At 73.5% G+C, this 114,880-nt stretch carries 102 protein-coding genes, 3 tRNA genes, 1 pseudogene and 1 riboswitch (1 of these 107 only partly in view); of the genes and pseudogenes, 45 read left to right on the top strand and 61 right to left on the bottom strand.

The features are described 5' to 3' along the window. Positions 1-82: 82 nt before the first annotated feature. Positions 83-622, bottom strand: a complete 540-nt coding sequence (locus tag ABZ793_RS01180; protein ID WP_357450010.1) for a pyridoxamine 5'-phosphate oxidase family protein — start codon at positions 620-622, stop codon at positions 83-85. A 78-nt stretch (positions 623-700) separates the two neighbouring features. Here ABZ793_RS01180 and dcd point away from each other — a divergent pair, with 78 nt between their 5' ends. Then, entirely contained in the window at positions 701-1,279 is a 579-nt protein-coding gene (gene dcd, locus ABZ793_RS01185; protein WP_350683119.1) for a dCTP deaminase, read from the top strand. Between the two features lie 71 nt (positions 1,280-1,350). On the opposite strand, the gene ABZ793_RS01190 is transcribed toward dcd, so the two are convergent. Further along, the gene (locus ABZ793_RS01190) at positions 1,351-2,391 is read right to left on the bottom strand and encodes an NlpC/P60 family protein (protein ID WP_357450014.1); all 1,041 of its coding nucleotides are present in this window, start codon (positions 2,389-2,391) and stop codon (positions 1,351-1,353) included. A 12-nt stretch (positions 2,392-2,403) separates the two neighbouring features. Next, a riboswitch (cyclic di-AMP (ydaO/yuaA leader) is annotated at positions 2,404-2,539 on the bottom strand. A gap of 240 nt (positions 2,540-2,779) precedes the next feature. Here ABZ793_RS01190 and ABZ793_RS01195 point away from each other — a divergent pair. Then, positions 2,780-4,801 carry a peptidoglycan recognition family protein gene (locus tag ABZ793_RS01195; protein ID WP_357450017.1) on the top strand — a complete coding sequence of 674 codons (2,022 nt, stop codon included), beginning with the start codon at positions 2,780-2,782 and terminating at the stop codon, positions 4,799-4,801. A gap of 94 nt (positions 4,802-4,895) precedes the next feature. Here ABZ793_RS01195 and ABZ793_RS01200 read toward each other — a convergent pair whose 3' ends face one another. From ABZ793_RS01200 to ABZ793_RS01220, 5 genes are all read right to left on the bottom strand, one after another. After that, positions 4,896-5,909: an NlpC/P60 family protein gene (locus tag ABZ793_RS01200; RefSeq protein ID WP_357450020.1), complete on the bottom strand. Its 1,014-nt coding sequence runs from the start codon at positions 5,907-5,909 to the stop codon at positions 4,896-4,898. A 129-nt stretch (positions 5,910-6,038) separates the two neighbouring features. Next, on the bottom strand, positions 6,039-7,082 hold the full coding sequence (locus tag ABZ793_RS01205; RefSeq protein WP_357450023.1) for a hemolysin family protein: 1,044 nt from the start codon (positions 7,080-7,082) through the stop codon (positions 6,039-6,041). After that, complete coding sequence (locus ABZ793_RS01210; protein ID WP_357450612.1) at positions 7,075-8,388, bottom strand: hemolysin family protein; 1,314 nt, start codon at positions 8,386-8,388, stop codon at positions 7,075-7,077. The genes ABZ793_RS01205 and ABZ793_RS01210 overlap by 8 nt, the downstream gene beginning before the upstream one ends. A 156-nt stretch (positions 8,389-8,544) precedes the next feature. Further along, positions 8,545-10,740 carry a (Fe-S)-binding protein gene (locus ABZ793_RS01215; protein ID WP_357450026.1) on the bottom strand — a complete coding sequence of 732 codons (2,196 nt, stop codon included), beginning with the start codon at positions 10,738-10,740 and terminating at the stop codon, positions 8,545-8,547. Positions 10,741-11,209: 469 nt separating this feature from the next. After that, a complete protein-coding gene (locus ABZ793_RS01220; RefSeq protein WP_350702307.1) occupies positions 11,210-11,473 on the bottom strand; it encodes a cell division protein CrgA in 264 nt (87 codons plus the stop codon). A 228-nt stretch (positions 11,474-11,701) separates the two neighbouring features. Between ABZ793_RS01220 and ABZ793_RS01225 the strand changes: the two genes are divergently transcribed. The 4 genes from ABZ793_RS01225 (at position 11,702) to ABZ793_RS01240 (ending at position 15,359) form a co-directional block, all read left to right on the top strand. Continuing rightward, complete coding sequence (locus ABZ793_RS01225) at positions 11,702-12,508, top strand: DUF881 domain-containing protein (RefSeq protein WP_357450030.1); 807 nt, start codon at positions 11,702-11,704, stop codon at positions 12,506-12,508. Between the two features lie 854 nt (positions 12,509-13,362). After that, the gene (locus tag ABZ793_RS01230) at positions 13,363-14,415 is read left to right on the top strand and encodes a class E sortase (protein WP_357450033.1); all 1,053 of its coding nucleotides are present in this window, start codon (positions 13,363-13,365) and stop codon (positions 14,413-14,415) included. Positions 14,416-14,418: 3 nt separating this feature from the next. Continuing rightward, positions 14,419-14,700: a hypothetical protein gene (locus tag ABZ793_RS01235; protein ID WP_357450036.1), complete on the top strand. Its 282-nt coding sequence runs from the start codon at positions 14,419-14,421 to the stop codon at positions 14,698-14,700. Between the two features lie 8 nt (positions 14,701-14,708). After that, positions 14,709-15,359, top strand: a complete 651-nt coding sequence (locus tag ABZ793_RS01240; RefSeq protein ID WP_357450039.1) for an aminodeoxychorismate/anthranilate synthase component II — start codon at positions 14,709-14,711, stop codon at positions 15,357-15,359. Between the two features lie 57 nt (positions 15,360-15,416). Here the strand turns inward: ABZ793_RS01240 and ABZ793_RS01245 are convergent, their stop codons facing one another. The 8 genes from ABZ793_RS01245 to ABZ793_RS01280 form a co-directional block, all read right to left on the bottom strand. Beyond that, a complete protein-coding gene (locus tag ABZ793_RS01245; RefSeq protein ID WP_357450042.1) occupies positions 15,417-16,112 on the bottom strand; it encodes an ElyC/SanA/YdcF family protein in 696 nt (231 codons plus the stop codon). A 146-nt stretch (positions 16,113-16,258) separates the two neighbouring features. Further along, on the bottom strand, positions 16,259-18,052 hold the full coding sequence (pknB, locus tag ABZ793_RS01250) for a Stk1 family PASTA domain-containing Ser/Thr kinase (protein ID WP_357450045.1): 1,794 nt from the start codon (positions 18,050-18,052) through the stop codon (positions 16,259-16,261). After that, positions 18,049-19,461 (bottom strand): protein kinase, encoded by a 1,413-nt coding sequence (locus tag ABZ793_RS01255; RefSeq protein ID WP_357450048.1) that lies wholly within the window; start codon positions 19,459-19,461, stop codon positions 18,049-18,051. Before ABZ793_RS01255 ends, pknB begins: the two co-directional genes overlap by 4 nt. Before the next feature lies 1 nt (position 19,462). Then, positions 19,463-20,968, bottom strand: a complete 1,506-nt coding sequence (locus tag ABZ793_RS01260; protein WP_357450051.1) for a penicillin-binding transpeptidase domain-containing protein — start codon at positions 20,966-20,968, stop codon at positions 19,463-19,465. Continuing rightward, on the bottom strand, positions 20,965-22,344 hold the full coding sequence (locus ABZ793_RS01265; RefSeq protein WP_357450615.1) for an FtsW/RodA/SpoVE family cell cycle protein: 1,380 nt from the start codon (positions 22,342-22,344) through the stop codon (positions 20,965-20,967). The genes ABZ793_RS01260 and ABZ793_RS01265 overlap by 4 nt, the downstream gene beginning before the upstream one ends. Before the next feature lie 139 nt (positions 22,345-22,483). Then, positions 22,484-23,914 (bottom strand): PP2C family serine/threonine-protein phosphatase, encoded by a 1,431-nt coding sequence (locus ABZ793_RS01270; RefSeq protein WP_357450054.1) that lies wholly within the window; start codon positions 23,912-23,914, stop codon positions 22,484-22,486. Further along, on the bottom strand, positions 23,911-24,396 hold the full coding sequence (locus ABZ793_RS01275; RefSeq protein WP_111134465.1) for an FHA domain-containing protein: 486 nt from the start codon (positions 24,394-24,396) through the stop codon (positions 23,911-23,913). The genes ABZ793_RS01270 and ABZ793_RS01275 overlap by 4 nt, the downstream gene beginning before the upstream one ends. 6 nt (positions 24,397-24,402) lie before the next feature. Beyond that, complete coding sequence (locus ABZ793_RS01280; protein ID WP_091100240.1) at positions 24,403-25,191, bottom strand: DUF3662 and FHA domain-containing protein; 789 nt, start codon at positions 25,189-25,191, stop codon at positions 24,403-24,405. A gap of 226 nt (positions 25,192-25,417) precedes the next feature. Between ABZ793_RS01280 and ABZ793_RS01285 the strand changes: the two genes are divergently transcribed. The 3 genes from ABZ793_RS01285 (at position 25,418) to ABZ793_RS01295 (ending at position 27,488) form a co-directional block, all read left to right on the top strand. Further along, a tRNA-Leu gene (locus ABZ793_RS01285) sits at positions 25,418-25,503 on the top strand. Positions 25,504-25,611: 108 nt separating this feature from the next. Continuing rightward, positions 25,612-26,685: an NAD-dependent epimerase/dehydratase family protein gene (locus tag ABZ793_RS01290; RefSeq protein WP_357450060.1), complete on the top strand. Its 1,074-nt coding sequence runs from the start codon at positions 25,612-25,614 to the stop codon at positions 26,683-26,685. Then, a complete protein-coding gene (locus tag ABZ793_RS01295) occupies positions 26,682-27,488 on the top strand; it encodes a WecB/TagA/CpsF family glycosyltransferase (RefSeq protein ID WP_357450063.1) in 807 nt (268 codons plus the stop codon). Before ABZ793_RS01290 ends, ABZ793_RS01295 begins: the two co-directional genes overlap by 4 nt. A 77-nt stretch (positions 27,489-27,565) precedes the next feature. On the opposite strand, the gene ABZ793_RS01300 is transcribed toward ABZ793_RS01295, so the two are convergent. Continuing rightward, positions 27,566-29,428: a S8 family serine peptidase gene (locus ABZ793_RS01300; protein ID WP_357450066.1), complete on the bottom strand. Its 1,863-nt coding sequence runs from the start codon at positions 29,426-29,428 to the stop codon at positions 27,566-27,568. Positions 29,429-29,642: 214 nt separating this feature from the next. Here ABZ793_RS01300 and ABZ793_RS01305 point away from each other — a divergent pair, with 214 nt between their 5' ends. After that, the gene (locus tag ABZ793_RS01305) at positions 29,643-30,242 is read left to right on the top strand and encodes a hypothetical protein (protein ID WP_357450069.1); all 600 of its coding nucleotides are present in this window, start codon (positions 29,643-29,645) and stop codon (positions 30,240-30,242) included. Here ABZ793_RS01305 and ABZ793_RS01310 read toward each other — a convergent pair. The 3 genes from ABZ793_RS01310 to ABZ793_RS01320 form a co-directional block, all read right to left on the bottom strand. Next, positions 30,210-30,614, bottom strand: coding sequence for a hypothetical protein (locus ABZ793_RS01310; RefSeq protein ID WP_350702333.1), 405 nt, complete (start codon positions 30,612-30,614; stop codon positions 30,210-30,212). The two genes, ABZ793_RS01305 and ABZ793_RS01310, sit on opposite strands and share 33 nt — an antisense overlap. Before the next feature lie 198 nt (positions 30,615-30,812). Continuing rightward, entirely contained in the window at positions 30,813-31,034 is a 222-nt protein-coding gene (locus ABZ793_RS01315; protein ID WP_350702335.1) for a DUF397 domain-containing protein, read from the bottom strand. After that, complete coding sequence (locus ABZ793_RS01320) at positions 31,004-31,885, bottom strand: helix-turn-helix transcriptional regulator (protein ID WP_350702337.1); 882 nt, start codon at positions 31,883-31,885, stop codon at positions 31,004-31,006. Before ABZ793_RS01320 ends, ABZ793_RS01315 begins: the two co-directional genes overlap by 31 nt. A gap of 619 nt (positions 31,886-32,504) precedes the next feature. Between ABZ793_RS01320 and ABZ793_RS01325 the strand changes: the two genes are divergently transcribed. Together ABZ793_RS01325 and ABZ793_RS01330 are read left to right on the top strand one after the other, a co-directional pair. After that, positions 32,505-32,792 (top strand): hypothetical protein, encoded by a 288-nt coding sequence (locus ABZ793_RS01325; RefSeq protein ID WP_357450074.1) that lies wholly within the window; start codon positions 32,505-32,507, stop codon positions 32,790-32,792. Between the two features lie 98 nt (positions 32,793-32,890). Beyond that, a complete protein-coding gene (locus ABZ793_RS01330) occupies positions 32,891-33,334 on the top strand; it encodes a hypothetical protein (RefSeq protein ID WP_357450077.1) in 444 nt (147 codons plus the stop codon). A gap of 72 nt (positions 33,335-33,406) precedes the next feature. Here the strand turns inward: ABZ793_RS01330 and ABZ793_RS01335 are convergent, their stop codons facing one another. Beyond that, complete coding sequence (locus tag ABZ793_RS01335) at positions 33,407-34,204, bottom strand: PASTA domain-containing protein (RefSeq protein ID WP_357450081.1); 798 nt, start codon at positions 34,202-34,204, stop codon at positions 33,407-33,409. A 258-nt stretch (positions 34,205-34,462) separates the two neighbouring features. Continuing rightward, entirely contained in the window at positions 34,463-35,143 is a 681-nt protein-coding gene (locus ABZ793_RS01340; protein ID WP_357450084.1) for a PASTA domain-containing protein, read from the bottom strand. Positions 35,144-35,267: 124 nt separating this feature from the next. Here ABZ793_RS01340 and ABZ793_RS01345 point away from each other — a divergent pair, with 124 nt between their 5' ends. Continuing rightward, the gene (locus tag ABZ793_RS01345) at positions 35,268-36,497 is read left to right on the top strand and encodes a hypothetical protein (RefSeq protein WP_357450087.1); all 1,230 of its coding nucleotides are present in this window, start codon (positions 35,268-35,270) and stop codon (positions 36,495-36,497) included. A gap of 80 nt (positions 36,498-36,577) precedes the next feature. Here the strand turns inward: ABZ793_RS01345 and ABZ793_RS01350 are convergent, their stop codons facing one another. Both ABZ793_RS01350 and ABZ793_RS01355 read right to left on the bottom strand, forming a co-directional pair. After that, on the bottom strand, positions 36,578-38,056 hold the full coding sequence (locus ABZ793_RS01350) for a glutamate--cysteine ligase (protein WP_357450089.1): 1,479 nt from the start codon (positions 38,054-38,056) through the stop codon (positions 36,578-36,580). A 305-nt stretch (positions 38,057-38,361) separates the two neighbouring features. After that, on the bottom strand, positions 38,362-38,943 hold the full coding sequence (locus tag ABZ793_RS01355) for a YceI family protein (protein WP_357450092.1): 582 nt from the start codon (positions 38,941-38,943) through the stop codon (positions 38,362-38,364). Positions 38,944-39,046: 103 nt separating this feature from the next. Between ABZ793_RS01355 and ABZ793_RS01360 the strand changes: the two genes are divergently transcribed. Beyond that, a complete protein-coding gene (locus ABZ793_RS01360) occupies positions 39,047-39,556 on the top strand; it encodes a MarR family transcriptional regulator (RefSeq protein ID WP_350702351.1) in 510 nt (169 codons plus the stop codon). 255 nt (positions 39,557-39,811) lie between these two features. On the opposite strand, the gene ABZ793_RS01365 is transcribed toward ABZ793_RS01360, so the two are convergent. The 4 genes from ABZ793_RS01365 to ABZ793_RS01380 form a co-directional block, all read right to left on the bottom strand. Next, the gene (locus ABZ793_RS01365; RefSeq protein ID WP_357450096.1) at positions 39,812-42,469 is read right to left on the bottom strand and encodes a helix-turn-helix domain-containing protein; all 2,658 of its coding nucleotides are present in this window, start codon (positions 42,467-42,469) and stop codon (positions 39,812-39,814) included. A 207-nt stretch (positions 42,470-42,676) separates the two neighbouring features. Beyond that, positions 42,677-43,831, bottom strand: coding sequence for an acyl-CoA dehydrogenase family protein (locus ABZ793_RS01370; protein ID WP_357450099.1), 1,155 nt, complete (start codon positions 43,829-43,831; stop codon positions 42,677-42,679). Between the two features lie 100 nt (positions 43,832-43,931). Continuing rightward, positions 43,932-45,464 carry an acyl-CoA carboxylase subunit beta gene (locus tag ABZ793_RS01375; protein WP_357450102.1) on the bottom strand — a complete coding sequence of 511 codons (1,533 nt, stop codon included), beginning with the start codon at positions 45,462-45,464 and terminating at the stop codon, positions 43,932-43,934. 213 nt (positions 45,465-45,677) lie between these two features. Beyond that, positions 45,678-46,598 carry a hydroxymethylglutaryl-CoA lyase gene (locus ABZ793_RS01380; RefSeq protein WP_357450105.1) on the bottom strand — a complete coding sequence of 307 codons (921 nt, stop codon included), beginning with the start codon at positions 46,596-46,598 and terminating at the stop codon, positions 45,678-45,680. A 206-nt stretch (positions 46,599-46,804) separates the two neighbouring features. Here ABZ793_RS01380 and ABZ793_RS01385 point away from each other — a divergent pair, with 206 nt between their 5' ends. The 6 genes from ABZ793_RS01385 to ABZ793_RS01410 all read left to right on the top strand — a co-directional run bounded on the left by ABZ793_RS01385 (position 46,805) and on the right by ABZ793_RS01410 (position 52,327). After that, positions 46,805-47,338 (top strand): SigE family RNA polymerase sigma factor, encoded by a 534-nt coding sequence (locus tag ABZ793_RS01385; RefSeq protein ID WP_357450109.1) that lies wholly within the window; start codon positions 46,805-46,807, stop codon positions 47,336-47,338. Next, on the top strand, positions 47,335-48,582 hold the full coding sequence (locus tag ABZ793_RS01390) for a hypothetical protein (protein ID WP_357450112.1): 1,248 nt from the start codon (positions 47,335-47,337) through the stop codon (positions 48,580-48,582). The genes ABZ793_RS01385 and ABZ793_RS01390 overlap by 4 nt, the downstream gene beginning before the upstream one ends. Positions 48,583-48,646: 64 nt before the next feature. Then, the gene (locus ABZ793_RS01395) at positions 48,647-49,270 is read left to right on the top strand and encodes a hypothetical protein (RefSeq protein WP_357450115.1); all 624 of its coding nucleotides are present in this window, start codon (positions 48,647-48,649) and stop codon (positions 49,268-49,270) included. Next, complete coding sequence (locus ABZ793_RS01400; RefSeq protein ID WP_357450118.1) at positions 49,267-50,385, top strand: peptidoglycan-binding domain-containing protein; 1,119 nt, start codon at positions 49,267-49,269, stop codon at positions 50,383-50,385. The genes ABZ793_RS01395 and ABZ793_RS01400 overlap by 4 nt, the downstream gene beginning before the upstream one ends. Next, positions 50,382-51,077 (top strand): ABC transporter ATP-binding protein, encoded by a 696-nt coding sequence (locus ABZ793_RS01405; protein ID WP_357450121.1) that lies wholly within the window; start codon positions 50,382-50,384, stop codon positions 51,075-51,077. The genes ABZ793_RS01400 and ABZ793_RS01405 overlap by 4 nt, the downstream gene beginning before the upstream one ends. Positions 51,078-51,145: 68 nt before the next feature. After that, complete coding sequence (locus tag ABZ793_RS01410; protein WP_357450618.1) at positions 51,146-52,327, top strand: ABC transporter permease; 1,182 nt, start codon at positions 51,146-51,148, stop codon at positions 52,325-52,327. A gap of 98 nt (positions 52,328-52,425) precedes the next feature. Here the strand turns inward: ABZ793_RS01410 and ABZ793_RS01415 are convergent, their stop codons facing one another. The 4 genes from ABZ793_RS01415 to ABZ793_RS01430 all read right to left on the bottom strand — a co-directional run bounded on the left by ABZ793_RS01415 (position 52,426) and on the right by ABZ793_RS01430 (position 59,266). Continuing rightward, entirely contained in the window at positions 52,426-53,793 is a 1,368-nt protein-coding gene (locus ABZ793_RS01415; protein ID WP_357450124.1) for a biotin carboxylase N-terminal domain-containing protein, read from the bottom strand. 87 nt (positions 53,794-53,880) lie between these two features. Continuing rightward, positions 53,881-54,501 carry a TetR/AcrR family transcriptional regulator gene (locus tag ABZ793_RS01420; RefSeq protein WP_350702372.1) on the bottom strand — a complete coding sequence of 207 codons (621 nt, stop codon included), beginning with the start codon at positions 54,499-54,501 and terminating at the stop codon, positions 53,881-53,883. 107 nt (positions 54,502-54,608) lie between these two features. After that, on the bottom strand, positions 54,609-57,476 hold the full coding sequence (locus ABZ793_RS01425; protein WP_357450128.1) for a hypothetical protein: 2,868 nt from the start codon (positions 57,474-57,476) through the stop codon (positions 54,609-54,611). A gap of 2 nt (positions 57,477-57,478) precedes the next feature. Further along, positions 57,479-59,266 carry an HSP90 family protein gene (locus ABZ793_RS01430; protein ID WP_357450621.1) on the bottom strand — a complete coding sequence of 596 codons (1,788 nt, stop codon included), beginning with the start codon at positions 59,264-59,266 and terminating at the stop codon, positions 57,479-57,481. A gap of 119 nt (positions 59,267-59,385) precedes the next feature. Here ABZ793_RS01430 and ABZ793_RS01435 point away from each other — a divergent pair, with 119 nt between their 5' ends. Then, on the top strand, positions 59,386-60,732 hold the full coding sequence (locus tag ABZ793_RS01435; protein WP_357450131.1) for an MFS transporter: 1,347 nt from the start codon (positions 59,386-59,388) through the stop codon (positions 60,730-60,732). Here the strand turns inward: ABZ793_RS01435 and ABZ793_RS01440 are convergent. Further along, complete coding sequence (locus ABZ793_RS01440; RefSeq protein ID WP_357450134.1) at positions 60,623-61,192, bottom strand: VanZ family protein; 570 nt, start codon at positions 61,190-61,192, stop codon at positions 60,623-60,625. The genes ABZ793_RS01435 and ABZ793_RS01440 overlap by 110 nt on opposite strands. Positions 61,193-61,337: 145 nt before the next feature. Here ABZ793_RS01440 and ABZ793_RS01445 point away from each other — a divergent pair, with 145 nt between their 5' ends. Both ABZ793_RS01445 and ABZ793_RS01450 read left to right on the top strand, forming a co-directional pair. Next, positions 61,338-61,868 carry a SigE family RNA polymerase sigma factor gene (locus ABZ793_RS01445; protein ID WP_350702382.1) on the top strand — a complete coding sequence of 177 codons (531 nt, stop codon included), beginning with the start codon at positions 61,338-61,340 and terminating at the stop codon, positions 61,866-61,868. Next, positions 61,865-63,094, top strand: a complete 1,230-nt coding sequence (locus ABZ793_RS01450; protein WP_357450137.1) for a hypothetical protein — start codon at positions 61,865-61,867, stop codon at positions 63,092-63,094. Before ABZ793_RS01445 ends, ABZ793_RS01450 begins: the two co-directional genes overlap by 4 nt. Positions 63,095-63,116: 22 nt before the next feature. On the opposite strand, the gene ABZ793_RS01455 is transcribed toward ABZ793_RS01450, so the two are convergent. From ABZ793_RS01455 to ABZ793_RS01465, 3 genes are all read right to left on the bottom strand, one after another. Then, complete coding sequence (locus tag ABZ793_RS01455; protein WP_357450140.1) at positions 63,117-64,019, bottom strand: sulfurtransferase; 903 nt, start codon at positions 64,017-64,019, stop codon at positions 63,117-63,119. Positions 64,020-64,141: 122 nt separating this feature from the next. Then, entirely contained in the window at positions 64,142-64,588 is a 447-nt protein-coding gene (locus tag ABZ793_RS01460; protein WP_357450143.1) for a hypothetical protein, read from the bottom strand. 3 nt (positions 64,589-64,591) lie between these two features. Next, positions 64,592-65,359, bottom strand: coding sequence for an SGNH/GDSL hydrolase family protein (locus ABZ793_RS01465; RefSeq protein WP_357450146.1), 768 nt, complete (start codon positions 65,357-65,359; stop codon positions 64,592-64,594). 346 nt (positions 65,360-65,705) lie between these two features. Between ABZ793_RS01465 and ABZ793_RS01470 the strand changes: the two genes are divergently transcribed. The 4 genes from ABZ793_RS01470 to ABZ793_RS01485 all read left to right on the top strand — a co-directional run bounded on the left by ABZ793_RS01470 (position 65,706) and on the right by ABZ793_RS01485 (position 69,114). Then, a complete protein-coding gene (locus ABZ793_RS01470; RefSeq protein ID WP_357450149.1) occupies positions 65,706-67,472 on the top strand; it encodes a proline--tRNA ligase in 1,767 nt (588 codons plus the stop codon). 58 nt (positions 67,473-67,530) lie between these two features. Further along, positions 67,531-67,956 (top strand): CBS domain-containing protein, encoded by a 426-nt coding sequence (locus ABZ793_RS01475; RefSeq protein ID WP_350702398.1) that lies wholly within the window; start codon positions 67,531-67,533, stop codon positions 67,954-67,956. A gap of 76 nt (positions 67,957-68,032) precedes the next feature. Beyond that, entirely contained in the window at positions 68,033-68,461 is a 429-nt protein-coding gene (locus tag ABZ793_RS01480) for a SufE family protein (protein WP_357450153.1), read from the top strand. 20 nt (positions 68,462-68,481) lie between these two features. After that, positions 68,482-69,114: a DsbA family oxidoreductase gene (locus ABZ793_RS01485; RefSeq protein WP_357450156.1), complete on the top strand. Its 633-nt coding sequence runs from the start codon at positions 68,482-68,484 to the stop codon at positions 69,112-69,114. A 61-nt stretch (positions 69,115-69,175) separates the two neighbouring features. Here the strand turns inward: ABZ793_RS01485 and ABZ793_RS01490 are convergent, their stop codons facing one another. From ABZ793_RS01490 to ABZ793_RS01515, 6 genes are all read right to left on the bottom strand, one after another. Continuing rightward, positions 69,176-69,724 carry a YbaK/EbsC family protein gene (locus tag ABZ793_RS01490; protein WP_357450159.1) on the bottom strand — a complete coding sequence of 183 codons (549 nt, stop codon included), beginning with the start codon at positions 69,722-69,724 and terminating at the stop codon, positions 69,176-69,178. Positions 69,725-69,849: 125 nt separating this feature from the next. Further along, on the bottom strand, positions 69,850-70,044 hold the full coding sequence (locus tag ABZ793_RS01495; protein WP_357450163.1) for a hypothetical protein: 195 nt from the start codon (positions 70,042-70,044) through the stop codon (positions 69,850-69,852). Positions 70,045-70,081: 37 nt separating this feature from the next. Beyond that, positions 70,082-70,867, bottom strand: a complete 786-nt coding sequence (locus ABZ793_RS01500; protein WP_357450166.1) for an NAD(P)H-binding protein — start codon at positions 70,865-70,867, stop codon at positions 70,082-70,084. A gap of 139 nt (positions 70,868-71,006) precedes the next feature. Next, positions 71,007-71,648 (bottom strand): GAP family protein, encoded by a 642-nt coding sequence (locus ABZ793_RS01505; RefSeq protein WP_357450169.1) that lies wholly within the window; start codon positions 71,646-71,648, stop codon positions 71,007-71,009. A gap of 213 nt (positions 71,649-71,861) precedes the next feature. Next, positions 71,862-73,262, bottom strand: coding sequence for an MFS transporter (locus tag ABZ793_RS01510; RefSeq protein ID WP_357450172.1), 1,401 nt, complete (start codon positions 73,260-73,262; stop codon positions 71,862-71,864). A 149-nt stretch (positions 73,263-73,411) separates the two neighbouring features. Continuing rightward, complete coding sequence (locus ABZ793_RS01515) at positions 73,412-73,672, bottom strand: hypothetical protein (protein ID WP_357450175.1); 261 nt, start codon at positions 73,670-73,672, stop codon at positions 73,412-73,414. 219 nt (positions 73,673-73,891) lie between these two features. Here ABZ793_RS01515 and ABZ793_RS01520 point away from each other — a divergent pair, with 219 nt between their 5' ends. After that, positions 73,892-78,451 (top strand): cation-translocating P-type ATPase, encoded by a 4,560-nt coding sequence (locus tag ABZ793_RS01520; RefSeq protein ID WP_357450178.1) that lies wholly within the window; start codon positions 73,892-73,894, stop codon positions 78,449-78,451. A gap of 70 nt (positions 78,452-78,521) precedes the next feature. After that, the gene (locus tag ABZ793_RS01525) at positions 78,522-79,322 is read left to right on the top strand and encodes an MBL fold metallo-hydrolase (protein ID WP_357450181.1); all 801 of its coding nucleotides are present in this window, start codon (positions 78,522-78,524) and stop codon (positions 79,320-79,322) included. Between the two features lie 122 nt (positions 79,323-79,444). On the opposite strand, the gene ABZ793_RS01530 is transcribed toward ABZ793_RS01525, so the two are convergent. After that, a complete protein-coding gene (locus ABZ793_RS01530) occupies positions 79,445-79,864 on the bottom strand; it encodes a CBS domain-containing protein (protein WP_357450184.1) in 420 nt (139 codons plus the stop codon). A 132-nt stretch (positions 79,865-79,996) separates the two neighbouring features. After that, positions 79,997-80,980 (bottom strand): L-threonylcarbamoyladenylate synthase, encoded by a 984-nt coding sequence (locus ABZ793_RS01535; protein ID WP_357450187.1) that lies wholly within the window; start codon positions 80,978-80,980, stop codon positions 79,997-79,999. Between the two features lie 269 nt (positions 80,981-81,249). Between ABZ793_RS01535 and ABZ793_RS01540 the strand changes: the two genes are divergently transcribed. From ABZ793_RS01540 to ABZ793_RS01555, 4 genes are all read left to right on the top strand, one after another. Next, the gene (locus ABZ793_RS01540; RefSeq protein ID WP_357450190.1) at positions 81,250-81,867 is read left to right on the top strand and encodes a hypothetical protein; all 618 of its coding nucleotides are present in this window, start codon (positions 81,250-81,252) and stop codon (positions 81,865-81,867) included. A 298-nt stretch (positions 81,868-82,165) separates the two neighbouring features. Then, positions 82,166-83,029 (top strand): alpha/beta hydrolase, encoded by an 864-nt coding sequence (locus ABZ793_RS01545; RefSeq protein ID WP_357450193.1) that lies wholly within the window; start codon positions 82,166-82,168, stop codon positions 83,027-83,029. A gap of 565 nt (positions 83,030-83,594) precedes the next feature. Continuing rightward, positions 83,595-84,119, top strand: a complete 525-nt coding sequence (locus ABZ793_RS01550) for a hypothetical protein (RefSeq protein ID WP_357450196.1) — start codon at positions 83,595-83,597, stop codon at positions 84,117-84,119. Positions 84,120-84,174: 55 nt separating this feature from the next. Next, entirely contained in the window at positions 84,175-84,333 is a 159-nt protein-coding gene (locus ABZ793_RS01555) for a hypothetical protein (protein WP_357450624.1), read from the top strand. A 55-nt stretch (positions 84,334-84,388) separates the two neighbouring features. Here ABZ793_RS01555 and ABZ793_RS01560 read toward each other — a convergent pair. From ABZ793_RS01560 to gyrB, 6 genes are all read right to left on the bottom strand, one after another. Then, positions 84,389-84,464 (bottom strand) — tRNA-Ala (locus ABZ793_RS01560). A gap of 40 nt (positions 84,465-84,504) precedes the next feature. Beyond that, entirely contained in the window at positions 84,505-84,633 is a 129-nt protein-coding gene (locus ABZ793_RS01565) for a DLW-39 family protein (protein WP_357450199.1), read from the bottom strand. Between the two features lie 45 nt (positions 84,634-84,678). Continuing rightward, positions 84,679-84,752 (bottom strand) — tRNA-Ile (locus ABZ793_RS01570). A 221-nt stretch (positions 84,753-84,973) separates the two neighbouring features. Beyond that, on the bottom strand, positions 84,974-85,888 hold the full coding sequence (locus ABZ793_RS01575) for a DUF3566 domain-containing protein (protein ID WP_357450202.1): 915 nt from the start codon (positions 85,886-85,888) through the stop codon (positions 84,974-84,976). A 4-nt stretch (positions 85,889-85,892) separates the two neighbouring features. Beyond that, positions 85,893-88,412, bottom strand: coding sequence for a DNA gyrase subunit A (gyrA, locus tag ABZ793_RS01580; RefSeq protein ID WP_357450205.1), 2,520 nt, complete (start codon positions 88,410-88,412; stop codon positions 85,893-85,895). A 130-nt stretch (positions 88,413-88,542) separates the two neighbouring features. Further along, positions 88,543-90,489: a DNA topoisomerase (ATP-hydrolyzing) subunit B gene (gyrB, locus tag ABZ793_RS01585; protein ID WP_357450208.1), complete on the bottom strand. Its 1,947-nt coding sequence runs from the start codon at positions 90,487-90,489 to the stop codon at positions 88,543-88,545. Positions 90,490-90,997: 508 nt separating this feature from the next. Here gyrB and ABZ793_RS01590 point away from each other — a divergent pair. Beyond that, complete coding sequence (locus tag ABZ793_RS01590) at positions 90,998-91,552, top strand: hypothetical protein (protein WP_350677718.1); 555 nt, start codon at positions 90,998-91,000, stop codon at positions 91,550-91,552. Here the strand turns inward: ABZ793_RS01590 and ABZ793_RS01595 are convergent. Beyond that, positions 91,537-92,043, bottom strand: coding sequence for a MarR family transcriptional regulator (locus ABZ793_RS01595; protein ID WP_357450212.1), 507 nt, complete (start codon positions 92,041-92,043; stop codon positions 91,537-91,539). The two genes, ABZ793_RS01590 and ABZ793_RS01595, sit on opposite strands and share 16 nt — an antisense overlap. A 130-nt stretch (positions 92,044-92,173) precedes the next feature. Between ABZ793_RS01595 and ABZ793_RS01600 the strand changes: the two genes are divergently transcribed. Continuing rightward, positions 92,174-92,350, top strand: a complete 177-nt coding sequence (locus ABZ793_RS01600) for a hypothetical protein (RefSeq protein WP_357450215.1) — start codon at positions 92,174-92,176, stop codon at positions 92,348-92,350. 22 nt (positions 92,351-92,372) lie between these two features. Here the strand turns inward: ABZ793_RS01600 and ABZ793_RS01605 are convergent, their stop codons facing one another. From ABZ793_RS01605 to dnaA, 5 genes are all read right to left on the bottom strand, one after another. Beyond that, positions 92,373-93,014 carry a DciA family protein gene (locus tag ABZ793_RS01605; RefSeq protein ID WP_357450218.1) on the bottom strand — a complete coding sequence of 214 codons (642 nt, stop codon included), beginning with the start codon at positions 93,012-93,014 and terminating at the stop codon, positions 92,373-92,375. Continuing rightward, positions 93,004-94,137, bottom strand: coding sequence for a DNA replication/repair protein RecF (gene recF, locus ABZ793_RS01610; RefSeq protein WP_357450221.1), 1,134 nt, complete (start codon positions 94,135-94,137; stop codon positions 93,004-93,006). The genes ABZ793_RS01605 and recF overlap by 11 nt, the downstream gene beginning before the upstream one ends. A gap of 16 nt (positions 94,138-94,153) precedes the next feature. Next, positions 94,154-95,026: a phosphogluconate dehydrogenase (NAD(+)-dependent, decarboxylating) gene (gnd, locus tag ABZ793_RS01615; RefSeq protein ID WP_357450224.1), complete on the bottom strand. Its 873-nt coding sequence runs from the start codon at positions 95,024-95,026 to the stop codon at positions 94,154-94,156. Positions 95,027-95,066: 40 nt separating this feature from the next. Further along, positions 95,067-96,200, bottom strand: a complete 1,134-nt coding sequence (dnaN, locus tag ABZ793_RS01620) for a DNA polymerase III subunit beta (RefSeq protein ID WP_357450227.1) — start codon at positions 96,198-96,200, stop codon at positions 95,067-95,069. A 789-nt stretch (positions 96,201-96,989) separates the two neighbouring features. Continuing rightward, positions 96,990-98,855, bottom strand: coding sequence for a chromosomal replication initiator protein DnaA (dnaA, locus tag ABZ793_RS01625; protein WP_357450230.1), 1,866 nt, complete (start codon positions 98,853-98,855; stop codon positions 96,990-96,992). A 633-nt stretch (positions 98,856-99,488) separates the two neighbouring features. Here dnaA and rpmH point away from each other — a divergent pair. From rpmH to ABZ793_RS01670, 9 genes and pseudogenes are all read left to right on the top strand, one after another. Further along, a complete protein-coding gene (rpmH, locus tag ABZ793_RS01630; protein ID WP_091100492.1) occupies positions 99,489-99,626 on the top strand; it encodes a 50S ribosomal protein L34 in 138 nt (45 codons plus the stop codon). A gap of 36 nt (positions 99,627-99,662) precedes the next feature. Then, complete coding sequence (gene rnpA, locus ABZ793_RS01635; protein ID WP_357450234.1) at positions 99,663-100,079, top strand: ribonuclease P protein component; 417 nt, start codon at positions 99,663-99,665, stop codon at positions 100,077-100,079. Between the two features lie 44 nt (positions 100,080-100,123). Further along, positions 100,124-100,363: a membrane protein insertion efficiency factor YidD gene (yidD, locus tag ABZ793_RS01640; protein WP_350677800.1), complete on the top strand. Its 240-nt coding sequence runs from the start codon at positions 100,124-100,126 to the stop codon at positions 100,361-100,363. A 3-nt stretch (positions 100,364-100,366) separates the two neighbouring features. Then, entirely contained in the window at positions 100,367-101,356 is a 990-nt protein-coding gene (gene yidC, locus ABZ793_RS01645) for a membrane protein insertase YidC (protein ID WP_357450237.1), read from the top strand. Positions 101,357-101,571: 215 nt separating this feature from the next. Next, on the top strand, positions 101,572-102,162 hold the full coding sequence (locus ABZ793_RS01650; protein WP_357450240.1) for a R3H domain-containing nucleic acid-binding protein: 591 nt from the start codon (positions 101,572-101,574) through the stop codon (positions 102,160-102,162). 91 nt (positions 102,163-102,253) lie between these two features. Beyond that, positions 102,254-103,027, top strand: a complete 774-nt coding sequence (gene rsmG / locus ABZ793_RS01655) for a 16S rRNA (guanine(527)-N(7))-methyltransferase RsmG (RefSeq protein WP_357450243.1) — start codon at positions 102,254-102,256, stop codon at positions 103,025-103,027. Between the two features lie 283 nt (positions 103,028-103,310). Next, entirely contained in the window at positions 103,311-104,630 is a 1,320-nt protein-coding gene (locus tag ABZ793_RS01660) for an AAA family ATPase (RefSeq protein WP_357450246.1), read from the top strand. Positions 104,631-104,657: 27 nt separating this feature from the next. Continuing rightward, the gene (locus ABZ793_RS01665; RefSeq protein ID WP_357450249.1) at positions 104,658-105,680 is read left to right on the top strand and encodes a ParB/RepB/Spo0J family partition protein; all 1,023 of its coding nucleotides are present in this window, start codon (positions 104,658-104,660) and stop codon (positions 105,678-105,680) included. Between the two features lie 1,653 nt (positions 105,681-107,333). Continuing rightward, positions 107,334-107,942: pseudogene (locus ABZ793_RS01670) on the top strand (hypothetical protein); the annotation flags it as partial. A 193-nt stretch (positions 107,943-108,135) separates the two neighbouring features. Here ABZ793_RS01670 and ABZ793_RS01675 read toward each other — a convergent pair. Together ABZ793_RS01675 and ABZ793_RS01680 are read right to left on the bottom strand one after the other, a co-directional pair. Next, positions 108,136-109,134 carry a D-alanine--D-alanine ligase gene (locus tag ABZ793_RS01675; protein ID WP_357450252.1) on the bottom strand — a complete coding sequence of 333 codons (999 nt, stop codon included), beginning with the start codon at positions 109,132-109,134 and terminating at the stop codon, positions 108,136-108,138. 7 nt (positions 109,135-109,141) lie between these two features. Beyond that, entirely contained in the window at positions 109,142-110,455 is a 1,314-nt protein-coding gene (locus ABZ793_RS01680) for a PLP-dependent aminotransferase family protein (RefSeq protein ID WP_357450255.1), read from the bottom strand. Positions 110,456-110,747: 292 nt separating this feature from the next. On the opposite strand from ABZ793_RS01680, the gene ABZ793_RS01685 reads away from it, so the two are divergent. Further along, complete coding sequence (locus tag ABZ793_RS01685; RefSeq protein WP_357450258.1) at positions 110,748-111,413, top strand: GNAT family N-acetyltransferase; 666 nt, start codon at positions 110,748-110,750, stop codon at positions 111,411-111,413. Positions 111,414-111,499: 86 nt separating this feature from the next. Here the strand turns inward: ABZ793_RS01685 and ABZ793_RS01690 are convergent, their stop codons facing one another. From ABZ793_RS01690 to ABZ793_RS01705, 4 genes are all read right to left on the bottom strand, one after another. After that, positions 111,500-112,663, bottom strand: a complete 1,164-nt coding sequence (locus tag ABZ793_RS01690) for an N-acetylmuramoyl-L-alanine amidase (RefSeq protein WP_357450261.1) — start codon at positions 112,661-112,663, stop codon at positions 111,500-111,502. Between the two features lie 151 nt (positions 112,664-112,814). Continuing rightward, positions 112,815-113,138 (bottom strand): thioredoxin, encoded by a 324-nt coding sequence (trxA, locus tag ABZ793_RS01695; RefSeq protein WP_132235478.1) that lies wholly within the window; start codon positions 113,136-113,138, stop codon positions 112,815-112,817. A gap of 29 nt (positions 113,139-113,167) precedes the next feature. Continuing rightward, positions 113,168-114,121: a thioredoxin-disulfide reductase gene (trxB, locus tag ABZ793_RS01700; protein ID WP_357450264.1), complete on the bottom strand. Its 954-nt coding sequence runs from the start codon at positions 114,119-114,121 to the stop codon at positions 113,168-113,170. 181 nt (positions 114,122-114,302) lie between these two features. Further along, a protein-coding gene (locus tag ABZ793_RS01705) for a hypothetical protein (RefSeq protein WP_357450267.1) crosses the window boundary here: on the bottom strand, positions 114,303-114,880 show its 3' portion. 502 nt of this gene lie beyond the right edge of the window; 578 of the gene's 1,080 nt are visible here — the last part of the coding sequence; its start codon lies beyond the right edge, outside the window; its stop codon occupies positions 114,303-114,305.

Here is a 114,880-nt window from a genome sequence, read left to right on the forward strand (position 1 = left end):
GGGCCGGCCCCGTCGTCTCGGGGGGGGGGGGGGGGGGGGGCGGCCCCCGGGACGGGCCGGGCCCGGGGCGCCGCACCGCGTCTCAGGCGGCGAGGCTGCCGCCGCTCCCGGACCGCGTCTCGGACACCGCGGCGGTGCCGGCGGCGGTCGCGCCGGGGTCGAGCCAGACCTGAACGGCGGGCCGGCCGTGCCCCTCGCCGGCGCCGCCTGCGACGCCCGGCTCGCGGCGGGCGAGCATGGCCACGTCGACGGTGAACTCGAACAGCCGCCAGTCGACCTGCGGCGCGGCCCGGTGGCTGCGGGCCAGCCGGGCGACCCGGGCCGGGTCGGTGACCGGCCGGGCGTGGCCGGCGACGTAGGCCTCGTCGTCACTCTCCTCCGGCGGGAAGGAGTGCAGGGCGTAGCGGCCGTCGCGTTCCAGGTCGCGCCGCTTCGGCGAGTCGACCACGAAGCAGAAGAGCCCCTCGTCGGTGATCACCGGAGAGACGGGATGGACCCGGGGCCCGCCGTCGGCGCGGACGGTGGCCAGGTAGCCGAAGCCCGGCCCGTACTGCTGCATGAGGGAGCGGATCCCGTCGGCGAGGCGGGGCTCGTCGGCGGCGAATTCGGACCAGGAAGCCATGCCGACATTCTATCGAACACGTGTACGAACATGTAGTCCGACACGCAGGTCACGCACATCGCTCGCTAAGGTGGTGCGATGCTGCTCTCCGACCGCGACCTGGTCTCCGAGATCAAGGCGGGCACGCTCGCGCTGGAGCCGTTCGAGCCCACGCTGGTGCAACCGTCCAGCATCGACGTCCGCCTGGACAAGCTCTTTCGGGTCTTCAACAACCATCTCTACACCCACATCGACCCGGCGATGCAGCAGGACGACCTGACGTCGATGGTCGAGGTGCCCGAGGGCGAGCCGTTCGTGCTGCACCCGGGCGAGTTCGTGCTCGCCTCGACGCTGGAGGTGATCTCCCTCGGCGACCAACTCGCCGGGCGGCTGGAGGGCAAGTCGAGCCTGGGACGGCTCGGCCTGCTCACCCACTCCACCGCGGGCTTCATCGACCCGGGCTTCTCCGGCCACGTGACGCTGGAGCTGTCCAACGTGGCCAACCTGCCCATCACCCTCTGGCCGGGCATGAAAATCGGTCAGCTCTGCATCTTCCGGCTCTCGTCGCCGGCCGAGCACCCGTACGGCTCGGCCGTCTACGGCTCGCGCTACCAGGGGCAGCGCGGCCCGACTCCGAGCCGCTCCTGGCAGCACTGGCGCACCTGGCCGACCCGCTGACCCGACGGTCGCCGTGAGGCGCGGGCCCTTCCGCCAGCGGGTGCGTCAGGAAGGGCCCGTTCCTCACCCGATCAGCCGGGGCGGCCGTAACTGTGGATCGGGCCGTCGTCGACCTTCTTCATCTTCACGGGCACCCCGGCTCGGGAGGCGTGCACCACCCAGCCCCCGCCGACGTACATGCCGACGTGGTGCAGGTCGCTGTAGTAGAAGACCAGGTCTCCCGGGCGCAGCTCGCCCCGGGTGACGGTCGCGGTGGCCCGGCGCTGCTGCGCGGCGTTGTGCGGCAGCGAGACCCCGGCCTTCGCCCAGGCGGCGAGCATCAGGCCCGAGCAGTCGTACGCGTTCGGGCCCTCGGCGCCCGAGACGTAGGGCTTGCCGATCTGGGCGCAGGCGAACTTGACCGCGGTGCCGGCCCCGCCACCCGGGTAGCTGGCCGGGCAGGGGGCGGGGCGCAGCGAACCGCCGCCGCCGCTGCCGTAGATCCGCAGCCGGAGCTTCTGCAGCCGGTCGATCTCGGCGTTGATCTGCTTCTTCTTCGCGGCGAGCTGGGCCTCCGTCCGGCCGAGTTGGACGACCATCTCGTCGAGCGGGGCCTTCTTCTCGGCCAGTCGGTCGCGCAACTCGGCGACCTGCCGCACGTCCTGCTGCTGGTGCTGGGCGAACCGGTCGAGCAGTTCGAGCTGGCCGACCATCTGGTCGGGCGAGCGGCTGCCCAGCAGGGCGTTGACGGCGGAGACGTTCTCGCCCTTGTAGGCGCGGACGGCCAGCGCGCTGACCTCCTCCATCGCCTGCTCGACCTGCCGTTCCAGGGGCTTGATCTGCTTGGCGAGGGCGTCGGCCTGCCTGCGTTTGGCGGCCAGGTCCTGGCGGGTGGCGTTGTGCCGTTCGATGATCGGTTCGAGCTTGTTCCAGTCCTCGTCGATCTGGCGCTCGATCTCGGCGACCGTCGGTTCGGCGTGGGCCGCCGTGGCGCCGCCGGTCAGGACGACGGCGAACGCGGCCAGGGCGGCGAGGGCGGTGGTGCAGCGGTACCAGCGTGGGCGCGGCGCAGCCGTCGTCGGGCCGGCGGGCGCCGACCGTGCCGACGGTGGCCGCGGGGCATGGTGTGCCACCGGGCTCCGTACTCCTTCTTCCCGTACCGCCTACCGGGTTAGCTGACGGGTTCGGGCGGGAAGGGGACGCCCTACCGCAGGTGCTGCGGATTCACCCCGGGTACCTGGGTCCCCGGCTCGCTCGGGAGCGACTCGGCGGTGTCGGACCGTTACCGCCCCGGATGGGCGGACTGTCGCCGGCCGACGAATGACCAGAGTAGAGACGGTCGTTATCGATCCGCAACCCATCGCGCCGTGACACACCGTATTCGTGTGGGCCGGTGGGAGCGCGTGACTCCGGGCGACGAAATTTTCCTTCTTCGGTAAGTGACGCATGGAAAGGTATTGACCGGAGGTGGCGCCCGGGGCGAAGGTGGCCCCACATTCGCCCGTCCGACCTGGGGGTCTGATGCACCTGTCAGCGACATCGAGGAGCAGACGCGTCCTGCTGGCCGCCGCCGTGGCGGCCGCCCTGGCGGCAACGCCGCTCACCGCCGCCGGAACCGCCGCCGCCGCGCCGACGACCGACCGGCAGCAGCAGTACGCCGCCGCGGCCGCGGAGTACGGCGTGCCGGAGAGCGTCCTGCTCGGAGTCTCCTACCTGCAGTCCCGCTGGAACACCAACGCCGGAACGCCGAGCACCAGCGGCGGCTTCGGACCGATGCACCTCACCGACGCGGAGTACGTCGCCGCACTGCCCGGGGGCACCCACCACGACGAGGGCACCGAGGACCCGCGGGGCGACGACTCCCGCCCGTCCCTGGCCGAGGCGCACGAGCCGCCGGCCGCCCAGCCTCCCGCCGAAGCCTCGCTGCGGACGCTCGACGCCGCCGCCGGGCTGACCGGCGCCAGCGAGGAGGCGCTGCGCACGGACGTCACGGCCAACATCCGGGGCGGCGCGGCGCTGCTGGCCGCGTACCAGAAGGAGATCGGCGCCCCGGTCGGCGCCGACACGGACCCGGCGGCCTGGTACGGCGCGGTGGCCCGGTACTCCGGCGCGGACAGCGCCGACGCCGCGGCGGCCTTCGCCAACGAGGTGTACGCCACCATCGGTGCCGGCGACAGCCGGCTGACCGACGACGGGCACCGCGTCACCCTCGCCGCCCGCGCGGTGCAGCCGGAACGCTCCTGGCTCGACCGGCTGGGCCTGCGCAAGGTCGCCCGGCCCGACGGGCTGGAGTGCCCCGACACGATCTCCTGCGAGTGGATCCCGGCGCCCTACGCGCAGTACGGCCCGACCGTGGGTGACTACGGCAACCACGACCTCGCCGACCGGCCGGCCCAGCAGAAGATCGAGTACATCGTCATCCACGACACCGAGGGCTACTTCGGGCCCAGCGTCAACCTGGTCAAGGACCCGAGGCGGGTGGGCTGGCACTACACCCTGCGCTCGGTGGACGGCCACATCGCCCAGCACATCAAGACCAAGAACGTCGGCTGGCACGCCGGCAACTGGTACGTGAACGCCAAGTCCATCGGCCTGGAGCACGAGGGCTTCGCGGGACACGGCACCTGGTACACCGAGGCGATGTACCGCACCTCCGCCAAGCTGGTCCGCCACCTGGCGCTGCGGTACAACATCCCGCTGGACCGGCAGCACATCATCGGTCACGACAACGTCCCCGGCACCGTCGCCTCGACCGTGCGCGGCATGCACTGGGACCCGGGCCCGTACTGGGACTGGTCGCACTACTTCGACCTGCTCAAGGCGCCGTTCACGTCGACCGGCACGCCGCACACGGGGCTGGTCACCATCGACCCGGACTTCGCCACCAACCAGCCGCAGTTCACCGGCTGCAACCGGCAGCCGCCCGGCGTGCCGAACCCGCCCCCGCCGGTGGCTCCCTGCCCGCTGCGCGGCTCGTCCGCGGTGATCCTGCACAGCGCGCCGAGCCACGACGCGCCGCTGGTCAACGACATCGCGCTGCGGCCCGACGGCACCCCGAACACCATGTACATCTCCGACCACGGCGCCCGGGCCTCCGCCGGGCAGACGTACGCCCTGGCCGAGGTGCGGGGGGACTGGACCGCGATCTGGTACCTCGGCCAGAAGGCGTGGTTCCACAACCCCGCCTCGAAGCCGACCGCGAAGTGGTCCGTCGGCTTCGTGGTGACCCCGAAGGACGGCAAGGCCACCATCCCGGTCTACGGCCGGGCGTACCCGGAGCAGGCCGCCTACCCGGCCGGCGTGCCCTACCAGCCGATCTCCCCGCTCCAGTACACCCTCTCGGCCGGCCAGCGGTACGCCGTCGGCACGGTGCTCCCCGGCGAGTACTACCGGGCCGTCACGTTCGACGGGTCGTCGCCGGGTGACTGGACGGTGATCCGCGGCGAGAACAGGTACGTGCAGGTCCAGTTCGGCCACCGCGTCATGTACGTCAACCTGGACGACGTGAACGTGCTGCCCTCCGCGTTGGGGGCGCCCCGCTGACCCACCGCTCGCCCGGACTGGCGCAGGCCGTCCCCGAGCACGACGAGGGCCCCCGGTCTACCCGACCGGGGGCCCTTCCGTGTGTGGTGCGGGATCAGCCGGGCCTGCGGAACCCGGCCACCGGCATCGTGTTGATGCTGGAGACGTTGACCGGCTTGCCGGCCCGGGGCGCGTGCACCATCTTGTCGTTGCCGAGATAGAGGCCGACGTGGTGCAGGTCGCTGAAGAAGAACACCAGGTCACCCGGGCGCGCCTCGGAGCGCGGGATGGCCTTGCCCTCGTTCCACTGCGCGCCGGTGAAGTGCGTCAGGTGGATGCCCGCCGCCTTGTAGGCGTACTGGGTCAGGCCCGAGCAGTCGAACGAGTTGGGGCCGGTGGCGCCCCAGACGTACGGGTCGCCGACCTGGGCGCAGGCGGTCTTGATGGCGGTCCGGGCCGCCTCGCTGACCACGCCGTTGATGGTCGGGCACTTCTCCGTCTTGACGGTGGTCACCGGCAGCGACGCCTCGAGCTTCTTGATGTCGGCGTCGATCTGCTTCTTCTTCGCCGCCAGGTCGTCCTGCTGCTTGGTCTGCGCCACGATCAGCGCGTCGAGCTTCTGTTTCTCCGCGTCGAACTTGTCGCGGACCTTGGTGACGCCCTCGAGCTGCTTGCGCTCCTGGGCGGCCAGCCGGTCCAGGAGGGTCAGCTGCTCGGTGAGCGTGTCCGGCTTGGCGCTGACCAGCAGCGCGCCGATCTCCTGCGACGGGCCGGAGATGTAGTAACGGGCGGCGAGGTCACCGACCCGGTCCATCGCCAGCTCGGTCTCCAGCGCCAACGGCTGGATCTTCTTCTGCAGGTCCGCCGACTTCTTGCGGTTGACCTTCAGCTGCGCCCGCACCTTGTTGTACTGCTCGATGGTGGGCTCGAGCTGCTCCCACTTCTTGTCGATCGCGGCCTCGATCTCGTCGACCGAGGGCTCGGCGTACGCGGGCGCGGCGAGCACACCGACGCCGACGACCGCGGCGGCGAGGAGGGTGAGCAGACGGTGGGCGGCCCGGCGCAGGCCACCCGGACGAGCAGACCGTCCCGGTGCGTGACGATGAGGGGGCATGGTTGCCACCGGCACCGACTCCTTTTGCAACCCGACCGCCGGGCGCCTCGCGCGAGGAAAGAGGGGCGAGACAGACGACCCGCAGCGGCCGGTGCCCAACATTAGGGAAGGCGCCGAGCGGAATCAAGGCGACCATCGTTCACATCACGCCTGCGCGATCGTCTGCGTACCAAGGGTGTCGGCCCGGTGACCGACGATGGCGGTCAATACGTCGTCCAACGTCACCACGCCGAGCGGCCGGCGGCCGTCGCTGACCAGCACCATGTGCCGCCGCTCGCGGCGCATCGACAGCAGCAGGTCGGCGAGCGTACGGTCCGGCGGCACCACCGCCAGCGGCCGGTAGACCTCCGCCGGCACCGGGGCGCGTCGGCTCACCCCGGCGTACCCGAGGACGTCCTTGACGTGCACGAAGCCGAGCACCCGGCGGGTGGACCGCTGCACCACCGGAAAGCGGGACCGACCCGTCCGGGTGGCCAGCACCTCCAGCGAGGCGGGCGAGACGTCCTCGGCGACGGTGGTCACCGTCGACCAGGGTTGGAGGGCGTCGGCGGCGGTCCGGCTGTGCAGGGCCAGCGCGCCGGTGATCCGGGCGTGCTCCCGGGCGTCGAGCAGCCCCTCCGTACGCGCCTGCGCCACCAGCCCGGCCAACTCCTCCGCCGTGAAGACCGTCTTCACCGCCTCGGTGGCCTCGATCCGCCACAGTCCCAGCACCCGGCGGGCCGCCCACTTCATCGCCAGCAGCAGCGGCTTGGTGGCCAGGCAGAACGCCAGCATCGCCGGCCCCAGCCAGAGCGCCGACAGCTCCGGCCCGGCCAGCGTGATGTTCTTCGGCACCATCTCGCCGACCACCGTGTGCAGGAAGACCACCACGCCGAGGGCGAGCACGAAGGCCACCGGGTGGACCGCCCGGTCGGGCAGCCCGGCGGCGTGGAACGCCGGCTCCAACAGGTGCGCCAGGGCCGGCTCGGCGATCGCGCCCAGCCCCAGCGAGCAGACGGTGATGCCGAGCTGCGCCCCGGCGATCATCAGCGGGATCTGGTTCATCGCCGACAGCGCCCAGCGGGCCCGCTTCGAGGTGGCCGCCATCGGCTCGACCACCGTGCGCCGGGACGCGATCAGCGCGAACTCACTGCCCACGAAGAACGCGTTGCCGAGCAGCAGCGCCATCGTGACCAGCAGCTCAGGCATCGTCGCCCGGCTCCTCGGGGCGAACCACCCGGACCTGCTCGATCCGGTGCCGTTCGACCTCGACGACGGTGAACTCGTAGCCGGACTCCTCGACCGTCTCGCCGGCCACCGGGATGTGCCCGAGCCGGGCCATCAGGAACCCGGCGAGCGTCTCGTACGGCCCCTCGGAGAGCCGGAAACCGGTCTGCTCGGCCAGCTCGTCGGAGCGCAGCACCCCGTCGACGAGGACGGTCCGCTCCCCGCCCGGCACGGTCAGCTCAACCGGACCGGCGTCGTCCACCGCGTCCGGGTCGAACTCGTCGGCGATCTCGCCGACCAGTTCCTCCACCAGGTCCTCGGTGGTGACCACCCCGTCGGTGCCGCCGTACTCGTCGACGACGATGGCGAGGTCGGCGCCGGCCACCCGGAGCGCGGCGAGCACCCCGTCGAGGTCCAGGCTCTCCGGGACGTACACCGGCTCGCGGGCCACCGACCCGACCGTGGTCGAGCCCCGCCTGGCCGGCGGCACACCCAGCGCGTCGGGCACCCCGGCGACGCCGGTCACGAGGTCGAGGGTCTCCTCGTACACCGGGAAGCGGGTGCGCCCGGTCTGCCGGGACAGCGCCAGCAGCTCGGCCACCGTGGCGGTGGCGCGCAGCGCGACGACGTCCACCCGCGGGGTCATCGCCTCGGCGGCCCGCTTGTCGCCGAAGCGGATGGTCCGGCGCAGCAGCATCGCGGTGTCCGGCGGCAGCGCGCCGGCCCGTGCCGAGATGGCAGCCAGCAGGCCCAGTTCCTCCGGCGAGCGGGCGCTGGCCAGTTCCTCCTGCGGCTCCACCCCCAGCACGCGGACCAGGCGGTTCGCCGAGTCGTTGAGCGCCCTGATCAGCCAGCCGAAGGTGCGGGAGAACGCGCGCATCGGGCCGGCGGTGGCCAGCGCGGTGGGCATCGGCCGGGCCAGCGCGAGGTTCTTCGGGACCAGCTCGCCGAAGAGCATGGAGAGCAGGGTGGCCAGGGCCAGGGCGAGGAGCGGGGTGAACCGGTCGGCGGCGTCCCCGGCGACCGGCCGCAGCAGCGGGGTGAACAGCCGGGCCAGCGCCGGCTCGGCCAGGTAGCCGGTGAGCAGGGCGGTGAGGGTGATGCCGAGCTGCGCCCCGGAGAGCTGGAAGGAGAGCTCCCGCAGCGCCCGGCGTACGGTCGCGGCCCGGCCCTCGCCCGAGGTCGCGCGGCGCTCGATCTCGGGCCGGTCCACGGTGACCAGGGCGAATTCGGCCGCGACGAAGAACGCGTTGCCGCCGGTCAGCAGCACGAACCCGACCAGGGGCAGCAGCGTGGTCAGCAGCAGGCCATCGATGCTCGTCTCACCTCGGCGCGATTCTCGCACGCCGGGCGCCGACTGGCCGAGATCGCCGCCGCCACCGGAACGACGTCGGCGGCGGCACCTCGCGGTGCCGCCGCCGACAAGCGTTCCAGGAGGTACGCGTCAGCCGGCGACCGGCGCGGTCTCCCTGTCGCCCGGCGCCTGCTCGGGCTTCACCGAGCGGAGCAGCACGCTGGCCACGTCGACGACCTCGACCTGCTCGCCGGCGCCCTTGCCGTTCACCCCGTCGTTGAGCATCGTCGAGCAGAACGGGCAGCCGACGGCGACCGTCCGCGCCCCGGTGGACATGGCCTCCTCGACCCGGTCCACGTTGATCCGCTTGCCGATCTTCTCCTCCATCCACATCCGGGCGCCGCCGGCGCCGCAGCAGAAGGAGCGCTCGCTGTTGCGCGGCATCTCGGTGAGCTCGCCGGCGATGGCGGTTCCCAGCACCTCGCGCGGCGGGGCGAACACCCGGTTGTGCCGGCCCAGGTAGCAGGGGTCGTGGTAGGTCACGCCGCCGTCGACCGGCTGCACCGGGGTGAGCTTGCCGGTGGCGACCAGGTGCGCCAGGAGCTGGGTGTGGTGGACCACCTCGAACTCGCCGCCGAGCTGGCCGTACTCGTTGCCCAGGGTGTTGAAGCAGTGCGGGCAGGTGGCGACGATCTTGCGCTTGCTCTTCTCCCGGCCCTCGAACGCCTCGTTGAGGGTCTCGACGTTCTGCTGGGCGAGCATCTGGAAGACGAACTCGTTGCCGATCCGGCGGGCCGGGTCGCCGGAGCAGGTCTCGCCCTCGCCGAGGATCGCGAACTTGACGCCCGCCTCGTTGAGCAGCGTGGCGACCGCCCGGGTGGTCTTCTTGGCCCGGTCCTCGAACGCGCCGGCGCAGCCGACCCAGAAGAGGTACTCGAAGTCGTCGACCTCGCCGACCCGCGGCACCTCGAAGTCCAGGCCCTTGGTCCAGTCCTCGCGGGTGTTCGGCGGGGCGCCCCACGGGTTGCCCTTGTTCTCCAGGTTGCGCAGCATCACGCCGGCCTCCGACGGGAAGCTCGACTCGATGAGCACCTGGTAGCGGCGCATGTCGACGATGTGGTCGACGTGCTCGATGTCGACCGGGCACTGCTCGACGCAGGCGCCGCAGGTGGTGCAGGACCAGAGCACGTCCGGGTCGATGACGCCGCCTTCCTCGGCCGTGCCGATCAGCGGCTTGTCGCCCTCTGCCAGGGCGAGCACGTCGACGTGGGCGAGCTGCGCGGCGGTGGCCTTCTCCTCGCCGGTCAGGTCCTTGCCGCCGCCGGCCAGCAGGTACGGCGCCTTGGCGTACGCGTGGTCGCGCAGGCTCAGCACCAGCAGCTTCGGCGACAGCGGCTTGCCCGTGTTCCAGGCGGGGCACTGCGACTGGCAGCGGCCGCACTCGGTGCAGGTGCTGAAGTCCAGCAGGCCCTTCCAGCTGAACTGCTCGACCTGGGCGACGCCGAACTGGTCCTTCTCCGGGTCGGCCTCCTCGAAGTCGAGCGGCTTGCCCTGGCTCGTCATCGGGCGCAGCGCGCCGAGGCCGGAGCCGGCGCGGCCCGGGTCGCGCTTGAAGAAGATGTTGAAGAAGGCGAGGAAACGGTGCCAGGCGACGCCCATGGTGACGTTGAGCGCGATCACGATGAGCCAGGTCATCGAGATGGCGATCTTGACCAGGGCGGCGATGCTGACGCCCGCGTCCCAGTTCGGCAGCACCCCGCCCACCGCGTGGCTGAGCGGGGTGGCCCAGATTGGGTACTCGAAGTGGTCGGTGGCGACCTTGAAGCCCCGGATGACGAAGCCCATGATCAGCACCGCGAGGACCACGGCCTCGACGAAGTACCCCTGCCACATGGTGGAGCCGGTGAACCGGGAGCGACCACCCGGCCGGGTCGGCCGGTTGCGGACCCGGATCCCGATCAGCACCAGGATGCCGACGATGCCCAGGATGCCGATCAGTTCGGTCACCGCGCCGTAGAGCGCCCAGCCGCCCACCAGGGGCAGCCCGCCGGTCGGGGAGACGACCTCGAAGTACGCCTCCAGCACCAGCAGCGACAGCACGATGAAGCCGACCATCACGAACCAGTGCGCCGCGCCCACCACGCTCCAGCGGAGCATGCGGGTGTGGCCGGCGGTCTCCGCCAGCATGGTCTTCGTGCGGGTGCCCTTGTCGCCGAACCGGGTCGGGTCCGGCTGACCCAGCCGGACGACGGCCACCATCTTCATGACCGCGCGTACCGCAAGCCACACCGCCACGGCGGTGATGGCGAACGCGAGGATCGTGGTGACGATCTGGACGCTGCCCATCGAGTTGGCCTCCCGGTCTGCTGCCTGTCGAGCGGCTCGGCGACCGGGGCCGGATCAGGGGGCGGTCGGCGAGCCGCCGCCACCGCACCCTCGACCGGACCGGTCGATGACCTCGCTCCGCTCGGTCATGCAATGCAGCCTACGCGCAAGGTTACCCAGCGGTAACGTGAGTCATCTCGCACTCCGGCCGCGCCGCCCTGCGCACACCATAGGTGGCCCGACCCGAAACCGCCGGGCAGGGTCTCCGCCGAGTGACACGCTCACCTGCGGCACCGCCCCGGGCGGCCCCCGGCGGGGCCGGATCGGGCGCCCGGGAGAGTGGTCGACGGCTCGGGTGCCGACCGGCGCACGGCTGCACCGAGAGGCTGGCGACCGCGACGGCTGCACCGAGAGGCGCGCACCGCACGGTTGCACCGAGCCGAGAGCGGCTCGGGTGGCCCGGCGCCAGGCGGTCGCCGGGCGGGGCCGCTCAGCGCCAGCGGGAGAGCAGGATCAGGGAGGCGACCATCGCGCCGAAGCCCACCGCGAGGTTCCAGTAACCCCACGACATGACCGGGTACTCCTGCTCGGAGAGGTAGTAGACCACCAGCCAGCCGATGCCGAAGACGATGAGGCTGACCGCCGAGATCGGCAGCCACACCGGGCTAGGCTTGCGCGTCGCCGCCGTCGCCGTCGGGCGGACGTCCGTCGGCGGGGTGTACACCTTCTTCTTGCGGACCTGAGACTTGGGCACGACGCTCTCCAGAGGGGGTGACGACCTCGTCCGGCCTGACAACCGGGCGCGGGGGCGACGGTCCATGGCCAATAATGTTCGACAGCTAGCGTAGTCCCGAAGACCCGTCCAAGCCACGAATGGGGTCAGGCCGGTGCTCGGAGTGACCGAAAAAGGCGGGACTGTTCGGGTCGCCGCACCGGCCCGCCACCTCGCGGGCTGAACCAGACGACGGGGAAGGAACGCTCGGTGGAGTACACATCCGGCGCGGCATCCTGGCGGAAGGTGCTCCGGCGGGTGGTCGCCGGCCTCCTGCCACGGCGACCGCGGCAGCGCCGACCGGGCTGGTCAATCGGGGTGCCGCTGATCGCCGCCGCGGCCGGGCTGCTCTTCACCACCACGGCGACCACCGCCGGCGGCACCGCCCTACGCGAGGACCGGCGCCCCCAGCTCAACCAGCTCATCGAGGACCGCCGCGCGGAGGTGGCGGTCGGCGAACAGCGCGCCGCCGCGCTGCGCGGGGAGGTCGAGGACCGCACCACGGCGTTGGCCAGCTCGGACGGCCCCATCAAGGAGCAGCAGGACCGGGCGGCCGCCAGCCGGGAGGCCGCCGGATTCACCGCGCTCAGCGGCCCCGGGGTGACGGTGGAACTCAACGACGCGCCCCGCCGCAACGACGGGACCCTGCCCGCCGGGGCAACCAACGACGACCTGGTCGTCCACCAGGGGGACGTGCAGGCCGTGGTGAACGCCCTCTGGGCGGGTGGCGCCGAGGCCATGTCCATCATGAACGTCCGCGTGCTGTCGACCAGCGCGGTACGCTGCGTCGGTAACACCCTGCTGCTGCACGGCCGGGTGTACTCCCCTCCATTCAAGATCGTAGCAATCGGCGATCCCGCTGCCCTTCAGCGGGCCCTCGCCGACTCCGAGGGAGTCCGGTTGTTCAGGGACCTGGTCGACGACTACAAGCTCGGCTACAAGGAGACCGTCTCCACCGTCGCCGTGCCGGCGTTCGAGGATTCGACGACGCTCCGGTCGGCGGCGGTGCCACGGTGACCCGCGACGACTGGCCGGAGGAGCCCGACGGCCGGCACCGCGACCACGGTGACGGCCCGACGGAGTTCCTGCCCAAGGTCAATCGTCCCGCCCCGGCCGGAGCCTGGCCGGAGCCGACGCTGCCGCCCCGCTCCCCGGCGCCGCGCCCGCATGGTCCCGGCCCGTCGGTCGGCGACGGCCGCCCGGCCGGCGGCCCACCCGCCGAATGGGCGCGCGCCGCGTCCGACCCCGCCCGTTTCGCCGGGCCCGCCCGCCCCGCCGATTCCGCCCGGCCCGGCGACCCGGCGCGCCCGGGCGGCCCCGCGCGGGAGCCCGGCCGTCCCGCGAACCCCGGCCGGTTCGTCCCTGGCGCCGACCAGGCCCGCACCACCGTCAACCCGGCCCGGCCCGCCGACCCGGACCGCCTCGGGCCCGGTCGCCCCGGCCCCGCCGACCACAGCCCTGCCGGCTTCGGCCGCCCAGACCCCGTGGACTTCGGCCCCACCGACTTCGGCCGCCCCGGCCCCGCAAACCACGGCCGCCCCGGCCCCGCAGACCATGGCCGCCCCGGCCCCGCAGACCATGGCCCTGCCGGCTTCGGCCGCCCCGGCCCCGCAGACCACGGCCGCCCCGGTCTCGGCGACTTCGGCCCATCCGCCGGCCGCTCAGACGGCGAATCGCCGGCCCGTCCCGTGGACTTCGGCCCGCCCACCGGGGCCGCCGGCCGTGGTGCCCCCGCCCCACCACCGTGGTCGGGCGCCGGCCAGCTCCGGCCGGCCGCTCCGCCGCACCCGGCGCCGCCGGCCGGTCCCGTCGGGCAGCCGGACGCCACCCGGGCGTCCGGGCAGGGCGGCGAACGGTCGCTCCGTCCGCCCGTGGACCGCGCCGTCGCCCAGGGCGACCGGCCGACCACCGACGGGCCGACCGCCTTCATCCCGAAGAGCGGCGCGGCTGTCGGGGGGCCGTCCGCCCCGGCGTCGCCGACCGTCCCCGACCGCTCGGCCGACCCCGGGGCCACCGCCGTGATCCCGGCCGTCCCCGGGCGTACGCCGGCCGGCTCGGCGGCCTTGTTCGAGTCGACCGCCCTGATGGGGGCCGTGCCGCGCCCCCCGAAGACGGACGAACCCGACGTCCCCGACGTCGGCGCCGAGCAGCCCCGGCCACGCCGGGGCGAACGGGTCGTCCAGCTCCGGCCGGAGCAGACCGGCGAGGGCTACAAGAGCGTCTACTCGGAGCTGACCCGGCCGTCGCTGGGCTCCCGGCTGCGCGCCGGCATCCGGGTCACCGGCGAGGTGCTGATCACCTTCGGCATGGTGGTGCTGCTCTTCGCCGGCTACGAGGTGTGGGGCAAGTCGGCGATCGTCGACGCCCACCAGAACGACCTCAGCCAGCAGTTGGCGCAGGCGTGGGGGCCGGACGGCGACCCGACCGTGGCGCCGTCGGCCAGCACGTCCACCAAGCCGAACCCGCCGGTGCAGGGCAAGCCGATGGCGGGGCTCTACATCCCCAAGCTGGACAAGAACTGGGTCGTGGTCGAGGGCGTGACCCAGAAGGACATCCGGTACGCGCCCGGCCACTACCCGTCCAGCGCCCTGCCGGGCCAGGTGGGCAACTTCTCCGTCGCCGGGCACCGCAACCGCGCCACCTTCTGGCGACTTGACGAGCTGAACGACGGCGACGCCATCGTGGTGGAGAGCAAGACCGACTGGTACGTCTACAAGGTGAGCCAGAGCCGGATCGTCCGGCCCACCCAGGTCGAGGTGGTGGCGCCCGTGCCGGGCAAGCCGGGGGTGAAGCCGACCAAGTCGATGCTCACCCTGACCACGTGCAACCCGAAGTTCGACAACTACCAGCGCCTGATCATCCACGCCGAGTTGGCGCGTACCCAGCCGAAGTCGGCGGGTCGCCCGGCGGAACTGGGAGGCTAGGCGGTGTACGGCTGGATCTGGCGCAAGCTCCCCTTCGGGCTGCCCGGCAAGCTCGTCGGCAGCCTGCTGATCGCCAGCGCGATGGTGGCCCTGCTCTGGTACGTGGTCTTCCCCTGGGCCGAGCCCCTGCTGCCCTTCGACGACGTGCAGGTCACCCAGGAATCCGGCGAACCCGGCGACGTCGGCGTGGTGCCCGGCGACGGGGAGGGAACGCCCGGCGACGGGCACGACCTGCCGTACGACACCGAACGGAACAACACCCCGCCCCCCTCCCCGGACGAGTGAGCCCCCTGATGCGTGTCCTGGTGATCGACAACTACGACTCGTTCGTGTTCAACCTCGTGCAGTATCTTGGCCAGCTCGGCGTGGACTGCGAGGTCCGGCGCAACGACGAGATCGACGTCGCCGAGGTGGGCAGGGCCGGCGCGGCCGGCGTCCTGTTGTCGCCCGGTCCGGGCAGCCCCGACCGGGCCGGCATCTGCCTCGACGTCATCCGCCGGTACGCGGGCGAGCTGCCGATCTTCGGCGTGTGCCTGGGGCACCAGGCGATCGGCGAGGCGTTCGGCGCCACGGTGACCCGCGCCCCCGAGCTGCTGCACGGCAAGACCTCCGAGGTCCGCCACCAGGGCGTCGGAGTGCTCGCCGGCCTGCCGGACCCGTTCACCGCCACCCGCTACCACTCGCTCGCGGTGCTGCCCGAGACGCTGCCCGAGGAGCTGGAGGTCACCGGCTGGACCGGCTCCGGGGTGGTGATGGCGATGCGCCACCGGACGCTGCCGATCGAGGGCGTCCAGTTCCACCCCGAGTCCGTGCTCACCGAGGGCGGCCACCTGATGCTGGCGAACTGGCTCGCCGCCTGCGGTCACCCGGAGGCGCTGGAGCGGGCCCCGGAGCTGGCCGCCGAGGTGGACGCGCGCCGCCGCGCCGCCTTCGCCGCCGGCTGAGCCGGCAGGACTGTCCGCGCCGAAACCGACCCCGACGGGAACCCGCGAAGGGCGTGATCAGCCCTTCAGCGCGTCCTGCACCGCCGGGTCCGCCGGCGAGCGGACCGCGGGCGGCCTGCGTCGCACCGCGTCCCATGCCGCCTTGCCGCTGGCGAAGTAGTCCCGGACCGTTTTCCCGACGAGCAGGGCGGGCCCGCAGCCGGGACAGCGAGCTGTCACACCCTCGGCGTCGAGGCCGAGGTGTCGGCACAGCGTGACCGCCCGGGACAGGTGGTAGGACTGGGTCACGATCAGGGCCCGCTCGATCCCGTACACGTCGCGCGCCCGGGCACAGCTGTCGTACGTGTCCAGCCCGAACGGGTCGGCCACGACGCGGCGCGGATCGACGCCCAGCCGCCCGGTCAGGTAGGAGGTCATCACCGCCGGCTCGTCACCGGAGGTGCCACCCCCGTCGCCCGACACGAGGATCACCCGCGCCCGCCCGCTGTGCACCAGTTCGGCGGCGGTTTCGAGGCGGCCGGTGAGCCGCTCGCCCGGTTGGCGTCGGTCCGCCGCCACCGCGGTGCCCAGGACGATCACGACGTCGGCGGCCGGCGCCCCGGCCTCGTCGTACGCGTGGCCGCGGGCGGCGACCGTCGTCCACAGCCAGGGAAGGCTGGCGAGCAGCAGCGCGGCCAGGGCGAGAACCGCCGCGCGGGTCAGACGTCGCCGCCACCGGTTCGCCCGACCCTCCGGGTCCGTCGCCCCCCTCACGGGTAACGCCCGGCGGGAACCCTCGCATCCACCCCGTTCGTCCTCTCTGTGCGCAACACGGCCCGAACCGGGCGGGCACCCCGGCCGACGGACCTGGCCGGCAACGCCCGGCCGACGGATCCCGGCGGGGCGTCACCCGCCGGGGGTCACTGCTCGGAGAGCCGGGCCGGTGGGGTGGTCGGGAACAGCGGGAAGCCGCCGCCACCGCCGGAGGGTGTGGTGGTGGGCGTGGGGCTCGGCGTGTCGGACGGCGTCGGCTCGACCTCCGGCACGCTGACCACGATCGTCACCGTCTTACCCTTCGCGAGGCGGCTGCCCGGTCGCGGGTTCTGCGAGAGGACCCGCCCGGCCTCGGCCGCCGGCACCTCCCGGCCCTGCTCGACGTCGACGTCGTAGCCGGCGGCCTTCAGCTCGTCCTTGGCGTCCTTCTCGGTGGAGTTGACCACGTTCGGCACCTGGCCGACGTTGCCCAGGGAGACGGTGAGGGTCACGACCGTCTTCTCGGCGACCTGCTTCCCCTCCTCGGGCGACACCGCCAGGACGATGCCCTCCTGGTCGGCGCTGTCCTTCTCGACCTTCTTGACCTCGAAGCCCGCCTCTTCCAGCCGCGCCTTCGCGGTCTCGTACCTGGAGCCCGTGAGGCCCGTCGGGATGGCCTTCGTGGCCGGGCCGCCGCAGACCTGGACGACGACCTCCTGGTTGGGCTCCAGGGCCGAGTTGGCCGCCGGCGACTGGTTGACCACCTGGCCCTTCTTGCACGTGGCGTCGAAGTGCTGCTCGCCCTCCCGGGGCACCAGGTTGGCCTGCTGGATCCGGGTGAACGCCTCCTGCTGCGTCAGGCCGGTCACGGTGGGCACGGTGACCTTGTCGTCGCCCTGGTTCAGCAGGGCGGCGGCGAGCGCGATCACCGCGAGCACGCCCACCGCGGCGAAGGTCGCGATCAGCCAGGACGACGCCCTGCGCCGGCGGGGATCGCCGACCCGGGCCGGGATCTGCCGGGTCTGCGGGGCGCCGGGGGCGGCCGGGTAGCCGGCACCGGCCGGGACGACCCGCGTCGTCTCGTCGTGCGGCAGCACGGGGGTGGCCAGCACCGGGCGGCCGGCGGCGGCGCGAAGCAGGTCGGCCCGCATCTCGCCGGCGCTCTGGTAGCGGTTGAGCGGGTTCTTCGACAGCGCCTTGAGCACGATCGCGTCGACGGCCGGGTTGACGTCCGGGTTGATGTCGCTCGGCGTCGGCGGGGCCTCCCGCACGTGCTGGTAGGCCACGCTGACCGGGCTGTCGCCGACGAACGGCGGGTGGCCGCAGAGCAGCTCGAAGAGCACGCAGCCGGCGGCGTAGACGTCGGACCGGGCGTCGACCGCCTCGCCGCGCGCCTGCTCGGGCGACAGGTACTGCGCGGTGCCGATCACCGCGCTGGTCTGGGTCATCGTGGTGGCGCCGCTGGCCAGCGCCCGCGCGATGCCGAAGTCCATCACCTTGACCTGGCCGGTCTGGGTGAGCATCACGTTGCCGGGCTTGATGTCCCGGTGGATGATGCCGTGCCGGTGGCTGAACTCCAGCGCCGCGCACATGTCGGCGCAGATCTCCAGCGCCCGGCGCGGCTGGAGCCGCCCCTCGACGCCGAGGACCTCCTTGAGGGTCCGCCCGTTGACGAACTCCATCACGATGAACGGCAGCGTCTCGCCGGTCGGCGCGGTCTCCTCGCCGGTGTCGTAGACGGCCACGATCGCCGGGTGGTTGAGGGACGCCGCGTTCTGTGCCTCGCGGCGGAACCGCATCTGGAAGGTAGCGTCCCGGGCGAGGTCGGTCCGGAGCATCTTGATCGCGACGTCCCGACCGAGCCGGAGATCGCGACCGCGGTGCACCTCGGCCATGCCGCCGTAGCCGAGCAGCTCGCCGACCTGGTACCTGCCACCGAGCAGGCGGGCCTGCGCTGTCATCGCGTCTGTCGTCCTTCGCTCGTCGTCTCGTCGCCGCCCGGCCGGGGCAGTTCCTGTCGACGGTACGACGTCCGGGCCGGATCGTCGCGTCCGTCGGGCCGCAGCGCGCCGGACGTCACCGTCTGCGGGGTGACCGCGCCGGCTGCGCCGGACTGCTGCGACTCCTCCCGCAGCTTGTAGGAAATCACGCCGGAGCAGACGAGGACCAGTACGGCCAGGAGGATGGCGAGTAACACCATCCCCGGCCGGGACCCTCGGCCGCCGGGCAGGGGCGCCGGAGGGGCGGCCTGCCCCGCGTACGCCATCGGACGGGCCGGCGGCACGGTCGCCGCGCCGCGCGGGTAGCCGGGCGGGGCCACGGGTGGGCGGGGCACCGACACGGCGGGCGCGACGGTCGTGGGGCGGTGCGGCGCGACGGCCGGGCGGGGTGCCGCCACGGGCGGGCGCTGCGGCTGCGGGGTGGCGGTCGGCGGCCGGTGCGGGGCGACCCGCGGGTGCGCCGCCGGTGCTGGCACCTGGGCGCGGCCGGGCGGGGCGGCGGGCGACGCCGGGGCCGCGGAGATCGGCCGACCGCCGGCGCGGGCCTGCTGGGAGAGCTGGGCCTTCAGCTGCCGGGCCACCCCGGCCAGCGCGGCGGCGCTGGGCCAGCGGGCCGCCGGGTCCTTCGCCAGGGCCCGCTCCACCACGGCCCGGACCTGCGGCGGGATGTCGGCGGGCAGTGGGCGGGGGGTCTCCCGGACGTGCCGCATGGCGATCTCGAGAGGATTGTCGCCCTCGAACGGCCGCCGGCCGGCCAGGCACTGGTACGCGACCACGCCGAGCGCGTAGACGTCGGACGCGGACGTGGCGACGCCGCCGGTGGCCTGCTCGGGGGAGATGTACGAGGCGGTGCCGAGCACCGAACCGGCTGCGGTGAGCTGGGCGACCAGGTCAGACCGGGCGATGCCGAAGTCGGTCAGCACCAGGGTGCCGTTGGGCCGGACCAGCAGGTTGCCCGGCTTCACGTCCCGGTGCACGATGCCCTTCACGTGCGCCGCGTGCAGCGCGTCGGCCGCCTGGGCGACCAGCGCCATCGTGCGGGCCGGGGTGAGCCGGCCCACCCGGGCCAGGGTGGCCGACAGCGCGTCGCCCTCGACGTACTCCATCACCAGGAAGGCGATCTGCTGGTCGTTGCCGAAGTCGTAGACGTCGACCACGCCGGGGTGGTTGATCGTCGCCATGGTGCGGGCCTCGCCGCGGAACCGCTCGGCGAAGTCGGGGTCGTCGAGCAGCGCGGGGAGCAGGCTCTTGACGGCGACCGTCCGGCCGAGCACCTGGTCGGTGCCGCGCCAGACGTCGCCCATGCCACCGCTGGCGATCCGCTCGTCGAGGCGGTAGCGGTTGCCGAGCTGCACCCCGGGGCTGAGCATGTCAGCGGCCCCCGGGATCGGCGATGGCGGCCCGCATGATCTGCCCGGCGATCCGGGCCGCCTCGGCGCTGCCGCCCGGGCCGGCCTGCTCCAGCATGACGCAGACCGCCGAGACCGGGTTCCCGTTCTTGTCGAGCGCGAAGCCGATGAACCAGCCGTGGTCCGGCCGGTCGGGCGCGGACTGCGCGGTGCCGGTCTTGCCGCCGACCGTGTAGCCGTTGATCCGCGCGTTCTCGCCGGTGCCGTTCTCGACGACGCTGACCATCATCTCCCGCAGGTCGCCGGCGACCTGGCCGCTGACCGGCTGGCGCAGCTCCCGGGGATTGGCGGTGTAGTAGCTGGTGGTGCGGTCCGGGCCGAGGAGCTGGCGGACCAGGTACGGCCGCATCTGGCTGCCGCCGTTGGCGACCGAGGCGGCGATCAGGGCCCCCTGCAGCGGGGTCATCCGGACGTCCCGCTGGCCGATGGAGGACTGGGCGAGCGCGGCGGGGTCGTCGCCGCCGTCGGCGTTCTCCATGCTGCCGGTGCGGCTGGCCGCCACCGGGTGGCCGCCCTCCCCGAGGTGGCCGACCGTGAGGTCCTCCTGCTCGAAGCCGAACTGCCGGGCCTTCTCCTTGATCTTGTCCGCGCCGAGCCGGACGCCGAGCTGCGCGAAGCCCGTGTTGCACGACTCGGTGACCGCGTTCATCAGGGTGACCTCGTCCTCGGGGCAGATCGACGCCGCCGCGTTGCGGATCGGCGTGCCCGAGGTCGGCGGGGTGTAGCTGGAACCGGCCGGGATCCTGGTGTCCTGCCCGATGCCGTTCTCCAGCGCCGCGGCGGCCACCACGATCTTGAAGGTGGAGCCCGGGGGCAGCACCTCGCCGATGGCCCGGTTCTTCAGCGGGCCGTTCGGGTTCTGCTCCAGCGCGTTGTGCGCGGCCGTCGCCTCGTTGGTGTTGTGGCCGGTCAGCGGGTTCGGGTCGAAGCTGGGCATGGAGACCAGCGCCTGCACCGCCCCGGTACGCGGGTCGATGGCGATCGCCGCGCCCTTCGAGGCGTCGACGCGGTTGTTGCGCAACTGCTCGTACGCGACGTCCTGGGCCCGCTTGGAGAGGGTGAGCAGCACGTTGCCGCCACCGGTCTTGTCGCCGGTGAACATGTCCTTGAACCGGTCGATGAAGAGCTGGTCGCTGGTGCCGGCCAGGAAGTCGTTCTCGAACTTCTCGATGCCGGTGTCGGCCAGGTTGACCGGCTTGTAGCCGAGCACGTGCGCGTACTTGGCGCCGCCCGGGTAGGTGCGCTGGTACTTCAGCTCGCCGCTGGTCTCCTTGCTGGTGGCGAGGGCCGTGCCGCCGGCCTCGATGTTGCCGCGCTTGCGCTCGTACTCGGCGACCTGGACCCGGCCGTTGTAGTCGCTGGTGCGGTATTCGTCGGCCTTGTAGGCCTGGATCCAGTTCAGGTTGGCGAAGAGCAACCCGAAGAGGACCATCACGACGACGCCCACGCGGCGCAGGGGTGCGTTCACGGCCTGATCACCTCCGTGGGGGCACCGTGCAGCTGCTCCGGCGGGCCGCCGGACGGTCGGGCCGCCTTGCCGCCCCCGCCGGCGACGGGGCGGCGGGCCCCGTCGGAGACGCGGAGCAGGACCGCGATGAGCAGCCAGTTGGCCATCAGCGAGGAGCCACCGGCGGAGAGGAACGGGGTGGTCTGGCCGGTCAGCGGGATGAGCTTGCTGATCCCGCCGACGATCACGAAGACCTGGAGCCCGAGGGTGAACGCCAGGCCGCCGGCCAGCAGCTTGCCGAACGAGTCGCGGACCGCCAGCGCCGCCCGCAGCCCCCGCTCGACGATGAGCAGGTAGACGACGAGCAGCGCGGAGAGGCCGAACAGCCCGATCTCCTCGCCGAGGCCGGCGAAGATGAAGTCGTTCTGCACCTCGGGCAGCAGGCCGGGTTGGCCGCCGCCCGGGCCGGCGCCGAACAACCCGCCCGTGCCGAGCGCGAGCAGACCCTGCACCAGTTGGTAGCCGTCCTCGTAGGGGTCGGCGAACGGGTCCAGCCAGATCTGCGCCCGCAGGTAGAAGTTGGCGAACGGCCCGCCGACGATGTCGCCGAGGACGTACGCCAGGTAGGCGCCGCCGAAGAAGAGCACCAGGCCGATGAGCAGCCAACTGACCCGTTCGGTGGCGATGTAGAGCGTCACCACGAACATGCCGAAGTAGAGCAGCGACGTGCCGAGGTCCTTCTCGAAGACGAGGACCAGGAGGCTGATCAGCCAGACCACGACCACCGGGCCGAGGTCCCGCCCGCGGGGGAAGTCGATGCCGAGGAACCGGCGGCTGGCCAGCGAGAGCACCTCGCGCTTGCGCACCAGGTAGTAGGCGAAGAAGACCAGCAGTGCCAGCTTGGCGAACTCGCCGGGCTGGATGGAGAAGCCGCCGACCCGGACCCACAGCTTGGCGCCGTTGATCTCGGAGAAGCGGCTGGGCAGCACCGCCGGGATCATCACCAGCACGATGCCGGCCAACCCCAGGGTGTACGCGTAGCGGGAGACCGACCGGTGGTCGCGCATGAGGGCGAGCAGCCCGGCGGCCAGGATGACCGAGGCGAGCGTCCAGGCGAGCTGCCGGCCACCCGTGCCGGCGAAGATGGCCAGGTCTGCCCGCTCGGCCGGGGCGGCGTTGCCCAGGTCGAGCCGGCGCAGGAAGCCCACCCCGATGCCGTTGAGCAGCGCGACCGCCGGCAGCAGGGCGGGGTCGGCGAAGGGCGCCAGGAACCGGATCACCAGGTGCAGGCCGAGGAAGACCGCGGTGAGCGCGGCCGCCGGCATCCAGAAGTCGGCGGTGACGGTGTCGAGCACCTTCGCCTCGACCATCGCCCCGTACGCGGCCACCAGCACCATGGCCAGCAGCAGCAGCGACAGCTCGGCGTTACGCCGGGACCGGGCCAGGCGCACGCCGGGCTGCTCGCCCGTGGTGGCGGGCGAGGGTGCCGGGGTGGCCGCTGCGGTCACGGATCGTCCTCGGATTCGAAGCCGACACTCACTCCGGCGACCGGCAGGTGGCCGGGTCGAGCGTCGGCGAGACGGTGTCGGAGGGCAGGGCGTCGGGTGTGGTGGTCGGCGAGGCCGACGTGGTCGGACGGCCGCTGGCGGCCGGGCTCGCGCTGGCCGACGGCGGCGGGGTCGCCGGGCCGGCGGTCGGCGTCGGTGTCGTGGTGACGGCCACCGCGCTCGGGCTGGGCGGGCAGATCGGCTTCAGGTTCGGGTTCGTCGGGCTGTCGCTGGTCAGCTCGGCCAGCCGACGCTCGGCGTCCGGCTCGCTCTTGGCCGGGATGCCCTGCTTCACCTGCTCCTGGGCGGCCAGGGTCAGGTCGTCCAGGTCGGCCGGGCTGGTGGAGTGCACGGTGGAGAGGTCCATCCCGGCGATCTCGCCCTGGATGCCCCGGAACACCGCGACCTGGCCCTCCTCCGTCGCCCCGACGTAGTACTGCCGCTGGGTGTAGCTCCAGCCGCCGAAGACGGCCCCGCCGAGCAGCACCAGCAGCGCCAGCGTCGTCGCGGCGGCGCGCACGGGCCGGCGCTTCGGGCGTTCCGGCTCGTCGTCGTCGCCGGCCGCGGGCTCCTCGGGGGCGGGGGGGCGGGGGGCGGAGAGGGCCGACGCGCGGGCGGCCGGGGTGGAGACGTCGGCGGAGGTCGCCATGCCCCGGTCCCGGGCCGCGGCGCCGCCGACGATCGGGCTCGCCTCGACGATGTCCTGGTCGGTGGCGTCCGCGATGATCACCGTGATGTTGTCCGGCCCGCCGCCGCGCAGGGCGAGCTGCACCAACCGCTCCACGCACTGCTGGGGGTCGGTGTACTCGCGCATGGTCTCGGCGATCGTGTCGGCGCTGACCACGCCCGAGAGCCCGTCGCTGCAGATCAGGTAGCGGTCGCCCGGCAGCACCTGGCGGACGCTGTATTCCGGGTCGATGTCGCGGCCGTCGAGCGCGCGGGTGAGCAGCGACCGCTGCGGGTGGCTGCTCGCCTCCTCGGCGCTGATCCGGCCCTCGTCGACGAGCATCTGGACGTACGTGTCGTCCTTGGTGATCTGCGCGAACTCGCCGTTGCGCAGGAGGTAGGCCCGCGAGTCGCCGATGTGGACCATGCCCAGCTTGCTGCCGGAGAAGAGGGTGGCGGTGAGCGTGGTGCCCATCCCCTCCAGCTGGGGGTTGGCGTCCACGGTGTCGCGGAGCTGCTGGTTGGCGGTGCCCACGGCCGAACGCAGCGCGTCGACGAGGGCGTCACCCGGGACGTCCTCGTCGAGCGGCGCCATGGCACCGATGACGATGTTGCTGGCGACGTCACCGGCGGCCATGCCGCCCATGCCGTCGGCGACGGCGAGTAGCCGCGGTCCGGCGTAGACGGAATCCTGGTTACCGTCTCGGATCAGACCGCGGTCGCTGTGGGCCGCATAGCGCAGGGTCAGAGTCATGGCCGTAATTCGAGAGAAGTGCGGCCGATCCGGATCGGCACGCCGAGGGGGACGGGGGTTGGTCCGGTGACCTTAGCGCGATCCAGGTAGGTGCCGTTAGTCGAGCCGAGATCCTCGACGAACCACTGCCCGTCGCGTGGCACCAGCCGGGCGTGCCGCGCCGAGGCGTAGTCGTCGGTGATGACGAGGGTGGAATCCTCGGCCCGGCCGATGGTGATCTGCGCTTCACCAAGGGTGATCCGCGTGCCCGCCAGTTGACCGGCGGTGACCACGAGCTGGTGCGCCGCCCTGCCCCGCTTCGCCTTCGCCGGTTTCGCCGCCTGCCCGAGCGAGGCCCCGACCGCCCGCGGGGCGGCCACCAGGCGGCCCGACCGGGCCCCCGCGAACAGGTCCCGGCGGATCACGCCGACCACCGTGAACACGAAGATCCACAGCAGGATGAGGAACCCGAACCGGGCGACGGTGATGACGAGTTCCGGCAAGGCGGGTCAGCCGTCCACGCGGAAGGTCAGCGTCGTGGTGCCGAGCTGGATCATGTCGCCGGGGTTGAGCGCGACGGCGGAGACCCGCTGGCCGTTGACCATCGTGCCGTTGGTCGACCCCAGGTCGGTCAGCACGACCTGGCCGCCGTCGAAGTCCAGCCGGGCGTGTCGCCGCGAGATGCCGACGTCGGGCAGGCGCAGGTTGGCCTGGTCGCCGCGGCCGATCACGGTCGAGCCCATCTGGAGGGGATAGGTGCGCCCGTCGCCGGAGACCAGCCGCACGTTGCGGCTGCCGCCGTGGCCGGGCGGGGGGCCGTAGCCGCCGCCCTGGTCGTACGCCGGGTAGGCGGGCGGGCCGGCGTCGTAGCCGGGCGCGGAGACCGGGGCGACCTCGCCGCCGGTGTAGACCTCGGCGGTGACCCGGAACATGCCCGTGTCCAACCCCTCGCCGCGTTCGATCTCGACGATCACGTCGCCGTAGACCGTCCAGGCCTGCTCGCCGATGAACTCCGCCTGCGACTGGGCCAGCTCCTGGGCCAGCGCGGCAGCGTACGGCGCCAGCCGACTGTGGTCGTAGGGCGAGAGATCGATCACGTAGCGGTTGGGCACCAACGTGCGCCCACCGGCCAGGATCGCCTTGTGCGCCTCGGCCTCCCGCTGCATGGCGTTGAGGATCTCCACGGGGTGGACCACCCCTTTGAAGACCTTGGCGAAGGCTCCCTCGACCAGGCCTTCCAGACGCTTCTCGAAGCGTTGCAGCACGCTCACCGGCTCCTCCTCGGGTCCCGAGGACATGATGGTATCCGGCCGGAGCGTCCGCAGCTCACACGCCGCTCGGCCGGCTGGCGGCGGCCCGTTCGGTGGGGCCGTTGTCGTCGTGCTAGTCTTTCGTCCGCCGAGAACGGTACCGCCTCGACGGACGGTAACCGATCGACGCAACGATCACGGACTCCGTAGAATGTCCGGGGCCCGCTGGAGACAGCAGGACCGGCACAGACTACAGTGTTCGAGGTCAGGCCACGGGGAAGTGGCGGAATGGCAGACGCGCACGGTTCAGGTCCGTGTGCCCGAAAGGGCGTGGGGGTTCAACTCCCCCCTTCCCCACCAACACGCGAGGGCTCCGCAGCGATGCGGGGCCCTCGCGGCGTATCGGGGCCGTGCCGTACGTCACGCTATGCTCCGATGGATTCTGCCTCCGAGGACCAGGAGTGGCGTGTGAGTGTCGCATTCGTGACCGGGTCGGGCGGGCTGATCGGCTCCGAGGCGGTCCGGCACTTCGCCGGCCTCGGTCTCGACGTCGTCGGCATCGACAACGACATGCGGCAGGAGTTCTTCGGCGAGGAGGCTTCGACCGCCTGGAACGTACGGCGCCTGACCGACGAGCTGGGGAGCGCGTACTCGCACCACAGCATCGACATCCGGGACCGGGCCGCGCTGGGCAAGCTCTTCAAGCGGTACGCGGGCGCCGTCGCCGTGGTGATCCACACCGCCGCCCAGCCGTCGCACGACTGGGCCGTGCGCGACCCGTTCACCGACTTCGACGTCAACGCCGCCGGCACGCTCAACGTCCTGCAGAACGTGCGCGAGCACTGCATCGAGGCGCCGGTGATCCACTGCTCCACCAACAAGGTCTACGGCGACCGGCCGAACAGCCTGCCCCTGGTCGAGCTGGAGACCCGGTGGGAGATCGAGCCGGGCCACCCGTACGAGCAGGGCATCCGCGAGGACATGTCCATCGACGGCTGCCTCCACTCGATCTTCGGCGCCTCGAAGGTCGCGGCCGACGTCATGGTGCAGGAGTACGGCCGCTACTTCGACATGCGGACGGCCTGCTTCCGGGGCGGGACGCTGACCGGGCCGGCGCACTCGGCCACCGAGCTGCACGGCTTCCTCGGGTACGTGATGCGCGCCAACATGGAGCGCCGGACGTACAAGATCTTCGGCTACCAGGGCAAGCAGGTGCGGGACGCGATCCACAGCTCGGACGTGGTCTCCGCGTTCGAGGCGTTCTTCCGCAACCCGCGTTCCGCGGCGGTCTACAACCTCGGCGGCGGCCGGCACTCCAACACCTCCAACCGGGAGGCGTTCATGCTGGCCGAGCAGATCACCGGCCAGGAGATGGTCACCGAGTACGTCGAGGCCAACCGGATCGGCGACCACAAGTGGTGGATCGGCTCGAACGAGGCGTTCCAGGCCGACTACCCGGAATGGAAGCAGGTCTACGACGTTCCCATGATCATGCGCGAGATCTACGAGGCCAACGTGGACAAGTGGGTGCCGGCAGCATGACCGTCAGGGGCAAGCGGAACGTCCTCGGCGTCCTGGTCGACGCCACCGACTACGCCGCAGCGACCGAGCAGGTGGTGGCGGCCGCGCAGGAGCGCCGTCCGCTGGCGCTGACGGCGCTGGCCGTGCACGGGGTGATGACCGGGGTGCTGGACCCGGCGCACAACGCCCGGCTGAACTCCTTCGACGTGGTCACCCCCGACGGCCAGCCGGTGCGCTGGGCGCTCAACGTGCTGCACGGCGCGGGGCTCACCGACCGGGTCTACGGGCCCACGCTGACCCTGCACGTGCTCTCCCGGTTCGCCGACGAGGGCCTCCCGGTCTACCTCTACGGCTCGACGGAGGAGACCCTGGCGAAGCTGATCCCTGCGCTCGAGCGGATGTTCCCGGCACTCAAGATCGCCGGCGTGGAGCCGTCCAAGTTCCGGGCGGTGCAGCCGGGCGAGGACGTCGAGATCGCCGACCGGATCAAGGCCAGCGGGGCCCGACTCGTCCTGGTCGGGCTGGGCTGCCCGCGCCAGGAGGTCTTCGCGTACGCCATGCGGCCGCTGCTGGACATGCCGCTGATGGCGGTCGGGGCGGCCTTCGACTACCACGCCGGGCTGCTGCGCCAGCCGCCGCCGTGGATGCAGCGCGCCGGCCTGGAGTGGTTCTGGCGCCTCGGCCTGGAGCCGAAGCGGCTGTGGCGCCGGTACGTGATCCTCAACCCGGCCTACCTTGCCCGGCTCGCCGGGCAGAAGACCGGCCTGTGGAAGGCGGTCCCGCCGCCCCCGGCCGCCGAGCGGCCGTCCACCTTCGCCGTCTGACCGGAACCGGCAGACGTCAGAAGGGCCCCTTCCTGTCGCACAAGGCGATGAGAAGGGGCCCTTCCTTGCACCTATAGCTAGAGGGTCAGGGTCCAGGTGTTGATGTAGCCGCTGTCGCCGTAGTAGACGTCCCGCACCCGCAGCTGCCAGGTGCCGTTCGCCGCCTCGCTCGACAGGTTCGCCGTGTAGGTGGTGTTGATGTTGTCCGCGCCGTCCCAGATGTTGCTGTTCTTCAGCCGGTAGGACGAGCCGTCCGGAGCGACCAGGTCGACGACGAGGTCACCGCGGTAGGTGTGCGCGATGTTCACCGCGACGGTCGAGGCCGACGAGGCGTTGCGGGCGCACCCGGAGATCGGGATCGAGCTGCTCACCGTGACACCGGTGTCCGGGATCGCGACGTCGGTGCCGTTAGTGCCGGAGCAGCCGCCGCCGGTGCCGGTCACGGTCAGCGAGTAGGTGGCGCTCTTGCTGCCGGAGGCCGCCGTGCCCGTCACCGTCACGGTGTAGGTGCCGGGCGCCGTGCTCGCCGAGGTGCTGATGGTGAGCGTCGAGGAACCGCCCGAGGTGACGGTGGCCGGGCTGAACGAGGCGGTCGCCCCGGACGGCAGCCCGCTCGCGGAGAGGCTCACCGACTGGGCCGAGCCGTTGGTGGTGGCGGTGGCCACCGTCGCGGTCACCGAGCCGCCCGGCGCGGTCGAGCCGGAGGTCGGCGAGACCGAGACGGAGAAGTCGTTGGTCGGCGGCGGGGTGTCGTCGTTGACGACGTAGAGCAGCTTGTTCGGCGAGCCGGTGCCCGGGTTGCCCACCACGTTGTTGGTGGCGTTGTTCACCAGGTAGTCGCGGACCTGCTGCGGCGTCCAGGACGGGTTGGCGCTGGCCACCAGGGCCGCCGCGCCGACCACGTGCGGCGTCGCCATCGAGGTGCCGCTGATCGTGTTGGTGGCGGAGTCGCCGGTGTGCCACGCCGAGGTGATCGACGAGCCGGGCGCGAAGATGTCCAGGCAGGTGCCGATGTTGGAGAACGAGGAGCGGGCGTCCGTGTTGGTCGTCGAGCCGACGGTGATGCCCTCGGCGGTCCGGGCGGGCGAGGTGTTGCAGGCGTTCCCGCCCGAGTCGTTGCCGGCCGCCAGGCCGTAGCTCACGCCCGAGTTGATGGAGTTCCGCACGGCGGTGTCGAGCGTGCTGTTCGCGCCGCCGCCGAGGCTCATGTTGGCCACGGCCGGCTTGACCGCGTTCTGGGTCACCCAGTCGACACCGGCGATGACGCCGGCGTTCGTGCCGCTGCCCTGGCAGTTGAGCACGCGGACGCCGACCAGCTGGACGCCCTTCGCCACCCCGTACGCCGAGCCGCCGACGGTGCCGGCGACGTGCGTGCCGTGCCCGTTGCAGTCGTCGGCCGAGCCCCCGTCGACGGCGTCGTAGCCGGAGGTGGCCCGGCCGCCGAAGTCGCTGTGGCTGAACCGGATGCCGGTGTCGATGATGTAGGCGTGCACGTTGCTCGCCGTGTTCGGGTACGTGTAGGAGCTGTCCAGCGGCAGTGCCCGCTGGTCGATCCGGTCCAGGCCCCAGGACGGTGGGTTGGTCTGGGTGCCGGCGATCGACACGGTGTGGTTCTGCTCGACGTACGCCACGGCGGGGTCCGCGGCGATCCGGGCGGCGGCCCCGGCGCCGACCCGGACCTCGAAGCCGCGCAGCGCGGCGCCGTAGGTGCGGGCCACCGTGCCGCCGTGCCGGCCGACCAGCCGTTGCGCGGTGTCACCGACGGTGGTACGGGCGACCGCGGTGTCCTTGAAGACGACGATGTAGCTGTCGGCCACGGCGGTGGCGCCGCCCGCGGCCCGGATCGTGCCGACGGGCTCGGCGGCCATGGCGGGCGTGGCGGTGGCCACCATGGCCATGGTGGCCACCCCGACGAGTAGGGACCTACGTGGAAGACCCATCTTCTACCTCCCTCCGACCGGCACCCGATCATCGACGTCCGTGGCGATAATCGATGAGTGCCGATCGAGCTGAGGGTAGAGCGGCGTCATCGGGATACAAACATGTCGAGTTCCCTATAACACCGGGAGGATGCCCCCTACGGGACGCCGTTACGGGAGGAACGGGGGCCGGCCCCGGATTCGCGCGCGTCGGGAACGGGCAATGCTCTCCGTCATGGAGAGTCACCTCACCGTGCTGGCGCCGCTGGCCGCCGTCTGGCTCGCCGCCGGCTGGCTGGCGGACGGGATGCCCCGGCTGGACCGCGCCCGCGCCCTGCGCCGACGTACCGGATGGGTGCTCGCCCTGACCCTGACCGGCCTGGGCCTGACGGCCGCCGTGCTGGTTGCCGGGCTCTCCAGCGCCGGCGCGGCCCCGGCGGACCGGGCCGCCGCCGGCCTCACCCTCGCCGCCGCGCCCGTGCTCGTCGTCGCGGCCTGCACCGTGCGCCGGGTGCGCCGGCTGCGAGCGGGCGCGGGGGCGTTCGCCGCGGCGCCCGGGACCCCGGCCCCGCACGGCTTGCGGGCCGCTGCGGCGCACCCGCTGGTCGGGCTTCCGTTGCAGGTCACGGGCCTGGCGATCCTGCCCGCGGTGGCGGCGGCGAGCGCCCCGGAACCGCTGTTCGGGCCAGGGGTGACCGGGCCGGCGATCACCGTCGGGGTGCTGGCGGTTGCCGCCATCGGCGTACGCCACGCGCTGCGGCACAGCCGCCTCGCCGAGCGGGCCGCGCCGCCCCGGCCGGCGTCACCGCGAGCGGCCGGAGCCCTGCACGTATAGCAGTTCCAGGATCGCCCGGGTCGCCTCGAACCAGCGGTCGAGCCACCCGGGCGGCGGGACGCTGCCCTTCGGCGGCAGCTCCATCAGCAGCCCGCGGAGCAGCGGGTGGTCGGCCAGCGACTCGGTCGGCTCCATCGACCAGCCGCCCGGCGGAAACGACGGCTCGGTCAACGGGTTCGGATCCAGCGACGGCAGCGAGAGCGGCCCCGCCTGCTCCGGCGCGGCCGTCGTGGCCTCCCGGCCACCGACCTCCGTGTCGGTCGACACCACCTCGGTCAGGACGGTGTCCCGGCGCGCCCCGCGGTACTTGCCCCCGAAGCGCTCCGGCTTGCCCGGCCCGTTGGTGAGGTTGTCTGACCCGATCGTCGTCATCCGTCTCGCCTACCTCGTTGGGTTGCCGATTCGTGCGGCGGGTTGTCGACCAGCGCCGTATCGAGGGGTACAACGACACGGGCCCGATGTGGCGACGGGATGCCCGGGCTTCTTCGCGGCCAGACCGGACGCGGGCACGGCGATGCCCCCGCCCGGCTGCCCGCCGGACGGGGAACACCGCGTCACCTCCCGGTCGCGTCAGTCCCGGCCGAAGCCGCCGCCCCTGGCACCGGCGACGAAGGCGTGCCAGTCGCCCGGGGCGAAGACCAGGGCCGGACCCGTCTTGTCCTTCGAGTCCCGCACGCCGACCGCCCCCGTCACGTACGCCACCTCCACGCAGTTGTCACAGTTCGGCCCGCTCTTCGAGCTCTTGAACCACGTTGCCTGCGTCAGGTCCACGGGGAACCCCTTGGTCGCCATTTCCACAACGGCTCCTCTGCCAGTTTCGCGATGTGTGCGATGGACTCCTCCGGACGAATGGCCGCCGCTCGGACGTGATCGAAGATGAAGCTGTACTTCTGCAGTTCGTCGCTCTTCTCCAGGAAGAGCCCACCCGTGGCGTTCTCCGCGTACACGACATCCGGATCACCGGGCTCGGGGAAGCTGAGGATCGTGAAGGTCCCGTCCATGCCGGCGTGCGCCCCCACCTCGAACGGCAGGATCTGCAGCGTCACGTTCGGCAGTTCCGCCACCTCGACCAGCCGGTTGAGCTGGTCACGCATGACCGCGTCCCCACCCACCGGACGGCTCACCACCGCCTCATCGAGCACCACCCACAGATCGACCGGATCATCCTGTGTCAGCAACGACTGACGGCCGAGCCGGACACGGACACGTTGTGCGACCTGGTCAGGGGTGAAGTCCGGCCGCGCGGCGCGGATCATCGCGCTCGCGTACGCCTCGGTCTCCAGCAGGCCGGGCACCACCTGCTGCTCGTACGCGCGGATCGAGCTGGCCGCGGCCTCCAGGCCGACGTACGCGCCGACCAGCACCGTGCTGTACGGGTGCCACCAGCCCTTCTGCCGCGCCTCCCGGGCGATCTGCACCAACTCGTCGCTCTCGGCGCCCACCACCCCGTAGATCCGGAGCATGTCCCGCACGTCGCGCGGCGTCGCCGTGGTGTGGCCGGTCTCGATCCGCGAGATCTTCGACGCCGAGCACTCAAGCTGCTCGGCGACGACCTCGATGGTGATCCCGGCCGCCTCCCGCTGCCGCCGCAGTTCCGCGCCGAGGCGGCGGCGCCGGATGGTCGGGCTGCGCCGCTCGCTCACGGCCTCACCACCCCGTCCGCTGGTCGGAACCACCGGCTGTCGGCCCTCACCGCCCCACCTCCGCGTCGCGCGCGCCGCTGCCGTCGCCCGCCGGGGGCGCGACCGTCGAACGGCGGGCGTCGTTCGCGGCGAGGGGGTGGTGCCGGTCATCGGCCGGCCGCGACGGGCGAAACCGGATCCCAGTGTGCCGCCGATACGTGAACGGCTTCAAGCGTCGCTTGCGCGAGCCGCTCGCGTATCGGCAAAAGTCGACGTGCAACTTGCATGAAGCACGTCGCTGATGCACTCTGTGCGTATGGCACGGGTTACTCACCGTCTCCGTCCGCTCCCCCGCCGTGGTGATCCCACGGGCTCCGGGACGCGCGCCGGTGGGGCCGCCCGGCCTTCGACAACCAGACCTGCCCCGGGTTGATGACCCCGCCGCTGCACGCCAGTTGGCTGTGGCGGCGGGAGCGGTACCCGGAGCAGCCGGGTGATGGTCGGGTGGCGGTTCGCCACCAGCGGGTACGGCCCGACCACCACCGGCCCACGACGGCACGACCCCGTGGCCGGCCACCGAGACGTCCCCCGACCCGCTCCCGCCGGCCCGTCCGCCGGCCGACCCTTCCCAGGAGCCCATGTGCTTCCCCGCTCCGGTGACGTACTGCACGTGACTCGCGCGGCGAGTGTCCAGTTCCTCAGGCCCATCACGTTCCGGGTCATCCGGGTGCTCGACTGGCCGACCTACGACGGCTGGATCTGGCTCGACGGCTACGAGTTGAACGCTTCGGGGGACGCGGTCAACCGGCGGTCGATCTTCGTCCAGCGGGAGGGTCTGCGCCAGCTGCAGGCAGCTCCCGAGCCCCGTACGCACGCCGTGCGGGCACCGCGCCGGCCCGTCGCCCGCACCCCGCTCCGGGTGGGCTGAGCTCCGCGATCGGCAGCCGGGGGGCGTGCCCCGCCATAGAATGAGGTACGCCCACCCCGGCAGGTTCCACCCCGCGCGTCCAGGACCCCGAACCTGGGATGGCCATGGTCAATCAGTCCGCCGCGCGGCGGCACCACCGCTCCCGCATCGCCTACGCCTTCGGAATCCTGGCGCTGATCGGCGCCGCCACGACACTGGTGGTCGTGGTCCGCGACCCCGCCCTGTCGTCCACCACCCGGCTGACCACCCCGGTCCCCGCACCGGAGATCACCGTGGCCGACGACGACCCGTCGGACGACGACGGGCAGGACGCCTTCGACGCCCCGTACTCCCCGGACGGAGCGGGCACACTCGGCGCCGCCGACCAGCCCGGGACCGCGGTCGGGACCGACGAACCGGTCGGATCGTCGGGCGACACCGCCGAGGCCGCCCGGCAGTCGCCGAACGACGTCCACCGTTCCCTCTTCTGGTCCGGGGTCTTCGGTCTCGCCATCTCGCTGGCCGGGCTCGGCCTGGTCGGAACCAGACGCCGGATGTGGTGACCCGGCCCGCCACCGCTCGTTCGTGCACCAGCCGGAGCGGTGACGGTCCCGGGCAGCCCGGTCAGCGGCGGATCACCTGGTGGCGGTCGGCACGGCCGTCGTCGGCGTGGGTTCGCCGCCGCCGGTCGGCGAGGGCGCGCCACGGGACACCACCAGGGTGACCTCCTCCCCGTCGGGGACGAGTTCCCCGGCCTCCGGGTCGGTGCGGATCACGGTGCCCTCGGGGCGGTCGGACTCCCGGTACTCCACCCGGTAACCCAGCCCGAGGTCGTCCAGGATCGCCTGCGCCGTCGCCAGCGGCAGGTTCACCACCGGCGGCATCGGCACCTGCGCCGCCGCCGAGGTGGTCGGCGGCGCGGAGGGCGAGGGGGTGGTCGGGACGGCCGAGGTCGGCGCGGGGGTCGTCGGCGACGCGCGGGTGACCGACGGGGAGGGCGACAGGCCCGGAACGGCCGGACCGTCGTCGTCCGCGGACTGGAGGGCCAGCCACAGCCCGACCCCGAGCAGGCCGAGCAGCAGCAGCACGACCACCCCCCACAGGATCGGCAGCCACCAGCGCCGGCCGCCGGGCTCCTCGGCGTACCACTCGGCGGCCTCGCGGGGATCCGCCGGCCGGGGCGGCGGCACCTCCGCGCGCCCGGACCAGGCCGCCGGGCCGGACCGCTCGGGCGGCATGGCGGCCGTACGGTCCAGCGGGGCGGCGCGGTCGACGGGCATCGACCGGGTGGCATCGCCCCCGGCGGGCGGAGACCCCTCCGGGCCGGGCAGCCGCTGGGTGCGGTCGGCCGGCTCCGGCCCGCCGGACGGGGGCAGCGGGCGGGTCCGGTCGTCGTGTTCCCCGGCGGGCGGTTCCTGGCGGTCGTCGCTCATGCCGGCACTCCGCTCCGCTGCGTGCCGACACGAGACACCACCGCACTGTGCCGATGACTCGCTCGCTGACGCTCGCTCATGCCGGCACTCCGCTCCGCTGCGTGCCGACACGAGACACCACCGCACTGTGCCGATGACTCGCTCGCTGACGCTCGCTCATCGCGCGTCCTTCCCGGCCCGGGCGGGCGTCGTGGCCCCTGACCGCCAACCTAGCGGTCCGGACGGCCATCGGCCGGGATCAGCGTGCCGGACGCTCCGTCACGGCGTCGGCGTGGCGGAGCCCGAGCCCGCCGGCGCCGCACCGCACCAGATCCACACCTGGTCGTTCCACCTGCCCGTGCTGTCGCCGGGCGGGTCCTGGCGGGTGACGGTGCCGGTCCGGCCCGAACCGTACTGCGGGTAGAAGCCCTCGTCGACGAGGTCGTCCCCCGCCTCGTCGCAGTCGTCGCCCACCACGTCCGGCACCGTCGCGGCCGGGGCCGGACCGCTCACGTAGAGCGTCACGGTGCGCCCCGGCCGCACCTGCGTCCCGACGGCCGGGGAGGTGCGCTCCACCGTCCGCCCCGCGCCGCCCAGGAAGACCAGTCGCCAGCCCAACCGCCGCTCACGCAACTCGTCGCGGGCGTCGGCGAAGTCCTCCCCGACCACCTCGGGGACCGTCAGGCCGGCGGGGCGGGTCGGCGCGCTCGTCCGCGCCGGCGACGACGTCGACCGCCCCGGCGTCGGGTGGGCGGCGCTCCGGGTGCCGGTGGGCGCAGCGGCCGCCGCCGTGTCCGGCGGGGTGGGTCCGTCGTTCTCGCCGGCCAGGAGCCAGCCACCCGTCGCGCCGAGGGCGGCGAGCAGCACGACGGCCAGCCCGCCGCCGAGCAGCGTGGTCGTCCGGCCCGCCCCGGCGTCGTCCCGCGCGCCGGCGCCCTCGCCCGTGTACCCGTCCGTCATGCCGTCCACCGCCTCGATCACCGGCGACCGTACCCGCCCCCGCCAAGCCCGACGCGGTCGCGGTCACCCCCGGCGGAACCGTGACGAGTCGCCGCGCCGAGCACGGGACGTTACGCTCCCCGGCATGGCCAGACGGGGCTGGGGAGGATCGATCGCGATCGCGGTCGGCGTCGCTGCCGGCACGAGCGCGGCCCAACTGGGCTTCGGCTACGGGCTGGGCATCATCAACTGGGCACCGGCGGACGCCACCGCCGGCGCGACCGCCTGGGTGGCCGGCCTCGTCTGGGCCACCTGGATCGCGGCCACCTCGACGGTCTTCGGCGCGGTGTGCGCCCAGCGGCTGCGCGACCGCGCCCCGGTGCCCGGCGGCGCCCCCGACGACGCGACGGCGGTCGAGCCCGTCGCCGGGCCCGGCGACGGCGTCCTCCGGCGCGTCGCGCTCGCCGCGGCCGCCGGGGTGGGCGCGCTGGTCACCGTGCTGCTGGTGGCCGTGCCGGCGCGGATGGCCGTGGCAGCGGACACCGGCTCTCCCCGGAACGTCGCCGCCACGTACGCGGCGGTCGGCGTCCTGGTCGGGGTGTCGACGGCCGTCTGGGCCCTGCGCTCGCGGGCCACCGCCAACAACGTGATCGCCACCGTGGGCTGGCTCTGGCTGCTCGCCGTGGTCGCCGTGCTCGACGGGGTGCTGGCCGGGCGCGGGCTGACCAGCGCCCAGCTCGGCATCTGGCAGCTCAGCTCCGACGACGGACGGTTCTGGATCCGGGACTACTTCTACTGGCCCGGGGCGCTGCTGTCGCTCGGCTCCGCGCTGGTGATCGGGGCCCTGGCCGCTCGGGGCAGCGCCCGGCACGCCGACCGGCGGGTCGGGGCGGTCGCCTCGGGCGCCGCCGGTCCCCTGTTGGTCGCGATCGCGTACTTCCTGGCGGTGCCGAGGGTGACCGCGATCAGCCCGGAGCAGGTGTCCGCACACCTGATCGCCCCGTACGCGGTGATCGTCGGGGTCGGCGGTTCCGTCCTGGTCGCCCAGCGGGCCGCCCGGCGGGACGCTGGGCGCGACCCGGTGCCGGTGCCGCGACAGCGCATTGGCGAGCCGTCCGTCGTGCCCGGTGACCCGGTACCGGAGGAGCACGGCCCCCCGGCCCGTGCCGACACCGGTGCCCTTCACCCGACGTCCGACGCCCCGGAGCGGGCCGGGGAACCGGCCGCGCCGACCGGGGAACCCGCCGCACCGGCTTCCGGGGCGGACCCCGCGGTGCCGACGTCCGACGGGCAGCCCGTCGCGTCCCTGGACCCCGACCCCGAGGATCGCGGGCCCGACGGCCGCCGTCCCCGGGCCGGCCGCCGCACCCGCTGAGGGAGCGCGGGCGGACCTCACGGGTGCCGGGCGGCGGCGCCCCCACCGGGCCCACCCGGGTCCCGCCCCGGCGGGGTCGGTCAGTCGACCGGCCAGGTGTGCACGGGCTCGTTGCCGCGTTGCAGCTCGGCGTAGCGCTGCACCATGTGGTGCAGGGCGGCGTCCCGGTCCATGCCCCGGTGCCGTTCGGCCGCCCAGACCGCCTCGGTCTGCCAGACGGCGCCGTTGCGGCCCGACCGGCAGCGCTGCTCGATGATGCCGAGCAGCCGGTCGCGTTCGGCCGACGCCACCCCGAACCGGTCCAGCCCGGCGGCGGCCTTGGGCAGCAGGACGTCCAGGACCAGCTTGGTCACCGGCACCTCGCCGAGACGGGGCCAGTGCAGGACGGCGTCCATGCCGCGCCGGGCGGCGGCGTGGAAGTTCTCCTCCGCCGAGCTGAAGGTGAGCTGGCTCCAGATCGGCCGTTCCGCCTCGGCCAGCCCCCTGGCCAGGCCGAAGTAGAAGGCGGCGTTGGCCAGCATGTCGACCACGGTCGGGCCGGCCGGCAGCACCCGGTTCTCCACCCGCAGGTGCGGGCGGCCGTTCATGATGTCGTAGACCGGCCGGTTCCACCGGTAGACGGTGCCGTTGTGCAGGCGCAGCTCGCCCAGCTCCGGCACGCCGCCGCCGTGCAGCACCTCGACCGGGTCCTCGTCCTCGCAGATCGGCAGCAGCGGCGGGAAGTAGCGGACGTTCTCCTCGAACAGGTCGAAGATCGAGGTGATCCAGCGTTCCCCGAACCAGACCCGAGGGCGTACGCCCTGGGCCTTCAGCTCGTCCGGCCGGGTGTCGGTGGCCTGCTCGAACAGGGCGATCCGGGTCTCCGCCCAGAGTTGCCGGCCGTAGAGGAACGGCGAGTTCGCCCCGACGGCCACCTGCACCCCGGCGATGGCCTGGGAGGCGTTCCAGTAGTCGGCGAAGCTGTCCGGAGCGACCTGGAGGTGGAACTGGAGGCTGGTGCAGGCGGCCTCGGGGGCGATCGAGTCGGTGTGGGTCTGCAACCGCTCGACACCCCGGATGTCGAGTTCGATGTCCTCGCCGCGAGCGCCGACGATCTGGTCGTTGAGCACCCGGTAGCGCTCGTCGGTGGAGAGGTTGTCCACCACCAGGTGCCGCTCGGTGAGGGTGGGCAGGATGCCGACCAGGACGATCTTCGCGTCCGACCGGGTCGCCCGCTCGTCGGCCCGGGTGAGGCTGCTGCGCAGGTCCCGCTCGTAGTCGGCGAAGCCCGACCCCTCGATCAGCCGGGGTGGCGCGTTCAGCTCCAGGTTGAACTGTCCCAGCTCGGTCTGGAAGAGCGGGTCGGCGATGTCGGCGAGGATCTGGTCGTTGCGCATCGCCGGCTCGGCGGACGAGTCGACCAGGTTCAGCTCGATCTCCAGCCCGGTCATGGGGCGGTCGGCGTCGAAGCCGAAGTCGTCCAGCATCAGGGCGAAGACGTCCAGGCACCGCCGGACCTTCTGCCGGTAACGGACCCGGTCCTCCCGGGAGAAGGCGCCCTGCTCGACGTCCCTGCCCATGTTTCCTCCCGGCGCGAGGCGCAGTCGGGACCACGCCGGGCCCGGAATGCGCGTGGTGAACCATCACGGTAAGAGCGCCGACCTCGCCGGGACCAGAGGCGGAACCCGGCTGTCCAGCGGCCGGGACGGCCGCAGCCGGCCGGCCAGCACGCTCCCGGCGGCATCTCTACCCAGCCCGTACGGCCCGCTACGCGGACCGGGCCACGAATGAGTCGTGACAAATCGCACCGGCCGGGCTCTTGCCCCGTGGACACACATCGGGCCCGCGCCGTGGTGCGGCGCGGGCCCGGCTGCGGTACGGCGGATCAGGCCTGGCGGACGGCCTCGCCCTCGATCTCGATCTTGATCTTCTTGCCGACCAGCACGCCGCCGGTCTCCAGGGCGACGTTCCAGGTCAGGCCGAACTCCTCGCGGTCGATCTCGGTCGAGGCGGAGAAGCCGAAGATGTCCTGACCGAACGGGCTGCGGCCGACGCCCTCGAACTCGACCTCCAGGTCGACCGGGCGGGTGACGCCCTTGACCGTCAGCTCGCCCGAGAGGACGAACTCGTTGCCGTCGCGGGACTTGACGCCGGTGCTGCGGTACTCCAGGGTCGGGAACGCCTCGGCGTCCAGGAACTCCGGGCTGCGCAGGTGTGCGTCCCGGTCGGCCTGGTTGGTGTTGATGCTGGCGGCCTGGATGGTCGCGGACACCGAGGACTGCAGCGGGTCGTCGGCGACGGTGATGGTGGCGGAGGCGTCCGCGAACTCACCGCGTACCTTGCTGACCATCATGTGCCGGGCGACGAAGCCCACGCGCTTGTGCGCCGCGTCCAACGCGTAGGTGCCGGCGCTCGGGATGGTGAGGCCGTCCCAGTCGCGGGTAACCGGTGCGGTGCTGCTGGTCATGGAAACTGCCCTCCGTGGAAGCTTGGTTGAGTTGCTCAACGACTGCTGCAGCAACTATAGAGGCAGCAATATTCCTTGTGTCAAGTACTGCTAGGATGAACAGGTGAACCAGAACGCGTTCGACGATCCCCGGATCACCGCCGTCGGCCTGCTCTACGAGGCGCACGCCGGGCTGTCGGCCCGGTTCGCCGCCCAGTTCGAGGAGCACGGCCTCTCGCCCGTCGAGTTCGAGGTGCTGACCCGGCTCGCCCGCTCGCCGGGCAACCAGCTGCGGATGACCGACCTGGCCGCGCAGACCTCCCTCTCCACGAGCGGGGTCACCCGGGTGGTCGACCGGATGGAGCGCGACGGCCTGCTCACCCGGCGCGCCTGCCCCTCCGACCGGCGCAGCTCGTACGCGGTGGTCACGGCCGCCGGCATGCAGCGGCTCGACGAGACCATGCCCGGGCACCTGCGCATCATCGAGCAGTGGTTCACCGGCCAGCTCGAACCGGCGGCGCTGGACGCCCTGCTCGACGGCCTGCGCCGGGTGCGGGACGCCGTCCACCCGGGCGCCACCGCCGGGAGCAGCGAGTCGGCCCCGACCGGGGACGGCGCGACCGCCCCGGCCTGACCGGTCGATCAGGACGCGACCGGGCACCGGCAGAAAGAGCGGCAGAAGTGCCGCGCCCACGGGAGATAGTCGATCAAACCGGACGGGGTCGCGAGCGCGCGGTGGCTAGTCTTCGGGCAGTGGGGACGCACCGGGGGGTGACGGCGCGGGCGACGAGCGAGGGGTAGCAAGAGGGGCTTCGTCGCCCGCGCCACCCCCGGCCCGCTCCGCGGGGCGCACCCACTCCCGGTCACGGCGCGGCCAGCCGTGGCCGGTCTACGTGGTCGCGGGGCCGCCGCCGCGCCGGCCCGCCGTCAGCGCGTAGAGCAGTTCCTCCTCCTGCGGCAGCAGTCGGATGCCGCTGCGACGGCAGGCCCCGTCGAGGCGGTCCAGCACGGTGGGGTCCGCCGTGCTCGCGGCCAGTCCCACCAACGCCTCCACCACGTCGCGCCGGTGCTGGCCCTCGGCGCCGGCCTCCGCGGCGGCGGCGAACCACTCCGCCGCCAGCTCGCGATCGCCCCGGCGCAGGGCCAGGTTCCCCTCGATCAACGCGCAGATCCCGTCCTCGGGGCGTGTCCCGCGCACCGGCGCCCGGCGCGCACCCCCGGGCCACCCGGCCTCCCCGAGACGCGGCGACGGCGGCACCGGGGTCGCGGTCGGGCGCAGCTCGGCCAGCACCTCGGCCGCCTCGGTGGGGCGCCCGTCCCGGGCCAGCGCCAGGCCCACGGTGCCGAGCACCCGGCGACGGTGGCCGGGGTCGCCGAGGTCGGCCAGCGCCGCCAGCACCCGCCGGCCCTGGTCGACGGCGTCGGCGTACCGGCCCTCCAGGCGGGACACCTCGGCGAGTTCGGCCCGCGCGAGCACCCGCAGCCACTGCTCCCCGCACTGCGCGGCGAGCCGGTCGACCGCGGCCAGCCGGCGGCGGGCTGCCGCGAGGTCGCCGACCCGGATGTCGTGCCAGGCGAGGTTGTTCTGCGCCACCGCCATGTCCCGGACCCGGCCGCCCCGGGCGGCCAGCGCGAGCACCGCCTCGGCCTGCTCCCGCGCCTCGTCGTGCCGGCCGACGGCGACCAACAACGCGCAGAGCACGGCCCGCGCCTCCACCTCCCCGGTGACGTCGCCGGCGTCCCGGAACGCGGCCAGCGCCGCCAGCGCCGCCGGCACCTCCTCGGCCCCGGCGCCGTGCTCGGCGGCGAGCCGGGCCACCCCCAGGGACGCCCAGGCCCGCAGCACCGGGTCGGCGTCGGCGGTACGCGGGTCCGCCAGCAGCCGGCGCAGCCACTGCCGGCCGGGGACGTCCCGCCCCCGGAAGCGCCACCACCGGGACAGCGCCGCCGCCAACCGGAGCGCCGTCAACGGGTCGTCGACGGCGGCGTGCGCCAGGGCGGAGCTGATGTCGCCGCTCACCTCGTCCAGCCGGTGCACCGCGGCCGGCAGATCGGCGCCCGCCAGCTCCGGCGCGGTCCGGGCCACCAGGCGCGCGACGACCCGGGCGTGCCGACGCCGGATCGCGGTCAGCTCGCCGGCGCCGGTGGCCTGCTCGGCGGCGAAGTCCCGTACGGCGTCGAGCAGGCGGAACCGGAACGGCCCGGTGCCCCGGACGCTCAGCAGGCCGAGCTCCAGGAACCGGTCCAGCAGCGGGACCGGGTCCACCGCGACCGTGCCGTCCCGGTCGGCGTCGTCGGCGAGCACCTCCTCGGCCAGCTCGACCGACCAGCGGTTGCCGAAGGCGGCGAGCCGGCGCAACGCGGCCCGCTCGGCGGGGGCGAGGAGACGGTAGCTGGTGGCCACCGCGTCCCGCAGTGTCTCGGCCACCGCCGCCCGGGGGCCCTCCGGGCGGCTTGGCTCCGCCGTGTCCCAGCCCGGACGCTCGGCCGTCCCCGACGAGGTGGCCAGGTCGAGGACGTGGTCCCCGTACCGGTCGAGCAGCTCGTTGAGGTCGAGGATCCGGCCCCGGGCCGCCATCAGCTCGATGGCCAGCGGCAGGCCGCCGAGGCGGCGTACCAGCGCGGCCAGGGCGGGCAGCTCGGCCGGGCCGGGCGGCTCCCGGCGGACCTGGGCGAGCCGGGCGGTGAACAGCGCCACCGCGGGGTAGTCGGCCAGCGCCGACGGGCCGACCCGCTCGCTCCCCGGCGGGGGTACGTCGAGCGGGGAGACCGGCCACACCCGCTCCCCGGGCAGACCTACCGGGTGCCGGCCGGTGACCAGCACCCGCAGCGACGGCACCGCGCCGACGAGCCGGTGCACCGTCTCGGCGACGGCATCGGGCGCTCGCTCGGCCGCGTCCACGAGCAGCAGCGCCGGCCGGCCGTCGAGTCGGGCGGCCAGTTCGGGCATCCGGCCGACCCCGAAGACGGCCACGGAGGCGGCGAGCACGTCGGCGGCGTCGGAGCCCTCGCCGATGAGCACACCGGCCGCCCCGCCGGGGTACTGGTCGACGACCGCGTGGGCCACCGACAGGGCGAGCGCGGTCTTGCCGACGCCGGCCAGCCCGACCAGGCTCACCAGCCGGGGACCGCGCCCGTCGGTGAGCAGCCCGACCAGCTCGGCGAGGTCGGTGTCCCGGCCGATCAGCGCGACGGGGAGCGGGAGCGCGACCGGCGTACCGACGTGGTGGTCGGCGTCGAGGCGGGCCGTCGGCGCGCCGACCAGGGCGACCGGCGGCGCGGCCGGCGCCTGCCCCCGGGCGGCGGCGAGGAACGCCGACCGGGCGGCACCGGTCAGCTCCAGCGCGCCGACGAGCAGCTCGACGGTGGTGCGCTGCGGCCGGGACGACCGGCCCCGCTCCAGGTCACGGACGGTGCGGACACCGACGCCGGCCTGGGCCGCCAGCTCGGCCTGGGTGAGGCCGGCGGCGAGCCGGTGCCCGCGCAACAGCTCCGGCAAACCGGTACGACCGCCCGGATGCCGCGAACGATCATGCACCGGAGTCATGGGCAGGAAGAGTACGGACGGGGTGCGACCGGCGGCAGCCGAGCGTCGCCCTGCCGACGCTGCCGTGCGGATATCCGACAGCGGGCCCGGCCGTGGGCCGGTCGACGGGGACGCGGGGCCGGGGCCCGCCGTGGCCGGTCGCCGGAAGCGCGGGGGCCGGGTCCGGCGGCGGGGGTCGACTGCCCGACGCCGCCGGACCCGGCGACGTCACATGCCCAGGTCGCGCGCGATGATCATGCGCTGCACCTCGGACGTACCCTCGCCGATCTCCAGGATCTTGGAGTCACGCCAGAAGCGCGCCACCGGGTACTCGTTCATGAAGCCGTAGCCCCCGTGGATCTGGGTCGCCTCCCGGGCGTTGTCGACGGCGACGGTGCTGGCGTGCAGCTTGGCGATGGCGGCCTGCCGCTTGAACGGCTCGCCGGCGAGCATCCGGGCGGCGGCGTCGTAGTAGGCCAGCCGGGCCGTGTGCGCCTTCATCTCCATGTCGGCGATCTTGAACTGGATCGCCTGGTAGTTGCCGATCGGCTGGCCGAACGCCTGGCGCTCCTTCGCGTACCTGATCGACTCGTCGACGCAGCCCTGGGCGAGGCCCACGGCCAGGGCGGCGATGGCGATCCGGCCCTCGTCGAGGATGCGCAGGAACTGGGCGAAGCCCCGGCCGCGCTCGCCGAGCAGGTTGGCCGCCGGCACCCGGCAGTCGTCGAAGGTCAGCTCGTGGGTGTCCGAGGCGGTCCAGCCGACCTTGGAGTAGCCCGGCGCGACGCTGAAGCCCGGGGTGCCCGAGGGGACGATGATGGTGGACAGTTCCTTGGCGCCGTCCGGGCGGATGCCGGTGACCGCGGTGACGGTGACCAGGGCCGTGATGTCGGTGCCCGAGTTGGTGATGAACGCCTTCGAGCCGTTGATCACCCACTCGCCCGTGGCCTCGTCGAGCACCGCGCGCGTCTGCGTGCCGCCCGCGTCCGAGCCGAAGCCGGGCTCCGTGAGGCCGAAGCCGGCCAGCGCCTCGCCGCTGAGCAGCTTCGGCAGCCACTGCGCCTTCTGCTCCTCGGTGCCGAAGCGGTAGATCGGCATCGCGCCCAGCGACACCGCCGCCTCCAGGGTGATCGCCACGCTGGAGTCGACCCGGGCCAGCTCCTCTAGGGCGAGGCAGAGCGCGAAGTAGTCGCCGCCCATGCCGCCGTGCTCCTCGCCGAAGGGCAGCCCGAACAGGCCCATCTTGCCCATCTGCCGGATCACCTCGTACGGGAAGGTGTGCTTCTCGTAGTGCTCCGCGATGACCGGGGCCACCACCTCGCGCGCGAATTCCCGCACGCTCTCCCGCAGCGCCTCTTGCTCCTCGGTGAGCCGGAAGTCCATGGATTCCTCCTGTGTGACGGGCCGCCGGGCGCTCGTGACGCCGGGACGGGTCGCTGGTGCGGGTCGGTCCCGCGCCGGCCGGGTGGGGTCGGCGGCGGGATCAGACCGGGGTGACGCCGTGCCGGCGCCGGGAGAAGTGCCGCTCCTTGGTGCGGGCGGCGGCGAACCGGCGGGTCAGCTCGGCGCGCAGCTCGTGCGGCTCGACGATCGCGTCCACCACCAGTTCGCTGGCGAGCCGGACGATGTCGATGTCACGCTCGTACTCCTCGCGCTTCGCGGCGACGAAGGCGGCCCGCTCGGCCTCGTCGGCGATCGCGGCGATCTTGTTGGCGTAGACCGCGTTGACCGCCGCCTCGGCGCCCATCACCGCGATCTTGGCGGTGGGCAGCGCGATCGTGGCGTCCGGCTCGAAGCCGGGCCCGGCCATCGCGTAGAGGCCGGCGCCGTACGCCTTGCGGACCACCACGCAGATCTTCGGCACGGTGGCCTCGGAGATCGCGGTGATCATCTTGGCGCCGTGCCGGATGATGCCCTGCTTCTCCACCGCGCTGCCGACCATGAACCCGGGCACGTCGGAGAGGAAGAGCAGCGGCACGTTGAACGCGTCGCAGAGCTGCACGAACCGGGTCGCCTTGTCGGCCGAGTCGACGAAGAGCACCCCGCCCTTGAACATGGAGTTGTTGCCGACCACGCCGACGACCTCGCCGTTCAGCCGGCCGAAGCCGATGGTCAGCTCCTTGGCCCAGAGCGCCTGGATCTCGAAGAAGGAGCCGTCGTCGAGCAGACCCTTGACGTACCGCCGCATGTCGAACGCCTGCCGCTCGCTCGCCGGCACCAGCGCGGCGAGGTCGGCCTTCTCCGGCGCGGGCACGGCCTCGGCGGCCGGCGGCGCCTGCGTCCAGTTGGCCGGGAGGTAGGACAGGTAGCGCTTCACCACGTCGAGCGCGTCAGCCTCGGTCTTGCAGAGGAAGTGCCCGACGCCCGACTCGGCGCAGTGCACCTTGGCCCCGCCCATCGCCTCCAGGGTGGTCTTCTCCCCGGTGACCATCTCGACCATCCGGTCGGAGCCGAGGTACATGCTGGCGTTGCCGTCGACCATCGCGACCACGTCGCAGAACGCCGGAATGTACGCCCCGCCGGCCGCGCTCGGCCCGAACAGCGCGCAGACCTGCGGGATCGAGCCGGAGGCGCGGACCTGGTTCCAGAAGATCTTCCCGGCGCCGCGTCGGCCGGGGAACAGCTCGACCTGGTCGGTGATCCGGGCACCGGCCGAGTCGACCAGGTAGACCATCGGCACGCCGGTGGAGTAGGCCCGTTCGATGATCCGGATGATCTTCTCGACGGTCCGGGCGCCCCAGCTGCCGGCCTTGACCGTGGAGTCGTTCGCCATGAGGCAGACCTGGCGGCCGTCGATGGTGGCGGTGCCGGTGACCACGCCGTCGGCCGGCAGGCCCTCGGCCATCGCGTTGGCGTAGAGGCCGTCCTCGACGAAGGAGCCCTCGTCCACCAGGAGGGCGACCCGCTCCCGGGCGAAGAGCTTGCCCTTGGCGGCGTTCGCCGCGTGGTACTTGTCCGCACCGCCGGCCCGGGCCCGCTTGCGCAGCTGCTCCAGAGCCTCACCGTCGAGCGTCACGCCGACCCCCTACCGCCGCCACCGTGGCCCGCCGCCTCGTGGGCAACCGAACCGACCTGAACGATCGTTAGGCTAGCGCATCGGCCCGCCCCCGACACCCCTCAACCCCCACCCCGCCCCCTCGCGCCGCGATCTTGCACATCCGGCCCCGTTTCTGCGGCATTTGTGACTTACGCCCGGGCGGGGTGAGGGTGGGGGGAGGAGGGGTGGGGGTCAGGCGGGGTGGGGGGTCAGGCGGGTGCGGGGGCCGGCGCGGAGGACGCCGGAGGGGAGCTGACGGCCGACCAGGCGCTCGGCCAGCTCCGCCACCTCGATCAGGGCGGCCAGGTCGATGCCGGTGTCGATACCCATGTCGTGCAGCATGTGCACCGCCTCCTCCGTGGCGAGGTTGCCGCTGGCGCCCGGCGCGTACGGGCAGCCGCCGAGGCCGCCGACGCTGGCGTCGAACTCGGTCACGCCCAGCTCCAGCGCGGTGAGCATGTTCGCCAGCGCGGTGCCCCGGGTGTTGTGGAAGTGCAGCAGCACGGGAACCTGGGCGTTGCGGTCGCGTACGGCGGTCAGCAGCTCCCGGACGCGGCGGGGCGTACCCATGCCGGTGGTGTCGCCGAACGCCACGCGGTCGGCGCCGTCGCGGACCACCCGGTCCACGATGGCGGCCACCCGGGCCGGGTCGGTGTCCCCCTCGTACGGGCAGCCGAAGCTGGTCGCGATGATCACCTCGGCCTGTGCGCCGGCGCCGTGCAGCAGGTCGATCAGCTCGGCGATGTCGTCCAGCGACTCCTCGGTGGAGCGGTTGACGTTGCGCCGGTTGTGCGTGTCGCTGGCGGAGACCACCACCTCGATCTCGGTGAACCCGGCGGCGAGGGCGCGCTGCGCGCCCCGGGTGTTCGGCACCAGCGCGGAGTAGCGCACCCCGTCGGCCTTCGCGGCCCGCTGCCACACCTCGTCGGCGTCGGCCATCTGCGGAATCGCCTTCGGGTGCACGAACGAGACCGCCTCGATCCGCCGCACGCCCGTGCCCGAGAGGGCGTCGAGCAGCCGCACCTTGGCGTCGGTAGGGATCGGGTCCTCGTTCTGGAGCCCGTCGCGCGGCCCGACCTCCCGGATCGACACGAAGCCTGGCAGTTCCGTCATAAGGGGTCACCTCACTGTGACGTGGTGCGTGGTGGGTCCGTCCAGCGTCCCACCCGCACACCGCCCCCCGCGAGGTGGCTCACCGCACGTGCCGGTAACCGCCCCGATCGTCGGTCCACGTCGTCGCCGACGGCCGTCGGAAATACTTCGGCCACCCGTGCAACCGGTCGACCACCCGCTGAGCACCTATCGGTGAAGGGAGCGGGATGCGCGACGAGGAAGAGGAGCGGCGCCGGTTCAGCGAGTACTTCGCGGCCCGGCGTGAGCTGGTGCGGCGTACCGCATACCTGATGTGCGGCGACTGGCACTGGGCCGAGGATCTGGCGCAGGCCGCCTTCATCCGGCTCGCCGCGAACTGGCACCGGATCCGGGACCCGCAGGCGGTGGACGCGTACGTGCGCACCTGCCTGATCCGGGCTTACCTGTCGGAGACCCGGCGGGTGTGGCGACGCCGCGAGCGGACCGTCGCCGAGCCGCCCGACGTGGCCGGTCCCGACGACGCCGAGGCGACGGCCCGCCGGGTGGCCTTCGCCCAGGCGCTGCGACAGGTGCCACCGCGCCAGCGGGTGACCCTGATCTGCCGGTTCTACCAGGGGCTCGACGTGGCCGAGACGGCCGCCGCGCTGAAGTGCTCCGAGGGCACGGTCAAGAGCCAGACGGCGCGCGGTCTCGCGACGCTCCGCCAGCTTCTCGGCGACGCCGTTCCGAGCCTCGCCTGCGCCATGAAGGGAAGGGCATGACCGGGCTGCGTGAACTCTTCGAGGATGCCGCGGGATCGTCGGCGCGGCCGAGCCGGCTGACGGCGAACGAGGTGTACGACGCCGGCCGCCGCCGGCACCGTCGACGGCTCGCGGCGGCGACCGCCGCCGGGGCCACCGCCCTCACCCTGGTCGCCGTCGCCGCCGTGAACCTGCTGGCGCCGGTACCTGCGCCGGTCGACGGGCCACCCGCCGCCGGCCGGACCGCCCCGACCGGGGACCCCGATCCGGCGTCCGGAAGGCGGATCCGGTGGGCCCTTGCCGCCGACCAGAACCACCTCTACCTGTCCCTGTCGACGTGCACCGGCGGACCGTGCCAGAGGAAGCAGACCGTCGCCCTGGTGGGCTCCACGGACGGCGGCCGGACCTGGAGCGACCGGGGTACGCCGATCACGGTCAGCGCGCTGGCGGTGCTCGGTCCCGACACGCTGATCGCAGCCGTGCCCGGCATCCGGCCAGGCGCCGACCTGACCCTGCTGGCCAGCCTCGACGGCGGTCGCACCTGGGCCGCCGCCCGGTCCGCTGGTACGGCCGAGGCGGTGCCGGCCGGTGGTACGGCGATCTGCTGGTCGCCGCAGCTCGGGACGCCGTGCACCCTGCACGCCGTGGATCCGGCGACCCACCGGGTGGCACCACTGGCCGAGCAGCCGCCGCTGACGATGCGGACGGACGCGCTGCAGATCGAGGAGTCGGCCGGTCGCCTCCGGGTCGCGGGCACCGATCCTGTGACGGGCCGCCCCGCCGTCTCGACGAGTGCGGACGCCGGCCGCAGCTGGTCCACCCACGTCTTCGCCGACGCGCCGGCCTGCCCGGAGGAGAAGTGCGAGGCACCGCTGCTGGCGGTGACCGGGACGGCGACGACGTACGCCACGACCACCGGCGGGGACGTCCGGGCCGTCTACCGCACCGACGGCGCCGGCGGACGGTGGCAGCGGCTCACCGACGCCCACCTGCCGGACGAGCCGGCCACGAAAGGGTCGTTCGTGACCGCCGACGGCACCCACGTGCTGTTCCAGCTCGTGAACGGCCGAAACGCCGACGCCCGCCGCTACTGGGCGGCCCGGGACGGCGGCGCGTACCAGGCGGTCGAACTCGTTGGCCTGCCGACCACCGCCGGCCCGGTCCGTCGTACGCCGGACGGCTGGTTCTACGCCTCCGACGACGCCGTCGGCACCCTGTACGGCTCCACCGACGGCTGGCGCTGGTCGCCGGTGACCCGCCGCTAGCACTCACACACCCCCGGAGGGGCGACCCGCTGCGCTCCTCTCTGCTCGAAAAGATAGGAAACAGGTGATCTATTCCATGCCACCCCGCCGTCGACGGTCGTGGTTCGTCGGCCTCGGGGCCGCCACGTTGGTCGTCGCGCTCGCCGCCTGCGGCGCGGAGGACCAGCCACCGGCGGTCGCCACCGCGGGCGGCCCGGGCACCCCGCCGTCGACGTCGGCGGCCGTCACCGGAGTCGTCGCCGAGTACGTGGAGGCGCAGCGGCAGTGGGTCGCCTGCCTGCGCGAGCGAGGCTTCCAGGTGCCGGACCCGGACCCCCGGGGCAGGGTCGACCTGCGGGCGCCCGGTGTCCCGAAGAAGGGCGACCCGAAGTGGACGGAGGCCCAGAGGACCTGCGCGAAGTACAGCGTGCCGATCCCGGACGAGCTGGAGGAGAAGCCGCCGACGCTGACCGCGGAGGAGGTCGGGCACCGGCGTGCGTACGCCAGGTGCATGCGCGAGAACGGGGTCGCGGACTTCCCCGACCCGGGCGCGGACGGCTACTGGCCGCAGGACAACGACAACGGCGGCGGCCCCACGGTCAGCGAGCAGCAGGCGGCCGCCCAGCACCGGGCCGGCCAGATCTGCGAACCGGTGCTCCACGGCCAACCGTCGACCACACCCGACCCGAACGCCACCGGCCGCGGGTGAGCGACCCGATGGACCCGACCGAGGTGAGCCGCCGTCGCTCACGGCGGCGGCTCCGGGCCGCGGCCGGCGCCGGTCTCGTGTTGGTGACGCTCGCGCTGGCCGGCGCGGCGACCCTCGGCCTGGGTGGCCGCGGCGACACCCCGACGCCGGCCCGCACCGGGCCCGCCGCCACCGCCCCGATCACCCGGCAGACCCTGGTCCGGTCCGTGGCGCTGGCCGGCGAACTCGGCTACGGCGCGGCCACCCCGCTCGCCTCGCTCGCGGCCGGCACGGTGACCTGGCTACCCGAGGTGGGTGCCACGGTCCGGCGGGGCGAGGCCCTGCTGCGCGCCGACGAGCACCCGGTGGTGCTGCTGTACGGTGCCCTGCCGATGTACCGGCCGCTGACCGTCGGCGTACGCGGCTCGGACGTGCGGCAGTTCGAACGCAACCTCGCGGCCCTCGGGTACGGCGGCTTCACCGTCGACGACACCTTCTCCGCGAGCACCACCGCCGCGGTGAAACGGTGGCAGGACGACCTTGGGATACCGGACACCGGAACGGTGGACCGGGAGCGGGTGGTCTACGCCCCCGGCGCGATCCGCGTCTCCCAGCACCTGTTGCCCGTCGGCGCGAGCGCGACCGGCACCGTGTTGGCGTACACCGGCAGCACCCGGGTGGTGACGGTGTCCGCGGGCACCGGCGAGGCGGCCTGGGCGAAGAAGGGCACCAGGGTCACCGTGACCCTGCCGACCGGCGTCTCGATCGCCGGGAAGGTCGGGACGGTGGCCCCGCCGACCGCGCCCGCCGGCGGTCAGGGGCCGGCCGATCCGGAGCGGCCCGGCACCGGCTCGGCCACCGTCCAGGTCACCATCGCCGTCGCCGACCAGCGGGCGCTGGGCGGGCTGACCGACACACCGGTCGACGTCCGGTACGTCGCGCAACAGCGCGAGAAGGTGCTCACCGTTCCGGTCGACGCGCTGCTCGCCCTCGCCGAGGGCGGCTACGGCGTCGAGGTCACCGGGCCCGGTGGCACCCGGATCCTGCCGGTGCAGGCGGGGCTGTTCGCCGAGGGACGGGTCGAGGTGCAGGGCGATGGCCTGGCCGAAGGGCTGCTGGTGGGGGTGCCGGGATGAGCGGGTACGTCATCGAGCTGGCGGGTGTCTCCCGGACCTATCCGGACGGGGTGACCGCGCTGCGCGAGGTCGACCTGCGCATCGGGTACGGCGAAATGGTCGCCGTCGTCGGTCCGTCCGGCTCGGGCAAGTCGACCATGCTGCACCTGATCGGCACGCTGGACCGACCGTCGTCCGGCTCGGTGCGGATCGACCGGCACGACGTCTCGGCCCTCACCGACCGGGAACTGTCCGCGCTGCGCGGCACCCGGATCGGGTTCGTCTTCCAGCAGTTCCACCTGGCCGCCGGGATGCCGGTGCTGGACAACGTGGCCGACGGGTTGCTCTACGCGGGCGTACCGCTGCGGCAGCGGCGGCGGCGGGCCGAGGCCGCGTTGCGCCGGGTCGGTCTCGGCCACCGGCTCGACCACCGGCCGCACGAGCTGTCCGGGGGTGAGCGGCAGCGGGTGGCCGTCGCCCGGGCGGTGGTCGGCGAACCGGCGGTGCTGCTCGCCGACGAGCCGACCGGCAACCTCGATTCCGCCTCCGGCACATCCGTGCTGGCGCTGCTGCGCGGCCTGCACGAGCAGGGCACCACCGTCGTGGTCATCACCCACGACCAGCAGGTCGCCGCCGACCTGCCGCGCCGGGTCGTGCTGCGGGACGGTCGGGTCGTGCACGATTCGGGCCGGACACCGGCGGTGCCGGCGTGACCGGGCGCGCCGGCCCCGGGGCGCACGGCACCAGCCTGCCGGCCGCCGGTGCGGGTGGGCCCGGGAAACTGCGGCCGCGTCGGCTCTCCCCGGCCGACATCGCGCGGGTGGGCTCCGTCGGGCTTCGGACCCACCCGCTGCGGGTCGCGCTCACCGCCCTGGGCATCGCCATCGGCATCGCCGCGATGCTGGCCGTGGTGGGCATCTCCACCTCCAGCCGGGCCGAGCTGGACCGGACCCTGGACCGGCTCGGCACCAACCTGCTCACCGTGACGCCGGGGAAGACCCGGGCCGGGGAGAAGGCCGTCCTGCCCGAGCATTCGGTGGGCATGATCGCCCGGATCGGACCGGTCGAGTCGGTCGGCGCGACCGGTGCCGTCGACCGGGCCGTCTACCGCACCGACCGGGTACCGCCCGGCCAGACGGGCAGCATCGCGGTGTTCGCCGCGCAGCCGGAACTGCTCGACACGGTCGGCGCGACCGTCAGCTCCGGTTCCTGGTTCACCGCCGCGACCGCGGAGTACCCGACGGTCGTCCTGGGCGCCACCGCGGCGCGGCGGCTCGACGTGCCGAGGGTCGGGCTCCGAGTGTGGCTGGGCGGCGAGTGGTTCACCGTGGTCGGCGTGCTCGCGCCCGTGCCGCTGGCCGAGGAACTGGACTCGGCCGCATTGGTGGGCTGGCCGGCGGCGAGGTCCTACCTCCAGTTCGACGGCCGGCCGACCCGGGTCTACGTCCGCACCACGGAGAGCCAGGTCGCGGCGGTGCGCGCGGTGCTGGGACGGACCGCGAACCCGCCGGCACCGGATGAGGTGGTCGTGTCCCGCCCCTCGGACGCGCTGGCCGCCCGGCAGGCCACCGACACCGCGCTGAACGGGCTGCTGCTCGGGCTGGGTGCCGTCGCGCTCCTGGTCGGCGGCGTCGGGATCGCCAACACGATGGTCATCTCCGTTCTGCAACGCCGGGCGGAGGTGGGGCTACGGCGGGCACTGGGCGCCACCCGGGGCCAGATCCGCGTCCAGTTCCTCGCCGAGGCGCTGCTGCTCTCCGTCCTCGGTGGGATCGGCGGCACCCTGCTCGGGGCGGGGATCACCGCGCTGTACGCGTACAGCCGGCAGTGGCCCACGGTGGTGCCGGCCTGGGCGATGGCCGGCGGCCTGGGCGCGACGGTGCTGGTCGGTACGGCCGCCGGTCTCTACCCGGCGGTCCGCGCCAGTCGGCTCCCACCCACCACGGCTCTGGCCGGCCCCTGACGCAGCACGATCAGCACGATCATGAGGTTGGCGGTGCGATCCGGGAGGGACGCACCACCAACCTCACGATCGACCGGATTCCCCGGCGCCGGGCGCGGTCAGCGCATGCGGGAGACGATGCCGGTGTCGTAGTCGCCCGAGAGGAACTCCTCGTTCTCCAACAGCTCGGCGAAGAACGGAAGGTTGCACTTCGGGCCGGTCAGCTCGAAGCCGGCCACCGCGGCGCGGGCGCGGGCGATCGCCTCCGCGCGGTCCTTCCCGCTGACGATCAGCTTCGCCATCAGGCTGTCGTAGAACGGGGTGACCGTGTTGCCGGCGACGTAGCCCGAGTCGACGCGGACGCCCTCGCCGGCCGGCTCCGTCCAGGCCGTGATCGCGCCCGGGCCGGGCAGGAACCGCTTCGGGTCCTCGGCGTTGATCCGCAGCTCGATGGCGTGCCCGCGCGGGGCGAGCGCGTCCGGGTCGAAGGTCGGCGCCAGGCCGGCGGCCACCCGCAACTGCTCCTCGACCAGATCGACGCCGTAGACCAGCTCGGTGACCGGGTGTTCGACCTGGAGCCGGGTGTTCATCTCCAGGAAGAAGAACTCCTCGGACGCGGGGCCGTCGCCCTTGAGGTCCCGCTCACGCGGGACCAGCAGGCACTCCACCGTGCCCGCGTTGCGGTAGCCGACCGCCTCGCCGGCGCGCACGGCGGCGGCCAGGAAGCGCTCCCGCAGCTCGGGCGAGACCGCCGGCGACGGCGACTCCTCGACCAGCTTCTGGTTGCGCCGCTGCACCGAGCACTCCCGCTCGCCGAGGGCCACCACCCGGCCGTCGGCCAGGCCGAGGATCTGCACCTCGACGTGGCGTACCCGGGGGAAGTAGCGCTCGATCAGCACCGAGCCGTCGCCGAACATCCGCTCGGCGAACGCGCGCACCTTGTCGTACTCCGTGCGGAGCGCGGCCTCGTCGTTCGCCACGCCCATGCCCATGCCGCCGCCGCCGGCCGCGGCCTTGACCATCACCGGGTAGCCGATCTCCGCCGCCGCGGCCACGGCCGCGTCCAGGTCGGCCGCCGGGTCGGTGGTGCCGGGCGCCACCGGCACCCCGGCCGCCGCCATCAGGTTCCGGGCGTTGATCTTGTCGCCCATCGCGGTGATCGCGTCCGCGCCGGGCCCGACCCAGATCAGCCCGCTCGACTCGACCGTACGGGCGAAGTCCGCGTTCTCCGACAGGAAGCCGTAGCCGGGGTGGATGGCCTGCGCGCCGGTCGACTTGGCGGCGGCGAGGATGGCCTCGACGTTGCGGTAGCTCTGGGCCGGGTTCGCCGGGCCCACGCACACCGCCTCGTCGGCCTCGGCCACGAACGGCAGGCCGGCGTCGGCCTCGGAGTGCACCGCGATCGCGCGGACGCCGAGCCGCCTGGCGGTACGGATGATCCGGCGGGCGATCTCGCCCCGGTTGGCGACCAGCAGCGACTCGATCATTTTTCCTCCCAGCATCCGGGATCGGGACGGGTGCCAGGTAACCACGGCCGCCCGGTTACTGACGAGTCGCCCCCGGGACGCCCGGGGTCACCGTTCGAGGTGGGCCAGCAGGGCGGCCAGGGTGGCCGCGCGCAGCAGCTCGGCCCGGCGACGCCGGTCCACCTCGCCGCCGAGGAACGGCGTCGAGTTCATCAGGCCGAACGCGGCGTGGGCCAGCACCCGCGCCTCGCCGTCGGGCATGCCTGGGTGCAGCGCGGTCAGCACGGTCACCCACTGCTCGACGTAGAGCCGCTGGAGCCGGCGGATCCGGCGGCGGGGCTCGTCGGGGAGACGGTCCAGCTCGTGCAGGTGCAGGGCGATCACCGCCGGGTTCGCCAGCGCGAACTCGACGTGGAAGTCGATCAGCGACTCCAGCGCGCCGCGCGGGTCGTCGGGGTGGCCGGCGGAGCGTTGCTGACCGCCGGCGAGCAGCTCCTCGCTGACCGGGATCAGCGCGGCGACCAGCATCGCCTCCTTGCCGGCGAAGTGGTGGTAGAGCGCCGGGCCGGTGACCCCCGCAGCCGCGCCGATGTCGTCCATCGAGACGCCGTGGTAACCACGGGAGGCGAAGAGGCCGACCGCGATCTCCAGGATCTCGTCCTTGCGGGACCGACGCCGGCCCGACCCCGCGGTGCCGCTCGCCCTGCGTGCCTGCTGCTCGACCGTCACCGGGCAAGCGTAGACCGAGTCGCGGGCGACGTGGAGGCTCGGTTACCCACCGGTCGCCTCCGTCCGGGCCGGGCACCTGGGGAAACCCGGCCCGGACGGCGCGACCATCAGTGCTCGGGGTCGAGGTCGTACTCGGCCCGCAGGGCGGCGGCCTCGGCCGGGCGGTCCAGCAGGTCCAACGCCCGGGCCAGCAGCCAGGCGGCCTGCTGCACCGGGCGGGATCCGGCCGGCAGGCCGCCGAGCACCTCGCGCAGCAGCCGCTCCGCCTCGGCCGGCCGTTCCAGCCGCAGCAGCAGCTCGCCGGTGAAGATCTCCACCTGCGCGGCCTCGCCGAACGCCTCGATCGACCGGAGCCGGGCGGGCACCCCGACCAGCCGGTCGTACGCCTCGGCCTCCCGTCCCTCCACGGTCAGCACCCGCGCCCCGACCTCGGCCGCCAGGGCCAGCTCGTACGTCACCGGCGGCGGCTCGTCGGGCTGGCCGGCCAGCCCCGCCGCCAGCGTGTCCAGCAGCTCGACGGTGCGCAGGGCCGTCGCCTCGTCGCCCGCCCAGAACTCCGCGTACGCCTGCCGGCGGCGGGTCCGGAGCTCGTCGAGCGGCAGGTCGGCCTGCCGGTACGCGGTCGCCGCCGCCGCGAACCGCCCCGCCGCCAGCGCGTCCCGGTCGGCGCCGTAGAGGATTCCGCCGGCCTCCTCCAGCACCTGCGCCCGGTGCGGGAGGTTGTCCGGTCCGTCCAGGTTCTCGGCGAGCTGGTCGAGCAGGGCGAGCGCCGGGTCGATCTCGCCCAGCCCCTCGTAGACGCCGGCCAGCAGGTGCCGGCACCGGTCCGCCTCGGCCTGCGCGCCGAGCCGGTCGAGCCCGAGCACCGCCTCCTCCGCGACCTCGGCCGCCTCGCCCAACCGGCCCGCGACCCGGTACGCGTTCGCCAGCTCCCAGCGCAGGAAGGCGTCCCCCTCCGCGCCCCGCTCGACGCAGAGGGTCACCGCCTCGGCGAAGTCGTCCACCGCGTCGGCGGCCCGGCCGACGGTCATCAGCGCCCGCGCCCGGGCGACCCGGACCGGCAGCCACGCCTCCGTCGGCGCCACCCGCAGCGCCTCGTCGCAGGCGTCGACCGCCTCGGCCGGGTCGTCGGCCGTCCGGGCGTACGCCAGGCAGGCGGCGGTGACGACGTCGCCGAGACCGAGGTCCCGGCCGAGGTCACGGGCCCGGTGGGCGGCGGCCCGGGCGTCCGCCTCCCGGCCGAGCTGTTCGAGCGTGTGGGCCCGGTGCAGCGCGATCCGGGCGGCCAGCCACGGGTCGCCGCCCGCCTCGGCCGGCACCCGGTCGAGGGCGTCGAGCGCCTCCGCCCAGCGCTCCCGGTGCATGAGCGCCAGCGCGACCCGGTCCAGCCCGGCGACCCGCTGCCGGTCGTCGCCCCGCCGGTCCAGCGCGTCGGCGGACGCCCGGACCAGCTCCAGCCCCTCGTCCGCGCTCTCGTCGGCCATGGCCAGCAGCACGCCGAGCCGCCCGGCGACGACCTGCGCCCGAACCTCGTCACCCAGCTCCCGGTACGCCGCGATCGCCGCCCGGTGGGCCTCGACCGTGGCCGGCGCGTCCTCGTCGCCCAGCTCGGCGGCACGCAACTCCAACCGGTGGGCCGCCGTCCCCGCCGGGAGTTCCCCGGCGCCGAACCGGTCGTCCCAGGCGGCCAGCGCGGCCCGGAACGCCGCGCGGTCGTGGCGGCGCAGCCGCTCCTCGGCGAAGTCGAGCAGCTCGTCGGCGCCGGCGTCGGCCGGCACCGGGACGCTGGCGGGGCCTGCGGCACCCGGTGCCGGGGCGCGGTCGGCCGCGCCGGCCGGACCGGCCGTCGCCGGCCGGGCCGGCCGACGGCGCAGGCTGGCCGAGAGCGGCAGGTGCGCACCCGTCGGCTCGGCGGCGAGCCGACGGGCCACCCACTCGGACTGGTACGAGGTGCCGTTGCGGGCGTCGAACCGGGCGGCCAGCGCGGTCGCGGTGCCGGTCAGCTCGGCGGCGAGCGCGGACGCCGTGATCTCCCCGGCCGGGCGGTCGCCGGCCGCCCGCCGGTAGACGGTCAGCTCGCCGGCCCGGCGCAGCGCGGCGGCACCGGCCGCGGCGAAGTGCATGGCGGCGGCCGGCGAGGGAGCCCGGTCCAGCCAGTCCAGGTGCCGCTCGACGATCTCCACCGCGCGGGCGTCGTTCCCGGTCAGCGTGCAGAACTCGACGTGGTTGCCGATGTCCCACAGGTCCGAGAGGTTGCCCCGCAGCCGGCGGTACGCCTCCCGGTGGGCGTCGCGCGCCTCCTCCCCGCGCTCCGTGCGCAGGTACGGCACCAGCAGCGCGGTGAGGATGGCCTGCGGCTGCTCGGTGCAGCTCAGCCGGCCGGCGAGGACCGGCTCCGCCAGCGCGACCGCCTCGGCGTGCCGGCCGGTGTCGGCGAGGTACTGCACCTGGGTGGTCGGGTCGCAGCCGGCGCAGTCGGACAGCTCGTCGCGGGGGGTGGTCTGCCAGAGCCGGTACCAGTGCGCGGCCGCGTCGGCGTCGCCCAGGTGGTCCGCCACCAGGAACCGGTGCTTGTGGACGGCCTGGAGGCTGTGGCCGCCTTCCCGGTAGCGGCGCTCCATGTCGTCGAGCACCGCGTACGTGCGGTCCAGCGGCACCTCGGGGAACCGGAGCAGGCCGGTGACCATGTACTTGACGTGCCAGAGCAGCTGGTGGGCGTAGCGCGGGTGGTAGGGCTGCGGGTCGCGGTCGAACTCGGCCAGACACCACGAGAAGGTGACGAAGGACTTGGCCGGCTCACCGCCGTAGACGTACGCGGTGGTGGCCTGCATCCGGGTCACGAAGGCCAACTCCCGGTCGTCGCCGGCGTCCACCCGGCGCAGCAGCTGCTCGATGGCGGCGATCTGCCCCGCGCCGTACGGCATGTTGCCGACCTCGCGGAGCACCCGCCACAGGTCCTCGTCTTCGGTGCTCACACTCACTCCTGTCCCGGCACGGCCCGGCCGAGCAGGCCGAGGAAGGAACTGTTCAGCAGCGCGGCGTCGGCCGCGCGGATCGGATGGTGCCCGAGCAGCAGCGCCTGCCCGTAGAGCGCCTCCACGGCCAGCCCGGCCAGCTCCGGGTCGGTCAACGTGGTGACCCGGCGGACCAGCGGGTTGCGGTGGTTGAGCACCAGTTGTGGCCGGTCCGGCGGCGCGGAGGCGGCGAGCGCGTCGAGCACGCCGCCCCACAGCTCGTCCGCCCGGTCCCGGGTCGCCGCGAGTTGGTCGTTGAACGCCGCCGACCGGCTCACCAGGTAGAGCGCCGGCAGCGAGACCGGGTCGTACGCCCGGACCACCACCTCGCAGCCGAGCCGTTCCAGGGCCCGCTGGGCGCCCGTGAGGAACGGCCGCAGGGCCAGCTCGACCTGCGGGTCGAGGCTGTCGAAGCGCGTGGTCAGGTCGCTGGGCTCCAGCCGCTCGATCAGCACGGAACGGTCCACCGTGGGCAGCCGCTCGATCAGCTCCGTGTCGTAGGTGTATCCGGCGTTCACCACCGCCAGGTCCTGCGCGGCGGCGACGGCGGCGAGCTGGCGGAACTCGTCCAGGCTGGCCGCGTAGCGGACCACCCCGTGCCGCTGCCGGAACTCGGCCAGGGTGAGCGTGCCGACGTTGGTGTCCATCGGCCACCACTGGTCGACCAGGCGGAGCATCTCGTCGTCGTGCAGGGCGAGCGCCTTCACCCCGAGGTGGTGCACCTGGAGGAACTCGGCGAGCCGCCGCGGGTCGTGCTTGGCGAGCCGGACCAGCCACCCGCGCACCTGGTCGCCGAGGGCCTCCCGGGTGGCCGCGAGCAGGCCGTCCTCGTAGAGCGCCTCCCGGCTGGCCGTCGGCCGCAGCTCGCTGGCGTCCACCACGCAGTGCGCGAAGAAGGCCCAGTCCGGCAGCAGCCCGTCGGCGTGCTCGGTGAGCAGCATCCGCTTGAGGTAGACCTTGTGGCCGGCCCGGGACGCCGGGTTCACCGGGTTCGGCAGGATGAAGGCCGCCCCGGTCAGGCCGGCCTCCGGCACCGACAGCGGCAACACGTCGAAGGGGTCGAAGCCGAGCGTCTCCCGGGCGTGGCGGACCAGCGCGGCCCGGTCGACCGGCGCGCCCGGGGTGGCCGGCCAGGGCGGCGGGCCGGCGGTGGTCACCACGTCGCCGACCCGGACGGTGACCGGCAGCAGCGAGCCGAAGAGCCGGGCCAGGTCGACCACCGTCGGGGTGCCGAACCACTGGTCGGCGTCCCGGCGCGGCACCAGCGTCACCGTGGTGCCCGGCTCGGCCCGCCCGGCGCCGGGCGCGGCCAGCTCAACGGCGTACCGGCCGTCGGAGTGACCCGTCCAGTGCACCGTCGGGTGGTCGCCGTGCCGGGTGACCACCCGGATCTCGTCGGCCACCAGGAAGCAGGAGAGCAGGCCGATGCCGAACTGGCCGAGGAACTCGTGCCGGGAGAAGCCCAGCTCGTCGCGCTTGGAGCTGCGGCCGATGGTGGCGAGCAGCTCGTGCACCTGCGCCTCGGTGAGGCCGATGCCGGTGTCGTGCACCCGCAGCGTGCCGTCGCCGGTCAGCTCCGGTGGCTCGACGCGCACCAGCGCGGGCGCGTCGGGGTCGGTCGCGCGGCGCGCGGTGATCGCGTCGACGGCGTTCTGCAGGAGCTCGCGGACGTACACCCGCGGGCTGCCGTAGAGATGGTGACTGAGCAGGTCGACCACGCCACGGAGGTCGACCTGGAAGGTGTGGTCCACGCTGGAGTGCTCCCCGGATCCGATGCCGGCGCCCACCGTACCGATGATCACCGACACGCGCGTCCCCCCTTTCCCCGCGGCTTGACCCTCGACCCGGTCGACCCCCGAGGCTCGCCGTCATGACCGCATCCCCGCTCGGCCGCGACTACCGGCTGCTCTGGTCCGCCGCCGTGTCCTCGCGCCTCGGCGACGCCCTGCGTACGCCGGCACTGGCGCTGCTGGCCGCGACGCTGACCCGCGATCCCCGGGTGATCGCGGCGGTGACCGTGGCCGGGCAGCTCCCGCCGCTGCTGTTCGGCCTGCTCGGCGGCGTGTACGCGGACCGCTGGGACCGCCGCCGCACGATGGCGGCGGTGGACGGGCTGCGCGCCGCCGTGGTGGGCGGGCTGGCGGTCGCGGTGGCCCTCGACCGGGCCGGCGTCGCGGCGCTGGTGGCGGCGGCGTTCCTGCTCGCCGCGCTCGGCACCCTGTTCGACGCGGCCGCGTTCGCGATGCTGCCGTCGGTGGTGCCGCCAGCCGCCCTGTCCCACGCAAACGGCCGCCTCCAGGCCGGCACGGCGGTGGCCGGGGGTTTCCTCGGCGCCCCCGCCGCCGGCGTGCTCTTCGCCCTCGCCGCGCCCCTGCCGTTCGCCCTCGACGCCCTCACCTTCGCCGCCGCCGCCCTCCTCACCCTCGCCCTGCGCCCGAGCCGCCCCCACTCTCCGCGTTTTTCGGACAGACCCGCCAACGCGCCGCAGAGCGACGACCACAACCGCAAGATCGCGGAGAGCGGGCGGGGGCGGGGGCGCGGCGGGAGGAAGGGGGCGGTGTGGCGGGAGGTCTTCGAGGGTGTGCGGTGGGTGCGCGGGGATGTGCTGCTGTGGCGGATCACCGTGCTGACCGCCGGGAGCAACCTGGCGATCAGCGGGTTGCTGGCGGTGCTGGTGCTCTACGCGCTCGACGTGCTGCGGGTGCCGCCCGCCGGGTACGGGCTGTTCGCCGCGGCGGCCGTCCTCGGCGGGCTCGCCGGGGGGCTGGGGGCGGGCAGGCTGGCCGCCCGACTCGGCACGGTGCCCGCGCTCCGCGCCGTGCTCGCCGCCCAGGCCGTCGCGCTGACCGGGTTCGCGCTGGCCCGGCACCCGCTGCCCGGCGGGCTGGCGCTGGCCGTCTTCGCGGCCGGCACCACGGTGTGGAACAGCCTCTGGGCCGCGTACGGGCAGGGCCACGTGCCGGCCCACCTGCTCGGCCGGGTGGGTTCCGCCCAGCGGATGGTCGGCCTGCTCACCGCACCGGTGGGGGCGGCGCTCGCCGGGCTGGCCGGTGCGGCGTACGGGGTCGGGCCGGTGGCGGCGGCGGTGGCCGGGGTCTTCGTGCTGGTCACCCTCGCGGCGTGGCGGGTGCTGCGACCGGCCGCGCCGGTGCCGGCCGCCGCCCCGCCCACCACCGCCGGGACAGCAGGCCAGCCAGGGCGGCACCCGTCGCGTTGAGCAGCACGTCGTCGACCGAGGAGACCCGGCCGAGGTCGAGCGCGTACTGCAACGACTCGACCAGCACGGAGCCGGCCGCGCCGAGCAGGAACAGCCGGCCGACGCCGGCCAGCGCGACCAGGCGTACCGGAGCGAAGAAGCCCAGGGCGGCAAAGACCAGCAGGTTGCCGACCACCTGGACCACGGCGGTCGCCGGCGGCCCGGTCAGCAGGTCGACCAGGTCCCGCAGCGGCACCGCGTCGACCTGGCGGGGCGCGTCGCGCGGGGTGAGGATCATCCACACCCAGGGCAGGGTGCCGGCCACCGCGCCCACCTCGGCGACGCTGCGCCGCCACGCCTCCCGCGCGGTCGCGGCGTCCCGCCGGCGGCGGGCGAGCACGGCGGTGGCCAGGACCAGCAGGGGCAGCCCGGCGAGCACGGCGAGCAGGACGCCGCCCCAGTCCCGCCACACCTGCGCCATCGGCGCAGCCTAGCCGGGCCTCCGCTCCCGCTGGTGCGGGCCGGAGGGCGCATCACGATTCGGTGCCGGGACCGCCCAACCTTTTCCGGTCCCCGTGCGTCTGCCAGGTGACGCCTCACGCGACGGCCGGCCGAAGGGAGGGCGGATGGGACCGGCGACGACCGACGACGGGCGGGACGGCTACGTCACCTTCGTCGAGTGCCACCAGCACCGGCTGCTGCGCGCGGCCTACCTGGTCTGCGGCAACCGGCACCAGGCCGAGGACCTGCTCCAGGACGCGCTGCTCAAGCTCGCCCTGCGCTGGCCCACCGTGCGGCACGGCGACCCGGCCGCGTACGTGCGGGCCATCCTCTACCGCGACGCCGTCTCCTGGTGGCGGCGCCGCCGACGGGAGTGGCTGAGCGCGTACCCGCCGGAACGGGCGGCGCAGGAGGGCGACGGGGCGCTGCGGCTCGCGCTGCGCGACGCGCTCGACCACCTGCCGCCCCGGCAGCGGGCGGTGCTGGTGCTGCGCTACTTCGAGGACCTCACCGAGGCGGCCACCGCCGAGGCCCTCGGCGTCACCGTCGGCACCGTGAAGAGCCAGTGCCACGCGGCGCTGCGCCGGCTCCGCGAGGTCGCGCCGGAACTGGGCCGCGACGACGGCCTGGCGAGCGGGATGGAGGTGAAGTCGTGAAGGAAGAGGAACTGACCCGACTGCTGACCCTGGCCGCCGAGGACGTCCGGCCGGCACAGCCGGCGACGGCGGGCTGGGAACGGGCCCGGCGGGTCCGGCGTACCCGCCGCGTCGCCGGTGCCGGTGCGCTCGCGGTCGCGCTGCTCGCCGGCGGTACGGCAATCGCACTGCGTCCCGCCGACCCGCCGCCACCGGCCACCAGCGCGACACCGAGCCCGACCCGGCACCCCGCGCCCGTGCAGACGCCGCCGGCAGAGCTGAGCTACCCCGGTGATCCGCTGGGCCGGCTCGGTGACCCGGTCGGCGCGACGCTATCGGCCAAGCCGGTCCGCCGGGCGCTGGCGCTGCACCAGCCGGTCGACCCGCAGACCGGCACCGAGGGGCGGATCCGGGTGCTCGGCGACGACGGCATCGTCCGCGACCTCGACGTGGTCACCCCGGCCCGGACCCGCGACGCCGATGGCAACGAGGCGGTGCCGCTGAAGACCGGCAGCCTCTCCCGGGACGGGCGGACGGCCGCCTTCGCCCAGACCGACGAGGTGATCGTGGTCGACCTGACCACCGCGGCGGTCCGCCGATTCCCGCTCAAGGGCTACCTGGAGCACGTCCTCTGGTCCGGCGACCGGCTGCTCGTCGGCGACGACGCCACGACGTACGAAGTGGACCCGCGCACGGGTGCCGCCCGGAAGCTGCCGGTGTCGCCCTGGAACGTGGTGACGCCCGACCCGGCCGCCCCCGACCTGCGCGACCCGGCCGACCCCGGTCGGGGCGACCGGCCGAACGTCCTGCTCGAGCTGGGCGGTACGCCGCCGGGCCTGACGCGGATCGAGTGGGGCGACGGCACGCACCCGGGCGGCGGCACGCACCGGGGCAGCGGCCCGGTCGACTTCCGCGCGCTGCCCCCCGGCAACCTGGTCGAGGAGTTCTACGGGCGCGGCTGGCAGCGCGGCGACCTGGTGGCCCGGGCCGGCTGGATCACCACCGGCAACATGGGCTCGCTGGAGGGGGTCGCGGTGCTGAACGCCCGGACCGGCGTGGTGACCCACCTGCTCGTCCTGGGCCGGGACCGTTGGAAGGGCTGCTGCGAGGTGCTCGGCTGGGACCGCGACGGCGCGGTGCTGCTCCGGCACAGCCCCGGCGGGCTGCTGCGCTGGCGGCCGGGCACCGTCGAGATCACCGGCGTGACGCGGAACCTGTACGGCGCGGTCTCCCTCGCCGCCGGCTGAGCGCGCCGGACCGGCCGGCGCGTCAGCTCGGCAGGCCGCCGGGCTGGTCGCCCTTCACGACGGGGGCCCGGACCAGGTTGCCCCACTCGGTCCACGAGCCGTCGTAGTTGCGCACCTGCGGGTAGCCCAGCAGGTGCCGCAGCACGAACCAGGTGTGGCTCGACCGCTCGCCGATCCGGCAGTAGGCCACGATGTCGTCGTCCGGGGCGAGCCCGAGCTGGTCGGCGTAGATCGCCCGCAGCTCGTCGGGCGACTTGAACGTGCCGTCGTCGTTCGCGGCGGACTTCCACGGCTTGTTCACCGCGCCCGGGATGTGCCCGCCGCGCAGCGCGCCCTCCTGCGGGTAGTCCGGCATGTGCAGCATCTCGCCGGTGTACTCGCCCGGCGACCGGACGTCGACCAGCGGGCGACCCGCCGCGACGTGCGCCATCACCTGCTCCCGGTACGCCCGCACCGGCGCGTCGTTGCGCTGCGGCACCGGGTAGTCGGCGCGCGGCCGGGACGGCTTGTCCCGGGTCAACTCCCGGCCCTCGGCGACCCACTTCTGCCGCCCGCCGTCGAGCAGCCGCACGTCCGGGTGGCCGAAGAGCGAGAACACCCAGAGGGCGTACGCGGCCCACCAGTTGAAGTTGTCGCCGTAGAAGACGACCGTGTCGTCCCGGCCGATGCCCTTGGCGGCGCACAGCTCGGCGAAACTTTTCGCGTCGAGGTAGTCCCGGGTCACCTGGTCGTTCAGCTCGGTGTGCCAGTCCACCTTGACGGCGCCCGGGATGTGGCCGGTGTCGTAGAGCAGCACGTCCTCGTCGCACTCGATGACGACGAGGCCCGCGTCGCCCAGGTGATCGGCCAGCCACTGGGTGGTGACGAGCCGCCGCGGGTCCGCGTACGACTGGAGTCGGGGATCGGGATCGCTCGGCACAGGCATGATCCCCAAGGTACGCCGGATCGCGGTCCGGCGGCCCGCCATCGGCAACCGGGTCGCCGGACACGCTGGTGCCGACGCTCGGGAGGTGGCCACGGGTGCGGGGCGGCGATGCGGGGTGGCGGTCAGGCGCGGCGGTGGGCGATCCGACCGGCGACCACGGTCACCAGGCAGGCGCCGGCGGCGTCGAACACGGCCAGGTCCGCGCGACCCCCCGGCACCAGCACCGGCGGCACGGCGGCGGGCAGCACCCGCAGGTCGCCCCGGTCCACGGCGGCCCGCAGCGCGGGATCGGCCACCTGTCGCGCCAGCACCGCGGTCACTCCCCGACGCAGCAGCGCGTGCACCCGCTCGCGCGGGGTGTCGGCGGCCGGCAGCGGGGCGTCGTGCAGCAGCCCCGGCCCGAGCGTGCCCGGCCAGCGGCGGACCCGGGCCCCGGCGTACGTCCCGGTCAGCTCGGCCAGCGGCCCGACCGCGACGATCCGGTCGTCCCGGACCGCGACGGCGGCCCCGGCGGTCGGCGGGGCGTCCGGAGCGGTCCGCAGCAGCGGCGCGGTGTGCAGGGTGAGCACGGCTCAGTCCGTGACCGGGCCGAGCGACGGCCGCTTCGCGGTGACCGTGTCGCCGGACGAGCGGCCGGTGAGCCGGCGCTTGATCCACGGCGCCAGGTGCTGCCCGGCCCAGCGCAGGTCGGCGGCCCGGGCGGCCAGCCAGGGCGTCGGCGCCGGGTGCGGCGGCACCATCAGCCACTCCTCGTCGCAGCCCACGCCGAGCGCGGTCAGCACCTGCCCGGCGACCCGGCGGTGCCCGGCCGCCGAGAGGTGCAGCCGGTCGGTGCTCCACAGCATCGGGTTCAGGTAGGTGTCGTCGGCGTACAGGTCGACCAGGATCGCGCCGTGCCGCTCGGCCGTCTCGCCGACGGCCCGGTTGAGCAGCTGCACCCGGGGCGCGACGAGCCGCTGACCGGGCAACCGGGCCATCACGTCGGCGAACCGGAAGAGGACCACGTCGGCGCCGCCGGAGCGCAGGTCCCGCACCACGTCGTCGAAGCGGGCCACCAGCGCGTCCGGGTCGAAGGTGCGGCGCAGCACGTCGTTGCCGCCGGCGGCGAAGCTGATCAGGTCGGGCTTCATCGCGAGCGCCGCCGGCACCTGCTCGGCCACCACGTTCGGGAAGAGCCGGCCCCGGATGGCCAGGTTCGCGTACCGGAAGTCGGGGCCGGCCTCGGCGGCGAGCCGGGTGGCCACGAGGTCCGCCCAGCCCCGGTACGTGCCGTCCGGGTACGCGTCGTCCATGCCCTCGGTGAAGCTGTCTCCCACCGCCACGAAGCTGCGCCAGCGCACTGGTGACCCTCCGAACCTCCGGCGAACCGTAGCGCCGGACAGTCTGTCACCGCTTCCGCCGCGACCGGGGCCGCCTGCCCGACAAACGTGGCGGAGGTCATCGACGGCGTCAGGACGGTGGGTCCGCCGGCTCGACCAGGGGCCGACGGTAGGGCCCCACCACCCGAGGCGTGGCAGTCGTTCGTCGACCTCGCCAAGCGGCGCTGACCGACGTAGCGCAACCACTCCGCTGCGGCTCGGGCACCCTCAGATCGCCGACGCCGATCGCCCCGATCAGCATGCGGAACGGCCGGCGAGCCGGCCAAATCCGATCGCCCGTCCAGCACCCCCGCCGTACGCTGCGCCAATGCTGCTACGCATGTCGACCCTGCTGCTCCGGACCCTGCGCGAGGACCCGGCCGACGCGGAGGTGCCGAGCCACCGGCTCCTGCTGCGGGCCGGCTACATCCGTCGCGCCGCACCGGGCGGCTACACGTGGCTGCCGCTGGGCAAGCTGGTGCTGGACCGGGTCACCGAGGTGGTCCGGCAGGAGATGACGGCGATCGGCGACCAGGAGGTGCACTTCCCGGCGCTGCTGCCGGCGGAGCCGTACCGCACGAGCGGCCGGTGGACGGAGTACGGCGACGACATCTTCACCTTCGCCGACCGGCGCGGCGCCGAGCACCTGCTCGCGCCCACCCACGAGGAGCTGGCCGCGCTGCTGGTCAAGGACCTGTTCACCTCGTACCGGGACTTCCCGGTGACGCTCTTCCAGATCCAGACGAAGTTCCGGGACGAGGCCCGGCCCCGGGCCGGCCTGCTGCGTGGGCGCGAGTTCCTGATGAAGGACGCCTACTCGTTCGACCTCGACGACGCGGGGCTGGCGGCGGCGTACGACCGGCACCGGGGCGCGTACCGGCGGATCTTCGACCGGCTCGGGCTGGAGCACACGATCGTGCACGCGACGTCGGGGGCGATGGGCGGTTCGGCGTCGGAGGAGTTCCTGGCGGCGACGCCGGTCGGCGAGGACACCTTCGTCGGCTGCACCGCCTGCGACTACGCCGCGAACACCGAGGCGGTGACCACGCCCGCCCCGCCGGCCGGCGACCCGGACGCGCAGCCGGCGGCCCAGGTGCACGACACCCCCGAGACCCCGACCATCGCCAGCCTCGTCGAGTTGGCCAACACCCGCCGGCTGGGCGGCCGGGACGACTGGACCGCCGCGGCCACCCTGAAGAACGTGGTGCTCCGCCTGCGCCGGCCCGGCGCGGAGGAGGCCGAGCTGCTGGTGGTGGGGCTGCCCGGCGACCGCGAGGTGGACCTGAAGCGGCTCGGCGCGGCGGTCGCACCGGCCACCGTGGACATCTTCGACGGCTGGGACGCCCACCCCGAGCTGGTCCGCGGCTACATCGGCCCGCAGGTGATGGCGAAGCTCGGCATCCGCTACCTGGTCGACCCGCGGGTGGTGCCGGGCACCGCCTGGCTGACCGGCGCGAACGAGCCGGGCCGGCACGCGACCGGGGTGGTCTGCGGCCGGGACTTCGTCCCGGACGGCACGATCGAGGCGGCCGAGGTGCGGGCCGGCGACCCCTGCCCGGCCTGCGGCACCGGTGAGCTGACCATGCGGCGGGGCATCGAGATCGGACACATCTTCCAGCTCGGCCGCCGCTACACCGACGTCTTCGCCGTCGACGTGCTCGGCCCCGCCGGCAAGCCCGTCCGGCCGACCATGGGCTGCTACGGCATCGGGGTGTCCCGGGCGGTGGCCGCGATCGCCGAGCAGCACCACGACGAGCGGGGGCTGATCTGGCCGGCGGCGGTCGCGCCGTGCGACGTACACCTGATCGCCGCCGGGAAGGGACCGCAGTTGGAGGCGGCGCTGGAGCTCGGCGGGCGGCTCGCCGCCGCCGGCCTGCGGGTGCTGGTCGACGACCGGACGCACGTCTCGGCCGGGGTGAAGTTCACCGACGCCGAACTGGTCGGCATCCCCCGCGCCGTCGTGGTCGGCCGCCGCCTCGCCGAGGGGTACGTCGAGCTGCGCGACCGGGCCTCCGGCGAGCGCGTCGAACTGCCGGTGGACGGGCTGGCGGAGCGACTCGTCGCGGAGGTGCACCGCGAGCGCGGCGACGTGTAGCGGGCGCGCCACGGGGTACCGCAGTCGGATCGGCCGGATGTGTTCTCTGGAGGCTCTCATGACCGGTTACCGGGTCAGCGACGTGATGACGAAGCAGGTCATCTACCTGCCCGCCGAGACCACCCTGGACGAGGCGGCCCGGGTGATGAAGGAGGCGGACATCGGCGACGTGGTGGTCACCGACGGTGCCACCCTCGCCGGCATGCTCACCGACCGGGACATCGTGGTGCGGGCGGTGGCCGAACGCAGCGATCCGGCCGCCACCACGATCGGCTCGATCATCACCCGGGAGGTGGTGATGATCGAGCAGCACTCGACCGCGGCCGAGGCGGCGGCCCTGATGCGGGAGCGGGGCATCCGGCGGGTGCTGGTCTGCGACGCCGATCGGAAGCTGGTCGGCATCGTCTCCCTCGGCGACCTCGCGATGCAGCTCGATCCCCAATCGGCGCTGAGCGAGATCAGCGAGCAGGCCCCGACCGTGTGAGGCGCGAGGAAGGACCCTTCCGCACGCCGCCGCTAGCGGAGAGGGTCCTTCCGCTACCGGCGGTAGCCTCGAAGGCATGTCTTCCATGCCGGCCCGGCTGTCCGAGATCGTCGACGAGTTCGCCACCGCGCCCCGCGACGTGGTGCTGGAGATGCTGCTGGAGTACGCCGACATCGTCCCGCCGCTGCCCGCCGGCTCCACCGACCGGGAGGGCATGGAGCAGGTGCCGGAGTGCCAGACGGCGTTCTTCCTGCGCGCCCGCGTGACGCCGGAGAAGACGGTGGAGACCCTCTTCGACTGTCCGCCCGAGGCGCCCACCACGCGGGCGTTCGCCGGCATCCTCGCCGAGGGGCTGGCCGGGGCGAGCCCGGACGAGGTGCTCGCCGTCCCCGACGACCTCTACCAGCGGATGGGGCTGGCGCAGGCGATCAGCCCGCTGCGGGTGCGCGGCGGCACGGCGATCCTGGCCCGGCTGAAGCGGCAGGTCCGGGAACAGATCGGCTGACCAGGGGGTTGTCAACCGGCATGGAGATCGAGATCTACGCCGACGTGGTCTGCCCCTGGTGCTACATCGGCAAGCGTCGGCTGGAGCAGGCCCTGGAGTCGTACGACGGCGAGGTGACCGTCCGCTACCGGCCGTACCAGCTCGACCCGTCGCCGGTGCCCGAGCCGCGCCCGCTGGTGGAGGCGATGGCCGCCAAGTTCGGCGGGCAGGACCGCGCCCGGCAGATGTTCGGGCACGTCACCGAGGTGGCGGCGGGCGCCGGGCTGAAGCTCGACTTCGACCGCGCCGTCGCGGCGAACACCTTCGACGCGCACCGGCTGGTCTCCTGGGCCACCGACCGCGGCCGTGCCGCCGAGACGGTCGACGCGCTCTACCGCGCCCACTTCACCCACGGGGTCGACGTCGGCTCCCGGGACGCGCTCGCCGCGCTCGCGGGCGAGGTCGGCCTGGACGCGGCGGAGGCGCGCCGCTTCCTCGACTCCGACGAGCGGGTGGCCAACGTCTCCGCCGAGCTGGCCGCCGCCCGCCAGATCGGGGTGACCAGCGTGCCGACCTTCGTCCTGGCCGGCAAGTACGCGGTCACCGGCGCCCAGGAACCGGAGACGCTGCTCGCCGCGTTGGCCGAGGTGGAGCGCCGCGAGTCCGCCGGCTGAACCGACCCGCCCGACCGGACGCCGATGTTTCACGTGCAACGGCATCGACGTCGGTCAGCGGCTAGGCCGGTCTGGCCAGGTCCTCCACCACGCGGGCGCCGGGCAGCGCGCCGAGCGCCGGCCCCGGCAGCGCGATCTTGCTGTGCCGTACGCCGGACCCGATGATCACGTGCGGCGTGGCGACCACCCGGGAGTCGACCAGGATCGGCCACTGCTCCGGCAGGCCGATCGGGGTGATGCCGCCGTATTCCATGCCGGTCAGCTCCACCGCGTCGGCCATCGGCGCGAAACTGGCCTTGCGGACGTCGAGCGCCCGGCGGGCCACCCCGTTCACGTCGGCGCGGGTGGTGGCGAGCACGACGCAGGCCGCGTAGCGGACGACCCCCTCGCGCTTGCCGGCCACCACCACGCAGTTGGCCGACACGTCCAGCCCCACCTCGTACGCCGCGCAGAAGGCGGCGGTGTCGGCCAGCTCGGCGTCGATCGGCGCCACCAGCACGGCGTCGACGTCCACCGGAGCGTCGGCGGGCCACTGCCCGATGGCGGCGGCGACCGGCGGGGCGAGCAGGTCGAGCCGGGTGCGGGCGGGTTCGGTCTTCAGCGTCCCCATCACGCCTGCGATCCTCGCACCGCTCCGCCCGCCCCGCCCACCGGAGCCCGGCCCGTCCCGGGGACCGGTCACCCAACCCGGGGACTACCCGTCCGGCGAGCGCTCACCGGGCGGTCGGACGTCGGTCAGCTGCCGGTGAGGAAGCCGTTCTCGCGGAGCAGGGTCCGGTCCCGCGCGGCGGCCAACTCCTCCGCCCGCTCGGCCTGGATCCGGCGCACCTCCATCTCCTCCAGGGCGTGGCGGATGGCGAGTCGGATGACGCCGTACAGGAAGATGAAACCGGCGACGTAGAGGATGACGGTGGCGACCATGGCGAACATGGCGTCACGGTAGGCCGGACGTGAACGCGCAGGCCGTTCATCTTGCGCCGGTTCCCCCGTACGTGTCGGCCAGGTGGTCGGCCCAGGTCCGGGCACCCGTCGGGGTCGCCTCGGTGACCAGGCCGCCGGAGCGCAGGGCGCGGCCGACCTTCCCCGGGATCCGCACCGGCAGCAGCGGGCGGCGGGACCGCCGGGCGGCGTTCCAGGCCCGGACCGCCTCGTCGAAGCGGATCACCTCCGGCCCGCCGTGCTCCTCGACGCCGTGCAGCGGACCGGCCGTGAGCCGCTGGACCAGCCGGCCCGCGACCTCGCCGGGGTCGACCGGCTGGGCGAGCACCGCCGGGTCGCCGATCACCGGGCCGAGCCGGCTCACGCCGCGCAGCATGCCGTCGAGGAACTCGGGGAACTGGGTGGCCCGCAGCACCGTCCAGGGCACCGGCCCGGCCGCCACGACCTGCTCGGCGGCGAGCTTGTGCCGGTAGTAGGGGATAGGGACCCGGTCCACCCCGACGATCGAGACGTAGCCGAGGTGCCGTACGCCCGCTCGACCGGCGGCGACGACCAGCCGGCGGGTGCCGAGCACGTCGACCCGGTGGGTCTGCCGCCCCCGGTTCGGCGACGAGGCCAGGTGCAGCACGGCGTCCACGCCGGCCACCGCCTCGGGCAGCCCTTCCCCGGTGGCCAGGTCGACCACCACCCACTCCGCCGACGGATCGGTACGCGGCCGCCGGCTCGTCGCCCGCACGCTCCAGCCCTCGTCGCGCAGCCGCGGCAGCACCACCCGCCCGAGCCGACCGCCCGCCCCGGTGACCAGCACCCGCATGGTTTCCCCCTTCTCCGGCGTCCCGCGCCCGCCGCGCGGCCACGGTGCTGACGGCGCCGCCCCGACGGGCGTGACCGGCTGTGCGCCGGCTCACCCGAGCAGATCGGCCACCGTCACGGCGTGGCCGGCCGTGCCCCGCTCACCGGAGCAGGTCGGCCGCCGTCATCAGCACGAAGAACCCGATCACGATCTCGCTGACCACCCAGGAGTGCTGCCGGGCCCAGTCCTGGATCCGGGGCAGCACCGCCGCGGCCCGGTGCCCGAGCAGCAGCAGCGCCAGCAGCGGCAGGGCCAGCAGCGCGAGGGTGAGCAGGACGAACGGCAGCAGGTGCCACCAGGGCAGGTCGTGCCGGGCGGCGCTCGCCCCCACGGTCACCATCGTGAGGTCGTCCGACGGCATGGCCAGGAAGAGCAGCACGCCGAGCCGCAGCGCGTAGCCGGGGCCGGCCCGCTGGAGCCCACCCATCCACTTCGGCGTGCCCGCGCTGTGCCGGCGCAGGAAGACGACCACCGCCAGGACGACCAGCAGCGCCAGCACCACCACGTCGATCCGGCTCTCGACCGCGCGACGCCCGCCCCCACCGGCCCCGACGTTGACCTTCACGGCCCGGGTGACCAGCCAGCTCGCCGTCACCCCGCCCGATACCACGAGCCCCGCGCCGGCCAGGTAGCCCAGGGAGGCGGCACGCGGCCGGTCGGCCGAGGCGAGGAAGACCGCCGCGACCAGCTGGGTCCCGGCGACCATCACCACGGCCATCGGCAGGACGGTCAGGAAGTTCATCGCCCGCCCATCCTCCCGGCCGCGCCGTCCGTCCCGGGCCGATACGCCACATCCCCGGCCCGGACGGCGGCGCGCCCAGGGCCGGCGCACCCCACCGCGCGTCCGGCCCGACACGGGGCCCGGCCGGACGCGCGGTTCAGCCGGACGCGGTTCAGCCGGACGCGCGAACTCCGGACGCCTCGGGCACCACCCGGCCGGCGAGTCGGACGCGGTTCAGCCGGACGCGCGCACTCCGGACGTCCCGGGCACCACCCGGCCGGCGAGCAGGACGCCCACCAGGGCCAGTCCGCTCGCCACCGCGAGCGTGCCGGCGTAGCTGCCCGGTCCCGGGGCCGCGCCGGCGGCGAGCACCGCGCCGGTGAGCGCCAGCACGGTCGCCGCGAAGAGCGAGTCGCCCAGTTGCAGGGACGAGCTGTTGCGGCCCTGCTCGCCGGGGGCGGACAGCTCCAGGGTGAGCACCGACAGCGAGGGGTAGAGCAGGCCCATGCCGAGCCCCGCGCCGGCCCAGCCGAGCACTCCGACCCACACCGGCACGGCCGGCGCGACGGCGACCGTCACCACGGCGATGCCGGCCGTGATGCAGGCCAGCCCCGCTCTCGGCAGGGTGGCCCGGGAGCGCGGCGCAGGCATCCGCCCCTGCACCCAGGAGCCCACCGACCAGGCGAGCGCGCCGGTGGTGAGGACCAGGCCGGCCGCCGTCGGCGACAGCCCGCGCTCCCGGGAGAGCATCAGCGGGATCACCACCTCGGCGCCGACGAACGCCGCCGAGGCCAGCCCACGCAGCCCGATCACCGTCGGCAGGCCGCGGCCGGCCCGCAGGAACCCGGCCGGCAGCAGCCGCGGCGCGCAGACCAGCAGACCGACCAGCGCCAGGGCCACCAGGCCGGCGGCGGTGGCGCCGCGCTGCTGGCCCCCGATGTGCAGCAGCGCGGCGCTCACCCCCGCCCCGCAGGCCCAGCCGATCCGGGCCGCCGCGCCGGCCGGCGGTCCCGTCGTCGTCGTGGCCGCGCCGATCGCGCGCAGCCCGGGGTGGATGAGCAACACCGCCGGCACCGCCACCACCGGCACCGCCAGGAAGACCCACCGCCAGCCGAGGTACTCCACGATCAGCCCGGCCAGCGCCGGCCCGACCAGCGACGGTACGACCCACGCGGCGGCGAACGCCGCGAAGATCCGCCGGTGCAGCGTCTCCGGGTACGCCTGCCCGACGATGACGTAGAGCGCCACCGAGAGCAGCCCGGAGCCGAAGCCCTGCACGATCCGGCCGGCCACCAGGGCGCCCATGGCCGTGGCACTGCCCGCAATGACCAGCCCCACCACGAACCAGACGAGCCCGTGCCACATCGGCGCCCTGGGGCCCCGGGCGTCGCACCAGATGCCGGAGGCCACCATCGCGAGCACGCCGGCCGCGAACGGGCCCCCGAAGGCGATCCCGTAGAGGGCCAGCCCGTCGAGGCTGCGGGCGACGGTCGGCATCGCGGTGCCCACCGCGAGCGCCTCGAACGCGAGCAGCGAGACCAGCGCGACGCTGCCGACCGTCATCGCCCGCAGTCGGGGCGCGAAGAGGCCGGCCGCGGGCGGAGCCGGGACGGGCGGCGCCGCCGTGTCGGTCACCGCCGGCCTCCCGGGCGGGGCAGCCGGAGCGGCCGGTGGCGGGCGCGGACCCGGGGATCCGCCGAGCCCGCCTCAGAACGGAGCGGTTCGTTCAGCATGGGATCAGCCTCGGACCTCAACCCGTATTGAGGTCAAGGGTGACCCGGCTCTCAGGCCGCCTCCAGCGCCTCCCCGAGCCCCTTCGCCAGCCCGGACAGGTGCTGGTCGGCCAACAGGTGGCCGGCGGTGATCACCAGCGCCAGCGGCCACTCGATGACCTGGAGCGCGGCGAGCACCCCGAGGCCCGCGTAGTAGGCGAGCTTGTCCGGCGGCGGGACGGCGACCTCCCCCAGCCCCGGGATCTCCACCCGCCGGGTGAACGCCCGGATCGTCTCGTGCGCCCCGCTGAGCGGTCGCGTCAGTGTGCTCATCCCGGCCTCCCCGATGACGGTGACAGTGGATCCGGGATTCCACCGGCGCAGCCGTCCATGCACCGCCGGTGGGCAGAAAATTCCCCTGCTCGGAGGGCATAACGGACGGCCCGCCGGGAAGCCAGGGCGCCGGAGCGGAGGCGTGGGAGGCGAGATGGCGTACGGCGGGAGCAGCGGCAGCGGGGGGCCTGGCCGGCGCCTGTCCGGTCGTACGCCTCGATGACCTCGCTGGGCCGCGCCGCCGGCCGGCTCCTGCCGTCCGTCGCCGTGCCGCAGGTCGTCGGCGAGGCGTCCCGGACCGTCGGCGCCGCCGCCACCCGGCTGGCCCGCGTGGCCGGGCTGACCAAGCGTCGGGTCTGGTCCCGGCCCGGGCGGCACCACATCGAGGTGCACGGCGTCTGCCAGGACGGCGGCGACACCCTCGCCCGGCAGGTCGAGGCGGCGCTGGAGCGGATGCCGGGGGTGGAATGGGCCCGGGTCAACGCCCCGTCGGGCCGGGTGGTCGTGGCCGTCGGTACGCCGGAGCCGAGCCTGCGCGACCTCATCGCGACCGTCGCCCGCGCGGAACGCACCTGCCCGCACGAGCCGGACCCGGAGATCCCGCCGCCGCACCCTCCCGAGGAGGGGCCGCGCACGCCGCGCACCCTCGGCGGGCTGGCCTCCGACGCCCTCGGCCTGACCATCTCCGCCGCCACGAGGATCCTGCCGTTCACGCCGGTGCCCGGAGAGGTCGCCGGGCTGCTCGGCGCGGTCGACCTGCACCCGAGGCTGCACGCGCTGGCCGACCGGGGCCTGCGCGCCGATCCGCGCGCCGACCTGCTGTTCCCGCTGGCCGAGGCGGTCGTGCAGGGCCTGACCGGCGGCTGGACCGGGATCGTGCTCGACGGCGCGCAGCGGGTGGTGCAGTGGGGTGAGGCGCGGGCCCAGCTCCGGGCCTGGGCGCAGGCGGAGCCACGGCTGACCGGGGACCCGGAGCGGGCCGTCGCCCGGACGCCGAAAATCGAGCGTCCCCGCCCGAAGCCGGACGGCCCGGCCGAGAAGTACGTCGTCCGGATGCTCACCGCCGGCGCCGCCGCCGCGGCCGCCGCCACGCCGGTGGTGGGCCGGAAGCGGGCCGCCGCGCTGGGGCTCTCCGCGCTGCCGAAGGCTCCCGGCAGCGGCCGCGAGGGCTACGCCGCGCAGCTCGGCCGGATCCTCGCCCGGCGCGGGGTGATCGCGATGGACCGCAGCGTGCTGCGCGAGCTCGACCGGATCGACACGCTGGTGCTGGACGCGGCGGTGCTCGGCTCCGACCGGGGCGTGCTGGCGGACCTGGCGCCGCTGGACGGGGCGGACGTCGGACAGGTGGCGACACGCGCGTTCACGCTGTTCGACCCGGCCGCACCGTGGGAGCTGCGGCGCGCCGACGGCTGGCGGCTCGGGCCGCTGGACGCGCTGGACGCCGGGGACCCGGGCGACACCGCCGACAGCCGCCGGCTGCGCGAGGGCGGCGGGTCCCTGCTCGGCCTGGCCGACGGCGACACCCTCGCCGCCGTGCTGCGGGTCGACCCGGAGCCCGCGCCGGGCGTGGACGCCCTGCCCACCGCCGCCCGCCAGGCCGGCCTGCGGGTGGTCGTGGCCGGCGACGACGACCAGCGGTACGGCTTCGCCGACGCCCACCTGCCCGGCGGCGACCGGTTGGCCGAGTCGGTGCGGACGCTGCAGTTCGCCGGGGCGGTGGTGATGGTGGCCTCCGGCGACCGGGCCGCGCTCGGTGTCGCCGACTGCGGCCTGGGGATCTCCGCCCCGGAGGACCTGCCGCCCTGGGGCGCGCACCTGCTGGTCGGCACCGACCTGCGGGTGGTGGCGCTGCTGATCGAGGCGACCGGGGTGGCCCGCCGGATGACCCGGCATAACCTCGGCCTGGCCCTGGCCGGCACGGGCCTCGGCGCGCTGGGGGCGTTCACCGCCGCACCCGAGCAGCTGCCCGGCCGCACCCTCGCTGCCGTGAACGGCGCGGCCGCGCTGGCCTTCGCGCACGGCGTCGTACGGGCGCGCCGCCTGCCCGACCGGGCGGACAGTCCGGCGCCGGCGGTCACCGCCTGGCACCTGATGCCGTCCTCGGCCGTCCTCGACCAGCTCGGCACCGTGCCGGGCGGGCTGGCCACGGCCGAGGCCGAGCGCCGCCGGAGCGGCGGGACCGGGCAGCCCGCCGGGCCGACCGGGCTGCTGCGCGCCTTCGTTGACGAGCTGGCCAACCCGCTGACGCCGGTGCTCGCCGCCGGGGCGGTGCTCTCCGCCACCTTCGGCTCGATGGTCGACGCCGCCCTGGTCGGCGGGGTGGTCGGCGGGTCCGCGCTGCTCGGCGCGGTGCACCAGCGCAACACCGAACGGTCGCTGGCCGAGCTGCTGTCCCGCTCGGCGGTGACCGCCCGGGTGCGCCGGGACGGCGCGGAGCGGGTGCTGTCCGCCGAGGACCTGGTGCCGGGGGACGTCATCCTCCTCGAATCGGGGGACGCCGTCCCGGCCGACTGCCGGGTGCTGGAGTCGGCCGGCCTGGAGACCGACGAGTCCTCGCTCACCGGCGAGTCGCTGCCGGTCGGCAAGACTGACCAGCCGGTCGTCGCCGCGGCGGTCGCCGACCGGCGGTCGATGCTCTACGAGGGCACCACCGTCGCCGCCGGCCAGGGCACGGCGGTGGTGGTGGCGACGGGCGCGGACACCGAGGCCGGGCGGAGCCTGGCGATGGCCCGGCAGGCCCCTCCGGCGAGCGGCGTGGAGGCCCGGCTGGGCAGGCTGACCCGGGCGGCGATCCCGCTGGCCGCCAGCTCGGCGGTGGCGGTGGCCGGCGCGGGTCTGCTGCGGGGCGTGCCGCTGGTGGAGACCGCCGCGACCGCCGCGAACCTGGCCGTCGCCTCCGTGCCGGAGGGGCTGCCGTTCCTGGTCAGCGCCGCCCAGTTGGCCGCCGCGCGGCGGCTGGCGGAGCACGGCGCGCTGGTCCGCAACCCACGCACCATCGAGGCGCTCGGCCGGGTGGACGTGCTCTGCTTCGACAAGACCGGCACGCTCACCGAGGGGCGGCTGATGCTCGCCGGGGTCGGCGACGACAGCCGGTACGCCCCGGTCGACCGACTCGACGACGGTCAGCGCGCCACCCTCGCCGCCGCCCTGCGGGCCACCCCGGCCGCCGCCGACCCGCACGAGCTGGCCCAGCAGACCGACCGCGCCGTCCGCTACGGCGCCCAGGCGGCGGGGGTGGTCGAGCAGACCGGCGCGGACGGGTGGGAGGCGGTCGGCGGCCTGCCGTTCGAGCCGTCCCGCGGCTACCACGCCACGGTGGGGCGCAGCGGCGACCTGCTGCTGCTCAGCGTGAAGGGGGCACCGGAGTCGGTGCTGCCCCGATGCTCCGCCTGGCGTACGCCGGGGGGACGCGACGAGCCGCTCGACGACAAGGGGCGCGACGGGCTGCACGCGACGCTCGCCGACCGGGCCGGGGCGGGACACCGGATCCTCGCCGTGGCCGAGTGCCGGGTCTCGTCGCCGGGCGTCACCGACGAGCAGGTGCGCGACCTGACCTTCCTCGGCTACCTGGCCCTCGCCGACGGGGTGCGGGAGAGCGCCGCCCCGGCCGTACGCCGGATCCGCCAGGCCGGCGTGCACACCATCATGATCACCGGAGACCACCCGGCGACCGCCGAGGCGATCGCGGCCACCATCAGCCACCACGACGACCAGCGGGTGGCCACCGCGACGGAACTCGACCAGCTCGACGACGAGGCCCTCGCGGCCCGGCTGGCCGCCACGGACGTGGTGGCCCGGTGCACCCCCGCGCACAAGGTGCGCATCATCCAGGCGTTGCAGAAGTGCGGGCGTACGGTCGCGATGACCGGGGACGGCGCCAACGACGCGCCGGCGATCCGGCTGGCCGACGTGGGCATCGCGCTCGGCCAGCGGGGCACCCCGGCGGCCCGCGCGGCCGCCGACCTGGTGGTCACCGACGACCGGTTGGAGACCATCATCGCCACCCTGGTCGAGGGCCGGGCGATGTGGTCCTCGGTACGCCACGCGCTCAGCATCCTGGTCGGCGGCAACCTCGGCGAGATCGCGTTCAGCGTGCTCACCGCCGCCGCCACCGGCCGGTCGGCGCTCACCGGGCGGCAGCTCCTCCTGGTCAACCTGCTCACCGACCTCGCTCCGGCGCTGGCGATCGCGATCCGACCCCCGGCCGCGGACCGCACCGACGGGCTGCTGCGGGAGGGACCGGACACCTCCCTCGGCGAGACGATGACCCGGGAGATCGGCCTGCGCGCGGCCGCCACCACGCTGGGCGCCACCGCCGGCTGGACGCTGGCCCGCTACACCGGGCGGCCCCGCCGGGCAGGCACGGTCGCGCTGGTGTCGCTGGTCGGCACCCAGCTCGGGCAGACCGTGCTGGCCGGCGGCACCAGCCCGGCCGTGCTCGCCTCCACCGCCGTGTCGCTCGGGGCGCTGGCGGTGGTCGTGCAGACGCCCGGGGTCAGCCAGTTCTTCGGCTGCACGCCGCTCGGCCCGGTCGGCTGGACCATCGCCACGGGCTCGGCGCTCGGCGCGACCTTCGCCAACGGCGCGCTCACCCGCCTGGTGGAACGCCTGCCGCAGTCCGGCCCGCACGGCTCCGAACAGCCCGACGCCGACGAAGCGGGACAGCCCGACGCCGACGAAGCGGGACAGCCCGACGCCGACGAAGCGGGACAGCCCGACGCCGACGGAGCGGGACGGCCCGACGCCGACGGAGCGGGACGGCCCGACGCCGACCGGTGAGCCCGGTGACCGTCACCAATTCGCATGTCCGCCCCGATGACGGGTACGGCGATCAGTGGGGGTGGGCAGGTTGACGACGCAGCCGGAGGTCACGTTCATCGGCACCGCCACCACGGTGCTGCGCATCGGCGGGTTCACCCTGCTGACCGACCCGAACTTCCTGCACCGGGGGCAACGCGCGTACCTGGGCAAGGGGCTCTGGTCGCGCCGGCGCACCGACCCGGCGCTGCGGATCGCCCAACTGCCGTCGCTGGACGCGGTGGTCCTGTCCCACCTGCACGGCGACCACTTCGACCGGGTGGCCCGTCGGCACCTCGACCGGGAACTGCCGATCGTCACCACCCCCGAGGCCGAGCGGAAGCTGCGCCGCTGGGGATTCCGGGCCGCCGAGGGCATGCCCACCTGGCGCTCGTGGGAGCTGCGCCGGGGTGGCGAGACGCTGCGGCTGACCTCGATGCCGGGACAGCACGGGCCGGGCGCGCTGGACCTGCTGCTGCCCGACGTGATGGGCACGCTGATCGACCTGGAGCGGGACGGCAACCGCGAGTTCCGCCTCTACGTCACGGGCGACACCCTCAACCGACCGATGCTGGCCGAGATCCCGGAGCGGTATCCGGACATCGACGCCATGCTGATCCACCTCGGCGGCACGCGGATCGCCGGCGTCCTGCTCACCATGGACGCCCGGCAGGGCGCGGACCTCGTCGAGCTGGTCCGGCCGAAGCTCACCGTGCCGATCCACTACGACGACTACCGGGTGTTCCGCTCACCCCTGGGCCACTTCGTGGCGGAGGCCCGCCGGCGGGGCCTGGCCGGCTGCGTCCGCACCATCGCCCGCGGCGAGACCGTCCCGCTCACCCCGCCAACCTGACCCGGCTGCCGGGCCGAGGGCGCGGGGCGACCGCCGCCGAGGGAAGCCCCGGCGCTCTCCGCGTACGCCGGTCGCCGCCTCCCGGCCGGGGCCGGAGGGCGGCGACCGGTCGTGCCGTGCGGTCAACCGCGCTCGGAGATGGCCTCGATGAGGTCACCCACGGGACGCTCGGGCAGGGAGCGGGCCACGTCGGCGACGGCCACGATGCCGACGAGTTCGTGCCCGTCGATCACCGGCAGCCGGCGCACCTTGTGCTGGCTCATGGTCCGCAGGATCTCGGTCGCGTCGTCGTCGGCACCGATGGTCACGGCCTCGCCCTGGGCCAGCTCACCGGCGGTGACGCTGCCCGGATCGCGGCCCTCGGCGAGCACCTTAACCACGATGTCGCGGTCGGTCAGCATCCCCTTGAGCCGGTTGTCGTCCCCGCAGATCGGCAGCGAGCCCACGCCCAGCTGGGCCATCTGCTTGGCAGCCGTCCTGAGGTCGTCCTGCTCACGGATGCAGGTCACGTCGTCCGTCATGATCTCGCGTGCGGTCGGCATTGGCATGACACCTCACTTCCGGGGGGTTGTTGCCGTTTCTCCTACCCCCGCCGCCCCGGCCCATGCACCGGGCCGGGTTCGCGCGGACCACCCGCCCGCGAGGCGTCGAGCCCCGCCGCCCCCGGTCGGGCGTCAGTCCGCCGGCTGCCAGGTGGCGGCGGCGCGGCGCAACCGGTCGTTGATCGCGCGGCCGACGCCGACCTCCGGAACCGGCTCGACCACGATCTCGCCGACCCCGGTGGCGTCCAGTTCGTGCAGCGCGTCGAACAGCCGCGCGGCGGCCTCGGTCAGGTCACCGGCGGCGGAGAGCACCTCGACCGCCGCCCAGTCGCCCGCCGGCGGCTCACGGAAGGCCAGGAAGCCGCGCCGGACCCCGTCGGCCGCCGGCGGCTCCCCGCCAGACGCCAACCGCAATGGCGTACGCGGGGCGTAGTGCGCCGCCAGCGTGCCGGGCGCGACCGGCTGCCCCGAGCTGCCGGGGCGTACGGTCACCGGGCCGACGGCCTCCTCCAGCGCCTCCAGCGGCAGCGCGCCGAGCCGCAGCACCACCGGCCGCTCGCCCCGGGCGTCCACGATGGTCGACTCGATCCCGCACCGCGTCGGCCCGCCGTCGAGGACCACGTCCACGGCCGCGCCCAGGCCCCGTACCACGTGCTCCGCCCGGGTCGGGCTGAGCTGACCGAACCGGTTCGCGCTCGGCGCCGCCACCGGCACCCCGGCCTCGGCGATCAGCGCCCGCGCGTACGTGTTGTCCGGCACCCGGACCGCCATCGTCGCCAGCCCGGAGGTGACGATCGGCGGGATGGCCGCCGGCCGGTCCACGATCAGCGTGAGCGGCCCCGGCCAGAAGCGCTCGGCCAGCGTCGCCACGGCCGGCGGCACCGCCCCGACCAGCTTCTCCAGCTCGGCCGCGTCGGCGAGGTGCGTGATCAGCGGGTCGAAGCTGGGCCGCGCCTTGGCCTCGAAGATCCGGGCGGCCGCACGGGGGTCCAGCGCGTTCGCGCCGAGCCCGTAGACGGTCTCGGTGGGAAAGGCCACCAACCCGCCGGTACGCAGGACGGAGGCGGCCTCGGCGATGCCGCTGCCGGCCGGGAGCACGCGCGGGGATCCGGTCACGCTCCGACGCTAACGTGCCGGGGCAGGCGGACCGCAGGCGGCCGCCGATGTGGCTGTACGGTCCCGCGGCGGCACATGTCCGGTGGGATCCCTGCCCGTAGGCCGCCACCGCGCGTCGCAGTTCGCGCGTCTGCCTATCACGGCCGTCCGGCCCGTGGGGGAAGAGTTCGAATCAGCCGGCACGCCCGGGTCGTCCGTGGTTACCTGACGACGGGTCGCGCCCCACTTCAACAGGTGTTCACGGAGATTCCACACTTGGGGTGATTTTGTTGTCAATACGGACATTGGCCCGTCTCGGGGCAGCCACCATCCTGGCAGCCGCGATCGGCCTCGGGTCGGCCGCACCGGCCTGGGCCGACACCACCATCAACATCGATCCAGCGGACGTCGGCACGACAGCGGCCGCGTTCGGCACCCAGAAATGCGATCCGAACCTCGGCGGCGGCCCCTTCCAGGGTGAGGACGTCTGGGTCTTCGCACTGCCGTCTCCCAAGCAGCAGGGCACCTTCACCTCGCTGACCATCGAGTTCGCGACGGAGGGTGGCCCCGTCACGGAGACCATCACGACCACACCCGCCGAGGACCGGGCGATCGTCGGCGACAAGGCGTGGATCAGGACGCCCGCCGGCCTGTCCTCGACCGGGGAGCTGGTGAACCCGTTCGCCCTCACCAACGCGACGGCGGTGATCACGGGCACCGACGGCACCTTCGACCTGGCGCAGACCTGCCCGGCGACCGGCGGGACAGCCCGCCCGAGCCTGCCCGTGACCGACGCGGGGATTTCCGGCCCGGCGCTCGGCAGGCTCGCCGCGATGGGTGGCAGCCTCGTCGCGGCCGGCCTCGTACTCCTGCTTCTCATGCGGGGGCGTCGCCGCAACGAGGCATGAGTCGAGCTTGAGACAGACCTGACCCGCGGGACGGAACCAGGGGCATGGCCCACGACGCGATGTCGTGGGCCATGTGCCGTCGCATCCGCCGACCCGACCCGGCGCTGCCCCTGCGGTGCTGCGTGAAGGCAATCGCCTCGGTCAGGCGTACACGCCCGTCGATCAGCCGGTCAGAACGCGAGCTACTCGGTGGCCGTACCGAGCGTCGATCCGACATGCCGCTCGGCTTCGCTGTACGAATGGCTGTACGACGGGTGCCGACGACCCTCGCGATGTACGAGGTGGCGTGGTGCTTCCGATGATCGTGATGCAGGATGCAGCAGTGACGTCGATCTACCGGACTCCTGCGGGCAGGGACAGCGTCCGCCAGTGGTGCGAGCAGCAGCTGAGTGCTTGGCCGATCCAGCACGATCGACACGTGATCTGCGCCCAGGGCGAAGACACGCACGTCGTCACCGCTGGCGCAGGCCCGGTCACGGTTGTCTTCGTCGCTGGTGACCGCTTCAGCACGGCCGCCTATCTGCCGCTGCTCACGGCTTTGGCTCAGCGGTACCGGGTGGTCGCTGCCGACATTCCGGGTCAGCCTGGGCTGAGTTCTGGTGAGGCGGGTGTCGCCGGCGGCGGGCTCACCTGGTACGGCTCATGGCTGGGAGAGGTCGTCCAGGAAGCCACCGCCGGGCCGGTCGTGGTGTTCGGGCATTCGTTCGGTGGCGCTGTCGCGCTCGCCGCAAATCATTCGCGGATTCGGGGCAAGGTCGCCGTGGCTCCAGGAGGGCTTTGTCGGCTCAGGGTCACTCCTCGTGTCTTGCTGGCGTTCCTGAGCTGGCTGGTGCGGCCACGGGCTGCTTCGAGCCTTCGGTTGCTGCGCATTCTGTCTGCCCCCGGCCGAGCGCCCCGCGCCGAGCTAGTGGAGTGGATGACGCTGGTCGCCCGACACGCCCGTCCGGTGAGTTCCGATGACCTCGCACCGGCGGCAGCTCGCAGGGTGCCGGTCGTGATCGCAAGCGGAGACCAGGACGTGTTCTTGCCCCCGGACCGGCTGCGCTCAGCGGCACAACAGCGGAGCCATGTCGACGCTGACATCATCCCCGACGCCGGCCACCTGGTCACCGACGAGTACCCCGACAAGCTCGCCGCTCTGGTTGGCCGGCTAGTCAACTGACCGGCGACCCTCAAGCACCTCGCGTCGCACAGAATGTGGCGGTAGGTGCTGACAACCTGCGGATCTCCTCGTCGGGCAGTCGTCGACCGGATCCTTGGCGAGGAGGGGACGGCGTGACCGCTTGGCTGTACTCGGAGCCGAGGTAAACCGAGGAAAGTGCTGGTGGAGCCCAGGGGACTCGAACCCCTAACCCCTGCCTTGCAAAGATCAAGACGGCTGTCGGCCGACGTCGGCTACTGCCGCTGGCCTGCTCGTTCCGTCGGCCCGCGTCCACTCATGACCGGCTCGGTCTGCCGGCTTGGCTGTACGGATGGCTGTACAGCCACACGGTTTAGGAAGTGTGGACACAGGCGGAAGCCGCTCGGCAGTGACCTGGCTTGGCCTGCTTCGCCGCGCTGGCTGCCACGTCCAGGAGCTGACCGCCGTTGACCGTCGGCACCCATCCGAACGGGCGCGCAAGGGGCACGCGACTGTCGCTCCCTCCCAGTAGAAGCCGATCCACGATGCCGTCAAGCCGTCCTCTCGTCGTGATCACCTGGTGACCGTCGATGCTCACGCTGAAGGGATGCGACGGACGGGGATGCTGGGAATGATCTGCGCGTTGGTGCTGGCCGGGCTGACCGGCTGCAGCCCGGCCACCGAGGGCGCGGTCGGGGTACGGCTGGACGCCGACGGCCGGCTGGTCGGGGTATTCGACTGGTGCCGGGGCAAGGGGACCGACGGGATCACCCTCTACCTCAGCGAGGACGACGGCGGGGTCACCGACAAGGTAATCCAGCTCGAGCGGGATTCCGGCCGCAGCGCCCGCACCGCAGAGGAAGTCGTGCTGCTCGACCCGGCGGCCGGCTGGCAGACGAAGCTGGCACCGCCCACGTTAAACGACGGCCAGATTTACGACCTGCGCGCGTGGAACAGGGACGGCGGCGCAGTGGAGGACTTCCCGTTCAGGATCAGCGAGCTGCGCGGCCGGACCGGCTCCGCCGTGATCCTCACCAAGCGGTGGGAGGGCAGGGAGCACGGCGGCTACGTCGCCACGTTCCATACGCCCGAGGACTTCGCCCGCTACGCCAACACGGTGTGCGACGGCTGAAGAGGCCGCACCTGACCCGGTCGGCATCGATCTGCGGCACGCCTTCGCCACGTTCCTGCTCGACCAGGGCGAGGAGCTGCGGACGGTGATGGAACTGCTCGGGCACTCCACGATCCGGATGACGGCCGACACCTACGGGCACGTTCTGCCGGCTCGGGCTCGCCAGGCTGCCTCGGCCATCGACCGGATCCTTGGCGAGGAGGGGACGGCGTGACCGCTTGGCTGTACGAATGGCTGTACTCGGGGCCGAGATCAACCAAGGAAAGTGCTGGTGGAGCCCAGGGGACTCGAACCCCTAACCCCTGCCTTGCAAAGGCAGTGCTCTGCCAGTTGAGCTAGGGCCCCGGGGCGGACGTGCCGCCGGTGCTGGCAGTGGCCGATGCGATCAGCGCAGGTCGGGCGCGGTGGTCGCCTCGTGCCAGAGGGCGCGCTCGTCGCTGGAAGCCTTGATCTTCGTGGCGACAACGGCCACCACCCCGACGACGCCAGCCAGGATCAGAAGCTTCTTGAACATTGGGGCCTACCCCTCGCGCTCGACTGCCGTCGGACGAATGTGCGGTGGGGCTAGCTGGAATCGAACCAGCGACCTCAGAGTTATCAGCTCTGCGCTCTAACCGACTGAGCTATAGCCCCGCGTAGCGACGAGCGCAACATTAACCCATCCGCCCGCCCGGCCCCAAATCGGGGGCCACCCGGACATCGGTTGTCGCCGTCGCCCCCTGAACCTACCGGAGGCGCCGCGCCCGGCCCAGGCGATTTCGCCGGCCACGCGACACGGCGCCCCGGCACCTGCTCCCAGAAGCACGGAAGCCGGGGCTCCGCGCATCGGCGGTGCCCCGGCTACCCGAGGTGGATCAGTCGCGCTCGGCGAGGGTCAGCTCGATGCCCCCGACCAGGTCGGCGCAGACGTTGTAGACGAACGCCCCGAGCGTGGCGAGCGCCGTGAACAGCACGACGTTGACCAGGCCGATCAGCGCCGAGCTGAGAATCACGCCCTTGGCGGTGATCTGGAAGCCGCTGGTGCTCTGGCCGCCGCCCGCGCTGACCAGGTCGGTCAGGCTGTCGTTGACGCTGGCGAACACGCCCATCGCGTCGAGGGCCAGGTAGAGCACCGAGGTGGCCACCACCACGACGATGAAGAGCACCACCGAGACGGCGAAGGCGAACTTCATCACGGACCAGGGGTCGATCCGCTTGAGGTTCAGCCGGGCCCGGCGCGGTCCGCGCGACGCGGCCGAGCTGACCGACGTACGCGCTGCGCGTACCGCCTCGCCCACGCGCGCGGCCCCGACGGCGGCCGCGCCGCTGATGCCCGGCGGCAGGCCGCCGCCGTTGGCCGGCCGGCCGGCGCCGGTCGGACGGCCACCGTCCGGCTGCGGCTTGGCCGTGCCGGTGACGCGGGGCTGGGTGCCGGTGGCGGTGCCTGTGACCCGCGGCTGTGTGCCGGTGGTGCCGGTCGGCTGGCCGGCACCGACCGTGAGCGGCTGGGTCGTCGTCGGCTTGGCGGCGGTCGCCGTGGCGGCGGGGGCCGGCTTGTCGACCCCCGCTGTCTCGGTCCTGTCCGCCGCGTCCGCGTCCTCGGAGGGCTTGTCCGGCGGCGGTGTCATGCCGGGAGCCCGGGTGAATTTCGGGGCAGGCGCGTCGGCGGGGACCGTCGCCCGGCCCACGGCCGCGCGGCCGGTCGCTGGTGTGCCGCTCTTGGCGGCCTCCTCGTCGACCGGGTTGGCCGAGGTCCCCGTGTTCCCCGACTTCGCCTGTGTCTCCGTCATTCAACTAGTCCTGTTCGTCAGGCTCGTCGGCATTGCGAGCAATCGCCACGATAGTCACGCCGTCCGGAAGGTCCATCAGCTTGACCCCCATTGTGTTCCGATCACGCGTACGGCGTACAGGCTTCACCGGAGTCCGAATGACACCACCGTTACTGGTGATCGCGAACAGCTCGTCGTCCGGGTCGATCACCACCGCGCCGACCAGACCACCACGTCGCTCGGTGATCTTCGCAGTCAGCACGCCCTTACCTCCCCGGCCCTGGACCGGGTATTCCTCGATCGGGGTACGTTTCGCGTAACCCCCGTTCGTGGCCACCAGGACGTCCAGCCCCTCGCGGACGACCTCCATGGCCAGCAGGACGTCGTCCTCGCTGAAGCGCATGCCGATCACGCCCGAGGTGGCCCGGCCCATGGGGCGCAGCGCCTCGTCGCTCGCGTTGAACCGGATCGCCTGCGCGTTCTTGGAAACCAGCAGCAGGTCCTCCTCCGGGGCGACCAACGCCGCCCCGACCAGCTCGTCCTCGTCGCGCAGGTTGATCGCGATGATGCCGCCGGACCGGGGGGAGTCGAACTCCTCGAGCCTCGTCTTCTTCACCAGACCGTTCTTCGTGGCGAGCACCAGGTAGGGAGCCACCTGGTAGTTCGGGATCTCGATGATCTGCGCGATCTGCTCGTCGGCCTGGAACGCGAGCAGGTTCGCCACGTGCTGGCCCTTGGCCACCCTACTGGCCTCGGGCAGCTCGTACGCCTTGGCCCGGTAGACCCGACCCTTGTTGGTGAAGAACAGGATCCAGTCGTGGGTCGAGCAGACGAAGAAGTGGCTGACGATGTCGTCCTGCCGCAGCGTCGCCCCGCTGACGCCCTTGCCGCCGCGCCGCTGGGAGCGGTAGAGGTCGACCTTGGTCCGCTTGGCGTAGCCGGTACGGGTGATCGTGACGACCACGTCCTCGCGGGCGATGAGGTCCTCCATGGAGACCTCGCCCTCGAACGGAATGATCTTCGTCCGCCGGTCGTCGCCCCACTTCGCGACGATCTCGCCGAGCTCCTCGGAGACGATCTTCCGCTGCCGCTCGGGCTTGGCGAGGATGTCCTTGAGGTCGGCGATCTCCAGCTCCAGCTTGGCCAGGTCGTCGAGGATCCGCTGCCGCTCCAGCGCGGCGAGCCGGCGCAGCTGCATGTCCAGGATGGCGGTCGCCTGGATCTCGTCGATCTCCAGCAGCCGGATCAGGCCCTGCCGGGCGTCCTCGACGGTGGGCGAGCGCCGGATCAGGGCGATCACCTCGTCGAGGGCGTCCAGCGCCTTGGCCAGACCGCGCAGGATGTGCGCCCGCTCCTCGGCCTTACGCAGCCGGAACGCCGTCCGCCGGCGGATCACGTCGATCTGGTGGTCGACGTAGTAGCGGATGAACTGGGCCAGGTTGAGCGTGCGCGGCACCCCGTCGACCAGCGCCAGCATGTTGGCGCCGAAGGTCTCCTGGAGCTGGGTGTGCTTGTAGAGGTTGTTCAGCACCACCTTGGCGACGGCGTCGCGCTTGAGCACGAGCACGATCCGCATGCCGGTACGCCCGGAGGACTCGTCGCGGATGTCGGCGATGCCGGCGAGCTTGCCCTCCTTGATCAGCTCGGCGATCCGCTCGGCCAGGTTGTCGGGGTTGACCTGGTAGGGCAGCTCGCTGACCACCAGGCAGGGGCGGCCACGCTTGTCCTCCTCGACCTCCACCACGGCGCGCATCCGGATCGACCCGCGCCCGGTGCGGTACGCGTCCTGGATCGCCTGGGTGCCGACGATGAGGCCGTGGGTGGGGAAGTCGGGGCCCTTGACGATCTCGATCAGCGCGTCGAGGGTGGTGGCCTCGTCCTCGTCCGGGTGCTCCAGGCACCACTGCACCGCCGCGCCGATCTCGCGCAGGTTGTGTGGCGGGATCTTGGTGGCCATGCCGACCGCGATGCCCTCGGAGCCGTTGACCAGCAGGTTGGGGATCCGCGACGGCAGGATGGTGGGCTCCTTGGCCCGGCCGTCGTAGTTGTCCTGCAGGTCGACGGTGTCCTCGTCGATGTCCCGCAGCATCTCCATCGCCAGCGGGTCGAGCTTGCACTCCGTGTACCGCATGGCGGCGGCCGGGTCGTTGCCGGGCGAGCCGAAGTTGCCGTTGCCGTCGACCAGCGGGTAGCGCAGGGACCAGGGCTGCGCCATGCGGACCAGCGCGTCGTAGATCGCCGAGTCGCCGTGCGGGTGGAACTGACCCATCACGTCGCCGACGACGCGGGAGCACTTCACGTAGCCGCGGTCCGGGCGGTAGCCGGAGTCGAACATGGCGTAGAGGATCTTGCGGTGGACCGGCTTGAGCCCGTCCCGGACGTCCGGCAACGCCCGCCCGACGATGACGCTCATCGCGTAGTCGAGGTAGGAGCGCTGCATCTCCACCTCGAGCCCGACCGGTTCGATGCGGTCGTGCGCGACGACGGCGCCGACCGTCTCGGGAACCTCGGACTCGTTCGGTGTGGACTCGGGGATATCGGTCACTGTTAACCCTTATCAGACTCAGAGTCGTTTTCGTGCTGTGGATAACGGCTGTGGAAACCGGCCATGCTGTGGATAACTCTGTGGATTGCCGGGCCGACCGGTGGATGACCGGTCGGCCCGTCGAGCCCCGTCAGATGTCCAGGAACCGGACGTCCTTGGCGTTGCGCTGGATGAACGAGCGGCGCGCCTCGACGTCCTCACCCATCAGCACGCTGAACAACTCGTCGGCGGTTGCCGCGTCGTCGAGCGTGACCTGACGCAGCGTACGCGTCGCCGGGTTCATCGTGGTCTCCCACAGCTCCGGGTAGTTCATCTCGCCGAGACCCTTGAACCGCTGGATGTCGTCCGGCTTCGCGTTCGGCTTCTTCTGCTGGCGCAGCGCGATCAGCCCGTCCCGCTCCCGGTCCGAGTACGCGTATTGCGCGTCGTCGCCCCGCTTGTTCCACTTGATCTTGTAGAGCGGCGGAGCTGCCAGGTAGACGTGCCCCAGCTCGACCAGCGGGCGCATGAAGCGGAAGAGCAGGGTGAGCAGCAGCGTCTGGATGTGCTGGCCGTCGACGTCCGCGTCGGCCATCAGCACGATCTTGTGGTAGCGCAGCTTCTCGATGTCGAAGTCGTCGTGGATGCCGGTGCCCAGCGCGGTGATCAGCGCCTGGACCTCGTTGTTCTTCAGCACCCGGTCGATCCGGGCCTTCTCCACGTTGAGGATCTTGCCGCGGATCGGCAGGATCGCCTGGGTGCGCGGGTCGCGGCCCTGCTTGGCCGAGCCGCCGGCCGAGTCGCCCTCGACGATGAAGACCTCGGACTCGCGCGGATCGGTGGACTGGCAGTCGGCCAGCTTGCCGGGCATCGAGCCGGACTCCAGCAGCGACTTGCGCCGGGCCAGCTTGCGCGCCTGCTGGGCGGCGATCCGGGCCCGGGCGGCCTGGGACGCCTTCTGGATGATGATCTTCGCCTCGGCCGGATTCCGGTCGAACCAGTCCACCAGCCACTCGTTGCAGACCCGCTGCACGAAGCTCTTCACCGGGGTGTTGCCGAGCTTGGTCTTGGTCTGGCCCTCGAACTGCGGGTTGGTGAGCTTGACCGAGATGATCGCGGCCAGGCCCTCGCGGATGTCCTCGCCGGAGAGCTTCTCATCGCCCTTGAGCAGCTTCTTCTCCGCGCCGTACCGGTTGACGACGCTGGTCAGCGCGGCCCGGAAGCCCTCCTCGTGGGTGCCGCCCTCGTGCGTGTTGATGTTGTTGGCGAAGGTGTAGACCGACTCGCCGTACGACTCGTTCCACTGCATGGCGATCTCGACCGACATGCCCTCCTCCTCGGCGCCGAACTCGACCACCGTCCGGTGGATCGGGTTCTTCGAGGCGTTGAGGTGCCGGACGAAGTCCGCGATGCCGCCCTCGTAGCGGAAGGTGACCTCGCGGATCTTGCCTTCCTCGCCCTCCGGAACCCGCTCGTCGAGCAGGTGGATGGTGAGGCCGCGGGTGAGGAAGGCCATCTCCTGAAGCCGCCGGTAGATGGTCTGGAAGTCGAAGTCGACCGTCTCGAACACGTCCGCGTCGGGCCAGAAGGCGACCGCGGAGCCCGTCCGGTCCGTCGTCTCGCCCTTCTCCAGCGGGGTCGGCTTGGAGTTGTGGTACTGCTGCCGCCAGACGAAGCCGGACTTGTGGATCTCCACCGCCATCTTCGTGGAGAGGGCGTTCACCACGGAGACGCCCACGCCGTGCAGACCGCCGGAGACCGCGTACGCCTTGCCGTCGAACTTGCCGCCCGCGTGCAGCACCGTCAGCGCCACCTCGACACCCGGCTTCTTCAGCTTCGGGTGCAGGTCCACCGGGAAGCCCCGGCCGTTGTCGGTGACCCGGACCCCGCCGTCGGCGAGCAGCACCACGTCGATGGTGTCGCAGTGCCCGGCCAGCGCCTCGTCCACCGCGTTGTCGACGACCTCCCACACCAGGTGGTGCAGACCACGCTCGCCGGTCGACCCGATGTACATACCGGGCCGCTTGCGGACCGCCTCCAGACCCTCGAGAACGGTGATCGACTCTGCGCCGTACTCCTGCTTGTCCTGCGCTGCCACCCTCGGCCACTTTCTCGCGCCCGTGCGCGCCTGGTGGCGCGTCGGGCGCGGGTTCGGCGGACAGGACGCGACGTCGGCACGCGGACCGGCACCGGGGACAATTCCGGGGTACGGGTCGAACGCGCCGGTCGCCGCGGTTGCCCGCGGATCGCGATCGGCTCGACCCGGCATGGAGAATGATCGCGGGCCCCGCACCGGGCCCGTGTCTCGTCGCTCCGCACCGGGTCTTCGTCTCGGGGTCAATCTTACTGTGCGGCAGCGACAGAACCACCACTCGGCACCCCTGCGAGGCGTCTCAGACCGACGTAGCCGGCCGAACCGCGCCGCCCGCGACTCCCCCTACACGCCAGGGCCCGATCGGGGGCGCGACCGGCCGACGATCGGTGTCGGCCGGCGGCCAGGAGAGATCCGCCCCGCCGCGCCGACGGCCCGGCCTTGATCTTTTCCGGCCGGAACCGGACGATCGACCCGATCGAACCGACACACGCTCATTAAGAGGTGACGCCAGATGGGGCTGGACAACGTCGCGGTGCAGTGGCCGCGGACCGGCCGCTTCTACGACCCGGTCGCGCCCGCGGAGTTCGTCGACTTCGGCGACATCGTCGACATGCCGCGCATCTCCGCGCCGACCGCGGCGCTCGCCGAGCTGATCGCCAAGACCGGCACCGTCCGGGCCACCGCGTACACCGAGCTGGTGGACCTGTTGCTCGGGCTCGAAGGTGTGCTCTACGCCACCGACGCCGCGGCCGAGGACGAGGACCCGGTGATCGACCCGGACGGCTGCGCCTGGATCGCCGGCGGCATCGAGCGGTTCGTGGCGGGCCACCGCCCGCACGGCGAGGCGGTGACCTTCGACTCGGTGAGCCAGGTGCTGCGGTCGCTGCTCGCCGACGGCCGGCTGGCCGAGCAGCAGTTGCGCTGGCTCGACAGCCGGCTGGACGCGCTGCGCGACGAGAGCGGCGCACCGCCGCAGTGGAACTTCACCTGTGCGGAGCTGAGTGTGCTGGCCGCCTTCTACCGGCGCTGCGCCGACCGCGGCTTCGCCGTCTACGCCGACGCCTGACCCGGCGCCCCGCCCGACCCACGCGGCTCGGGCGGGGCCGCGGCGCCGGCGCGGTTGGCGGCGGTGATGACCCGGGTCAGCACGGTGTGCAGGTGACGCAGGTCCGCGATCGGCAGGCCCAGCCGCTCGACGATCGCGGGCGGGATCTGCTCCGCGCGCTCCCGCAGGGCCTCACCGGCCGGGGTCAGCGTCACCGCGAGGCTGCGCTCGTCGGCGGGGTCGCGCTCCCGCCGGACGTAGCCGTTCGCCTCCAGGCGCTTGAGCAGGGGCGACAGCGTGCCCGGGTCGAGCTGCAACAGGCGGCTGAGGTCGCGTACGGACAGTGGCGCGTACTGCCACAGGGCGAGCATCACCAGGTATTGCGGGTGGGTCAGCCCCATCGGCTCCAACAGCGGCCGGTAGACCGCGACCACGCCGCGCGCGGCGACGGAGAGCGCGAAGCACACCTGCTGCTCCAGCGCCAGGGGATTCCCGTCGAAGTCGTCGGGCACGGGCTGGACCTCCTCGTCGTCGCTGCTATCGTACCAATGGTTGGTGTACTAATTATTTGCACGCTAACGGAAGGGTCAGTCGATGAGCGAGGAGAAGCCTCCAAAGGGCTCTGGCGAGGGTGGCTGGCTGATGGCGTGGGCCTTCCGACGCTGGGCCGGCCCGCCGGAGGTGCAGGGCGCCGTGCAGGGTGGCTCCAACGAGGCCCGCGAGGCCTGGAAGCAGGACCTGGAGCGCCGCAAGCAGTGGAGCCGCGAGCAGCGGGAGCGCAAGCGCGCCGAGCAGGAGGCCCGGCGCGGCGGTCACTGACCGTCAGCCGTAGCGGTCACCGTCAGCCGTAGGTGTCCCGGGGGCCGCGTCCGCGTACCCGGCGGGGGCCCTTCGACCAGGAGGGCGCGGCGGGGCCGTGGATGTGCAGCTTGCGCACCACGTTGTGGCCGACCTCGCGGGCGATCTGCTGGAGCAGCGAGCCGGCCAGCAGCCGTAGCTGGGTGGCCCAGGCGGTCGACCGGGCCTCCACGGTCAGCTCGCCGTCCTCCAGCTTGACCGGCCGGCTGTGCTGGGCCACCTCCGGGCCCACCACCCGCTCCCAGGCGCCGAACACGGTCGCCTCCGCCGCCGGCTGCTGCCAGCCGCGCGCCTTCACCAGCCGGTTGAGCACCGCGCCGAGGGGCTGCGGGTCCCGCGGGTCCGGCCCCGGGCCCGAGTAGCCGCGCAGGCGGCGCTGCGGGCCGCTGTCGTCGCCACCCGCGCCACCGCCGGGGGCACGCCGGCGCGTGCGCGCCGCCGCCTCCCGCCGGGCCCTGGCGGCGTCGAGCACCGCCCGGGCCAGCTCCGGCCCGCTGGCGCCGGCCGGGGCGTCCCCGCCGCCCGCCGCGCCGCCGGGATCACCTGTCGTCCTGCCGGAGTCGCCGCCGGCCGGCCCGCCGCGCCCCGGGCCCAGGCGGGCGGGGGGCAGCTGCTCATCCGACACGGCGCACCGTCCCCTCGCCGACGGCGTACCGGGTGCCGCGCAGGGACGCCGGCACGTCGTCGTCGACCGCGCAGGTCACCAGCAGCTGGCTCGCCCCGCCGACCAGCCCGGCCAGGCGCTCCCGCCGCCCGGCGTCCAGCTCGGCGAAGACGTCGTCGAGCACCAGCACCGGCTCGATGCCGTCGGAGCGGAGCAGGTCGTACCCGGCCAGCCGCAGCGCCAGCGCGTACGACCACGACTCGCCGTGGCTGGCGTACCCCTTTGCGGGCAACGGACCGAGGCTCAGCGCCAGCTCGTCGCGGTGCGGGCCGACCAACGTGGTGCCCCGCTCGACCTCGGCGGTGCGGGCCTCGGCGAGCGCGGCGGTCAGCGCCGCCGCCAGCGCCTCCCGGTCGGTGGTCGGCTCCGCCAGCTCCACCGAGGGCCGGTACGTGATCCCGGCCGCCCCCCGGCCCGCCGCCACCGCGTCGTACGCCTTGGCGACGTGCGGAGCGAGCGCGGCGACCAGCTCCAGCCGGCCGGCGAGCAGCTCCGCGCCGTGCCGGGCCAGGTGGGTGTCCCAGACCGCCAGGGTCGACAGGTCCCCGCCCCGCGACCCGCCCGTCTTGCGGGCGAGGTACGCCGTGCGCAGCAGGGCGTTGCGCTGCTTGACCACCCGCTCGTAGTCGGCGCGCACGCCCGCGTAGCGGGGCTGGCGGCTGACCAGCAGGTCGTCGAGGTAGCGGCGACGCTCCGCCGGGTCGCCCCGGACGAGCTCCAGGTCCTCCGGGGCGAACAGCACGAGCCGCAGCGCGCCGAGCACGTCCCGCGCCCGGCGGGCCGGGGAGCGACCCAGCCGCGCCCGGTTGGCCTTGCCCGGCACGATCTCCAGCTCGACCAGCAGCTCGCGCCCCTCGTGCACCACGGCGCAGCGGATCACCGCCGAGGTGGCGCCCATCCGGACGAGGGGGGCGTCCGTGGCGACCCGGTGCGAATCCAGGGTCGCCACGTAGCCCAGCGCCTCGACGAGATTCGTCTTGCCGACGCCGTTGGCGCCGATCAGGACGTTCGCCCCCGGCTCCAGGTCCACGCCGACCCGCTCGTACGAGCGGAAGTCGACCAGTTCGAGCCGGCGGACGTACACAGCCTGTGGATACCGGTCAGCGCTTGCGGACGGCGTGCCCGCCGAACTGCTGACGCAGCGCGGCGACGGCCTTCATGGCCGGCGAGTCGTCCTGCCGGGAGGCGAACCGGGCGAAGAGCGAGGCGGTGATCACGTTCAGCGGCACGGCGAGCCGGACCGCCTCGTCGACCGTCCACCGGCCCTCGCCGGTGTCCTCCGTGTAGCCGCTCAGCTCGGCCAGCTCCGGGTCCTCGTCGAGGGCCCGGTCGAGCAGGTCGAGCAGCCAGGAGCGCACCACGGTGCCCTCGCGCCAGGACTTGAACACCCCCGGCACGTTGGTGACCAGCTCGGACTTCGCCAGCAGCTCGTAGCCCTCGGCGTAGGCGTGCATCAGGCCGTACTCGATGCCGTTGTGCACCATCTTGGCGTAGTGCCCGGCGCCGACCGGCCCGGCGTGCACGAAGCCGAACTCGCCCGCCGGCTTCAGCGACTCGAAGATCGGCATGAGCCGCTCGACGTGCTCCCGGGCGCCGCCGACCATCAGCGCGTAGCCGTTCTGCCGGCCCCAGACGCCACCGGAGACGCCGACGTCGAGGTAACCGATGCCCTGCTCGTTGAGCCGCTCGGCGCGCGGCGCGTCGTCGCTGAACCGCGAGTTGCCGCCGTCGATGATGATGTCGCCCTCGCCGAGGACGCCGGCGAGCTCGTCGATGGTCGCGTCGGTGACACCGGCCGGGACCATGACCCAGACCGCGCGCGGAGACTCCAGCTTCTCCGCCAACTCCGCCAGGGTCGCGACGTCGCTCAGCTCCGCGTTGTGGTCGAAGCCGACCACCTCGTGCCCGGCGGCGCGCAACCGCTCGCGCATGTTGCCGCCCATCCGGCCGAGCCCTACCAGGCCGAGCTGCATGTGTTCCTACCTCCGTGCGTCGGGGTCTTCTCGGGCGCGATCAGCGGGAGACGCGGATCGGCATGATGAGGTAGCGGTACCCCGGGACGACCTCGCCATCCTCGCCGGCGGGCGAAATCACCGCGGGCTTGAAGGCGTCGACGAACGAGAGCACGGCGAACTGGGCCCCCAGGTTGGCGAGGCCGTCGATCAGATACTGCGGGTTGAAGCCGATGGTGAGCGGGTCGCCGGTGAAGGTGGCCTCCATGGCCTCGCTGGCCCGCGCCTCCTCGGTGCCGCCGGCCTCGACCACCAGGCCGTCGGCGCTGAAGCTGAGCAGCACCGGGGTCGCCCGCTCGGCCACCAGGGCGACCCGCTTGACGACCTCGATCAGGGTGCTGACGGGCACCCGGGCCTCGGCGTTGTGGGTGGCCGGGAAGAGCGAGCGCACCGGCGGGTAGTTCGCGCCGTCGAGCAGCCGGCTGGTGGTGCGCCGGGTGCCGCCGGCGAAGCCGATCATCCCCTCGCCGGCCGCGCCCTGGGAGAGTGCCATGGTGACCTGGCCGCCGAGCGGGCCGAGGGCCTTGGCGGTGTCGTGCAGCGTCCGGGCCGGCACGAGGGCGTTGATGCTGACCTCGGGGTCGTCCGGGTTCCACTCCATCTCGCGCAGGGCCAGCCGGTAGCGGTCGGTGGCGAGCATGGCCAGCGTGCCGCCGGAGAGTTCGATGCGTACGCCGGTCATCATCGGCAGCGTCTCGTCGCGGCCGGCGGCGACGGCGACCTGGGCGACGGCGGCGGCGAAGGCGGCCGCGTCGACGGTGCCGGCGCTCTCCGGCATCTCCGGCAGGGACGGGTAGTCCTCGACCGGCATGGTGGGCAGGGTGAACCGGGCGCTGCCGCAGACCAGTTCGAGGTGCGCCCCGACGGCCGCGATGTCCACCGGCTTGGCGGGCAGCGCCTTGGTGATCTCGGCAAGCAGCCGGCCGGAGACCAGGGCGGCCCCGTCGGCGTCCCCCTGCACCTCGACGGTCACCTGGCTGGAGACCTCGTAGTCGAAGCCGGAGACCTGCAGGTTCCCGTCCGTGACGCGCAGCATCACGCCCGCGAGCACCGGTACGGACGGCCGGTTGGGCAGGCTCTTCGCGGTCCAGGCCACGGCCTCGGCGAGCGCGTCGCGCTCTACTCGGAACTTCATCAATGCCTCCGCGTCGACGTCAGCGACAACTCTCTCATGCCGACCGCTGCCTACCGACCCGCCTGTCCGTGCGGGTACCCATCGCACCTTAGGGCGCGCGGGCATCGGCTGTGCGCCCGACCCCGTGGACTCCCCGGTGCCGGAGGCCCGCCCACGGCGGGTCCGGCCAATCCACAGGAAGTCCAACGGTGGTGATTGGTTTTTGTTGTCTTAGAAGAGATAACTCGTCATCTTCATCGCACCTGTGCAAACTGTGGAGAACCGCCGTCTGCGCAGGTCAGACACGTTATCCACCGGTGGTTTGCCTGTGGAGAACCAGGGGTACAACCCGTGTCGCGATCCACAGGCGGCGACTTCCCCCAGGTTTTCCACCGTTGTCCACCGGTTGTCCACCGGTAATCCACGGACTTTCTCCCCAGTCCTGTGGACAGGCGGAACCGCCTCGACGGGCGTCATCCCCAGAACCTTCAACAGCTCGCCCACAGGCGGACCGTCGTCGGTGGACAACGACGACGTTGTCCCCAGGCGTCCACAGCGTCGTCCCCAGGGTTTCTCCACAACCTGTGGGTAACCGAGGATTGTGCGGACGGTAGTTATCCACGGGCTGTGGACAACGAGCTGTGGACAACGATCCGGGCGGTGGACGGACACGGCTTCGACGGTGTGGTCTCCACCATGTCGAGGGTCAAGCCCGGGCCGGCTGTGGAGAAGAAAGAAGCGCCCGGCCGATGGTCCGGCCGGGCGCTTCCGTCACTCCTCGCCCACCGCGCGCGACGGTGGGCGTACGCGTCAGGTGTTCTGCTTGATCCGGTTCGTCAGCTCGGCGATCTGGTTGTAGAGCGAGCGGCGCTCGGCCATCTGCTGGCGGATCTTGCGGTCCGCGTGCATGACGGTGGTGTGGTCCCGCCCGCCGAACGCCTGCCCGATCCGGGGCAGCGACAGGTCGGTCAGTTCCCGGCACAGGTACATGGCCACCTGGCGGGCGTTCACCAGCACCCGGGAGCGGGAGTGCCCCCGCAGGTCCTCCAGGCTGACCCCGAAGTACTCGGAGGTGGAGACCATGATCTGGTCGGCGGTGATCTCCGGCCCGGCGCCGTCGGGGATGAAGTCCCGCAGCACCTCCTCGGCGAGCGACAGCTCGACTGTGGACCGGGTCAGGCTGGCGAACGCCGTCACCCGGATCAGCGCGCCCTCCAGTTCCCGGATCGAGTTCGACACCCGCGAGGCGATGAACTCCAGCACGTCCGGCGGGGCGTAGAGGCGCTCCTGCGCCGCCTTCTTCTGCAGGATCGCGATCCGGGTCTCCAGGTCCGGCGGCTGGATGTCGGCGAGCAGCCCCCACTCGAACCGGGTACGCAGCCGGTCCTCCAGGGTGGCGAGCTGCTTCGGCGACCGGTCGGAGGTGATCACGATCTGCTTGTTGGCGTTGTGCAGCGTGTTGAAGGTGTGGAAGAACTCCTCCTGGGTGCGCTCGCGGGTCTCCAGGAACTGGATGTCGTCGATCAGCAGGATGTCGACGTCGCGGTAGCGCCGCTGGAACGCGCTGGTCTTGTCGTCCCGGAGCGAGTTGATGAAGTCGTTGGTGAACTCCTCGGTCGAGACGTACCGGACCGAGCGGGCGTTGCCCAGCGTCGTGGCGTAGTGCCCGATGGCGTGCAGCAGGTGCGTCTTGCCCAGCCCCGAGCTGCCGTAGATGAACAGCGGGTTGTACGCCTTCGCCGGCGACTCCGCCACCGCGACGCTCGCCGCGTGGGCGAAGCGGTTGGACGAGCCGATGACGAACGTCTCGAACATGTACTTCGGGTTGAGCCGGTTGCCGCCGCTCTCGACGCCGCCGGGCAGCCGCCGGTCGTCCCGTCCGCCGGGCCGGTGATCCACGCCACCCCGACCCGGCCCGCTGTCGGTGCCGGTGTCCCGGGGCAGCGCCCGGATCACGTGCTGGTCCCGGGGGGAGACGGCGTCCTCGCGGTAACGCGGCTCGAACCCCCGGGTGTCCGCGGTCGGCGGGTCCAGCCGGGCGGCCTGCTCGTCGAAGCCGCGTCGGTCGGGCGCGCGCCGGGACGGGGCCGCCCGGTCGGGCCGCGGCGGCTCGGCGAACGCCGTGCTGAACAGGGCCTCCTGGCCGTCCCGGTCGTCCGGGCCGGGCCGGAGCCCGTCGTCGACCGGCAGCGCGGCCGGGACCGGGCCGTCCGGCCGCCGCTCCGGGTGCGCCTGCTCGGGGATGAGCGGCGCCTGCTGCCCGCGGTCGAGGGCCGCGCCGTCCAGCAGGCCCACCGCCGCGCCGTCGAACGTCACCGGCCCGTCGCCGAAGTCGCGCGGCCCGCCGTCGTGGTCCACCGGCCCCGGCTCCGGGGCGCTGCGGTAGACGGTGCCCGCCGGGCGGCCGGAGCTGTCGTCGGCCACGCGTACGGTCACCGCGACCTGGATCGGCCGGCCCAGCCGGCGGGTGAGCGCCTCGGTGATCGCCGGGCGCAGCCGGGACTCGATCACGTCCCGGGTGAAGGCGTCCGGGACGGAGAGCAGCGCGGTGTCCTCGACGATGGCCCGCAGCCGGGTCAGCCGCAGGTACGCCCGCTGCTGCGCGGAGATGATCTCGTCGGCGAGTTCGTCGGTCGTCGCCGTCCACACCGCGGCAAGGTCGGTCGTGCCGGTCACCGTCGTGCCACCCCCTCGCCTCTGCTCCGCCGACGCCGCCGTCTTCTCCGGTCGGTCGCCCCGGGCCCGCCGCGTTCACGGGCGGAACGACACCCACCCGGACGGCCGACCGGTCCTCGTCCACAAGTTATCCACAGCCTGTGTACGTACCGATTGTGGCCGCCCGCCGGATGCGGGTCGGACCTGCCCCCTGCCTGAACGGGCGCTGAAGCGGGTTCACCGTGCCGAACGATTCACTGCCTTGTCCGGTCTTGCCCGCCAGCGACGACCGGACCCCTCGACGCTGACCGCAATCGGGCACGGTAACAGCGTTGTCCGCGCGCCATCAACCGCCGACGCGCGGCGACCCTTGGCAACATCAGCGAAAACCGCCGCTTCGGTCGTCGGCGGAGCACCGGTGTCCGCCCTGGTGGGGGTGTTTGACGGTGGTTGCCCGCCTGCGTAGGCTGGATCGGCTGCTCTCTCGCCCTCTGCTAGGGTGATGGGTGCTTGCTGTCCGCGGTCGCTTCCCCGCATCGCCGAGGTCCCGCATCGCCGGGCAGCACCGATCGGGGGCCACCGCCGAGGTGGCCTGGACCACCACACGACCCCGGCGACCCCTCGCCCGGGGCGTACGAAAACGGAGAGCCTGACGTGAGCAAGCGCACCTACCAGCCGAACACCCGCCGGCGCGCGAAGACCCACGGCTTCCGGCTGCGCATGCGCACCCGTGCCGGCCGCGCCATCATCTCGACCCGTCGCTCCAAGGGCCGCGCCCGCCTGTCGGCCTGAGGCCGACCGGGTCAGGTCCGGGGGACGTGGGCAGTCGTGCTGGCGGCCGCACAGCGACTGCGGCGCAGCACTGACTTCGCCGCAGCGGTCCGGGGTGGCCGCCGCGCCGGCCGTGGCGCGATCGTCGTCCACCTGAGCCTGCCGTCGACCCCCGACGCCGCGACAGCAACCTCGCCGGAGCCGGCGCGGAGCAGCGGTGCGGAGCAACCCTCCGCGCCGGCCCGCGCCGGCTTCGTCGTGTCCAAGGCAGTGGGCAACGCGGTCGTCCGCAACCGGGTCCGCCGCCGCCTGCGGCACCTGGTCCGCGAGCGGCTGACGGAGCTGCCCCCTGGGAGCACCCTGGTCGTCCGCGCGCTGCCGGCCGCGGCCGAGGCGGCGTACCCGCGACTGGGCGCCGACCTGGACGCGGCGATCGCCGCCGCGCGGGTGCCCCGCGGACGGCGGTCGCGGTGACCGCCGGGCCGGCCGCGCCACGGCCTGCGACGATCGGTGCCCGGGTGCTGAGCGGGCCGATCATCGCGTACCGTCGGTGGATAAGTCCGGCTCTGCCGGCCCGCTGTCGGTTCTACCCGTCGTGCAGCGCCTACGCCCTAGAGGCGGTGGCCCGGCACGGCGCTGTCCGGGGAGCTGGCCTGACGGTCCGGCGGCTGTTGCGCTGCCACCCCTTCCACCCAGGTGGACACGACCCGGTGCCGGAGCCGGGCGGACGCCGCCGTGCCGATGTGACTGGAGCCTGAGAATTGAGTCTCGACTGGATCTACTACGCGATTTCGTGGATCCTGCTGGCCTGGCATGGGGCCTGGGACGCCATCGGGGTGCCGGACACGGCGGTGCTCGGCACCAACTGGGCCTGGATCCTCGCCATCGTCTTCCTGGTGGTCACCGTCCGGGTGATCCTCTTCCCCGTCTTCGTCAAGCAGATCAAGTCGCAGCGGGCGATGCAGGCGCTCCAGCCGCAGGTGAAGGCGCTGCAGGAGAAGCACAAGGGTGACCGGGAGACGCTCCAGAAGGAGATGATGGAGCTCTACCGGAAGGAAAAGGCCAACCCGCTCATGGGCTGCCTTCCGATGGTCCTCCAGATCCCGGTCTTCCTCGGCCTGTTCCACGTGCTCCGCCGACTCGATCCGGGGAAGAGTGAGAGCGGCAAGACCCTCTACGGCTGGACGGTCGGCCAGTTCGAGAGCGCCTCGGCCGCGAAGCTCTTCACCGCGCCGATCGCCGGCAAGTTCGGCTCGACCGCCGACGAGCTGGCGGCACTGAACGCCAACGGCACCACCGTCAAGATCATCGCCGGCATCCTGGTCTTGTTGATGATGGGCACGACCTACCTCACCAGCCGCCAGATGATCCTCAAGACCGGCTGGGCCGAGGATCCGCAGCAGCGGATGATCCAGAAGCTGATGCTCTACGGCATCCCGCTGTCGCTGCTCGTCTCCGGCGCCATCTTCCCCATCGGTGTGATCATCTACTGGGTCACCAACAACCTCTCCACGCTCGCGCAGCAGCAGTGGGTGCTGCGCAAGTTCCCGCCGCCGCCGACCGCCACCACCGGCAAGCCGGGCACCTCGGCCCGCAACCCGGTGCAGCCGGCCAAGACCGGCCTGCTGGGCCGCGCCAAGCCGGCCCCCCAGGCCCCGGCCAAGCCGGCCGCGCCGAAGGTCGCCGGCCCCAAGCCGGGCGCCAAGCCGGCCAACCCCAAGAAGGGCCGCCCCGCCAAGCGGCAGGGCTGAGGACCTCCGGGCCGCCGTCGGGAGACCGGCGGCGGCCCGTTCCGCACCGTGCAGCCGCCGTACGGCCGGCGCCGGGCGGAACCCGCCGCGCGCGGCGCGGTCACGGGCGAGACTGCCCGTACGACAGACGTGCCCGTGGGCACCGGCGACCTCCCGCCGGCCCCGGGAAACCAGCGGACCCGACGGTCCGGCCGAGCGAGTACGGAGATGAGACCGTGACCGACACCAGCACCCCCCGCGCTGAGCAGTTCCTGGACTCCGAGGGGACCGAGCCGACCGCGGTGAACGGCGAGACCGAGGAGACCGACGAGGAGTCGGCCACCAAGGAGAAGAAGCCCGCCGGCGAGAGCGAACTGTTCCGGCAGAGCGAAATCGCGGCCGACTACGTCGAGGGCCTGCTCGACATCCTCGACTACGACGGCGACATCGACGAGCTGGTCTCCGGCGGCCGTCCGGTTGTCGAGGTGGTCGGCGGCCGGCTGCAGAACCTGGTCGGCCAGCGCGGTGCCACCCTGGAGGCGCTCCAGGAGCTCGCCCGGCTCGCCGTCTTCCGGCAGACCGGCACGCCGAGCCGGCTGCTGCTCGACGTCGGCGGCTACCGGGCGAACCGCCGCAAGGAGCTCGCCGCCGTCGCCAAGAACGCCGTCGAGAAGGTCAAGGAGTACGGCGAGCCCGTGCGCCTGGAGCCGATGTCCGCGTTCGAGCGCAAGTGCGTGCACGACGTGGTCAACGCGATGAGCGGCGTGGAGAGCGAGTCCGAGGGCGTCGAGCCGAACCGGCGCATCATCGTCCGGCCGGCGGACTGACCGGGTGGACCACGACGACACCGCGGCCGGTGCCGCGGCCGGCCCGGGTGGCACGCCGCCCGGGCCGTCGCCTGTCCGGCCCGACTCGCCCGTGCCTTCCGACGCCGCCGCGTCGTCGGCCGGCGGCCGTGCCCCGTCGCCGGCCGACGCGGTGCTGCCGCCCGAGCTGGCCGGCGCGGCACGCACCCTCTTCGGCGACCGGATCGACCTGGCCGCCGCGTACGCCGAGCTGCTGGTCACCGACGGCGTGGTCCGCGGCCTGATCGGGCCGCGGGAGGCCCCCCGGATCTGGGACCGGCACCTGCTCAACTGCGCGGCGGTGGCCGAGCGGATCCCGGAGGGCTCGACGGTGCTCGACGTCGGCTCCGGGGCGGGACTGCCCGGTCTGGTGCTCGCGATCGCGCGGCCGGACCTGACGGTGACCCTGATCGAGCCCCTCGCCCGGCGCACGTCCTTCCTCATCGAGGCGGTGCAGCAACTCGGATTGGCGAAGTCGGTCCGGGTGTTCCGGGGCCGGGCCGACGAGGCGGCGACCGGGTCGACCGGGGTGGGCCCGCTGAGCGGGGACGTGGTCACCGCGCGCGCCGTCGCCCCGCTGGACCGGCTGTCGACGTGGTGCCTGCCGCTGGCCGTTCCCGGCGGTCGGCTCATCGCCCTCAAGGGCGCGTCGGCTGCCGACGAGATCGCCGAGCACGCGGAGACGGTGGCGCGGCTCGGCGGCGGGGAGCCCGAGATGCACCGCTGCGGCGAAGGAATCATCGACCCGCCGACGACCGTGGTGGAGATCGTGCGGGAGCGGGTGGTGGGACCGGTCCGGCCCAAGGCGCCGAAGAGGTCGCGCGGCGGTCGGTCCCGTCGACGCTGACTCCACGTCGGAGGCGACGCCCGAGCGGGTGCCCGCCGGCGTCCCGGGCGGCGGTTGCTTCGTTGAACCGGTACGGGTGGACGGAAGGGATGAGAACCCGACGTGGACCGGCTGCGCCCGTGAGCCGTAGGCTGGCCGCGCGTCGATAGTGTGGAGCGGGCGGCAAACGGACGTTCACCGGGTCCCGACCGCTCCCGCCGGCCGTACCCTCCGCGGTGCGAGCACCACGTGCGGCCGGTTGACGGGGTGCGGACCGACCATCCGAAGCGGGCAGGGATGACAGGTGCATGACGACGGCAGGTACGACGATCCACGCGTGACCGGATCAGCGGGCGATCCGGTTTCACGTGAAACCGACTATCCGAGCTGGTCGCCCGACGGGCCGTCCCGCGGTTCGTCGACCCGACCGCCGGACTGCGATCCGATCGTCCAACGGGACACCGCCGACCCGGCCGGGTCGGAGCTGCCGGCCGCCCGCCCGGCCTCCGACGGGCTGTCGCGCCCGGGCAACTCCGCCGGCGGTCGGGTGATCCCCATCCGCCGCAACCCCTCGGCCTCGGCGCGGTTCGAGGCGGCCGTGCCACAGCAGCCGACCCCGGACGCGGTGCCGGACGCCGCCCCCGAACCCGTACCCGTCACGGACACGCCCGCGTCCCCGGCCGCCGCCTACGGACCCGCCGCGACCGAGGCCGCGTACGTTTCACGTGAAACCCCGACGCGCGAAGAGGATGACCCACCGTTGGCTATGGAGGCGATGCGCGCCGTGCAGATCCTGAATCCGAGTGGCGAGGTGACGATGCCTCGCCCGGAACGGACCCGGGTCATGTGCGTCGCGAACCAGAAGGGCGGCGTGGGGAAGACCACGACCACGGTGAACCTGGCGGTGGCGCTCGCCCTGCACGGCAACCGGGTGCTGGTGGTCGACCTGGACCCGCAGGGCAACGCCTCCACCGGGCTCAACGTCCCGCACCACACCGGGGTGCCGGACGTCTACGACTGCCTCATCAACAGCGTGCCGCTGGAGGAGGTCGCCCAGGGGGTCGAGGGCATCCCCAACCTCTGGTGCGTACCGGCCACGATCGACCTGGCCGGCGCGGAGATCGAGCTGGTGTCGGTGGTCGCCCGCGAGTCCCGGCTGGCCCGGGCCATCGCCGCCTACCCGGGCCACTTCGACTACGTCTTCATCGACTGCCCGCCGTCGCTCGGCCTGCTCACGGTCAACGCGCTCGTCGCCGCGCAGGAGGTGCTCATCCCGATCCAGTGCGAGTACTACGCGCTGGAGGGACTGAACCAGCTGATCAACAACATCAACCTGGTTCGGCAGCACCTCAATCCGAGGCTCGAGGTCTCCACGATCCTGCTCACCATGTACGACCGGCGTACGCGGCTGGCCGACGCGGTGGAGCAGGACGTCCGGAACCACTTCGGCGACAAGGTGCTCCAGGCGGTCATCCCGCGCAACGTCCGCGTCTCCGAGGCACCGAGCTACGGCCAGTCCGTGATGACCTACGATCCGGGATCGCGGGGGGCAACGAGCTACTTCGAGGCCGCCCAGGAGATCGCCGAGCGTGGTGTCAAGGAGCCGGTGAGCCGGAATGCGTAGTGCGGAACAGTCGCTGGGAGGCGTGGCATGAAGAACCGTCCTCGGGGCGGTCTCGGTCGGGGCCTGGGGGCCCTCATCCCGACCGGACCGGCGCCGACCGCCGACGCCGCCCCGGCTGAGCCGGCGGCACCTGCGACCGCCGTCGTCGGCACGCCTGCCGAGCCGGCGCCAACGCCGGTCAGCCCGCCCGTCGCGGCGCAGCCCGAGCCCACGCTCAGCCCGGTTCCGGGCGCCCGGTTCGCCGAGATCCCGGTCGACGCGATCGTGCCGAACCCGAAGCAGCCCCGACACATCTTCGACGAGGAGGCTCTGGAGGAACTGAAGACCTCGATCCAGGAGGTCGGCTTCCTCCAGCCGATCGTCGTACGGCAGCTCGACGACGAGAAGTACGAACTCGTCATGGGCGAGCGGCGCTGGCGGGCCGCGCAGGCGGTCGGGCGGGAGAGCATCCCCGCCATCGTCCGGGACACCCGGGACGACGCCATGCTCCGGGACGCGCTGCTGGAGAACATCCACCGGGCCAACCTGAACCCGCTGGAGGAGGCCGCCGCGTACCAGCAGTTGCTGGACGAGTTCGGCGCCACCCACGAGGAACTCGCCCGCCGGATCGGCCGGAGCCGCCCGCAGATCTCGAACACCATCCGGCTGCTCAACCTTCCGGCGCCGGTGCAGAAGCGGGTCGCCGCCGGCGTGCTCTCCGCCGGCCACGCCCGGGCGCTGCTGAGCCTCGACGAGTCGGAGGCACAGGAGCAACTGGCGGCACGGATCGTCGCAGAGGGGCTCTCGGTCCGGGCGACCGAGGAGATCGTGATGTTGGCGGTGAGCGATGGCAGCGCCGGTAAGAAGGAGACGGCCAAGCGCCGGCCCAAGCCACACGCGCCCGCGCTGACGGATCTGGCCGACCGGCTCTCCGACCGGTTCGACACCCGGGTCAAGGTGGACATCGGCCGGAGCAAGGGCAAGATCACCATCGAGTTCGCGACGGTCGACGACCTGGAGCGGATCGTCGGCCTCATCGGCGTCGGCGAGGAGGAGGAGTCGGAGGGCTGATCCTTCGACCGCCGGCCGCGTGACCCCACCGGGTCACGCGGCCGTTCCATGTCTGACGGTGGCGTCCATCCTCGGCGGTACGCCGACCGTGCCGGCGCCTTCGGCAGCTCGGTGCAACTACCGCTGTCGACCGCGCCGGGGCCCCTCATTTGAGCGCCACGGGCCTGAGGCGGCCCTGCCCTACCCGACTCTTGCTCGCTCGCACTTCTGGCGCTGTGGGGCAGCAGGAGGCGTTTTCGTCGCGCCCCCGAAGTGGCCCGCTGCCGGGAACCGGGGTGTGGGTGTGGTGGTAGCGGTGGCTCCCCGGTTTCACGTGAAACCGGGGAGCCCGCCAGGCGTTCGCGGTCGTGACGCGGGTCGCTGGGCGGGCGGCTCTCTTCGGATGCCGACACGTGCGGCGTTGGTGGGTGTGGCTCGTGAACCTGCGCGCACCGGCTCCACGAACCGTGAACTTGGAGGCGGGAGTTGCGCTGGCGCCGAGGTGCCGAATCTCAGGCTGCGCGGTTTCACGTGAAACGGGGTGCAGCGAGCAGGCCGGCCGTGCCCGCGCCTCCTTCTCACAGGAGGTTGGCCGGCGAGGCTGGACCACGCCCGTTTGTCGTCGTCCTTCGGAAGCTGCCCTATGACACCGTTGCGCCCTTCCCGGTCCGGGTCTCGGCACCTGGCCCCGGCGCCCGGCCGTCGGTTCCGCCCACGCCTCCGGCGGTGTCCCCGCCGTCGCGCCCCTTGATTCCCGACCCGCGCCCGGCTGCCGGATTCCGGCACCTGGCTTCGGCCTGTACAGCCCGGCCCTGTACAGCCCGGCTTCGACGTATGCCCCCTGCCTTGGTGCCCGGCATCGGCCTGTGCGGCCCCCGGCCTTCGGCGCCCGGCATCGGCCTGTGCGGCCTCCGCCTTCGACGCCCGCATCCGCCTGCGTGGCCCCCGGCTTCGGCCTGTACGACGGCCTCCGTCTCCGGCGCCCGACCCGGCCTCCGGGAGCCCGACACCTGCCTCCCGGACCGGCTCCGGCAGCGATTGGAGGAGTCCAGCATCCTGACCCGGACCCCGCCGGGCGACCCGACCTCGGCTTCCGGCTTCCGGCTTCCGGAGCGTGACCCTCGTCCGGCCTGTGGCTCCGACACTGGCCGCCCGGCTTCCCTCTCTCGCTCGGCGCTCTGACCCCGCCGACGAGCCGGTGAACCGAGCGGGACAGCGCGTCGGGCGGGACGTCGACGGAAACGGCGTCAACGGGAAACTCCCCCGTCGACCGGAACGGCGTCGACGGGTAACGGCCTCGACGGGTAACGGCGCGACCAGAGGGCGGTCGGGGTTGACGGCGCGGAGAGAGTCTCACGACCGAGTGCGCGACGACCCCGGGCCGGCCGGCGGTTTCACGTGAAACGGCTGCCCTCCCGCGACGCCCGGTCGGCGCGGATCGGGGGCCGGAAGTTATCCACACCAGTTATCCACAGCCGCGCCTCGTTTCACGTGAAACCCCGCGTGAAACCCGTTGCTGGCCTGTGGATGACGGGGTGTGTTCCGGGTCTCAGCACCCTGTGGATATCTGTGGACAAGCCCTCTGGGTGGCCGCCTCGCGGCGGCCGACGCAGCGCCGCTGTCGGCTCTTTCGGGGTAGGGACACCGGTGGCGGAAGCGGTTAGTGTCAGCGTCGTGCACGACACCCCTCCCGTAGTCCCGGACTTCGCCCAGTGGCCGTCCTTCCCCTTCGAGGGCGACCTTCGTGTCAAGCAACTCGATGATCCGGTCCCGGTCGAACCGCCCCGCAAGGGCGAGGGGCACCGGGAATGCACGGCCTGCAACGCCCCCGACGACGCCTACATCTGGGTGGGCGAGCGCTGGCGGGTACGCGCCATGGACCGCCCCACGGGGCTACCGATGGTGCTGATCCTGGAATCCCGATCGCATCTGGACCTCGGCGACCTGCCGAACCTGCTCGCCGCCGAACTGGGCGTGATGACCGTACGCCTGGAACGGGCGATCCGGTCCCTGGACGGGGTCGCGAGGGTGCACGTCAACCGCTGGGGCGACGGCTCGGCGCACCTGCACATATGGTTCCTCGCCCGGCCCTACGGTCGACTCCAGCTTCGCGGGACCTTCCTCTCCCTGTGGGACTCGATCCTGCCGCCCATCTCCGAGGCGCAATGGCGAGAGAATCTCGCCCTGGTCGCGGCCTGGCTCGCGGAGTTCGGGGGGAGGCCCCTGGCCGAGCCGTCGCGCATCCAGTGGCAGGCCCCGTCCAGCTTCACCGGGCAGCCCGCGCCGGGGGACGATGCCACCATGGGCGAGGCGCTGTCCGTGATCGAGTCCGCCGAGGAGGCGCATCTCCCGACGGCCGACAGCCGGGAGGCCGACGCCGCCGCTCGGGAGGACAGGCAGTCCGACGACTGACGCGGTACGGGCGGCCACCCGAGGTCGCGGGGTGGCCGCCCGTACCGGCGGAAGGAATGGACGGTCAGGCCCGGCGCGTCGCGGCGCGTGCCACCAGCGCCCCGATCATCTTGCCGAAGTCCAGACCGGCGGCCTGCACGGCGAGCGGCAGCAGTGAGGTCTCGGTCATCCCCGGCGAGACGTTGACCTCCAGCACGTGCGGCTGCCCCGCCGAGTCCACGATCAGGTCGACGCGGCTGAGGTCGCGCAGGCCGAGCGCGGTGTGGGCGGCCAGCGCCACGTCGGCGACCGCACCGGCCACCTCCGGCGTCAGTCGCGCTGGCGTGTGCCACGTCGTCCGGCCGGCGGTGTAGCGGGCGGCGTAGTCGTACACCCCGTTGCGGGGCACGATCTCCACCGCCGGCAGGGCCTGCGGCCCGTCGCCCAGGTCGACCACGGAAACCGCCACGTCCATGCCGGGCACGTACCGCTCCACCAGCGCCGTCTGGTCGTACGCGAAGCAGCCGACCATCGCGGCCGGGAGGGACGCGGCGTCCCGGACCACGGCGGCGCCCAGCCCCGAACCGCCCTGGGCGGGCTTCACCATGAGCGGCAGCCCCAGCCGGTCGACGATGCGGTCCAGCACCGCCACCGCGCCCAGCTCGGAGAAGCGGTCGTGCGGGAGGGCTACCCAGTCCGGGGTGGGGATGTCCGCCTCGCGGAGCACCGCCTTGGCCGACGGCTTGTCCCAGGCGAGCCGGGAGGCGCGGGCGTCGCACCCCACGTAAGGGACACCGCAGAGGTCGAGCACGCCGCGCAGCGAGCCGTCCTCGCCGGTCGCGCCGTGCAGGGCGATGACGACGGCGTCCGGCGGGTCGACGCTCAGGGCCGGCAGCAGGGTCACGTCGGCGTCCCGCAGCTCGGCGTCCATCCCGACGGCGCGCAGCGCGTCGAGCACCCGGCGGCCGGACCGGAGCGAGACGTCACGTTCGTAGGAGAGCCCGCCGGCGAGCACCAGCACCCGCAGGTCGGCGGTGACGGCGGAGTCGGTCACGACGGAACGGTCGGCAGCGGTGGGAGCCATGTCGGAATCATGCCAAGTCGGGACCCGGCGTGTCCGAGCCGGCCTGCCCCCGCCGCGATCCGGGGCGGCCGACGGCGCCGAACACCCGCCGCATGGCGATGTCCTGCTCCATGACGCCGGCCAGCCGGCGCACGCCCTCGCGGATCCGCTCCGGGGGCGGGAAGGAGAAGTTGAGCCGCATGTTGCCGCTACCCGTGCCGTCGGCGTAGAAGCCGGTGCCCGGCACGTACGCCACGCGGGCGGCGATGGCCCGCGGCATCATCGCCTTCGAGTCGAGGCCGTCGGGGAGGGTCGCCCAGACGAAGAGGCCGCCGCCCGGCGTCGTCCAGGTGGTGCCCGCCGGCATCAGGTCCTCCAGCGCGGCGAGCATCGCGTCGCGCCGTTCCCGGTAGACCTCGCGGTAGACCTTGAGCTGCTCCCGCCAGGGCATGGTGCCGAGGTAGGTGGAGACGGCGGCCTGCGCGTAGCCGCTGGGGCAGAGGATCTGCGCCTCGCTGGCGATGACCAGTTTGTCGCGGACGGCGTGCGGCGCCAGGATCCAGCCCACCCGCAGGCCCGGGGCGAAGGTCTTGGAGAAGGTGCTGAGGTAGAAGACCCCGTCGCGGCGCCGCGCGCGCAGCGGCGCCGGCGCGTCCCCCTCGAAGCCCAGCTGACCGTACGGGTCGTCCTCGACCACCAGGAGGCCGGCGCGCTCGCAGATGTCGAGCACCCGTTCCCGCCGCTCCTCGGTGAGCGTCACGCCGGTCGGGTTCTGGTAGGTGGGGATGGTGTAGAGGAACTTCACCCGCCGGCCGGCGCGCGCCTGCTCGGCGATGGCCGCCTCCAGCGCCTCCGGGATCAGCCCGTCGTCGTCCATCGGCACGTGCACCACCTGCGCCTGGGCGGCCTGGAACACCCCGAGCGCGCCGACGTAGGTCGGGCCCTCGGCGAGCACCACGTCACCCGGGTCGAGGAAGAGCCGGGCCACCAGGTCGAGCGCCTGCTGCCCGCCGACGGTGACGACCACGTCCTCCGGGGAGGCGCCGCAGGCGGCGTCGATGCCGGAGAGCGCCATCACCTCGCAGATCCGCTCGCGCAGCTCCAGGGTGCCCTGGCCGATGCCGTACTGGAGGGTGGTGACGCCGTGCTCGGCGCCGAGCCGGCCGAGCATCTCACCGACGGCGTCGAGCGGCAGCGCCGCGATGTAGGGAGCGCCGCCGGCGAGCGAGACCACCTCCGGCCGGCTGGCCACCGCGAAGAGCGCGCGGATCTCCGAGGCGGTCATGCCCCGCACACGGCGGGCGTACCGGTCGGTGTAGTCGTCGAGCGTCGTGCCGGTCATGACATCACCTCGATGGCTGCTCGGGTGGATCCCGCCCCGGCGTACCCGGGACAACGGCGACCATGGCGACGCGGGACGCCGGGTGCCGATCCTAGTCGCCCCTGCCAGGAAGGCCGCTACGACGTGACCAGCGTCCACATCGCGGACCACCGGCGGCCCTCCCGGAGGTGGTCGTTCGCGCGTCCCCTCCCGTGGCGTCCGGAACCGGCGTACGATCGCTCGTCGGGGGCAGGAAGGCGGCGTTGTCGTTCCGTGCCGGTCTCACCTCCGAGCCTAGTGTGGAGATGCGCCAATGTCGCGACGTCTGGTCAGCTTGACCCTCGACACCCTGGAGGACGTGCCCCGTCCGTGCCGGCAGTGCGTCTACTGGGAGCTTGACCCGGTTTCGGCGGACCGGGCCTGCGCTGCGGGCGACCCGGGGCTGGAGAAGGAGGCATGGGTCTCGCAGACGCTGCTGGAGTGGGGGTCCTGCGGCAAGCTCGTCTACGTCGACGGCATGCCGGCCGGCTACGTCCTGTACGCCCCGCCGGCCTACGTGCCCCGCTCGATGGCGTTCCCCACCTCCCCGGTCTCGGCCGACGCGGCGCTGCTGATGACGGCCAACGTGGTGCCCGCCTTCGCCGGTGGCGGGCTGGGCCGGATGTTGGTCCAGGGGGTCGCCCGGGATCTCACCAAGCGCGGCATCAAGGCGATCGAGGCGTTCGGCGACGCGAAGTTCGGTGACGCGGCGGACCCGGCCGGCACCTGCGTCGCCCCGGCCGACTTCTTCCTCTCCGTGGGCTTCAAGACGGTCCGTCCGCACCCGCGCTTCCCCCGCCTCCGGCTGGAGCTGCGCACGGCCCTGAGCTGGAAGTCCGACGTCGAGTACGCGCTGGAGAAGCTGCTCGGCTCGATGAGCCCCGAGACGCTGCTCCGCCCGGTCCGCCCGGCCCCGGCCACCCGCTCCACCGCCGGCTGACCGCGCCGACCGCCCACCCGCTCCACGACAGCACCGGCCGCTGCCCGGCCCACGCCCGCCCGGCCCACGACCGCGCCGACCGCCGTTCAGTCCACCACCGTGCCGGCGGCCACGACCGCCCGCAGCTCGCTCACGTCGATCGAGCCGGTCGGCACGTCCCGCTCCACGGGGAAGTACATCCGCTGCACCGCGGCCACGACGGCCTCGGCCACCAGGTCCCGGAACCGGGGGTCGACCAGCCGGGCCCGGTCGCCGGGCGAGGTGAGGTAGCCGACCTCGACGCGTACGGCCGGCATCCGGGTCAGCCGGAGCAGGTCCCACGCCTTCGCGTGCGTACGGCAGTCGCGCAGCCCGGTACGGGCGACGATCTCCCGCTGCACGAGCCCGGCGAGCCGTTCCCCGGTCGCCGAGGTGACCCCGTTGTCGGTGCCGTAGTGGTAGGTCGCGACGCCCTCGGCCGCCGGGTTGGCGTGCCCGTCGAGGTGCAGCGAGATGAACACGTCGGCCCCGAGCGAGTTGGCCAGCTCGGCCCGGTCGACGTCCGGCAGGCAGTCCTCCGGGGCCGGCCCGCGGGTGAGCTGCACCCGGACGCCGGAGGCGGCGAGCCGGCCCTCCAGTCGACTGGCCAGGTCGTGCACCAGGTCCGCCTCGGTCCACCGCAGCAGCCCGTCCGGCACCACCACGCCCGGGTCGGTGCCCCCGTGACCGGGGTCGACGACCACGGTCCGCCCCACCAGCGTCGGGCCGGACTGTCGGATGGCGTCGGACTCGCGCAGCCACTGCGGCCGCCCGCCGACGACCTTGCGCCCGAGCCGGCGCAGCGCGTTCATGGTGTGCGGCCCGCACGAGCCGTCGGGTGTCAGCCCGACCTCGCGCTGGAACTGGGCGACCGCCCGCGAGGTCCGTACGCCGTAGATCGCGTCGGCGCGGCCCACGTCGTAACCCATCTCCAGCAGTCGTTCCTGGAGCGACCGGACGTCCTCGCCGGTGAGCGGCTCGGGGACCGAGTGGTAGAGGGTGCGGGCGCCGAGCCGCCAGCGGGCGGCGTCCAGGGCCCGCCAGGTCTCCGCGCCGACCCGGCCGTCCACGCTGAGCCCCCGGGACTGCTGGAAGGCCCGCACGGCCCGTTCGGTGTGGGCGTCGAACTCGTCGGCGTCGGGTGCCATCGGCGCGAGCAGGTCGAGGCCGGTCAGCACCGTACGGATCTCGGTGACCGCGGGTCCACGGTCACCGGGTCGGATCGGACGCACGCACGACCCCCTCTGCACGGACGCTGGCTGGCCGGGCGGCCCCGGGGTTGAGGTTATGCGTTCCGGGGACCTCAGGTGGGCGCGCCGGGAAAAGACGTCGACCCCGTCCCCCGGGCGGACCGGGTACGGGGTCGACGTGCGTACGTGTAGCTCAGAGCGCCGATTCGATGAGCCTGACCAGCTCACCCTTCGGCTTGGCGCCGGCGATCGACTGCACCGGCTCGCCGTTCTTGAACACGGTGAGGGTCGGGACGGACATCACCCGGTACGCGCGGGCGGTCTCCGGGTTCTCGTCGATGTTGAGCTTGACGATGGTGACCTGGTCGCCCATCTCGCCGGCGATCTCCTCCAGCAGCGGCGACACCTTGCGGCACGGCCCGCACCACTCGGCCCAGAAGTCCACCAGAACCGGCTTGTCGGACTTCAGCACGTCGGCGGCGAAACTCGCGTCGGTGACCGACTTCGTTGCTCCCACTATGACTCTCCTCCGGAGTTCTCGGTTGTTCAGCCCTGCAGCGTGGCGATGAAGCGCTCGGCGTCCAGCGCGGCGGCGCAGCCCGTACCGGCGGCGGTGATGGCCTGCCGGTAGGTGTGGTCCACCAGGTCGCCGGCGGCGAAGACACCGGGCACGCTGGTCCGGGTGCTCGGCGACTGGACCTTCACGTAGCCCTCGTCGTCCAGCTCCACCTGACCCCGGAAGAGCTCGCTGCGCGGGTCGTGACCGATGGCCACGAAGACGCCGGTGACGTCGAGGACCTTGGACTCGCCGGTGTGCGTGTTGCGCACCCGTACGCCCGAGACCTTGCCGTCGTCGCCGAGGATCTCCTCGACCACGGTGTTCCACTCGACCTTGATCTTGTCGTTGCCCAGCGCCCGCTCGGCCATGATCTTGCTGGCCCGGAAGGAGTCCCGGCGGTGGATGATGGTGACCGACTCGGCGAACCGGGTGAGGAAGCTGGCCTCCTCCATCGCCGAGTCACCGCCGCCGACGACCACGATGTGCTGGTTGCGGAAGAAGAAGCCGTCGCAGGTGGCGCAGGACGAGACGCCGTGGCCCAGGTACTCCTGCTCGCCCGGGACGCCCAGCGGACGCCACGCCGAGCCGGTGCTGAGGATGACTGCCCTCGCCCGGTAGGCGGTCTGACCCACCCAGACGGTGCTGACCGCGTCGGAGCCGACGCTGCCGGTGTCCTTCAGCTCCACCCGCGTCACGTCGTCGGTGAGGAACTCCGCGCCGAACCGCTCGGCCTGCTTGCGCATGTTGTCCATCAGCTCGGGGCCGAGGATGCCGTCGGCGAAACCGGGGAAGTTCTCCACCTCGGTCGTCGTCATCAGCGCGCCGCCGGACTGCACGCCCTCGATGATGAGCGGCTTGAGGTTGGCGCGCGCCGCGTAGACCGCCGCCGTGTAACCGGCCGGCCCGGAGCCGATGATGATCAGGTTGCGGACCTCGTCCACTGCCGTCTCCCGATAGTGTTGTTCGCCATCGGCGCGCGCACCGATGCCGATCCGATGCCGACGCCCCTCGCGGTGCCGGCAGTCTGATGTGCAGAACGTCATCGTACGAACCGGGAATTCCCGAGCCGGTCATCCGGTGGGTCAGGTCACGTGGACGGTCAAACGTCCGGTGGCCGCGAATTCACCCTACCCGCGTGCGGTAGCGGCTGTCCGAGCCGGATCCGGCCACCCCGCATTCCGGTCCGCTCACCCAGGCCCAGAGGGCGCCGCTGTTGTCGGTGAACCGGACGACCAGCGCCGGCTGGCCCTGGAACCGGGCGTAGTCGACCACGTCGACCACCAGCGGCCCGCCGCCGTGCTCGGCGCCGATCTCCTGGATGCAGTCGCTCAGCGCGGCCGGGTCGGTGAGCCGGTCGAGGCCGACCGCGTCGCCGGGCAACCGCCCACCCTCCGCCTGGCCGTCGGGCCCGGGGCCGGCGCTGAACTGCTGCGCCCGCATCGTCGGCGAGACGTCGGCCAGGGACGCGGGTGTGTAGTCCCTCCCACTGCGCAGTGTGGGCTCGCCCGCCCGGAACGGCGTGCCGGCGGGGGCGGCGACCTCCGGTTCGGTCGGCCGGGACAACGCGGTGTCGGCGGCTCCGTCCCCCTGCTCCCCGGTGAGTTGACTGACGCCCAGCCCGACCGCCGCGATCGACGCCGCGGCGAGCGCGACCGGGCCGGCCAGCCGGGACCAGCGTCGGCGCCGTCGGCCCGGCCCCG

Origin of the sequence: Micromonospora sp. NPDC047465 (genome assembly GCF_040643125.1) — a bacterium.
GTDB lineage: Bacteria > Actinomycetota > Actinomycetes > Mycobacteriales > Micromonosporaceae > Micromonospora.

Coding starts and splice junctions, on each gene's coding strand:
- ABZ793_RS01520 (WP_357450178.1), top strand. CDS start 73,892: ATGACCTCGCTGGGCCGCGCCGCCGGCCGGCTCCTGCCGTCCGTCGCC.
- ABZ793_RS01330 (WP_357450077.1), top strand. CDS start 32,891: ATGGCCATGGTCAATCAGTCCGCCGCGCGGCGGCACCACCGCTCCCGC.
- gnd (WP_357450224.1), bottom strand. CDS start 95,026: ATGCAGCTCGGCCTGGTAGGGCTCGGCCGGATGGGCGGCAACATGCGC.
- ABZ793_RS01300 (WP_357450066.1), bottom strand. CDS start 29,428: ATGGGTCTTCCACGTAGGTCCCTACTCGTCGGGGTGGCCACCATGGCC.
- ABZ793_RS01505 (WP_357450169.1), bottom strand. CDS start 71,648: ATGAACTTCCTGACCGTCCTGCCGATGGCCGTGGTGATGGTCGCCGGG.
- ABZ793_RS01550 (WP_357450196.1), top strand. CDS start 83,595: ATGCGACGGACGGGGATGCTGGGAATGATCTGCGCGTTGGTGCTGGCC.
- ABZ793_RS01365 (WP_357450096.1), bottom strand. CDS start 42,469: ATGACTCCGGTGCATGATCGTTCGCGGCATCCGGGCGGTCGTACCGGT.
- ABZ793_RS01415 (WP_357450124.1), bottom strand. CDS start 53,793: ATGATCGAGTCGCTGCTGGTCGCCAACCGGGGCGAGATCGCCCGCCGG.
- ABZ793_RS01685 (WP_357450258.1), top strand. CDS start 110,748: ATGTCGCGACGTCTGGTCAGCTTGACCCTCGACACCCTGGAGGACGTG.
- ABZ793_RS01490 (WP_357450159.1), bottom strand. CDS start 69,724: ATGGGGACGCTGAAGACCGAACCCGCCCGCACCCGGCTCGACCTGCTC.
- ABZ793_RS01205 (WP_357450023.1), bottom strand. CDS start 7,082: ATGCCTGAGCTGCTGGTCACGATGGCGCTGCTGCTCGGCAACGCGTTC.
- dcd (WP_350683119.1), top strand. CDS start 701: ATGCTGCTCTCCGACCGCGACCTGGTCTCCGAGATCAAGGCGGGCACG.
- ABZ793_RS01265 (WP_357450615.1), bottom strand. CDS start 22,344: ATGGTGCTGGTGGCCGCGTACGGGGCGATGGTCGAGGCGAAGGTGCTC.
- ABZ793_RS01380 (WP_357450105.1), bottom strand. CDS start 46,598: ATGACGGAACTGCCAGGCTTCGTGTCGATCCGGGAGGTCGGGCCGCGC.
- ABZ793_RS01565 (WP_357450199.1), bottom strand. CDS start 84,633: ATGTTCAAGAAGCTTCTGATCCTGGCTGGCGTCGTCGGGGTGGTGGCC.
- ABZ793_RS01485 (WP_357450156.1), top strand. CDS start 68,482: ATGGAGATCGAGATCTACGCCGACGTGGTCTGCCCCTGGTGCTACATC.
- ABZ793_RS01480 (WP_357450153.1), top strand. CDS start 68,033: ATGTCTTCCATGCCGGCCCGGCTGTCCGAGATCGTCGACGAGTTCGCC.
- ABZ793_RS01495 (WP_357450163.1), bottom strand. CDS start 70,044: ATGTTCGCCATGGTCGCCACCGTCATCCTCTACGTCGCCGGTTTCATC.
- ABZ793_RS01240 (WP_357450039.1), top strand. CDS start 14,709: ATGCGTGTCCTGGTGATCGACAACTACGACTCGTTCGTGTTCAACCTC.
- dnaN (WP_357450227.1), bottom strand. CDS start 96,200: ATGAAGTTCCGAGTAGAGCGCGACGCGCTCGCCGAGGCCGTGGCCTGG.
- pknB (WP_357450045.1), bottom strand. CDS start 18,052: ATGACAGCGCAGGCCCGCCTGCTCGGTGGCAGGTACCAGGTCGGCGAG.
- ABZ793_RS01515 (WP_357450175.1), bottom strand. CDS start 73,672: ATGAGCACACTGACGCGACCGCTCAGCGGGGCGCACGAGACGATCCGG.
- ABZ793_RS01675 (WP_357450252.1), bottom strand. CDS start 109,134: ATGGCTCCCACCGCTGCCGACCGTTCCGTCGTGACCGACTCCGCCGTC.
- ABZ793_RS01385 (WP_357450109.1), top strand. CDS start 46,805: ATGCGCGACGAGGAAGAGGAGCGGCGCCGGTTCAGCGAGTACTTCGCG.
- ABZ793_RS01270 (WP_357450054.1), bottom strand. CDS start 23,914: ATGACTCTGACCCTGCGCTATGCGGCCCACAGCGACCGCGGTCTGATC.
- ABZ793_RS01310 (WP_350702333.1), bottom strand. CDS start 30,614: ATGACGACGATCGGGTCAGACAACCTCACCAACGGGCCGGGCAAGCCG.
- ABZ793_RS01355 (WP_357450092.1), bottom strand. CDS start 38,943: ATGACCAGCAGCACCGCACCGGTTACCCGCGACTGGGACGGCCTCACC.
- ABZ793_RS01295 (WP_357450063.1), top strand. CDS start 26,682: ATGACCGTCAGGGGCAAGCGGAACGTCCTCGGCGTCCTGGTCGACGCC.
- ABZ793_RS01335 (WP_357450081.1), bottom strand. CDS start 34,204: ATGAGCGACGACCGCCAGGAACCGCCCGCCGGGGAACACGACGACCGG.
- ABZ793_RS01545 (WP_357450193.1), top strand. CDS start 82,166: ATGATCGTGATGCAGGATGCAGCAGTGACGTCGATCTACCGGACTCCT.
- ABZ793_RS01305 (WP_357450069.1), top strand. CDS start 29,643: ATGGAGAGTCACCTCACCGTGCTGGCGCCGCTGGCCGCCGTCTGGCTC.
- ABZ793_RS01440 (WP_357450134.1), bottom strand. CDS start 61,192: ATGGCGCAGGTGTGGCGGGACTGGGGCGGCGTCCTGCTCGCCGTGCTC.
- ABZ793_RS01680 (WP_357450255.1), bottom strand. CDS start 110,455: ATGACCGGCACGACGCTCGACGACTACACCGACCGGTACGCCCGCCGT.
- ABZ793_RS01445 (WP_350702382.1), top strand. CDS start 61,338: ATGGGACCGGCGACGACCGACGACGGGCGGGACGGCTACGTCACCTTC.
- ABZ793_RS01315 (WP_350702335.1), bottom strand. CDS start 31,034: ATGGCGACCAAGGGGTTCCCCGTGGACCTGACGCAGGCAACGTGGTTC.
- ABZ793_RS01575 (WP_357450202.1), bottom strand. CDS start 85,888: ATGACGGAGACACAGGCGAAGTCGGGGAACACGGGGACCTCGGCCAAC.
- ABZ793_RS01470 (WP_357450149.1), top strand. CDS start 65,706: ATGCTGCTACGCATGTCGACCCTGCTGCTCCGGACCCTGCGCGAGGAC.
- ABZ793_RS01390 (WP_357450112.1), top strand. CDS start 47,335: ATGACCGGGCTGCGTGAACTCTTCGAGGATGCCGCGGGATCGTCGGCG.
- ABZ793_RS01475 (WP_350702398.1), top strand. CDS start 67,531: ATGACCGGTTACCGGGTCAGCGACGTGATGACGAAGCAGGTCATCTAC.
- ABZ793_RS01280 (WP_091100240.1), bottom strand. CDS start 25,191: ATGTCCTCGGGACCCGAGGAGGAGCCGGTGAGCGTGCTGCAACGCTTC.
- ABZ793_RS01370 (WP_357450099.1), bottom strand. CDS start 43,831: ATGGACTTCCGGCTCACCGAGGAGCAAGAGGCGCTGCGGGAGAGCGTG.
- ABZ793_RS01590 (WP_350677718.1), top strand. CDS start 90,998: ATGGGGCTGGACAACGTCGCGGTGCAGTGGCCGCGGACCGGCCGCTTC.
- ABZ793_RS01255 (WP_357450048.1), bottom strand. CDS start 19,461: ATGCTCAGCCCCGGGGTGCAGCTCGGCAACCGCTACCGCCTCGACGAG.
- ABZ793_RS01180 (WP_357450010.1), bottom strand. CDS start 622: ATGGCTTCCTGGTCCGAATTCGCCGCCGACGAGCCCCGCCTCGCCGAC.
- ABZ793_RS01340 (WP_357450084.1), bottom strand. CDS start 35,143: ATGACGGACGGGTACACGGGCGAGGGCGCCGGCGCGCGGGACGACGCC.
- ABZ793_RS01350 (WP_357450089.1), bottom strand. CDS start 38,056: ATGGGCAGGGACGTCGAGCAGGGCGCCTTCTCCCGGGAGGACCGGGTC.
- ABZ793_RS01215 (WP_357450026.1), bottom strand. CDS start 10,740: ATGGGCAGCGTCCAGATCGTCACCACGATCCTCGCGTTCGCCATCACC.
- ABZ793_RS01405 (WP_357450121.1), top strand. CDS start 50,382: ATGAGCGGGTACGTCATCGAGCTGGCGGGTGTCTCCCGGACCTATCCG.
- ABZ793_RS01435 (WP_357450131.1), top strand. CDS start 59,386: ATGACCGCATCCCCGCTCGGCCGCGACTACCGGCTGCTCTGGTCCGCC.
- ABZ793_RS01455 (WP_357450140.1), bottom strand. CDS start 64,019: ATGCCTGTGCCGAGCGATCCCGATCCCCGACTCCAGTCGTACGCGGAC.
- ABZ793_RS01600 (WP_357450215.1), top strand. CDS start 92,174: ATGGCGTGGGCCTTCCGACGCTGGGCCGGCCCGCCGGAGGTGCAGGGC.
- ABZ793_RS01345 (WP_357450087.1), top strand. CDS start 35,268: ATGGCCAGACGGGGCTGGGGAGGATCGATCGCGATCGCGGTCGGCGTC.
- ABZ793_RS01665 (WP_357450249.1), top strand. CDS start 104,658: ATGAAGAACCGTCCTCGGGGCGGTCTCGGTCGGGGCCTGGGGGCCCTC.
- ABZ793_RS01530 (WP_357450184.1), bottom strand. CDS start 79,864: ATGCCGACCGCACGCGAGATCATGACGGACGACGTGACCTGCATCCGT.
- ABZ793_RS01500 (WP_357450166.1), bottom strand. CDS start 70,867: ATGCGGGTGCTGGTCACCGGGGCGGGCGGTCGGCTCGGGCGGGTGGTG.
- ABZ793_RS01195 (WP_357450017.1), top strand. CDS start 2,780: ATGCACCTGTCAGCGACATCGAGGAGCAGACGCGTCCTGCTGGCCGCC.